This window comes from Stenotrophomonas sp. YJH_SMC_53 (genome assembly GCF_059369995.1).
On sequence record NZ_JCAFTF010000005.1, the window covers coordinates 1 to 112650 of the forward strand.

The following is a 112650-nucleotide window of genomic DNA, read 5'->3' on the forward strand; positions in this document are numbered from 1 at the left end:
ACAGCGTATGAACCTGCCTCAATCCTTGGATGGCTTGCGCTTTGCGTCCTGCGCCGCCTGCTCTTCCCGGATCAAGGCATCGAGTTTTTTTAGGTAGTCGGTCTCCGCACGCAGATAGGCGACTTCCTTGAGCAGCTCATCGCGGCTCATTTCCTCAGGTGGCTTGGACGAACGGGTCTTTTTCATCGGCTTTCGGGGCAGCGGCGGAGGCGGTGCCAACGCTTGGGCACCGCCTTGAGCATACAGGCGCCGCCATCGCCCCACCGCGCCGGCATCACCGATCTGGAAGTAGGTGGTGGCCTCCCGCCCGGACATACCGTCCTGGCTCATCTTCTTCAGGACAGCCAGTTTGAATGTGAGGTCATAGGACCGGGCCTGGCGGCGAAACCCGCGCCAACCATGCAGCCGATAGGTCGCCACCCAGCGCCTGACCGTGGAGAACTCCAGGCCGTGGTGACGGGCAATGGCTTTGATCGATGTGGAGGTCTTGCAGGCCTCTTTGGCAACCTGCAGCTTGAAGCGCGCGTCATATCTGTTCATGTATCCCTCGGAGGTTGGATCTGGCGTCCAACTCCTGGGGGTCACTTCACCATGGGGGCTTGGCCGCGGCATCCATGCCGCGGACACCCCCGCCCCGCCTACCCACCCGGCCTTGGACAGTTTCCTGCGGCGTTCACCACGGAAAATCACAAACAAGAGCAAAAGCGGGTCGCTTCGCTCGCAAAGCCGAGGCCGCCAGCCAACCGCCGTTGCTGTTGCCTTTGCTTTTGCCTTTTCTCTTGATTTTCCCGTGGTGGGGCAGCCGCAGAGATCTGTCTGGGGGCGGGAGGGTGGGGTTGGCGGGGTATCTGATCTGGCCCCCAGGGACGGGTTCACAGCGTCCCCGCCAGCCCCAGCCGCCCGGCCCACCCACGGGAACCCGAGCTTTCAGCGACCAACCCAACCCCACCACGGAGGGGCTCCGCCGTTCGCCGACCACCGCCGAAGGCGCGCTTTCCGCGGAAGAAAAAAATTTCCAACAGACGTGTCGATTCCCAGCCCCCTGGTTCGTTGTACCCAGTGAAGGGCACGCACCACGCGTCCCACGGGAGACCGAAATGAAAGTGATGGTGATCGTGAAGGCCAACGCCGACTCCGAAGCCGGCCGCATGCCCAGCGAACAGGAACTGTCCGAAATGGGCGCCTTCAACGAACAACTGGTGGCCGCCGGCATCATGCTGGCCGGTGAAGGCCTGCACGCCACCCAGCGCGGCCGTCGCATTCATTTCGGCGGCGGGGCACCCAAGGTCGAGGCCGGTCCGTTCGGTCCTGCCAGCGAACAGATCGCCGGCTTCTGGCTGTGGGAGGTGCGGTCGCTGGACGAGGCCGTTGAATGGGCCAGCCGTGCGCCGTTCGGCGAGGGCGGCACGCTGGAACTGCGTCCGCTGATCTCCGCAGAAGACTTTGGTGAAGCCTTCACCCCCGAATTACAGCAGCAGGAACAGCGTCTGCGTGCACAGCTGGAAGGCTGATCCGATTCCTCTCCCTGCCGGGCACGCCCCGGCACTATCGCCCTGAACCGCACAACGGAGTATTGCCATGAGACTGATTCCCTTCCTCGGCTTCAGCGGCCAGGCCCACGAGGCAATGGCGTTCTATGCCAAGGCACTCGGTGGCCAGGTCACCTCGGAAATGAAGTACCGCGACATGCCGCCCTCCGATGGCTCGCCGGGCTGCAACGAAATGCCGCCGGAAACCCTCGACCACGTTGCGCACAGCCAGCTGGAGATCGGCAGCGCCATCGTGATGGCGGCCGACGGTCCCGGCGGTGGCGAGGGCGGCTCGACCACCATCAATGTCGACGTCGACAGCATCGAAGAAGCCGAACGCGTGTTCGCTGCGCTGGCCGAAGGTGGCCAGGTGCAGATGCCGATCGCCGAAACGTTCTGGGCACATCGCTGGGGCATGCTGATCGACCGTTACGGCAAGCCGTGGATGGTCAATTGCATGAAGCAGCCCTGATCCCTCCCTCTTTCCTCTTCATTCACAAGGAGCGTTACCAATGAGTGCACCACAACCGCAGATGATCTTCGTCAACCTGCCCGTGCAGGATCTGGAGAAGTCCAAGGCATTCTTCACCGCGCTGGGCTACAGCTTCAATCCAACCTATACCAATGACGATGCGGCTGGCATGGTCATAAGCGAGAGCATCTATGTGATGCTGCTGACCCAACCTTTTTTCCAGCAGTTCACCAACAAGCCGATTGCCGACGCGCACACCCACACGGAAGTGATCAATGCGCTCTCGGCACCCAGTCGCAAGGCCGTTGACGAGCTGGTGGACAAGGCACTGGCCGCCGGCGCCAGCGAGCCGCAGCCGGCGCGCGACCTGGGCTTCATGTACCAGCGCGGCTTCCAGGACCTGGATGGCCATCTCTGGGAAATCGCACACATGGACGGCGAGCCGGGCTGACGGCCGCCGCAAGGGAGAACCCTCATGGCTTACGTGGATGCGTACGTGCTGCCGTGCCCGCAGGACAAGGTGGCGGCCTACCGCCGCCTTGCCCGCAAGGCCGGCGTGGTGTGGAAGGACCATGGCGCGCTGCAGTACATGGAATGCGTGGCCGACGATGTGGAACCGGGCAAGAGCACCTCGTTCCCGCGCGCGGTCAAGGCGAAACCGGGCGAGACGGTGATCGTCGCCTTCGTGGTGTTCCGCTCGCGCGCGGCACGCGACCGCATCAACGCAAAGGTGATGGCCGACCCGCGGCTGGCGTCGCTGGGCCCGAAGGACATGCCGTTCGATACCCGGCGCATGTTCTGGGGTGGCTTCAAGCCGATTGTTGAAGCGTGAGCTGCGGCGCTTGTGCGGGCCGGGCGTGCGTGCTGTGATCGGCGCATGCTCGAGCCCGCACTGACGCAGCGTCTGGAAACCCTCTGGCGGATGGAGTCGCCAGTGCTGATCGCGCGCCTGGCGCGGCTGCTCGGTGGCGATGTCGGCCGTGCCGAGGAACTGGCCCAGGACACCTGGCTGGCCGCGCTGGAGCGTTGGCCGGAGCAGGGCATCCCGGACAACCCCGGAGCCTGGCTGATGACCACCGCGCGCAACCGTGCCATCGATGTGCTGCGCCAGCACCAGCGCGTGGCGCAGCAGCACGCGCAATGGGGCGAGGAACTGCATCCGGCGGCGCTGCCGGCACCCGATGACAACCAGGCGCTGGAGGATGACCTGGGCGATGACCTGCTGCGGCTGATGTTCGTGGCCTGCCATCCCGTGCTGCCGGCCGATGCGCGCGTGGCACTCACCCTGCGCCTGCTCGGTGGCCTGACCACCGTGGAGATCGCACGCGCGTTCCTGCAGCCGGAACCGACCATCGCCCAGCGCATCGTGCGCGCCAAGCGCACCCTGGCGCAGAAGCAGGTGCCCTATGAAGTGCCGCGCGCGGAGGCGATGCCGGAGCGCCTGGCTTCGGTGCTGGAGGCGATCTACCTGGTGTTCAACGAAGGCTATGCGGCCAGCGCCGGCGATGACTGGATGCGTCCGGCACTGTGCGATGAAGCGCTGCGCCTGGCCCGCATCCTGGCCCATCGGTTGCCGGTGCCGCCGGTACTGGGCCTGCTGGCGCTGATGGAGCTGCAGGCCTCGCGTGCAGCGGCGCGGGTGGACGCGCAGGGCGCGCCGGTGCTGCTGGACCGTCAGAACCGCGCGCGCTGGGATTGGCTGCAGATCGAACGTGGTCAGCAGGCACTGGCACGTGCGCTGGCCGCAGGCGGCGGGCAGGATCCCTACGTGCTGCAGGCGCGCATCGCGGCCTGCCATGCGGCTGCGCGTCGCGCTGACGCTACCGATTGGCCGCGCATTGCTGCGCTTTATACACAGCTTCTGCAGGTGCAGCCTTCGCCAGTGGTGGCATTGAACCGGGTGGTGGCGATCCTGCGCAGCGACGGTCCCTTCGCCGCGTGGGCGCAACTGCAGCCCTTGCTGGTCGACGCGCGCCTGCGTGACTACGCGCCACTGCAGGTGGTGCGTGGCGAGCTGTTGCAGGCACTGGGGCGCGAGCAGGATGCGCGTGACGCTTTTGGCGAGGCGGCTCGGCTCAGCCACAACCAGGCCGAGCGCGGACTGCTGCGGCAACGGGCCGGCCTGCCCCCCACGGACTGAGCCGACAAGGACAGCACTTGTCGCCGCGCGCCTGAGCGGCTATGTTTCGCGCCCAGCGGACGCATCAGCGCCCGCATTCCGTGCGTATTGACCGAGGAGCGGTTGGATGTATTCAAGGACGAAGAGCGCATCGCGCGCTTTTGCGCGCCTGCTTGCCTGTGCCCTGTGCCTGGCCGTATGGCCGACGGCCGTGCAGGCCGCGGACAAATCGCAGCAGGCCTATTGGGCCGGTTTTGCCTATACCGCTGACGCCGCCGCCGTGCAGGCGACCACGCCACATGCGCATGCGGTGCTGGAACGGCGTGGCCTGGTCCCGCTGAACCAGACGCTGGCGCAGTCGCTCAAGCGCCGCGCACCGGCCCACCTGGAGCTGATCGACCAGCCGGTGGCGATGCTCGACGGCACCACCAGCGCCACCGTGCTGGCCGCCGCGCTGGACCGCGAACTGGTCTCGGTCGAGCCGATCGGTGACCAGTACAAGGTGCTGGTGGAAGTGGCGCTGCAGGCGTTGTTCTTCGACTTCCGCGAGCGCCAGGTGATCGCGTCCTATCCGCTTACGCTGCAGCGCATCGACGTGCAGGATTACCGACCGGACAACGACGATATCGACGCGATCGTCGCCGATCTGCTGTATGGCGGCGCCGATACCAGCCTGTCGCAGGTGCTGGCGGCCAGCCTTGCCCAGGCCAGGTTGCCCGACGCGGCGGTGCGCCGTCTGCAGGTCGGTGGTGTAACCCTGTCCGACGCGGTCCGCGCCAAGCTGCCCGACCCGAAGTGGGAAGCGCCGCTGCGCGCCACGCTGGCCCATGAACTGTCCAAGACGCTGTCGTCCAACACCGGCGTCGGGCTGCTGCCGCCGGCCTCGGGCCAGGCGATCGGTGGCGCGATGGCTGCCCGCTTTGCCGACGGCAAGGTCTACCAGCTGAAGATTCCCGAACCCGACTACGTCATCAACCTGCAGGTCGATGCACTGAAGAACGGCGTGATCGAGGAAACCCCGGCGATGAAGACGATGCTGTTCGGCGCCTTCTTCACCGCCAAGGTGACCGAACCGTTCTCGGGGAAGGTCTATTTCGAACAGCCGCTGCGCAAGGGGGCCACCAAGGTGGTTCCGGCCACGCAGTGGCAGGTCGACCAGTGGTCGGCCAGCTACGAAACCCTGCTGGCCGGGCTCGATGCCTTCGCCGGCGCCGCCGCCAAGCGTGCCGATTCGCGCGCCTGGCTGGACGAACAGAAGCCGGGCGGCCGCCCGTTGCAGCAGCAGACCCAAGCCCTCCAGGAGTTGATCAAGTCATGTCGTTGATGCGTACCATTCTGCTCATCCTCATCGCGCTGGTGGTGGCCTCGCCGGTCGCTGCGCAGACCGCGAGTTCGCGCGGCACCGGCTCGGCCAGCTACGGCCTGCGCCTGAGTGCCGATACCCGTGCCCAGGCCCTGAACAAGGCCAAGGTCAACGCCCTGGAGGCGTACATCGCCGAAACCGGTGCGGCCAAGCTGCGCCTGTTCGAAGCGCGCCGCGCCGAGTTCATCGGCGAGATCGACCGCTACGTGCTCAGCGCGGTGCAGCTGTCGGACACCGAAGACAAGAAGGCCAAGACCTACACCGTCACCGTCCGTGCCGAGATCAACACCACCCTGCTGCAGACCAAGCTGGATGCGGGTTCGGCCGTGGCCGGTGCCACCGCCGCGCAGCGCTCGCTGCTGACCTTCCTGTTCATGGCGCGCTCGCAGGACACCGTGCAGTCGTTCCAGGACAAGGAATACCGCCGCGTCGACGCCAGCAGCAGCTACAGCGAGAACACCCGTGAGGGCGACAGCTTCCGCGGCAACTCGGTCAGCACCAACGGCAGCATCAACCAGAACGGATCGGTGTCGGTCACCAGCGGCGGCAGCACCACCGCTCGCGCCGACAACATCACCTGGAAGGTGGCCAACGCCGCCGAGGTCAACACCGCGATGACCGGTGCCTTCAGCGCCGCCGGCTACGAAGTGGTTGAAGCCGAATACGTGGAAGGCGAGTCGCGTGGCCTGCTCAGCATCGAGCGTATCCGCAAGGACTTCAGCACCGGCAACGACCTGGCCCCGGCCACCCTGCGTGACACCGCCAACGGCATCCGTGCAGCCAACATTCCGTACATCGCCGTCGGCACCCTCGACATCGGCATGCGCGACCGTGATCCGGCCAGTGGCAACACCCGCGTGTTCGTCACCGTCACCGGCAAGGTGCTGGACGTGACCGGTCGTTTCCCGCGCACCGTGTCGTCGGTCGGCCCGGTGCAGTTCTCCGGCACCGGCCCGAATGAAACCGTGGCCCGTACCAATGCCCTGCAGCTGGCTGCCGAAAAGGCCGCCCAGCAGATGATCAACGAACTGAACGTCAAGGCAGTGCGCTGATCCGCCGCCCCGGTGGGTGCCGAGCGCGCTCGGCATCGGCCCGGGGCTCACCGATTCCCCACGTGCCGAACCGCGGCCGTCTCTCCCAAAGGACTCTCACATGATCCGCAATACCGCTCTTGTCCTGGCCATCGCGGCCGCCACCCTGTCGATGCCGGCGCACGCTGGCCTTGGCAAGCTGAAGGACCTGGCCGGCGCCGCCACCGGTACCTCCAGCAGCAGCGCCTCCAGCGCCGCCGCACCGGATGAAGCCGCGCAGGAAGCACTGGTGCGTCGTTTCGTCAGCTCGCAGTCGCACTCGCTGCAGGCCCAGACCTCGTTCGCCCGTGCCTTCGGCCTGGCCGAGCAGGTGCAGCTGCTGGAAGCCGAGCGCCAGGCGCTGTCGTCGGGTTCGGTCAGCGTCGATGCGATGAAGAAGTCGGTGTCGGTCAGCGAAGCCGCCCAGGCCGCGATCGACGAGCGCCAGGCCGCGCAGCCGGAGCTGAACGCTGAATCCAAGCAGCACTATGCCGAAGGCCTGGTCTCGCTGCTGGCGTCGGCTGCCGAAGCGCAGAAGCTGGGCGGCGAAGCCAGCAACTTCACCGCCGGCATGAAGAACCTGGGCGCCACCCAGATGGCCACCGTCGGCCGCAAACTGGCTGCCGGTGCATGGGTGGCCAAGGAATCGCCGGGCTTCATCCAGGGCCTGTACGGCTCGACCAAGTCGGCCGTGACCTTCGCCAAGAAGAGCAAGGTGAAGGTGCCGTCGAACGCCGATTCGATGCTCGACTCGATCTGATCCGAGGATCAACCCCATGCGTACGACCTCCCGTTTGATCGGCCTGGGCCTGGCCGCCGTGCTGCTTGCAGCCTGCGGCAAGCAGGACACCCCGGCCGCCGATGCGCCCACACCCGCCAAGGACAAGGCAACCAGTGCACTGGCCAGCAATGCGCCAGTGGAAGCAGCGCCCCTGCGTGGCACGCCGGATTTCGGCGGCACCACCCAGGTCGCGCGCGAGGCCGACGGCATCGGCAGCACCCCGGAACTGGCGGTGCTGGCGGCGCTGCAGTCGGCGGTGGCGCAGGTCAACGGTGTACGCGTGGCCAGCCAGATGCAGGGCCTGCGTGCAGGCCTGCATGTGGATGTGGATGACGAACACGTCGGCGATATCCGCGCCGACGCGTTCACCCAGCAGATGATCGCCGGCTCGCAGGGCGCGGTGCTGGGCTATGAAATCCTGTCGCAGGACGAAGTGCGGCAGCTGGACGAGGAAACCATCGCGCGCGTGCGCGCCAGCGATGAAGGCTGGAGCTTCAAGGGTTCGGCCTCTGCCAGCGCCTCTGGCGAAGCCACGGCCAAGGGCGGCGGTGCCTCGGCCAGTGTCAAGGAGCGCTACGACGAGAAGGTCAGCGTCGATGCCAAGCGTGGCGCAAGCTCGTTCGATTCCGACGTGACCCACCGCAGCATGCGCAGCTACTGGAAGGTACGCGTGCGTGCCCAGATCGCCCAGTACCGCGCACCGGACGAGCAGGGCAAGCCGAAGATCGTGGTCGCGCTGCCGCGTACGAAGGCCGGCAGCTATGCCGTGGGCGATGGCCGCGTGAGCGCCGATGAAGTGGCCGACGCGATCCGCGCACGCCTGTCCGACACGCTGACCCAGACCCAGCGCTTCATCGTGCTGGATCGCGAGTTCGGCGACGAACTGCAGGCCGAGATCGACCACATCAACAGCGGCAACGTGCGTTTGCAGGACACTGCCCGCGTCGGCCAGCAGCTGGCGACCGACCTGATCCTGATCCCGACCATCGAACGCTTCGAGTACCCGCGCAGCGTGCGCAACCTGCGCATGTCCGACCGTCAGGTGACCTCATACTCCGGTGGCGGCCGCATCACCCTGCGCCTGGTCAACGCCACCACTGGCCAGGTGGTGATGTCCGACAGCTTCGATCACCAGTTGGCCTCGACCGGCCCGAGCACCCTGCCGCGTGTGGTCAACGGCCGCAACATGGCTGCGGCGATGATGGAATCGCTGTCCGGCCAGATCGGCACCAGCATCGTCACCACGCTGTTCCCGGTGTCGGTGGTGTCGGTGGACGGTGACCAGGTGGTGCTGAGCCAGGGCGGTGACACCGTGCAGGCCGGCCAGCGCTGGCAGGCTGTGCGCCTGGGCGAGGAACTGAAGGACCCGCAGACCGGCCGTTCGCTGGGCCGCAGCGAACACCCATGCTGCACCATCCGCATCGACCGCGTGGCTGCACAGACCTCGTACGGCACCATCGAAGACGGCGTTGACGCGATGCGCGGCGGCTTCCGTCCGGGCCAGATCGAACTGCGCCAGAAGCTGGGCAGCAAGCCGGCTGCCGCCGCTGCTGCGGGCGCGACCGCCCCGGCTGCAGCCGCCGCCCGCCCGGCCGCCAAGCCGAAGCCCAAGCCTGCTGCCGCCCCGGCCGAAGACCCGAACTGGTAACACGCCCAAGCAACACACAGATGGGGTCAGAGCCCTTTCCCGCCGGGAAAGGGCTCTGACCCCTTCGTGTTTCCGTCCGTGTCGACCAAGGTCGACACCCACCAACAGCAGCAGAGATCTGTCGAAGGCGGGGTGGGTCCGGTTGCGGGGGTGTCCGCGGCATGAATGCCGCGGCCAAGCCCCCAAGGGTGAGGGCGCTTTGCTTGCGAAGCACTGCTTCGCAAGCGTCCGAACGCACAGCCGCCAGCGGCTGGGCCGGACCGCGGAGCGGGGTTTACGGCTTCCCCCGCAACCGGACCCACCCCGCCATCCCACCGAATGCCTGCTTCTGCTGTTGCTGTTGCTCCAGCTGTTGCTGCTGCCCTGGCTTCGGCGGGTGCAGGGCGCAGCCCTGCCGAATCCCATTACACTCCAGAAGGATTTCCCTGCTGGAGAGAGCAATGAAACGAGTGGTATTGGGCGTGCTGGCCCTGTCGGTGTCGAGCGCACTGATGGCGGCCACCCCGAAATTCGATGGCGCGCGGATCTCCGCCGACGTCAAGGAACTGGCCTCCGACGCCTACGAAGGCCGCTCGCCGGCCACCGCCGGCGAAGAGAAGACCATCGCCTACCTCAGCAAGCAGTTTGCCGACGCCGGTCTGCAGCCGGGCGGCGACCTCAGGGACGGCAAGCGCCTTTGGACCCAGGCCGTGCCGTTGCGCAAGGGCGACATCGTCGGCACACCGCAGCTGGCGCTGCACCAGGGCGGCAAGACCGTTGCGCTGGAGCAGGGCAAGCAGATTGCCGTGCGCGCCGCCATGAACGGCGCCAGCAACGTCGACATCAGCAAGGCCCCGCTGGTGTTCCTCGGCTATGGCGTGAAAGCGCCGGAGCGCAACTGGGACGACTTCAAGGGCGTGGACCTGAAGGGCAAGATTGCCGTCGTACTGATCAACGATCCGGACTTCGAAACCGGCCAAGGTGATTTCGACGGCAAGGGCATGACCTATTACGGCCGTTGGACCTACAAGTACGAGGAAGGCGCGCGCCAGGGTGCACTGGGCGTGCTGATCGTGCACGAGACCGCACCGGCCTCCTATGGCTGGGCCACCGTGGCAGGTTCCAACACCAACACCATGTTCGACGTGGTGCGCGACAACCCGGCCGAAAGCCACCCGCTGCTGGAAGGCTGGATCCAGCGCGACCTGGCCGTGGAGCTGTTCCGCTCCGCCGGGCAGGACTTCGAGGCGCTGAAGAAAAAGGCGCAGCAGCGCGACTTCACCCCGGTGCCGCTGACCGGCGCCAGCCTGGACGCGAAGTACGCGGTGAAGACCGAAGTGATCACCTCGCACAACGTGGCCGCACGCCTGGAAGGCAGCCGCCATCCGGATGAGACGATCATCTACAGCGCGCACTGGGACCACATTGGCGTGGGCGAGCCGGACGCGCGCGGTGACCGCATCTTCAACGGCGCACTGGACAACGCCAGCGGTACCGCCTCGCTGCTCGAGCTTGCCCGTGGCTTCGCCAAGGAAACGCGCCCGCAGCGCTCGCTGCTGTTCCTGGCGGTCACCGCCGAGGAGAAGGGCCTGCTGGGTTCGGAGTACTACGCCACCCATCCGCTGTACCCGCTGGAAAAGACCGTGGCGGTGATCAACATGGACGGCATGGCGCCGTTCGGCCCGTCGCGTGACTTCGGCATCTACGGTGCCGCGCGTTTCGAGCTGCTGGACCAGCTGAAGGACGTGGCCAAGGGCTGGGACATCCGCTACACGCCGGACCCGAAGCCGGAAGCGGGCCTGTTCTTCCGCTCCGACCACTTCCCGTTCGCCAAGCGTGGCGTGCCGGCGCTGTCCTGGTCGGCCGGCCAGGACTGGGTGGACGGTGGCGTCGCCGCAGGCAAGAAAGCCTCCGAGGACTACACCGCCAAGCGTTACCACCAGCAGGGCGACGAATGGCAGCCGGACTGGGTGTTCGCCGGTGCCGCCCGCGACCTGGAAGTGCTGTACACGCTGGGCAACCAGCTGGCCAACTCCCGTGCCTGGCCGAACTGGAGCAAGGACGAGTCGTTCCGCGCCGTACGCGACGCCAGCGCCGACCAGCGCAAGTAAGGGCGTTCGGTAGTGCCGGCCGCTGGCCGGCAACCGCACTCGGTCCGGGCAACCGTCCCCTGAGTCAGGGGGCGGCGCCATAGGCGCGGGGATGTGGGTGCTGGTGAGATGGGGCCCACGGCTTGCGCAGGCGAGCCGTGGGAGCGCCAGCGCGAATGCGCAGGCGCGTTCCCGGCATTTCCATAGCGGCTTCCATCCGCACTTTCCGGCCCTTCGTCGCAGGCCGCTTGCTTGCCCGGCCGGCCGCCCTATGCTCGGCTCACCCCCTTCCTCCAAGGCGCCGCCGTGTTCGCCAGCCTTTCACTCCTGTTCCGTCACCTGCTGGCCTGGGCTGCGGCGCTGTTCGTCGCAGGCATGGTCTGGAGCGGCATCTTCAGTGGCATGAACGATGGCCCGGGCTGGGTGTTCGGCCTGCTGGCGATGTTCCTGATGATCTCCGCACTGGGCAGCGCGATCACGCATATACGCCGGGTCTGGCTGGTCGCCGGCCGGCTGGATTCGACCACGCTGTCCGGGCGCCAGCGCCGCCAGGTGGAACTGCCGATGGATGCCGGCCAGGCTTACGCCGTGGTGGAAGCGGCCATCTCTGAGCTGCCGCGTGTCGAGGATGTGGAAAGCTCGGCCGGCAGCCTGCAGGTGCGCGCCTATGTGCGCCGGGTCGACCTCTGGAATGGCCGCCAGCCCTCGCGCTGGAACCTGCCGGCGCGGCTGGCGATCAAGCGCAACAGCGTGCTGGCCACGGTCACGCCGGGGCAGGGCACCAGCACCGTTACCCTGCTGTTCGAACCCGATGCCGGCTGGTGGGCCGACCTGCTGGCGCTGGACGAGGGCAGCAACTTCGAGAACGCCGAAGCAGTCACCCGCGCGATCAGTCGCCGCGTCGCCGACCAGCGCCGCGACGAACAGGCTGCGGCCGAACAGACCCAGGTGGAAAAGGAACTGTCGGTGGCGCGCTTGAACCTGTTGCATGCGCAGGTGGAACCGCACTTCCTCTACAACACGCTGGCCAATGCGCAGGTGCTGACCCGCACCGACCCGGCACGGGCCGAGCAGATGCTCGGCCACCTGATCCAGTACCTGCGCAGCTCGTTGCCACAGGTGGACGAATCGGTGTCCACGCTGGGCGTGGAGCTGGAACGCACCCGCGCCTACCTGGAGATCCTGCGCATCCGCATGGGCGCACGGCTGGCGGTGGAAGTGCAGGTGCCCAACGAACTGCATGGCGTGCACCTGCCGGCGATGGCGCTGCAGACGCTGGTGGAAAACGCGATCAAGCATGGCCTTGAACCCAAGCCCGGCGGAGGCACGATCTGGATCCTGGCGCGCGGCTTCGATGACCATGTGACGGTGACCGTGGCCGACGACGGGCTCGGCTTCGGCCAGGGCACCAGTGGTACCGGCATCGGCCTGAAGAACCTGCGCGAGCGCCTGCGCCTGACCTGCGGTGAGCAGGCCGGCGTGGCGATCGTCGCCAACTTCCCCAGCGGCGTGGCAGCGACCATGACCCTGCCGCAGTCGCACAAGGAGCGCAGCCATGCCGCTTGAAGCCCTGATCGCCGAAGACGAGGATCTGCTGCGGCAGTCACTGGTGGAGCAGCTGGGCCGGCTGTGGCCGGACCTTGCGCTGGTGGCCGAGTGCGAGGATGGTGCCAGCGCGCTGGAGCAGCTGGCCGAGAAGCAGCCGGACATCGCCTTTCTCGATATCCGCATGCCTGGCATCAGCGGCATCGAGGTGGCACGCTCGCTGTCCGAGCTGAGCCCGCGCACCCAGGTAGTGTTCGTCACCGCCTACGACCAGTACGCCATCGATGCGTTCGAGCAGGGCGCGATGGATTACCTGTTGAAGCCGGTCAGCGACGAGCGCCTGCTGGCCACCCGCGAGCGCATCCTGTCGCGGCTGCCATCGACGCGCCAGGACGATGCCGTGCTGGAGCGCCTGCTGCAGCGGCTGGGCCCATCGCAGGGCGCTGCCGAGCGCCCGCCACTGGCCTGGATCACCGCCAGCAACGGGCGCGAGACGCAGCTGATCATGCTGGAAGACGTGGCCTACTTCCGCGCGGACAACAAGTACACCACCGTGGTCACCGCCACCGGCGAAAGCCTGCTGCGCACACCATTGCGCGAGCTGCTGGAAGTGCTCGATGCGCAGCACTTCCGCCAGATCCATCGTTCGACCATCGTCAACATGAAGGCGGTGGCGGCGGTCAGCCGCGACGATACCGGGCGCGGCGTGCTGCGCCTGCGCGGGCGCACGGAGACGCTGGTGGTCAGCCAGCCGTTCATGAGCCTGTTCCGCGGCATGTAGCCGCAGCAGCATCTCCTTCACCGAGGAACGAACATGCCCCGACTGTTGATTGCGTGCATTGTCGTGCTGGCGTTGGCCGGCTGCGAAAGGTCCCGCAACACCTCGATCACGCGCACCCACGCCAACGGCGTGGACACGCTGTACAGCAAGGCTACCGTCGTCGATGGCGAGGCTCGTTTCCAGTGCATTGCCAGCAGCAGTGGTGCCTGCCACTACCTGGTGCTCGATCCGGGCTGCAGCCCCGATGCGGCGTGTACCACACCGCCGCTGCGCCGGTTCGCAGTTGCAGCAGGCAAGACCGAGGCCATGCGTGGCCTGCCCGACGGCTTCCGCCAGTGCGTCAGCCAGGACCCGATAGAACACTGCCACCGTGAGTGATCACGGTGGCAGTGTGGGTCCCCCCGCTTCCCTGAAGGCTCAGTAGGCAGGTTGCAGTGTCAGGTCGTGATGGTGCTCGGTCTCGCCTACATGGTTGAGGCGGCCGACCAGTTCGGAGTGCTGCTTCATCCGGCCGATCTCGGTCATGATGCGGATGTCCTCGTGGCGCAGTTCGCGCCTGGCGGTGACCGCCTGCTTGTAGTCCAGCACTTCCGGGTAGTGCTCGGCCAGGTCCAGCGCCTCGGCCACGTGTTCGACGCTGTCGGCCTTGGAACTGATGCGGGCGCGACTGTTGAACGCCTTCATCCAGCGCTCGAAGCCGGCCTGCTGATCGAACATGTTGGCCATGAACCAGATCACGAACAGGATCGAGACCCACGAGCCGAACACGATCACCACGCGGGTGAAGGTGATATGGAAGTCATCGCGCCACAGGTAATTGGCGATCAGGCCCAGGATCAGCAGCGAGGCCGCCTGCCAGCCGACGATCGAGGCGATCAGCCACTGGCACTTGGCCTGGGCCAGCACCGCCACTTCATCGCGGATCTGCTGCTCGCTGAGGTTGCGCCAGTGCGCCACCTGTTTGTCGAACGGGCTGCTGTAGAGCTCGTTGTCGCGAAGCAGAATTCCCAAACCCTTGAACAAGGCAATCATGGCTGGCTCCTTGTGGAACGTGCGTCGATCAGCATTGGACGGTGTGGCGGATCCAGTTCTAGCACTTCCAGCGAGCCGTGCAATGGGGGCAATGCCAAGCGGCGCAAGGCTTTGACCGGCGGGAGTGAAAATTGGTGCGATGCAGCATCGCAGTCGCGGCCTGCGACAGGATGTCGCAGGGTGAAACGTGCTGCGGCCGCACATGAAACCGTCGCTGAGCGGGGAGGCTCGCCGCAGGAGGCGTGATCGCCGAGAATCGGAGCCAACCGCGCAGGACGCGACTGTTCTTCCGCCTCTCCTGGACCTGTGATGCCGGCTTTGCTGCAGCGACTCTCCCGCCCCGTCACCGCGCCGATCCGACGCTGGGTACTGGACGCCTTCCCGCGCGGCCAGAGCGGCATCGATTACGACCATCCGCAGGGCGACCCGGGCTGGTTCGGCCCGGACAGCGTCACCTGGCGGCTGCACGCCGAATTCCCCTCGATGCTCGCCGGTGGCCTGTGCGCGCTGATGCTGCAGACACTGCACCCACGCGCGCTGGCCGGGGTCTATGACCACTCCAATTTCCGCCAGGACCTGGTGGGTCGGCTGCGCCGCACCACGGCCTTCGTTGCCGGCACCAGCTATGCGCCCAGCGGCGAGGTGGAGGCGCTGGTGGCCAAGGTGCGCCGCATCCATGCGCAGATCCGCGGGCAGACCGCGCAGGGCGAGCCCTACGCCGCCGACGATCCGCAACTGCTGACCTGGGTGCACGTGACCGAAGCCTTCGGTTTCCTGCAGGGTTTCCGACGCTACGGGCGCAAGGTGCCGGCGCACATCGCCGATCGCTATTACGACGAGTACCGTTGCGTGGCCGAGGCACTGGGCGCGGTGGACGTGCCGCGCAGCGAAGCGGAAGTGGCGGCGTACTTCTGTGCACGTCAGCCGGAGCTGCGTGTGGATGAGCGCTCGCGCGAGGTGCTGGAGGTGCTGTCCGGCGTGCGCCTGCCGGTACCGGTGCCGGGGCTGTCGCGCGAGGTGTTCCTCGGTGCGGGCGCGGCGCTGCTGCCGGACTGGGCCGAAGGCATGCTTGAACGCAGTGGCCGCCAGCGCGCGCAGGCGGCGGCGTCTGCGAAGCTGATGCAGGGCATGGCGCCGCTGTTCCGCCGCGCACTGCCCGATGGCCTGGCCAGTCGCGCCTGTGCACGCATGGGCGCTCCGGTGGAGATCCTGCGCGAGTGGCCCGCGGTTGCCTGGTAGGTGCCAAACTTGGTTGGCACGCCTTTCGCGCGGTGCCGCGGAAGCGCCATCCAACGTTGGCAGCTACCCGCAAGTGAAACGGGCGCCTTGCGGCGCCCGTTCCGGTTACATCACCACACCTTGACCCGCTTGTCCGGGGCCAGGTACAGCTTCTGGCCTTCCTTCACCTCGAACGCCGGGTACCAGGCGTCGATGTTGCGCACGGTCAGTGCGCGGAACTGGCCCGGTGCATGCACATCGGTCAGCAGCGAGTTGCGCAGCGCCTGCTCGCGGCTCTTGCTGCGCCACGCCTGGGCGAAGCCGAGGAAGAAGCGCTGGTCCGGGGTGAAGCCCTCCAGGGTCTGGCCCGGCTTGCCCTGCAGCGACAGCTGGTAGGCATCGTAGGCGGTGCCCAGGCCGGCCACGTCGGCGATGTTCTCGCCCAGGGTCAGCTTGCCGTTCACATGCACGCCCGGGAACGGCTCGTAGCTGCTGAACTGCGCGGCCAGCGCATCACCGGCGGCGTTGAACTGCTTCAGGTCCTCGGCGGTCCACCAGTTGTGCAGCTTGCCGGTTTCATCGAACAGCGCACCGGCGTTGTCGAAGCCATGGCTGATCTCGTGGCCGATCACCGCGCCGATCGCACCGTAGTTCACCGCGTCGTCGGCGGCGCCGTCGAAGAACGGCGGCTGCAGGATCGCCGCCGGGAACACCAGGCGGTTTTCCAGCGGTACGTTCATCGCATTGATGGTCTGCGGCAGCATCGCCCACTCGCTGTGGTCGACCGGCTTGCCCAGCTTGGCGATGTTGCGCTGGTACTCGAACAGCTCGGCGCGCTGCGCGTTGCCCAGCGGGTCATCACGGCGGATCTCAAGGCCGGTGTAGTCGCGCCACTTTTCCGGATAGCCCATGCCCACGGTCAGGCCGGTAACCTTGGCCTTGGCATGCGCCTTGGTCTGCGGCGACATCCACGACAGCGCGTCGATGCGCTTGGCGAAGGCGGCAATGATGTTTTTTGCCATCTCGTCCGCGCGCTCCTTGGTCTTGGCGTCGAAGTGCTTCTCGACATAGCGCTTGCCGATGGCTTCGCCGACGGCATGGTTGGCATCATCCACGGCGCGCTTCCAGCGGTCGCTCTGCTGCGGCGTGCCGCTCAGCGCGGTGCCATGGAAGGCGAAGCGGGCATCGGCGAACTTCTTCGGCAGGTAAGCGGCGGCACGGTCCAGCGCGTGGAAGGCCAGGTAGTCCTTCCAGGCGTCCAGCGGCTCGGTGGCGACCAGCTTGGACAGGCCGGCCACGGCCTTGGGCTGCCACACGATGAAGTCCTGCTGGTTGCCCAGCGCGGCCGCATCGAGGAACGCGCTCCAGTCCATGCCCGGCGCCTTGGCATTGAAGTCGGCCTGGGTCCAGGGGTTGGCGCCCTTGGTCACGTCGTTGGTTTCTTCCTGGGTGGCATGCGCCTGCGCGATCTTCGTTTCCAGCGCCAGGATGCGCTGCGCCTTGCCGGCCGGGTCGGCCACACCGGCCAGCTGCAGCATCTGCGCGATGTAGGCCTGGTACTGCTTGCGCAGCTCGGCCATGCGGCCATCGCCCAGGTAGAAGTCACGGTCGGGCATGCCCAGCCCGCCCTGCACCAGGTACGGCGCGGTGCGGTCCGGCTGCAGCATGTCCACCGAGACCCACAGGCCGAACAGGCGGTCGGTGTAGAAGTTGGTGGCGTTGAGCAGGTCGACGTCGGCGCGCAGGTCGCCGCCGAGGGCGCGGGCCAGCCCGGCCTTGTCGGCGATCGCATCGATGGCCTTCAGCTGCGGCTGCACCGGCGCCAGACCGCGCTGCTCGATGCCAGCCTCGTCCATGTAGGCGGCGTAGTAATCGCCGATCAGCTTGTCGTCACCGCTGGCCTTGGTGTTGCCGGCCGCCCCTTCAAGGATGGCGCGGGTATCGGCCAGGGTCTTCTCGGCAATGACGTTGAAGCTGCCGAAGCGCGAGCGGTCGGCCGGAATCTCGGTGTTCTTCACCCAGGTGCCATTGGCGAAGCCGAAGAAGTCGTCGCCGGCGGCGATGCTGCGGTCCATGCCGCTGGCATCGAAGCCGAAACTGCCCAGCATCGGCTTGGCCGCAGCGGGGGCGGCATCGGCCGGCGTGGTGGCACCGGCGGCCGGTTCGGCCGGGCGGTCACAGGCGGCCAGGGACAGGCTGGCAACGATGGCCAGCGCCAGGGTGGGACGGCGCAGCTTGGACATGGACTTCTCTTGCAGCGGAAAACCCCAAGTCTAATCCGCTCCGGCGCCACTGGCCGCGTCCTTGCGCCGCCCGTCCTGTGCAGGATCTGGCTGAACGCGCAGACGCGATCTTCACGCCGTCACCGGGGTGGTGCATGCTGGACCCTGGAGCCCTGCGTGGACACGGGGGAGGTGGCCATGCGGGGTGGGGTCAGGCGTCAAGAATGGCGTCCGCCGGCCGTTGAGGTCGGGGACGTGGAGGATTCGTTCGCGCATGAAGCCAGCCGACTGCACAAGGAAGATCAACCGATGCCCGCGCTGAAACGGGCGTTGGCACGGCCGCTGCGCGCCATCACCTGGGGCGGTGTGCTGCTGGGCGTTCTGCTGGTGACCGGCCTGACCCTCATGCTGGTCAATGACTACCACCGCCGCCTGGAAGCGGCGCAGCGGCAGAGCCGCGCGCTGGCGGTGGGCAGCGAGCGCCTGCTGGCGCTGGAGCTGCGCAACCTGGAACGCGCCCTGTCCGGCATCGCCGCCGACGCCGCCGAGGTGTTCCGCAGTGTGCCGGTACAGGCGCCGGCCTTGATGGATGCCTCCATCGGCGGCGTGCTGCGCCGGCATGCCGAGCTGCACAGCATCGTCGTGCTCGACAGCCATGGCCGACCGCTGACGGCCGGCACGGGCGACCTGCAGCTGCCGCTGTGGACCGATCCGCAGCGCCGTGGCCTGGGCAGCGCGCTGTACATCGGCCCGCCGCAGCGGGCCAGCGATGGCGGCTGGGTGGTGCCGCTGGCGCTGGCGATGGCCGACGGGCGCTGGCTGCTGGCGCGGCTGCGCTGTGGCGAACTGCAACGCATCGTCGGCGGCCTCGATGTCGGCCCCAACGGACTGGTCTCGATCAGCGATGCCGAGGGTTACATGCTGGCCCGCGTGCCTGATCCGCACGGCACGGTGGGCCGCCGTTACGACCTGCCGCGCCGTGACCTGCTCGGCACGCAGGCGGTGGTCGAGCTGGGAAGCGTGCCGGGTGTGGTCGACGGCGTACCGCGCATCATCACCATCAGCACGCTGGAACACAGCCCGCTGGCGGTGCAGGTCGGCCTGGCCGACGAAGACGTACTGGCGCCGTGGTGGCCGTACCTGCAGGCGTCGGTGGCGATCGTACTGGCTTACATCGCGGTGTTGCTGGTGCTGCTGTACGCCGTGCGGCGCAGCACCCGCAGCCAGCAGGCCATGGCCGAGGAGCTGAAAACAGGCCACGCCGAGCTGCGTCTTGCGCACCAGGTCGGTCGTGTCTGTACCTGGTACGTGGATGAGGACGCCGCACTGCTGCGCTGGTCGCCGCTGGCGCGCGAGATCTTTGGCGTGCAGACCGATGCGCTGCCGGTTGCCGATTTCTTCGCACGCGTGCACCGCGACGATGCCGCGCGCCTGCAGCATGCCTTTGACCAGGCATTCGCCGGCAGCGCCGTGCTCGACCAGGTGTTCCGCCTGGTATTGCCCGGGGGCGAGGTGCGCTGGGTGGGCGCACGTGGGCAGCGGGTGGAAGTGGCCGACAGCGAGCGGCGCATGATCGGGGCGCTGACCGACCTGAGTGAGCGTTACCAGGCGCGCGAGCAGGTGAGCGAGGTCGAGCGCCGCTTCCGGCTGCTGTTCGACCGCAATCCTGCACCGTTCTGGGTGTTCGACCCGGATACGCTGCGCTTCATCGAGGTCAACGACGCTGCGGTGCGCCAGTACGGCTACAGCCGCGACGAGTTTCTGTCGATGAGCATCCTCGACATCCGCCCGCGCGAAGGCTGGGACGAAGTGCGTGGTGCCATCCAGCGCGCACAGGTGGGCGATCCACCCGACGCGACCGTACGCTTGCACCGGCGCAAGGACGGTAGTGTGTTCGAGGTGCGCGCACACCTGTCCAGGCTCGATTTCGACGGACAACCCGCGTGCCTCGTGCTGGCCGAGGATGTCAGCGAACGGCTGGCCTACGAGCGCGACCTGGCCTATCGGGCACGGCACAACCCGGCCACTGGCCTGCTCAACGTGCGCGCCCTGACCGAACAGCTGGACGAGCAGCAGCAGGGCTACACCATCGCCTTCGTGCAGTTGCGTGGCCTGCAGCTTGTGGCCGATACGCTGGGCCGTGAGATCGGCGATGCGGTGCTGCAGTCGATGGCGACCCGGCTCGGTGGACTGGGGGCGCGTTGCGGCACGCTGGCATTCCAGCCGGCGGAAGACTTCGTGTTCGCGATCGGGGCCGAGCACGATACCCAGCGCGTGCTGGATGACCTGCTGCAGATCGTGTCAGCGCCGATGCGTGGCAAGGATTCACTGCACCAGTTCGAACCGCGCATCGGTGTGGCCGTGCACACTGCCGGTGACGGCCACAGCGCCGAGCAGGTGATCGGCATGGCCGCGCAGGCCGCGCACGCGGCGCGTGCCGAGGGCAACGTGGTGGTCTGGTTCGATGCGGCAGTGACCACGCGGCTGGCCGACCGCCTGCGCCTGGCGGGGCGCATCCACGCCGCCATCGACAACGAGTTCCAGCTGTACTTCCAGCCGATCCGGCACGCCAGCGATGGCAGCCCGGCCGCGCTGGAGGCCCTGCTGCGCTGGCCGCAGGCCGATGGCAGCTTCATCCCGCCCAACGAGTTCATCCAGCTGTGCGAGGACACCGGGTTGATCCTGGCACTGGGCCGCTGGGTGATCCGCGCCGCGGCGAAGGCACAGCGGCGGCTGGTCGAGGCCGGTTGGGGCGAGCTGCCGATTGCAGTCAACGTGTCGGCAGTGCAGTTCTTCAACAGCGACCTGGTGGCCGAGTTCACCCGCGTCCAGCAGGAGTTCGGACTGGCCCGCGGCGCACTGCACGTGGAGCTGACCGAGAGCAGCCTGATGCGCAAGCCGGCGCAGGCGATGCAGACCATGCAGCGCCTGCACGAGCAGGGCATCAGCGTGTCGCTGGACGATTTCGGCACCGGCTATTCCAGCATGTCCTACCTGCAGCACCTGCCGCTGGACATCCTGAAAATCGATCGCAGTTTCGTCGCGGACGTGGAAACCAATCCGCGCAACGCTTCGATCTGCCGCGCATTGCTGTCGCTCGGCCACAGCATGGGCCTGACCATCATCGCCGAGGGCGTTGAAACGCCGGGGCAGCTGGACTGGTTGGCTGCGCATGGCTGCGACCAGGTGCAGGGCTACCTGCTGGGGCGGCCGGCGCCGCTGGAGCGGATCATCGACGCGCTGGATGAGGTGGCCGCCTAAGTGGTAGTGCCGGCCGCTGGCCGGCATTCGCCCAGGACCGGGACGTGCCTGATTGCCGGCCAGCGGCCGGCACTACCGGCAAACGCCAGACGCGGCTACACCCCAGCCTCCACCAGGTGGTCGATGAAGCTGCGTACCTTCGGCGCCAGGTGGCTGCGGCTGGCATAGACCGCGAAAATGCCGATCGGCGAGGCCTCCCATTCCGGTAGCACGCGCACCAGGCGGCCATCAGCCAGCGCGTCTTCCAGCAGGAAGTCGGGTTGCAGGATCACACCCATGCCGGCGATCGCCGCTTCGCGCAGCACGTCGCCGTTGTTGGCGTGCAGCAGGCTGTTCACCGCCACCTTCACTTCACCGCCGGGTCCCTGCAGCGGCCAGTGGTCGCCAGCGGCCCAGTAGCTGTAGCTCAGGCATGCGTGATCCTGCAGGTCCTGCGGCGTCTGTGGGGTACCGCGTGCAGCCAGGTAGGCCGGCGCCGCGCACAGGCTCACCCGCGATTCGCCCAGCCGGCGCGCGATCAGCGCCGGGCTCGGCTCGCGGGTGATGCGGATGGCCACGTCGTAGCCTTCCTCGACCATGTCCACCAGGCGGTCGGACAGGGCCAGGTCCAGTTCCACCTGCGGGAAGCGCTCGCGGTAGCTGGCCAGCAACGGGCCAAGGCGGGCGATGCCCCAGCTGACCGGTGCGTTGATGCGCAGCGTGCCCGAGGGTTCCAGCGCCTGCGCGCCGATGCTGGCCTCCAGCGCGTCGAACTCGGCCAGCAGGCGCACGCACTGGGCGTAATAGGCGGCGCCGGCGCTGGTGGGGCTGACCCGCCGCGTGGTGCGGTGGAGCAGGCGGGTGGACAGGCGCTTTTCCAGTGCCGCGACCTGGCGGGTGACGCCGGCGGTCGACATGTCCAGGGCCTGTGCCGCGGCACTGAAGCCGTTGCGCTCGACCACCGCTACGAACACACGCATCGCCTCGAGGGTGTCCATTGTTGCGCCTTATGAAATAAATACCGTCAGACGATCGTATTTATCGGCTCGTGAAGTAGCAATAACCTGTATCCACTCCCTTCAAGGTGCTTCCCATGCACACCGCCCCCCCTCCCGTTTCGCCGCTGGCCCCGTACGGTGCCACCCTGCTGCGCCTGGCCCTGGGCGTGCTGTTCCTGGTCCATGCGCTGATCAAGCTGCTGGTGTTCACCCCGGCGGGCACGGCGGCATTCTTCGAATCGCTGGGCCTGCCCGGCGTGCTGGGTTACCTCACCATCGGCGCCGAGCTGGTGATCACCACTGCGCTGCTGCTGGGCATCTACGCGCGCTGGGTCGGCCTGGCCGGCGTGCCGCTGCTGCTGGGCACCATCGTCACCGTGCACGGCGCCAACGGCTTCGGTTTCGCCAATGCCGGCGGCGGCTGGGAATACCCGGCGTTCTGGGCACTGGCGCTGGTGGTGCTGTTCCTGGTCGGCGACGGCAAGTGGACCCTGCGTTCGCGCTGATCGCCGCCTGATCCTGCAACTGGAGCATTCCATGTCCCGCCTGCCTTCGTTGTACATCTCCCACGGCTCGCCGATGACCGCCCTGCATCCGGGCCAGGTCGGCGTGCGCCTGGCCGAGCTGGCGCGCGACCTGCCGACGCCGCGCGCCATCGTGATGGCCTCGGCGCACTGGCTGGGTCGGCAGCCGCTGGTCGGCGCGCATCCGCAGCCGCCGACGATCCATGACTTCGGCGGCTTCCCGCGCGCGCTGTTCGAACTGCAGTACCCGGCGCCCGGCGATCCGGCGCTGGCCGAAGAAGTGGCCCGCCGCATCGCCGCTGCCGGCCTGCCGGTGGCGCTCGACCCTCAGCGTGGCCTCGACCATGGCGCGTGGGTGCCGCTGCGGCTGCTGCGCCCGCAAGCCGACATCCCGGTGGTGCCGCTGTCGATCCAGCCGCTGCTCGGCCCCGGGCACCAGTTCGCGCTGGGCCGCGCGCTGGCGCCACTGCGTGAGCAGGGCGTGCTGCTGGTCGGCTCGGGCAGCATCACCCACAACCTGCACGACTGGGGCGACTACCAGGACGGCAAGGAAGCGCCGTACGTGCGGCCCTTCATCGAGTGGGTCGAGCAGCGCCTGGCCGCCGATGATCGCCAGGCCCTGTTCGACTACCGCCGGCAGGCACCGTTCGCCGAACGCGCGCACCCGACCGACGAGCACCTGCTGCCGCTGTTCTTCGCGATGGGCGCAGCCGGCGAGGACCACTTCGGTGCACGCCGCATCGATGCCGGCATCGATGCCGGCTTCCTCGCCATGGACCTGTACCGCTTCGACGGGGCATGAGCCGGGGCTGACGCGCGACCGCCCCGGCCGTCGCGCTCATGGCCGCATGTGGTAGTTTTTTCCGGGTTTCCGGCGCTGGCCTTCGAGCCTCCCCGCGCGCCGCTTCCTGGAAGAAGCATGCATACCATTGAAGTCGTCCTGGCGATGCTGGTGGCCGTTGTCGCCAGCGGCTACCTGGTTCGCGTCCTCCCGTTCTCGTTGCCGCTGCCGCTGGTGCAGATCGGCCTGGGCGCGGTCATCGCCGGGGTGTTCAACCGCGGCCACGCGCTGGAGCCGGAAGTGTTCTTCCTGCTGTTCCTGCCGCCGCTGCTGTTCCTTGATGGCTGGCGCATCCCCAAGCAGGGCCTGTTCCGCGACAAGGGCGCGATCCTCGAACTGGCGTTCGGCCTGGTGGTGTTCACCGTCATCGGTGCCGGCCTGCTGATCCACTGGATGATTCCGGTGATGCCGCTGGCGGTGTGCTTTGCGCTGGCGGCCATCGTCTCGCCGACCGACCCGGTGGCGGTCGGCGCGATCGCCTCCAAGGCACCGATTCCCAAGCGACTGATGCACATCCTGGAAGGCGAGTCGCTGCTCAACGATGCGTCCGGCCTGGTCTGCTTCCGTTTCGCGGTGGCGGCGGTGATGACCGGCTCCTTCTCGCTGGCCACGGCCTCGCTGACCTTCCTGTGGGTGGCGGTGGCCGGCCTTGCGGTGGGCGTGGCGGTCACCCTCGGTGTCTCCACCTTCCAGCGCTGGTTGTGGCGCCGCTTCGGCGAGGAACCGGGTGCGGCGATGCTGGTCAACCTGCTGATTCCGTTCGCGGCCTACCTGCTGGCCGAAGAAATCCATGCCTCGGGTATCCTCGCTGCCGTAGCGGCCGGTATCGCGATGAGCTACGTCGAGCTCACCGGCCGTGTCTCCGGCAGCATGCGCGTACAGCGTGCGGGCGTCTGGAACATGCTGCAGTTCAGCTTCAACGGCATCATGTTCGTGCTGCTGGGCGAGCAGCTGCCCGGCATCGTCGAGCGTGCCACCACCACCATGAACGAGTCCGGCCACCAGAGTGCATGGTGGCTGCTGGTGTACGTGGTGGTGATCAACCTGGCGCTGATCCTGTTGCGCCTGCTGTGGGTATGGTTGTCGCTGCGCTGGAACCTGCTGCGTGCACGCCGCCGAGGCCTGGAACGCGGCGAGGCACCGAACTGGCGCATCGTGGTGGCAACCTCGGTGGCCGGCGTGCGCGGCGCGATCACCCTGGCCGGCGTGCTGACCCTGCCGTTGTTCCTGCCTGATGGCAGCGCGTTCCCGGCGCGCGACCTGGTGATCTTCCTGGCCGCGGCGGTGATCCTGTTCTCACTGGTCGGCGCCAGCGTGGCGCTGCCGCAGCTGCTGAAGGGCCTGCAGCTGCCGGCCGATTCGGGCGAGCGCAAGGAAGAGGACCTGGCACGCCGGCTGTCGTCCAAGGCTGCGCTGGCCGGGGTCGAGCGCATGCGCCAGCAGTTGGTGATGAACCAGAACACCGAGAACGTGCAGCTGTACAACGACGCTGCCTCGCGGGTGAGCCTGCTGTATCAGCGGCACCTGGAGAAGGACAACGACGGGCCCGACGTGGACCCGGAGAAAGTGCGGCGCATGGAGCTGGGTTACCGCCAGCTGCGCAGCGCCGGTCTCAATGCCGAGCGTGAGGAGCTGTTCCGGTTGACCCGGCGCGGGGTGATCTCCGATGAGATCTCGCGGCGCCTGATCCGCAACCTGGACCTGCTGGAATCGCGCAAGCGCGAGTGACCGTGTACCCCGGGTGGGTGCGGACCTTGGTCCGCGTTGATCGGCGTCAGATCCCTTTCCGCAGGAAAGGGATCTGACCCCAGGTCGGAACAGCCGGTTATTCCGGCTTCTGGTCCAGGAAATACACTTCGACCTTGCCCTTGACCTTGATCGTCATCGGGTTGCCGCGGCGGTCGCGGGCCTTGCCGGCCTGCACGCGGATCCAGCCTTCGCTGACCGAGTATTCCTCGACGTTGTCGCGCTCGACGTCGTTGAAACGCACGCCGACGCCGCGCTCCAGCGCCTGCGCATCATGGAAGGGGCTGGCCGGGTTGATCGCCAGGTGGTCGGGAGGGGTATCGCTCATCGCTTCATTCACAGTGACGGCCACCAAGGCCGGCTTCAGCGGCACAGGATAAACCGTAGAATGCCGGCCTGCCCCAGAGGACGTTCCGCCATGCCCGACAACAGCGACTATTTCGACTTCGAGGAAGACATCCACGACTTCGACGAGGATGGATTCGAGGCGCGGGTCTGGAACCTGCTGGTGCTGATCAACCCGGGCGACGAAGAGTTGGCCCTGCAGCAGTTCAACCGCTGGCGCGAGCACCTGTCCGAGGACGGGCAGCCGCTGGAAGCGGACAGCGACTGGTTGCCGGCGCTGTTCACCGCCATCGCCTGGCAGTCCGGTTTCGAGGTGGAGCGCGACGACCTGGAATCGCTGCAATCGGCGGTCAACGAGCTGTCGGCGCGCTTCAACCTGCAGCTGGACTGGGGCGGCGACCTGGATGACGAGGACTTCGCCGAGGACCTGGACGGTGTGCAGCTGATGTCCACCGCCTTCGACCGCCTGCGCGAGCACAACTACACGCTGTGGAGCGTGGATACCGGCAGCGACGGCTTCACCGGCGTGATGGCGCTGACCCGTGACGACGACGCGATGCTGGCGCTGTGCTCGCTGCTGAACGTGGAGATCCGACTGGGCAGCGACCCGTTCTGAACGGGCCGGCAGCGCTGCGCATGTAGAGCCGAGCCCGCGCTCGGCTGCAGTCCGCGTAGAGCAGCCGAGCATGGGCTCGGCTCTACAGGAGGCAAACGGCAGCGCGCCTACGGCCGGTACTGCGCCCTGGCGTTGGCAATCACCGCTTTGACCAGGTCACGATCGGTGTGCCGGGAAATCGCTCGCGCGCCAAGCGCGATCGCCTGCGTACGCAGCTCGGCCGTGACATCGTAGTGGGCACCGCTGGCCTTGTTCTGGAAGGCCCGCAGTGGGATGCCGAGCTGCGCCGCCATCGCGTGCAGCTCGGCCAGGGTGTCGGCCATCAGGTGCGCCCAGCGCTGTCCGCGCCAGGGATGCACCGCGTCATCGACGTAGACCGTCACCGCCGCGGCCGGTTCAGGCCTGCGGCTTGCTGTCGCTGTCAGCGGCCGGGCTGGCCTCGGCGTCGGCAGCAGCTTCAACCACATCGCCTTCGGCGGCCTCAGTGGCTTCTTCGCCTTCTTCGGCTTCCACGGTCTCGAACTCGGACACCAGCTTGTCCAGGTACTCGTCAGCGGTCTGGCCGGATTCGGCGGCCAGGGTGTCCAGCAGCTTCTGCAGCAGCTCGGAATACTCCAGGTTGACCTTGCGGCCTTCCTTTTCCTGCACGTTGGACAGGTGCTTGAGCATGGCCAGCATCGGCACCGGGTTCTCGGCGTTGCCCATGGTCTGACCACCGATGGCCAGCAGCCATTCGCGGCCCTGCAGGCCGATGGCGGCGACCACCTGGCCGTCTTCGTTGGTCAGCACGGCATGGTTCTGCACCTGCTGCTGGGCGTTCAGGCGCAGGAACGGGCGCTTGGCCTGCTGCTTCTTGCGCTTGTCGCGCTTGGCCTTGGAGTTCTGGGACATGGGGTGGGGTCACCTGGAAACGGAAAGACCGCCATTGTAGCGGCCGCACGCAGGTGGGGTCAGATCCCTTTCCACTGGAAAGGGATTTGACCCCCGGTTCAGTGCGCCTCACCCTGCGCGGCCTGCACGTCGGGGTCAGCGGCAGGTGCCGACAGCCCGACCTGCGGGCCGGCGCCGGCCAGAGCGGCCGCTTCGGCGGCCTGGGTCATCACCACGATGCTGATGCGGCGGTTGATCGGGTTCTGCGGGTCGGCCTTGTCGAACAGCACCGATGAAGACAGGCCGACCACGCGGGTGATCTTGTTGTCCTCCAGGCCGCCGTCCACCAGCGCGCGGCGGGCGGCATTGGCACGATCAGCGCTCAGTTCCCAGTTACCGTAGCCACGTGCAGCCGAATAGGCGGTGATGTCGGTGTGGCCGGTCAGGCTGATCCGGTTCGGCACGTGGTTCAGGTAGTTGGCCAGCTCGTGCAGGATCTGCTGCGTGTACGGTTTCAGCGTGGCGCTGCCGAGGTCGAACATCGGCCGGTTCTGCTTGTCCACGATCTGGATGCGCAGGCCCTCCGGGGTCAGGTCCAGCAGCAGCTGGTCCTTGAACGGCTCCAGGGCCTGGCTCCTGCTGATCGCTTCCTGCAGCTCCTTCATCAGTGCTTCCAGCTGCTGCTTGTCGCGCTGCTGCTGGTCCACCGGCTGCGGTACCGCTTCCTTCTGGTTCTGGAAGGGGTCGTTGCTGTTGCCACGCGAAATGTCGGTGGCACCGCCCAGCTTGATCATCGAGGTGCTGGCGCCGCCCGGGCCGGCCATGCCGGGCGCCGGCGTGGCGCTCTGACCGCTCAACGGGCTGGGGTTGCGGAAGTACTCGGAAATGGCCGCACGGTCGTTCTTGTTGGTGGTGGCCATCAGCCACAGCACCAGGAAGAACGCCATCATCGCGGTCACGAAGTCGGCATAGGCCACCTTCCACGAACCACCATGATGGGCGGCGTGGCCGGCCTTCTTGACCCGGCGGACGATGACGGTGGGCTTGTTCTCGGCCATGGCTTACTTGACCGTCTTCAGGTGCTGCTCGAAATCGGAGAAGGCCGGGCGCACGTTCGACGGCAGGGTCTTGCGGGCGAACTCCAGCGCGATCTTCGGGTTGTAACCGCGCAGGCAGGCCAGCAGGGCGGTCTTGACCGATTCGTAGATGCGGCTGTCCTGCTCGGCGCGGGCCTCCATCGCGGCGGCCATCGGGCCGACGAAGCCGTAGCCCAGCAGGATGCCCAGGAACGTACCGACCAGCGCGCCGGCCACGTGGCCACCGACCTCGACGATGTCGCCACCGATCGAGCCCATGGTGATGACGATGCCCAGCACCGCGGCGACGATGCCGAAACCGGGCAGCCCGTCGGCGACCTTGGTCAGCACCTGTGAGGGTGCCATGGCCTCGGCGTGGTGCTTTTCCAGCTCCAGTTCCAGCAGCGGTTCCAGCTCATGCGGCTCGATGTTGCTGCCGATCATCAGGCGCAGGCAGTCGGTGATGAAATCGATCAGGTGGTGGTCGGCCTGCACCTTGGGGTAGTTGCCGAACAGCGCGCTTTCGGCCGGGCGCTCGACATGGTCTTCCAACGCCATGAAGCCTTCGCGGCGGGCCTTGTTGAGCAGTTCATAGAGCAGGCTGAGCACATCGATGTAGTCCTGCTGCTTGTAGCGCGGGCCCTTGAACACACCCACCATGGCCTGCAGCGTCTGCTTGACCGTCTTGGCCGGGGTACCGACCAGGAAGGCGCCGAGCGCGGCGCCGCCGATGATGACCAGCTCATAGGGCTGCCAGAGGGCACCCAGGCGGCCGTGGGCACCGAGGTAGCCCCCGATCACGCTGATGATGACGACCAGGAATCCAACGATGATGAGCATGGGGCGACGCAAGGAGAGGGGATATCTCCTTGTCGGCCCGTCGCCCGGTTTTCTGAAGAGGGAATTCTGTGAAATCGGTCAGCGGGGTGTTTCAGCCCGCCACGCCGCTTTCTGCGCCGCCACGCTGCAGCGGATCGGGCCAGGGCTCGCCATTGCCGGTGAACGAAAGTGAGACGGAGTTCAGGCAGTGGCGCTCGTAGGTGGGCGGCGGACCATCCGGGAACACGTGGCCCAAGTGGCTGCCGCAGCGCGCGCAGGTGATCTCGGTGCGCACCATGCCGTGGCTGGTATCACGGATCTCGCGCACGTGCGCGGGGTCGAACGGGGCAAAGAAGCTGGGCCAGCCGGTGCCGGAATCGAACTTGGTGCTGGAGCGGAACAGTGGCAGCGCGCACAGCCTGCAGCAGTAGACCCCCTCGCGCTTGTTGTCGAGGAACACGCCGCAGAACGGCGCCTCGGTGCCGTGCTGCAGCAGCACGCGGCGCTCCTCGCTGCTGAGGCCAGCGATCAGCGCCTCGGTCTGGGTGGCAGTGGGGGGCGTCAGGTCGAAGGCGGTCATGGCGGCGCTCCGTGGGGTCGATGGCCTGGGGATGGCGGAAAACGTGGGGGTGAAGACGCGACCTTGCAAGTGTGATGGCCGTTCATGGGCGGCACACAGGGGCGGGCGCAAGGTGAACGCGATCCACGCCGGAGCGCGCCATGAAACCAATCCTTCCCCTGCTGCTGGCCCTGTTGCCCATCGTGGCGCTGGCGCAGGTGCCGACCGCCGACCCGACTGCGACCCGCAGCGCGACCACCGTGGCGCCGCAGCCCGTGGCACCACCGCCACAGGCCGCTCGCCCGCAACCGCAGGTACTGCCGTCGCCGCAGCCGGCGCAGCCGATCAGATCCACCGGTCCGGCCCGGGTCGCGCCGACGCCGGTGCCGAAGCCGGCCGACAAGGTCTATGACCGCAATGGCCGCATCGTTCCGGGCGTGCGCCCGGCCGGCCCGAACCGCGTGTTCGATTCGCGCACCGGCCGCTATTACGACAGCGTGCCGGCCGGCGATGGGCAGCAGATCAAGCGCTGAGTCCTGGTGCCACCAAGGTTGGCCGCTACCTGGCGCTGAGCGGGCTGAACGCACGAAAACAACATCCAGCCGATCACTGCTTTTTCGCCTGCGATTAACCGTTCCGGGACCACCGTGGCCCTGCGCCGGCATCCCGCCGCCGCATGTCCTTCGTCCACTGGATCGCGACCATGAAAAACCAGCAGAACCGTCATCCCGGCAAGGAACCGCAGAGCCGCAACCCGCAACAGCAACAGCAACAGCAGCAGATGGAGCCGCAGCCGCCGCACAAGGGCGGCAAGCAGCAGGAACAGCGCACGCAGAAGCATCCGCAGCAGCGCTGACTGTCGCCATGACCGGGGTCAGAGCCCGCTGCGCGGGATCCGACCCCTTGCCAGATGCCGACCGGGGTCGGATCCCGCACAGCGGGCTCTGACCCCATCCTGCAACCGCCTCAATCCGGAATCGGCAGGCTCAGCGTCTCCTTCACCTCTTCCATCACGATGTAGCTCTTCGACTCACGTACATGCGGCAGTGTAAGCAACGTGCTGCCGAGCAGCTTGCGGTAGGAAGCCATTTCACTGATCCGTGCTTTCAGCAGGTAATCGAAGTCGCCCGACACCAGGTGGCACTCCAGCACGTTGGGCAGCTTCAGCGCGGCGCGCCGGAATTCCTCGAAGATGTCGCCGGACTTGTAGGCCAGGCTGATCTCTACGAACACCAGCAGGCTGGCCTTCACCGCGGCCGGGTCGAGGTGGGCGTGATAGCCGGTGATTACCCCTTCGCGTTCCAGGCGGCGCACCCGCTCGGTGCACGGGGTGGTCGACAGGCCGACCCGCTCGCCCAGCTCGGTGAAGGAGATGCGGCCTTCGGCCTGCAGGATGCGCAGGATCTTGCGGTCGATCTTGTCCAGTTCGCGGGTACGGGTGGCCATGGCCGTCAACCTTGGGGAATGAATTGCAGGAGAACATCCTGCCGGTTGATTTCAAATCAGGCAAATCAACTGGTATTGGCTGTCTATACTTCCCCAATTATGGTCCCGGCACGCTCCAGTGCAGGGAATGATCGGGTTGGAGAAGTCCCATGCGAGTCCTAGTTCTCGGCAGCGGCGTGATCGGCACTACCAGTGCCTGGTACCTGCGACAGGCCGGGTTTGAAGTCACGGTCATCGACCGCCAGCCCGGCCCGGCGCTGGAGACCAGCTTCGCCAATGCCGGCCAGCTGTCATTCGGCTACACCTCGCCGTGGGCGGCGCCGGGCGTGCCGAAGAAGGCGATCGGCTGGCTGTTCGAGAAGCACGCGCCGCTGGCGATCAAGCCGGGCATGGACCTGGCCCAGTACCGCTGGCTGTGGCAGATGCTGCGCAACTGTACCCACGAGCGTTATGCGATCAACAAGGCGCGCATGGTGCGCATGTCCGAGTACAGCCGCGACTGCCTGAACGAGCTGCGCGCGCAGATCGGCATCGAATTCGAAGGCCGCGACCTGGGCACCACCCAGTTGTTCCGCACCCAGCAGCAGCTGGATGCCTCTGCGCAGGACATCGAGATCCTGGCCCAGTACGGCGTGCCGTACGAGGTGCTGGACCGGGCCGGCATCATCCAGGCCGAACCGGCCCTGGCCCACGTCGATGGCCTGGTCGGCGCGCTGCGCCTGCCGCGTGACCAGACCGGCGACTGCCAGCTGTTCACCCGCCGCCTGGCGCAGATGTGCGTGGATGCCGGCGTTGAATTCCGCTTCGACCAGGACATCACCGGGCTGGAGTTCGATGGCGACCGCATCACCGGCGTGCGCATCGACGGCAAGCTGGAAACCGCCGACCGCTTCGTGGTTGCGCTCGGCAGCTACTCACCGGCGCTGGTCGCACCGCTGGGCATGCGCCTGCCGGTGTACCCGCTGAAGGGTTACTCGCTGACCCTGCCGATCACCGACCGGGCGATGGCGCCGACCTCGACCATCCTCGATGAGAGCTACAAGGTGGCGGTGACCCGCTTCGACGACCGCATCCGTGTCGGCGGCATGGCCGAGGTGGCCGGCTTCGACCTGTCGCTGTCGCAGCGCCGCCGCGAGACCCTGGAACTGGTGGTCCGTGACCTCTACCCGAAGGGCGGCGACCTGTCGCGCGCGCAGTTCTGGACCGGCCTGCGCCCGGCTACGCCGGACGGTACGCCGGTGATCGGCGCCACGCCGTTCCGCAACCTGTACCTCAACACCGGCCACGGCACGCTGGGCTGGACCATGGCCTGCGGTTCGGGCCGCTACCTGGCCGACCTGATGAGCGCGCGACAGCCGCAGATCAGCACCGAAGGCCTGGATATTTTCCGCTACGGCCAGTACGGTCACGCGCCGCAACACGAGAACCGCACATGCGTCCTGCCCGCGCGCTGATCGATCTGGGCGCCCTGCGCAGCAACTACCGGCTCGCGCGTGAACTGGGCGGTGGCAAGGCCCTTGCGATCATCAAGGCCGATGCCTATGGGCACGGCGCGGTGCGCTGTGCGCAGGCGCTGGAAGGCGAGGCCGATGGATTCGGCGTGGCCACCATCGAAGAGGCACTGGAGCTGCGCCAGGCCGGCATCCGTGCGCCGATCCTGCTGCTGGAAGGCATCTTCGAGCCCAGCGACATGGCGCTGGTGGCCGAGCATGACTTCTGGTTCGCCGTCGGTTCGCCGTGGCAAGTGGAGGCACTGGCGGCGTTCGACAGCCCGCGCCCGTTGACGGTGTGGCTGAAGCTGGACAGCGGCATGCACCGCCTCGGCCTGGACGTGGACAGCTTCCGCGCGGCGCATGCACGCCTGTCGGCGCTGCCGCAGGTCGAGCGCATCGTGCTGATGACCCACCTGGCACGTGCCGACGAACTGGACAGCGAGCGCACCCGCGAGCAGGCCGCGACCTTCGCGCGCGCCATCGACGGCCTGCACGGCGAGACCAGCGTGTGCAATTCGCCGGCGCTGCTGGGCTGGCCGGAGGTGCGCAGCGATTGGGTGCGGCCCGGCCTGATGCTGTACGGCGCCAACCCGCTGCCGGACAGCACCGCGCTGACCGCGCGCCTGCGCCCGGTGATGACGATGCAGTCCAAGGTGATCGCCGAGCGCTGGATCGAAGCCGGTGAACCGGTGGGATATGGCGCACGCTTCGTGGCCAAGGCACGCACCCGCGTAGGCGTGGTCGCGCTTGGCTATGCCGACGGTTACCCGCAGTTCGCCCCGAACGGCACCCCGGTGCTGATCGACGGGCAGCCCGGCGGCCTGATCGGGCGCGTGTCGATGGACATGTTGACGGTGGACCTGACCGCGCATCCGCAGGCCGGCATCGGCAGCGTGGTGGAGCTGTGGGGTTGCGCGCCGACGCTGTCGGAGCTGGCGCCGCGCTGTGGCGTGAGTGCCTACCAGCTGCCGTGCGCGGTCAAGCGCGTGGCTAAGGTGTACGTGTAGAGCCGAGCGCACGCTCGGCGCCTTGAATGCGTGTCGACCAAGGTCGACACCTGCCGATGGGCTTTACGCGTAGCGGTCGCCCGGTACGGGGCGCCGGGCGCGACTCTGGTAGCGGCCGACCTTGGTCGGCGCCTTGAATGCGTGTCGACCAAGGTCGACACCTACCGATGGGTTTTACGCGCAGTGGTCGCCTGGTACGGGGCGCCGGGCGCGACTCTGGTAGCGGTCGACCTTGGTCGGCGCCCTGTAATGCGTGTCGACCAAGGTCGACACCTGCCGATGGGCTTACGGCCTACCGTGCTGCGGTGGCCTGCGCTGTCAGCTGCCGCTTCACCCAGTCGTCGATCAGGCGCTTTTCGTAGCGCAGTGGATCGCTGTCGCTCTTCAGGCCGATGTTGTGCAGGTAGCCGGTATCGCTCAGGCGCGCGTCGCCCTCGCTGACGATGCGGCCGCTGGCGTCCTTCAGCGTGTACTGCAGGCTGATCCGCGGTGGGTAGATGTCGCGCATGATCCGGATGTCGCGGCCGCGCGGGCCGTGCCACGGCTCGTAGTCACCGGCGCGCTTGATGTCGACCAGGGTCACATCAAGCGTCTGTCCCGGTTGCAGCGGTTTGGCGGCAGCGGTCTGCAGGTAGCGTGCCAGCTGCTGCACCCAGTCGCCACGCTCGGCCTCGAAGCGGTTGGTACTCTGGCGGATCTCGGTGAATTTGGCCGGATCCTCCCACTTCACGCTGACCGGGCCATCGGCCTGCAATGCGCGGGGAGCTTCCGGGTCGGTCACGGTGCGCGGTGCCGCACTGGCGCCGCCCGCCGCCAGGGCGCCTGCCAACAGGGCAATCGCGAGTGAGCGTTTCATCACGGTCTCCTGCGTCCCCTCGATGGGGGCGATGTTGATCACAGATCGAGTGTGATCCTGCTTCCCGGTATCGGCAATGGCCGCATGCGTCGTCTGCAAGAGCGGTTGCCGCCAATTCATCGACGTCAACCATGACTGACGGCGCTTGACGCTGTGAATACGCCCTTTGGAAGATGCTGTGCCTCCAACCTGGCCTGCACAGACACCCTTGTCCACACTGCCGCCCCTCGTGGAGCGCCCACCGATGATGGTGCCGGCGCCCGAACCCGACCTGCATCATGGCGTGCTTGAGCGCATCAACGCCGGTTTCTGCGTGATCCAGGTGCTGTTCGAGGGTGATCGTGCGGTCGACTACCGCTTCATCGAGGTCAACGATGCCTTCGAGCGCCACACAGGGCTGAAGGATGCGCGTGGAAAGCGCATGACGGCGCTGGAGCCCGGCCATGAGCAGGACTGGTTCCGCATCTATGGCGAGGTCGCACGCAGCGGCCGCCCGGCCCAGTTCGAGATGGAGGCGCGTGCGCTGGGCCGCTCGTTCGCGGTGGATGCGGTGCGCGTGGGCCGGCCGGGCGAGGACAAGGTCGGCATCCTGTTCTTCGACATCACCGCACGCAAGCAGATGGAAGTGGAGCTGGGCGAAAGCGAAGCCCGCTTCAGCGCGCTGGCCGATGGCCTGCCGATGCCGGTGTGGGTGCTGGACGAGCGCGGCCATGCCCGTTTCGTCAACAGTGCCTTCAGCGAGTTCTTCGGCGGTGACGAGACGCGCGTGCCGGAGGACGTCTGGCGCGGCCTGGTGCATCCGGACGACGCATCGGTCTTCGAGTACGAGCTGCAGGAAGCATTGAAGGCGCAGCGCTCGATGCACGCGCTGGTGCGTGCGCGCCGTGCCGATGGCCAGTGGCGCTGGCTGGAGATGAATGCCCGCCCGCGCTTCTCGCGCATGGGCCGCTTCATCGGCCTGGCCGGCAGCAGCCCGGACGTGACCGAACGCCGCGAGATCGAGCTGGCCCGCGAGGAACTGCTGCAGTCCGAGCGTGCCGCGCGCAGTGCTGCGGAAAACATGGCGCGGCTGAAGGATGAATTCCTGGCCACGCTGTCGCATGAGCTGCGTACGCCGTTGACCACCATCCTCGGCTGGAGCGAACTGCTGCTGCAGCGCGTGGACAACACCAGCCCGCTGTACAAGGGCCTGAACGTGATCGCCAACAGCGCCGGTGCGCAGAAGCGGCTGATCTCGGACATGCTCGACCTCAGCAGCATGCTGCTGGGCAAGGTGCAGCTGGAGGTGGAAGTGCTGGACCTGTGCGCGGTGCTGGGTGAGGCGATCGGCGCGCAGGAACTGGTGGCCGAAGGCAAGGCGCTGGACGTGCACCTGCAGCTGCCCGCGCAACCCAGCCTGGTGCTGGGCGACGCCACGCGCCTGCAGCAGGTGTTCTGGAACCTGCTCTCGAACGCGATCAAGTTCACCCCGGCTGAAGGCCGCATCGACCTGCAGCTGCGGGCCGACGGCAACTACTGGGAGATCACCGTGCGTGACAGCGGTGATGGCATCGCACCCGAATTCCTCAATCATCTGTTCAGCCGCTTCCGCCAGGCCGACGGCACCACCACCCGTCGCCATGGCGGCCTGGGCCTGGGCCTTGCGATCGTGCAGCAGCTGGTCGAACTGCATGGTGGCACGGTCACTGCGGCCAGCGAGGGCCACGGCCACGGCGCGACCTTCACCGTGCGCCTGCCCCAGCATGTTCCCGATGCCGAACGGCGGCCGCTGCGTGAAGTGATCAGCGGGCCGATCCTGGAGCCGGTGATCGTCGAGCCGTATCCGCTGCGCGGCATGCATGTGCTGGCGGTGGAAGACCAGCCGGAAGTGCTGGAGTACCTGCGGCGCATGCTGGAAGAGCAGGGCGCCAGCGTGTCTGCGGCCAGCTCGGCCGGCGAAGCGCTGGCATTGCTGGCCGACACCGGGCACCTGCAGTACCACGTGCTGCTGACCGACATCGGCATGCCGGGCATGGACGGCTATGGCCTGGTGCGCACGCTGCGCGAGGACATGGGCGTGGATGCGGCGACCTTGCCTGCGGTGGCGGTGACTGCACTGGCGCGTGCCGACGACCGCCGCCGCGCGCTGGCGTCGGGCTTCCAGGAGCATGTGGCCAAGCCGTACTCGGTAGCGCAGCTGGTGGCTGCCGTGCGCAAGGTGCAGGTGCCACGCGCGGACAGTGCGCTGCACTGAACATTCACGGCCGATCGGCGACCCTGCAGTCAGGAGGTCACCGATGTCCCGAACAGCTCCCCGCATCCATACCGATCCGGCGCAGATCGCGCGCCTGGAAGCCCTGCTGCCGCAACTGGAAGGCGAAACGCAGGTGGAACTGACCCTGCACGATGGTCGCCGCCTGCTCGGTACCGTGGCAGTGAAGCCGACCGTGCAGCAGTACCGCAACGAGGCCGGCGACGAAGGCAGCAACGGCCAGTTGCGCCTGGATGACTACGACACGCCGGTGCAGCAGCACCATGTCTGGCTGGATGAAATCGCCAGCATCAACCGCCTGCCACCCAAGGCGCCTTGATCCGAGGTAGAGCCGAGCCCACGCTCGGCTCTGCCGCCGTCCGAGCGTGGGCCAGGGCGCTACGGATGTGTCAATGCTCGAACAACGTCGGCGTCGCCTCGAACCGCCGCGCGTAGGCGCGCTCCTCCGCGACCCGGGCTACCTCGTCATCAGCCAGGTCCGGAGCGCCGTACACCGCATAGGCCACGCTGCCGTCGGCGCCATGGCCGACCTGGTGCAGCCGGTAGCGCGAGTGGCCGCCGCCGGTGTCCTCGGGGTAGTGCACGGGCGGATGGCTGCCTTCCAGGTCCATTTCACTGTTGTCGACCACGCCACCGACGAACAAGGCTCGCATGCAGGTTCTCCTGGGTTTCCGGGTGAGCCTCTACCCTGAACGTTTCAATGTTTCTGGCGGATCAAGGCCCCGTTCGGGTTTCGCAAAGCGGGCCGCCGGGGCCGGCCCGGCCAAGCCGGTACAATGGACGGCCCTCACGCTTGAAGTACCCGCGCCGATGGCCTCCAGCGACGACGCCCCCCTGCAGACCCTGCTCCTGCCGTTCTCCCAAGGCGCCCTGCGCTGGCCGGAGGGCCCGGTGGCCTTCCTGCGTGCCCGCGATGGCTGGCCATTGCGCGAAGTGGCCGGTGATCGCGAGGTGCACTGCGAACAGAGCTTCGCCCCGTTTGCGCAACCGCTGCAGCAGGCTGCCGGCTGGACCGTCAGCGGGCAGCTGGATGACGCGGCCGGCAAGGGCCGCTACCCGTTGGTGCTGGTGCTGCCGCCGCGCCAGCGCGAAGAAGCCCGTGCGCTGTTCGCCCGTGCGCTTGCGCTGGTCGCCGACGGCGGCCGCATCATTGCCTGCCAGTCCAACAACGAAGGTGCGCGTTCGGGCGAGGGCGACCTCAAGCAGTTGGCCGGCCTCGGTGGCTGCCTGACCAAGAACCACTGCCGCGTGTACTGGACCGCCCCGCTGCAGGGCCAGCACGACGTTGACCTGGCCAAGCGCTGGTCGGCGCTGGATGCGGTGCGCCCGATCGTGGGCGGTCGCTTCCTCAGCCGCCCGGGCGTGTTCGCCTGGGATCGCATCGATCCGGCGTCGGCGCTGCTGGCCGAGCACCTGCCGGCCGACCTGGCCGGACGCGCCGCCGACCTCGGCGCCGGCTACGGCTACCTGTCGCGCGAACTCCTGGAACGCTGCCCGAAGATCACCGCGCTGGATCTGTACGAGGCCGAGCAGCGCGCACTGGCGCTGGCCGAGCTCAATCTGGCGCCGCCGCCGCGCCCGCTGCCGCTGCGCTTCCTGTGGCAGGACGTCACCGCCGGCATCGAGCCGGGCTACGACGTCATCATCAGCAACCCGCCGTTCCACACGCCGTCGCGCGCTGACCGCCCGGACATCGGCCAGCGCTTCATCGCCGTGGCTGCGCAGGCATTGCGCCCGGGCGGGCGCCTGTACGTGGTGGCCAACCGCCACCTGCCTTACGAGCACACCCTCAACGACAGCTTCGGCGCGGTGCGCGTGGTCGCCGAACGCGACGGTTTCAAGCTGGTGGAAGCAGTGAAGGGGAAGGGCAAGTGAAGCTGGTCAAGCACATCGCCAACCTGGGCTATGGCAGCCGCAAGCAGGTGCAATGGATGTTCCGCGAAGGCCGCGTCACCGACGCCGATGGCGAGGTGCTGTATGCCGACGACCAGGTGCCGCATGACGCCATCCGGGTCGATGGCGAGCCGCTGGACCCACCGCCGGGGCTGTCGATCGCGCTGCACAAGCCGGCCGGCTACACCTGTTCGACCAAGGACACCGGACGCCTGATCTACGACCTGCTGCCGCCGCGCTTCCGCGACCGCGATCCGGTGCTGTCCACGGTCGGCCGCCTCGACCGCGAGACCAGTGGCCTGCTGTTGCTGACCGACGATGGTGGCCTGCTGCACCGGATCATTTCGCCGAAGTCGAAGCTGCCGAAAGTCTATGAGGTCGAGTTGAGCGAGGACCTGCGCGGCGACGAGGTGGCGCTGTTCGCCAGCGGCACGCTGATGCTGGAATCGGAGAAGACGCCCCTGCTGCCGGCTGAACTGGAGGTGCTGGATGCGCGCCGTGCGCGGCTGGTGCTGCACGAAGGCCGCTACCATCAGGTACGCCGCATGTTCGCCGCCACCGGCAACCACGTGCAGGCCCTGCATCGCAGCCGCGTCGGCGGGCTGGACCTGCAGGGGCTGGACGAGGGGCAATGGCGGCAGCTCACTTCCACCGACCTGGATACGCTGTTCGCTTCATGACCAACATTGCTGCGCTGCCGTTCCTGCCCGACGCCGTCATCTTCGACATGGACGGCCTGATGATCGACAGCGAGCGCGTTTCGCTGGCCTGCTGGAGCCAGGCCGCCGACGAGTTCGGACTGGGCCTGGATGAAACGGTGTTCCTGCGCATGGTCGGCCTCGGCGACCGCGATTCGCACGCGCTGCTGCGCGCGCAGGGTATCGAGGACAGCGTGATCGATGCGGTGGCCGCACGCTGCCACGACCTGTATGAGGCACGTACGCAGACCGGTTTGCCGTTGCGTCCTGGCATCCTGGAGCTGCTGGAGCTGCTGAAAGCGCACGCGGTACCGCGGGCGGTGGCCACCACCACGCGGCAGCCGAGGGCCAACCGCAAGCTGGCCGCTGCCGGTCTACTGCCGTATTTCGATGCGGTGATCACCAGTGGCGATGTGGCGCGGCCGAAGCCGGCGCCGGACATCTACCTGCTGGCCGCGCAGCGGTTGGGCCAGGCGCCCAAGCGCTGCCTGGCGCTGGAGGATTCACCGGCCGGTACGCGCGCGGCGCTGGCGGCTGGCATGACCGTGATCCAGGTGCCGGACCTGGTGCATCCGGATGAAGAGTTGCGTGCCCTGGGCCACCGCATCGTTGGGTCCCTGGTGGACGCGCACGCGCTGCTGCTGCCGTTGCTGCCGAAGTAAGGTGGGTGCCGACCGTTGGCCGGCACTGAGCCGAGCATGGCTCGGCTCTACATCTATTGGTGGGTGCCGACCGTGGGTCGGCACGCCTACCCCATCACACCCGTCCGAACACCAACGCGGCGTTTGTGCCACCGAAGCCGAAGCTGTTGGACATCACCGTATCCAGTTTCTGCTCGCGGCTCTCGCGCAGGATCGGGAAGCTCTCCACCTTCGGGTCCAGCTCGCCGATGTTGGCCGAACCGGCAACGAAGCCATCGCGCATCATCAGCAGGCAGTAGATCGCCTCGTGCACGCTGGCTGCACCGAGCGAGTGCCCGGACAACGCCTTGGTCGAAGACAGCGGCGGCACTGCATCGCCGAACACTTCGCGGATCGCGTTGAGCTCGGTGACATCGCCCAGCGGGGTCGAGGTGCCGTGGGTGTTCAGGTAGTCCAGCGGGCGATCGACGCCCTGCAGTGCCATCTTCATGCAGCGCACCGCGCCTTCGCCGGACGGAGCAACCATGTCGGCGCCGTCGGAGGTGACGCCATAGCCGATCAGCTCGGCATGGATGTGCGCACCGCGTGCGACGGCGTGGTCGTAATCCTCCAGCACCAGCATGCCGCCACCACCGGCGATGACGAAGCCGTCGCGGTCCTTGTCGTACGGGCGCGAGGCGCTGGCCGGGGTTTCGTTGAAGCTGGTCGACAGCGCGCCCATCGCATCGAACATCACGCTCATCGACCAGTGCAGGTCTTCACCGCCCCCGGCGAACATGATGTCCTGCGTGCCATGGCGGATCATGTCCGCGGCGGCACCGATGCAGTGCGCCGAGGTCGCGCAGGCGGCCGACAACGAATAGCTGACGCCCTTGATCTGGTAGGCGGTAGCCAGGCAGGCCGAGACCGTCGAGCACATCGTGCGCGGCACCATGTACGGGCCGACCTTGCGCACACCCCGTTCGCGCAGCAGGTCGACTGCACCGATCTGCCACTCGCTGGAGCCGCCACCGGAACCGGCGATCAGGCCGGTGCGCAGGTGGCTGACCTGCTCGGGGCTGAGCCCGGCATCGGCGATGGCATCGCGCATGGCCAGGTAGGCGAAGGCCGCCGCGTCGCTCATGAAGCGCTTCTGCTTGCGGTCGATCAACGCGTCCAGATCGAGGTCGACACGACCACCGACCTGGCTGCGCAGGCCCGCTTCGGCATGGTCGGCCAGGGCGGTGATGCCCGAGCGCCCTTCGCGCAGCGCGGCCGAAACGGTATCCAGATCATTGCCGAGGCAGGACGTGATGCCCATGCCGGTGATGACGACGCGACGCATCAGAAGCTCCCGGTTTCGGTGAACAGGCCGACGCGCAGGTCGCGCGCGCTGTAGATTTCGCGGTCGTCCACGTACATGCGGGCGTCCGACTGGGCCATCACCAGCTTGCGGTTGATGACCCGGCTGATGTCGATCTCGTAGCGTACGAGCTTGGCGTCCGGCAGTACCTGGCCGGTGAACTTCACCTCGCCACAGCCCAGCGCGCGGCCCTTGCCGGGCGCACCCAGCCAGGTCAGGAAGAAGCCGGTCAGCTGCCACATGGCATCCAGGCCCAGGCAGCCTGGCATCACCGGGTCGCCGATGAAGTGGCAGCCGAAGAACCACAGGTCCGGGCGGATATCCAGTTCGGCGCGTACCATGCCCTTGCCATGCGGTCCGCCGTCCTCGCGGATGTCGGTGATGCGGTCGAACATCAGCATCGGGTCGTTGGGCAAACGGCCGGCGGCGGTGCCGAACAGTTCACCGCGTGCGCTGGCCAGCAGCTGTTCGCGGTTGAACGCGTGGAGACGGGTCATGAAGCACAATCCTGGAAGCGGAGAACAGGGAAACAAGCGCTCGAGAATGCCCGTGGAAACTGTCCCGATCAAACATTTCAACCGTACGCAACCGTAGTGTTTTCAAGGGAATACGCGCATCCTGTTGATGTGCAACGACCATACTTCGGCGTGTGGCCCACCCGACCCGGCCCCGCCTTTTCCACCTGACATGACCCGACTGCGCAAGATCATCCACGTTGACATGGACGCGTTCTACGCGTCGGTGGAGCAGCGCGACGATCCGTCACTGCGCGGCAAGCCGGTGGTTGTGGCATGGCGCGGCGCACGCTCGGTGGTGTGCGCAGCATCGTACGAGGCACGCGTGTTCGGCGTGCGTTCGGCCATGCCGGCAGTGCGGGCCGAACGCCTGTGCCCGGATGCGATCTTCGTGCCGCCCGACTTCGCACGTTACAAGGCGGTGTCACGCCAGGTGCGCGAGATCTTCCTGCGCCACACCGACCTGGTTGAACCGTTGTCACTGGATGAAGCCTACCTGGACGTGACCGAGCCGAAGAGCGGCATCGAACTGGCTACCGATATCGCCCGTACCATCCGCATGCAGATCCGTGAGGAGACGAACCTGACTGCTTCAGCCGGGATCGCGCCGAACAAGTTCCTGGCCAAGATCGCCTCGGACTGGCGCAAGCCCGATGGCCAGTTCGTGATTCCGCCGCAGCGGGTGGACGCCTTCCTGCTGCCGTTGCCGGTGAGCCGGGTGCCTGGCGTCGGCAAGGTGATGGAAGGCAAGCTGGCCGCGCGCGGCATCGCCACCTGCGGCGACCTGCGGCAGTGGGCACTGATCGATCTGGAAGAAGCGTTCGGCAGTTTCGGCCGCAGCCTGTACAACCGCGCACGCGGCATCGACGAGCGGCCGGTGGAACCGGACCAGCAGGTGCAGTCGATCTCCTCGGAGGACACCTTCGCCGAAGACCTGCTGCTGGAAGACCTGGGCGAGGCGATCGTGCAGTTGGCGGAGAAGACCTGGAATGCCACACGCAAGACCGAACGTGTCGGCCATACCGTGGTGCTGAAGTTGAAAACCGCGCAGTTCCGCATTCTCACCCGCAGCTTCACCCCGGAACGTCCGCCGGAGTCGATGGAAGAACTGCGCGACATCGCACTGGCCCTGCGCGCCCGCGTCGACCTGCCAGCGGAGACGCGCTATCGGCTGGTGGGTGTCGGGCTGGGCGGCTTCCGCGAAAAGGAACCGGTGGTGCAGGGGGAATTGTTCGAGCACGCCCAGACCGATCGTTCCTGATCGTTCATCCACGCATGGCGTGGATCCACGTGTCGACCAAGGTCGACACCCACCAGGAGCAGGTCATTCCATCCAGACAGATTGCGCAGACATGCCACCCCGCCCACCCTCAGGAAACCAGCTTCGGCTGTTGCTTCGGCTGTTGCTGTTGCCTCTGCAGGTGCAGGGCGCAGCCCTGCAGAAGAACCCCGTCACCTCATGGCCACTGCATCTCGCCCTTGGCCACCTTCGCACTCAGCTCCAGCGACGCCACGCCGTCCAGCGTCGGATAGCGCGCCTGCATCGCCTGCACCAGCGCCGCACTGTCCTTCGCCTTTGCCGCCTCGGCGTCGAACGCGCGGATGTAGTCCGCGGTGAAGCGCAACGCACTGGCATCCAGCGCCGCACCCGGCGCGTAATGCCCCGGCACCACCACCTTCGGCTTCAGTGCCTGCAATCGCTGCAGGGTCTGCAGCCAGTCAGTGTGCGACTTCGGCGTCTGCGTGTCGGCCATCCACACGTGCTCGCCGGCCACCACCGGAATGCCGCCGACGATCGCGCGCAGCGATGGTACCCACAGCACCGTGCGGTCCGGGGCCGGGCCATCCAGGCCGATCAACGGCAGGCGCTGGCCTTCCAGCTGCAGGGCATCGCCGTCCAGCACCTGCGGCACCACGATGCGCGCGGGCACGTCGGCACCCATCTTCGGTCCCCAGTAGGCCAGCTTGCCGGCCCGGGTCTGCTGGATGTGGGCGACGGTCTGCGCAGTGGCGACGATGCGTGCCTGCGGGAAGGCATCCTGCAGGGTGGCCAGGCCGAAGTAGTAGTCCGGATCGCCGTGGCTGATGTAGATCGTGGTCAGCTGCCTGCCACTGGCGCGGATCCGTTCGACCAGCTTGCGTGCGTCGCTGGCGCCGAACTGCGCGTTGACCAGGATCGCGTCATGGCGGCCTTCGATCAGTACCGAGGATACCGAGAACATCGCCTGCGGGCCGGGATGGAAGGTCTGCAGGTGCAGTTGTGATTTCGTCGCGGTGGCCGGTGCCGCGGTGGCCGGTGCGGCCAGCAGCGGCGCACTGGTGAACGTGGCGGCCAGGGCGAGGGGAAGCAGCAGGGCAGCGGCGCGCATGGGGAATTCCTTGTGTAGAGCCGGGCCAATGCCCGGCTGCATGTTCGCGTAGAGCCGAGCGCGGGCTTGGCTCTACAAGGGGCGTAGCTGGATCAGTACGCGGCGGTGATGATCTGCTTCGGGTAAGCGTGCGCTTCCAGCTCGGCGACGAACGCGGCGCCGTAGTCGGCATAGCTGATGCGGCTGTGGCCACTGGCGTCGGCCAGGAAGGCCTTGGGCTGCACGCGATACCGGCCACGCTCATCGCCCGGGCCGATTTCGGCGGCCGGCGAGAAGAAGGTCCAGTCCAGGTCGTCCACTGCCTGCAGGCGGTTGAACGCCTCGCGGTGGGCCAGCGCGTACGGCTTGTAGGCTTCCGGGAAGTTGGGGGTATCGACCAGCTGCACGCCCGGCGCGACTTCCAGGCTGCCAGCGCCACCCACCACCACCAGGCGCGGTACGCCGGCTTTGCGCGCGGCGGCCGCCAGCTGCGCGGCGATCTCGCCCACGCGGCCGATGTCGTCGCCCGGGCGCGGGCCGTAGGCGCTGGCCAGTACGTCGTGGCCCGCGATGGCGGCGACCAGCGCGTCCTGGTCATCCAGCGAGGCGATCACCGGATGGGCGCCGGCCAGTTCGGCCGGGAGGTCCTGCGCGCTGCGCACGATGACGGTGAGTTCGTGGCCGTGGGCCAGCGCGTGGCGGGCGATCTGGCGGCCGATGTTGCCGGTGGAACCAACGAGGGCGATCTTCATGGCAGGACTCCGTGGGGCGATGTGGGCTGGGAATGGGGCCACTCTAGGCTGCTGCAGTCGCTCGAAAAACAGCGTATAACGCGCTTGTTTGTTGCGTGGATCGAGCATATGGACCGATTGACCGCCATGACCGTGTTTGTCGAGGTGGCCGAGCGCGGCAGCCTCACCGCCGCCGCGGAAGTGCTGGACATGTCGCGGGCGATGGTCAGCCGCTACCTGGCCGAGGTCGAGGGCTGGCTGGGTGCACGCCTGCTGCACCGGACCACGCGCCGGGTCAGCCTGACCGGCCCGGGCGAGGCGGCGTTGGCGCGCTTCCGGCAGATGCTGGCGATCGGCGAAGAACTGCAGGGCGAGCTGGCCAGTGATGATCCCGAGCCGCACGGTACGCTGCGCGTGACCGCCAGCGTGTCGTTCGGGCAGAGCCACCTGGCACGGGCGGTGGCCGGTTTCGTCGCGCGCCATCCGGCGGCGCGCATCGAGCTGCTGCTGGTCGACCGCACGGTGAACCTGGTCGAGGAGCGCGTGGACCTGGCCGTGCGCATCGCGCGCCAGATCGACCCCAGCCTGATCGCGCGGCGGCTGGCCACCTGCCGCTCGGTACTGTGCGCGACGCCGTCGTACCTGCAGGCGCGTGGCACGCCGACCGCGCCGGAGCACCTGGCCGCGCACAACTGCCTGACCCACCACTACGTCGGCAAGAGCCTGTGGCAGCTGCACCGCGATGGCCGTTCGCTGTCGGTGGCGGTGGGCGGCAACATCAGCGCCAACGAGGCCTCGCTGCTGCTGGAGGCGGTACGCGCCGGTGCCGGGATCGCCATGCTGCCGACCTACCAGGTGGCGCCACTGCTGCGCAGCGGCGAGCTGATCGAACTGCTGCCCGGATTCAGTCTGGACGAGCTCGGCATTCATGCCGTGTACGCGTCACGGCGCCAGCAGCCCGCTATCATGCGGCGATTCCTGGATTACCTGGCCGAGTGTTTCGCCAGCCCGGCCTTCCAGGATCTGGATTGGCGCCCACCGGGCAAGGAGAACACATGAACCATGGACAGGCCTTGATCGACCACAACCGTGCTGCCTGGGACCGCCAGGCCAGCGAAGTGCGCGAATGGTCGCGCCCGGTGGAGAGTTCAACCATTGCCGCCGCGCGCGAAGGGCGCTGGCAGGTGCACCTGACCCCACGCGCGCTGCCACTGGACTGGCTGGGCGACGTGCGCGGCCGTCGCATCCTGTGCCTGGCTTCGGGCGGCGGCCAGCAGGCACCCGTGCTGGCCGCTGCGGGCGCCGACGTCACCGTGTTCGACCTGTCCGACGGGCAGCTGGAACAGGACCGCAGGGTCGCTGCGCGCGACGGCCTGCAGCTGCGCACGGTGCAGGGCGACATGCGCGACCTGCACGTATTCGCCAATGACAGCTTCGACGTGGTGTTCCATCCGATCTCCAACCTGTACGTACCCGACGTGCGCCCGGTGTGGACCGAATGCCGCCGCGTGCTGGCGCGCGATGGCATGTTGATGGCCAGCTTCTACAACCCGGTGCTGTTCGTCGGTGCACGTGATCCGCAGCTGGATGCACAGGGTTTGATCCGGCCGCAGTACGCCATTCCCTATTCGGACCTGGAAGACCTGCCCGCCGCAGAGCGTGAGGCGAAACTCGCCCGCGGCGATGCGCTGACCTTTGGCCACAGCCTGACCGAACTGATCGGCGGTCAGCTGGATGCAGGCTTCGTGATTGATCGGTTCATGGAAGACTGGCAGCCGAAGCCGCGCTTCCTGATCGACCGTTACCTGCCCACCTTTCTGGCCACCCGCGCACGCAGGATCGGCTGAGGCCGATCCCGGGGAAAAAGCGCGGCGTACAATGGACGGCCCCACGTTGTACAGGCGTCGTCCCTTGTCGTATCCCTATCCGCTGGTCGTATTCGATCTCGATGGCACGCTGGTCGACAGCGCAGCTGACATCGCCGAAGCGCTGAACCGCACGCTGGAAGCCATCGGCATGGCACGGGTGCCGGAAGCCACCGTGCTCGGCTGGATCGGCGACGGTGTGCGCCGCCTGGTCGAACAGGCCGTGCACGCCGCCGGTCGTGAGGTCGACCTGGCCGAGGTCATGCCGGTGTTCATGGTGCACTACCGTGAATGCCTGCTGCGCAGCCCGCGCCTGTTCGATGGCGTGGCCGACGCACTGGCGCAGCTGCGCGCGCGCGCCGTGCCACTGGCGATCTGCACCAACAAGCCCGAAGCACTGGTGCCGCCGCTGCTGCAGCACCTGGGCATCGGTGATGCGTTCGCGCTGGTACTGGGCGGCGATTCACTGCCGCAGCGCAAGCCCAGCGGTGAGCCGCTGCGGCATATCGCTGCGCACTTCGGGCTGCCGGTCGATGCCTGCCTGATGGTGGGTGATTCGCTGACCGACTACCGCGCCGCCGAAGATGCGGGCATGCCGATCGCGCTGGTCCGCTACGGCTACCCGCGCGGTCTGGACCTGGCCACCGCGCATGCGGTGGCGGTGATCGATGACCTGCGTGAACTGCCGGGGTTGACCGCCGGCGTCCCGGTGTAGAGCCGAGCCCATGCTCGGCTGCTTTGCTGCCTGAGCCGAGCATGGACTCGGCTCTACAGAGAAAGCGCCGGGCAATGCCCGGCGCCTTCTTTCATTTCGGCTGGTAACGCACGCTCACCTGGTACTCACGACCGGGCTGGTTGAACCACGCCACGGTCTCGTATCGTCGGTCGAACACGTTGGCGGCACGCGCCAGCAGCGACCACGACGGCGTCAGCGCGTACTCGGCGCGCAGATCCAGCGTGCCGTAACCCGCCACCTTCACCGCGTTGGCGGCATCGTCATAGCGCTTGCCCGCTCCCTGAACCGTCAGGCCTGCGCGGAAGGCCCCGAAACGTCGATCGAGGTCCAGGCGCGCGGTCTGCTGTGCACGACGCGGCAGCCAGTTGTCGAACTGGGTGCTGCCGCCGGTGCGGTTGCGTGGGTCGGTGTAGCTCAGCTGGGCGTTGATGTCGAAGCCGGCCAGCAGCACGCCACCGGTCAGTTCGGCACCGCGGATGCGCGCCTTCTCCACCTGCTGCATCCTGAAGGTCGCCGCATCGTAGGTGATCAGATCATCGATGCGGGTTTCATAGACGTCCAGGCCCCAGTGCCAGCCCTGTCCCTGCTGCGAAACGCCCAGGTTGGTGCTCTTGGACTTCTCCGGGTTCAACGTCGGCACACCGCTCCACGGGTCGTACAGGTCGCTGAAGGTCGGCGCCTTGAACGCAGTGCCGTAACTGGCATTGACACGCAGGCCGTGGCCGAGCTCCATCGCCCAGCCGAGGCTGCCGGTGGCGTGGTTGCCGAACTGCTGGTTGTCGTCGTTGCGCGCGCTGGCCTGCAGCTGGTGGCGACCGAAGCGTCCCTGGTACTGCACGAACACGCCGGTGTTGCGGCGGCTGTCGACCCGATATCCGGCACTGCTGCCATCCAGGTTGTCTTCGCTCCAGTCCACGCCGGTGCTCAGCAGCTGGCCTTCGGCCAAGGCGAAGTCACCCTGCAGCGAGGCACTGTCGCGGTGGGTCTGAGCGCTGCCACGGGCATCGAAGTCACCGAAGTTGTCCGACTCGTTGTCACTGCGCCCGACATTGGCGGTGAACGCCAGGCGTTCGGACGGGGTGTAGCGCACCTTGCCGGCCAGCACCTGCTGGCGGGTTTCCGAATAGTTGTAGTAGCCGTCGTAATGGTTCTTTCCGTCGGCACGCAATGCACTGCCTTCCACGTTCCATTGGTCGTTGAAGGTGTAGCCACCGCGCAGGCTCTTGGACAGGTTGCGGTAGCCATCGCGGTCATGTTCGTCGGCAAAGCAGCCGGTGAACAGCGTTGCCGAGCCGCGGCAGGCATCGATGCCATCGGAATGCTGGTAGGCGATGTCGGCGCCGAACCAGCCGCGTTCGGTCCCGCCGCCGATCCCGCCGCTGGCTTCGCGCAGGCCGTTGCTGCCGCCACCGAGCAGGAAGTGCGGGGCGAAATCACCCTGGTTGCGGCGGGTGAAGATCTGGATCACGCCGCCAATGGCATCGGCGCCGTACAGGCTCGACTGCGGGCCACGCACGATTTCCACGCGCTCGATCTGCGCCAGCGGCAGGTCCTGGTACATCGCCAGGCCGAGGTCGGCACTGTTGATGCGCACGCCGTCGACCAGCACCACGGTGTGGCCCGAGTTGGTGCCGCGCAGGAACAGCGAGCTCTGCTTGCCGAGCCCGCCGGCATTGGTCAGGTTGATGCCGGCGCGGCCGCGCAGCAGTTCCTGCAGCGAGGTGGCCTGGCTGGATTCGATCTGCGCGCGGTCGATCACCTGGGCCGGCGCGATGCTGTCCTGCAGGGCGATCGGGGTGCGCGTGGCGGTGACCAGGATCTGGTCGAGCGCGGTGGTGTCATCGGCGGCCTGTGCCAGCGCGGGCAGGGCGGCCAGTACGGCCAGGGACAGCATTCGGGACTGCAGCTTCATGGGGGAACTCCAGGTGCCACGCACGCCCGCGTGGCGAAGGGGAGGAGCCGCGAAGGCAGGCACGCGCCGATGCCGCAGCGCACGCCACGGTCATCCAGCGCCATGCCCACCGCATCGCGACCTGAGGCTTCCGGGCCGGTCTCCGGGCTTGCCGCCGGGTGGCGCGAGGCCACCGTCCAGGCGCCTTCCCATGCCTGCGGCACAGTGGCGGTGTTGCCTGGAACTGACGTGCTTACCGTTGCGGGGGCAGCGCCGGCCTGGCGTGGAATCACGCGTCACCGGCTTCCCGTTTCAACCTGCCGGCCACGGCCGCAGGTCACCTGGAAGTGCGCGCAGTCTACGGCATCGCAGGCCGTCCCGTTGCGTCGCGCCTGCGCGGCTGCCTTTGCTGTGCCTTTAGAATGGTTGCTCGATCCCGTGGTGCCGTTACCGATGTCTGCCCGTTCTCCGTTGTACCTGCGTCGCCCGTCCGGGACGCACGCATGATCCTCGACCTGGTCCGCCATGCCGGCAACGGTCGCGATGAGTTCCTTGATGGCCGCAGCGATCCACCGCAGCTGGCCGGCCTGCCGCAGGAGCTGGTCGAGGCCTATGCCGAGCAACGCTGGGAGCGGGTGATCAGTTCACCGCGGTTGCGCGCCCTGCACACGGCGATGGCGCTGGCCACCCCACGCGGGCTGGACGTCGAAGCGGACGAGGAATGGGAAGAACTGGATTTCGGCGATTGGGACGGGCAGTCGCTGTTCGACCTGCCGGAAGATGCGCTGGCCGCCTTCCATGCCGATCCGCATGCGTTCCCGCCGCCGAACGGCGAGAGCTGGGGTCATTTCGAGCGGCGTATCGCGCGCGCGCTGGATCGCCTGCTCGATGATGATGATCCGGTGCCGACGCTGGTGGTCAGCCATGGTGGCCCGCTGCGCATGGTGTTGTCGCAGGTTTGCGGCCTGCCGATGTCGCTGTGCTGGGCCCTGCGCATCGACCACGGCACGCGCCTGCGGGTGTGGCTGGAGCGGGGCGAGGTCGGGCTGGTGGGCGAGCTGCTGGAACTGCAGCAGCCGTAGTCCATCGGTAGTGCCGGCCGCTGGCCGGCAGCCTCAGGAACGTTGCAAGGATCACGCAGCTGCCGGCCAGCGGCCGGCACTACCGGTGCAGTCAATCCTCGTCCGCGCGCTCGGTCACGCTGTCTTCCGCCTCATCGTCGGCATCGAAGCGCTGCTCATGCACCGGGCCCGACGCCGGGCCGGCCGCCTTCAGCGGATGCGCGGCGATGCGCGCTTCGTAGTCCTGCACCAGCGCTTCACGCTGCGGCTCGCTCAGCTCCTGCCAGTGGCAGTCCAGCAATGCGCCTTCCAGCGAGTACAGCAGGTTCAGGCTGGGCTTGAAGCCGGCCCGCTTGACCTTGACGAAGGCGCCAACTGCGCCGATCGCAACCAGGTCCTCGCGGCTGCGCAGCCCGACCTGGCGCAGCCACGCTGCACTCTTCGGGCCGATGTTGCGCAGCTTCGGTGCGCTCATCCCAGTGCCTCGACGAACACGCGGGCGATGGCTTCCAGGCCGGCCTGATCGTCGGCATCGAAGCGGCCGACCTTCGGGCTGTCGATATCGAACACGCCGATCAGTTCATCGCCGCGCAGCAGCGGCACCACCAGCTCCGAACGCGAGGCCGAATCGCAGGCGATGTGGCCGGGGAAGGCATCGACGTCGTCCACGCGCTGGGTCACGCGCTGGCTGGCGGCGGCACCGCACACGCCCTTGTCCAGCGGGATGCGCACGCAGGCCGGCAGGCCCTGGAACGGGCCGACCACCAGTTCCTTGCCGTCATACAGGTAGAAGCCCACCCAGTTCAGGTCGGGCAGGGCGTGATAGACCAGTGCGGAGAGGTTGGCCGCGTTGGCGATGCGGTCGGACTCGGCGTAGACCAGGCCACGGGCCTGTTCCAGCAGCTGGGCGTATTGTTCCGGCTTGCTGCCGGTGAGCGAGGCATTGGCGAACATGCCTGCAGTCTAGCAAGTGCACCGGGCCGGCGATAATGCGCGCACTGTTGCCCTGTTGGAGCCCATCGATGCCGTTGCCCGCTACGCTGCCGCCCGCCCTGTTCGTTACCGGCACCGACACCGAAATCGGCAAGACCGCGGCCAGCACGGCGCTGCTGCATGCACTGCGCCAGCGTGGCCTGCGCGCGGTGGGCATGAAGCCCGTGGCCAGCGGCAGCGAGGACCTGGGGCAGGGCCTGCGCAACGAGGACGCGCTGGCGCTGCAGGCGGCCAGCTGGCCGGTGCCTGACTATGCCGACCTGAATCCCTATGCGCTGCGGCAGCCGCTGGCACCGGAGCTGGCCGCTGCCGAGGACGGCGTGCAGGTGGCGCTGGCGCCGATCGTGGCCGCGTTCGAACGCCTGCGCGCGAAGGCCGATATCGTCGTGGTGGAGGGCGTGGGCGGTTGGCTGGCACCGGTCTCGGCCACGCTGGACCAGCTCGACCTGGTGCGTGCGCTGCAGCTGCCGGTGCTGCTGGTGGTGGGCATGCGGCTGGGCTGCGTCAACCACGCGCGGTTGACTGCGCAATCACTGCAGGCCAGCGGCGTGGACTGCCTGGGCTGGATCGGCAACCACATCGACCCGGCGATGCAGCGCCAGGACGAGAACATCGCCACGCTGCAGCAGCGCTTGCCGATGCCGTGCTGGGGACGGCTGCCGCATTTGCCGGGGGCGGATGGTCAGATCCTGAGTACACACCTGCTCGACTGACCTGCTTCCTGTAGAGCCGAGCCCATGCTCGGCTCAGCGTGGACCGTCAGCGAAGGGCAGCCGAGCGTAGGCTCGGCTCTACAGGAGCTGGCGCACTGCCAGCTCCCGCGCGATCGCACCCAGCCGTTCCACCGCACCGATGAAGCGCGCATCCAGGCTCTGGCAGCACGACAGCCGCAGGCAGTGGCGATAGCGCGCACCACGCGAATAGACCTGGCCGGGCATGAACACGATGTCCTCCTGCAGCGCTCGCTCGAACAGCTCTCGCGTGTCCACGCCCGGCAGTTCCAGCCACAGCAGGAATCCGCCCTGTGGTTCGGTGGCGCGGGTGCCTGCCGGGAAATGCTCGGCTACCAGCTGGCGCAGTCGTCCCACCTGTTCGCGGTACAGCCGGCGCATGCGATGCAAATGGTGCTCGTAGCTGCCTGCTTCCAGATACGCGGCCACCGCATCGCCGAGCAGCTGCGGCTCACCGCCGGTGGACTGGAACTTCAGCAGCGCGATGCGCTCTGCGAAGCGACCGCCATCCAGCCAGCCGATGCGGTAATCCGGCGCCAGTGTCTTTGAGAAGCCACCGACCACCATCACCCAGCCATCGCGATCAAAGGCTTTCAGCAACGGGGCCGGTGGCTCGCAGAACTGCAGCTCGGCGTACACCGCATCCTCGATCAGGGGCAGCTGCCGTGCGTTGACCAGCTCGGCCAAGCGTTGCTTGGCGGCGGTCGGCATGGTGCAGCCGAGCGGGTTGTGCACGGTCGGCATCACCACCAGTGCGGCCAGCGGCGTGTGCTCCAGCAGCGCATCCAGTGCACCTACATCCAGTCCGTGCTGCGGGTGGGTGGGTAACTCGATGGCCTGCAGGCCGAGGTTGGCCAGCAACGGATACAGGTTGAAGTAGGACGGCGCCTCGATGCCCACCGCATCACCGGGCTGGGTGACCGCGCGCAACGCCAGCTGCAGGGCTTCCATCGCACCATGGGTCAGCAGGAGTCGCTCGGCGTGGGTGTGCAGGCCCATGCGCGGACTGCGGCGCACGATCTGCGCCAGCAGCCGCGGTGAACCATTCGGGCGCGCGTAGGTCTCCACCGTCTGTTGGCCATGGCGCAGTACCTGCGCGGTGTGCTTGGCCAACTGCGCGCCGGGGTAGAACTGGCGACCACGCGGGCCGGCGAAGGCCAGGTCGACCACACCCGGGCGGCGCTGCGCTTCCAGCACGCGCGCCATCAGCACCTGCTGCAGCGGTGCGGTGGGTGCCGAGGGCGCATCGCGCAATGATCGTTCCGGCACCGACAGCCGCGGCGCCACCTCGAAGCCGGCCTTGGGCCGCGGAATGACCAGGCCGGCATCTTCCAGCTGGCGATAGGCGGCGATCACCGTGTTGAGGCTGAGCCTGCGCTGCGATGCCATCTGCCGCAGCGAGGGCAGGCGGCTGCCGACCGGAAGGCGACCGCCGTGGATGGCCTCGGCCAGTTCGTCGGAGAGCCGCTGGTAGCGTGGAGGGATCATCGTGGCCTGGTCATCTGTATCCATCGAACATCCCGCCATCTGGTTCTGTACCCATGATGATGGCGAGCCTAGCATGTCGTCGTCGGCCGGGCCTGATCGGGGCGTGGCCGGCGCATTCCAAGCGCACGGCGGGACCGCCGTGCGTCTTTTTTTGTGTGTAGAGCCGAGCCCGCGCTCGGCTGCTTTTCCGCCAACAGCAGCCGAGCGTGGGGTTGGCTCTACAGAAGCGCAGCGCCGAGCACCGATCAGCCCCAGGGCAAATGCCGTCAGCGCATCGGCACCAGCACCGCCTCGCGCCGGTACAGCGCCGGGAACTGCCTGGCCAGGGCCGCCAGCTTCGGTGCGTCGTAGTAGCGGATGTAGGCGGCCTGCGGGTAGTTGGTCATGTAGTTCTGGTGGTAGCTCTCGGCCGGATAGAAGCGCTGGCCGCTGACCAGCTGGGTGACGATCGGTGCGCGGTAGCTGCCGGCCTGGCCGAGCTGGGCAATGTAGGCACGGCTGGCCGCCTGCTGGCGGGCGTCATCACTGAAGATCGCCGAGCGATACTGGCTGCCGTGGTCCGGACCCTGGCGGTTGAGCTGGGTCGGGTCGTGCGCGACCGAGAAGAACACCTGCATCAGCTGTCCATAGCTGACCTGGCGCGGATCGTAGTCAATCTTTACGGCTTCGGCATGGCCGCTCTGGCCACCGCTGACGCGCTCATAGCGCGCATTGGCTGCACTGCCACCGATATAGCCGGACACCGCATTGCTCACGCCCTTGACGTGCTGGAACACGCCCTGCACGCCCCAGAAGCAACCGCCGGCAAACACCACGCTGGCGTGGGTGGCGTCATCGCGGAACGCCGCATCGCCGGTGGGGGCCGGCAGTGACTGGATCTGCGCGCTGGCTTCGACCGGCGCCGCAGCCGCACCGTGATCGACCAGCAGCACCCCGGCAATCAATGCCATGGCCACCAGGCCGGCCACACCGGCGGCGATGCCCTGTTCAAAGGAGAGTTTCATCATGTGCTCCCGGTTCAACCGAAGGTGAAGGCATAGGCCTGCACGCCCGCATCGAGGAATTCGATCTCGAAGCGATGCGGACCGACCGTGCCGCGCTGGCGTACCAGCTGGTACAGGCGATGCTCGTCGACCACGCCACTGCCATCGGCGCCGACATCACTACCGGCATCGGCGGCGGGCAGCGCCTTGCCATCCAGCCAGACGCGGAAGCGCACCGGCCTGCCGTCGCGGCTGGGCGCCAGCACCAGGTGCAGGTCGCGCGCATGGAACTGGAAGGCAATGCGGCCACCGGCCTGCTGCAGCTGTGCGGCTTCATCGGTGACGGTCCAGCGCCCCGACAGTCCCCACTGGTTCAGCGCCAGGGTCGTCGGCAAGGAGTAGTCGAACGCGGCATCACTGCGCTGCCCGCCGGGCGAGGCGAACTGTTCGGCGCGGGCGTGGCCCAGATACGTTTCCGGCGAGCGCAGGTTGCCCATGTCGGCCTGCACGGCCACGCCTTTCAGGTCGGCGGCCGCAGGATCGGCAGGCGGCGGCAGGTTGGCCTGCCCGGCTTCGGTCAGCAGGCGACGGATCATCTGTTCCGAACGCGCGTAGCTGCCTTCGCCGAACTGGTGGCCGCGGATGTTGCCCTGCGCATCAACGAAGTACTGCGCAGGCCAGTAGCGGTTGTTGAACGCGCGCCAGATCGTGTACTGGTTGTCGAGCGCCACCGGGTACTCGACCTTCAGCTGCTGCACCGCCTTCATCACGTTGCGCGGGTCACGCTCGAAGGCGAACTCCGGCGTGTGCACGCCGATCACCACCAGGCCGTGGTCGCGGTAGCGGCGCTCCCATTCGTGCACGAACGGCATCGCACGCAGGCAGTTGATGCAGGAGTAGGTCCAGAAATCGACCAGCACGACCTTGCCGCGCAGCTGCTGGACCGTCAGCGGTGGGCTGTTGAGCCAGCCGGTGGCCCCGTCCAGCGCGGGCAGGGTGCCTTCGACCGGCAGCGGTGCATCGCCAGCGGCGTCGGCACCGGCGATCATCATCATCGGTGGTGCCGCCGGCTGCGCGCCGGGTACCGCGTCCAGCAGGCCCTGCTCGATACGCGCGGTGCTGAGCGTGGAAAGACGGGTCAGCAGGCCGGTATCCCAGCCCAGGCCGATCGCTACCACCGCCAGCAGGGCGGCCACGCCCAGCACCTTGCGCAGTGCATCGCCGAGGCCAAGCCGCGCCTGCAGCGCACGGAACACGCGGCCACCCACCCATACCGCCAGCGCCAGCGCAGTGATCGCGCCCAGCGCATACGCCAGCAGCAGCCCACTGGTGCCAGCGCTGGCACCATGCAGGGCGGCACCGGTCAGCACCAGGCCGAGGATCGGACCGGCGCATGGCGCCCACAGCAGGCCGGTGGCGATGCCGATCAGCAGCGAGGTCCACGCGCCGCCGCGCCCAGCGGCATCCGCGGCATCGGCGCGCGCGCTCAGACGGGCACCCACGCGCTGGAACGGCGCCAGCAGATGGTCGGCCAGTCGTGGCCACAGCAGGGCGACCGCGAACAGTGCCATCAGCAGCAGGGCGATCCAGCGCCCGACCTGGTTGGCCTGTGCCACCCATTGGCTGCCCACTGCGGCCAGGCTGGCAACCACGGTGAAGGTGAGCGCCATGCCCAGCAGCAATGGCAGCGTGCTGCGCAGGAACGGACGATCGGCACGCGCGAACACGAACGGAAGCACCGGCAGGATGCAGGGACTGAGCAGGGTCAGCGCGCCCCCCAGGTAGGCAAGCAGCAACAGCAGCATCGTCAGGCTCCGGAAACAGGGGAAGAACCGACCGGCACCCGCCAGCCGTCGGCAGTGCCATCCGTGGCGCCGGGAACGAACACCATCGCTGCACCGTTCATGCAGTAGCGCAGCCCGGTCGGGCGTGGGCCATCGTTGAACACATGGCCGAGGTGGCCGCCACAGCGACGGCAGTGCACCTCCACCCGCAGCATCCCGAAGGTGATGTCGCGGTCTTCGCCGATGGCGTTGTGCAGCGGCGCCCAGAAGCTGGGCCAGCCGGTGCCGCTCTCGAACTTGGTGGAGGAGGAAAACAGCGGCAGCGCACAGCCGGCACACGCGAAGGTGCCCTGGCGGTGTTCCTTGTTGAGCGGGCTGCTCCACGGCCGTTCGGTGGCCTGCTGGCGCAGCACCGCGTACTGCGCCGGGGTCAGGCGCTGGCGCCAGTCGGCATCGCTGTGCATGACCTCGAACTGTCGCGACGGGCGCGCTTCAGCGGCGGCCGGGGCGGCGCGGCTGCAGGCCCCCAGGCCGAGCAGGCCGGCGGCGGTGGCAACACCTCCCAGGCCCAGCAGATGGCGGCGGGACAAGGACATGGCGGACTCCGGGAAGGGGATGACGGGGCCATGCTGCGCCCGCCCGGGTCAACGAATCCTCACGCAGGATTCAATTTTTCGTGAGGTATCGGCGGCCGTCCCGCGCCACAATGCAACCCGCCTCCCCACTGGCCTTGAGCTGACGATGTCGACCAAACGCGTGCTGATCGTTGAAGACGATGCCCACATCGCCGACCTGCTGCGCATGCACCTGGGCGATGAGGGCTACGATGTCGCCCATGCTGCCAGCGGCGATGCCGGCCTGCGCCTGCTCGAGCAGGAAGGTCCCTGGGATGCGCTGGTGCTGGACGTGATGCTGCCCGGCGTGGACGGCCTGCAGGTGTGCCAGCGCGCACGCGCGATGGCGCGGTATGTGCCGATCATCATCATCAGTGCGCGCGGCAGCGAAACCCAGCGCATCGTCGGCCTGGAACTGGGCGCGGACGATTACCTGGCAAAACCCTTCTCGATGCCGGAACTGGTGGCACGCGTGCGCGCGCTGCTGCGCCGCGCCGAGGCGATGGCGCAGAGCGCACGCATCGATGCCGGCGCGATCGAGCTGGGGGGACTGCAGCTGGACCCGGTCGCGCGTACCGCCTCGGTGGATGGCAATCCATTGGAGCTGACCCCGCGCGAGTTCGACCTGCTGTTGTTCTTCGCCCGTCACCCGGACCAGGTGTTCGCGCGCATGGAACTGCTCAACCAGGTATGGGGCTACCAGCACGATGGCTACGAGCATACGGTCAACACCCATATCAACCGCCTGCGCAGCAAGATCGAGCCCGATCCGGCCAATCCGCGGCGGCTGCTGACGGTGTGGGGCCGTGGCTACAAGCTGGTCGACCCGGCCGGAGCAGCGGCATGATCAAGCCGAACCTGTGGCAGAAGCTGGCAGTGGTGACCGCTGCGCTGATGCTGACGTGCTGCATGGCGCTGCTTGCACTGCAGATGCGCGCCAATACCCGCCACGAGCAGGAGGTGGTACAGCGGTTGTCGCTGGGCCTGGCAGAGCACATCGCCCAGCGCAGCGAGCTGATGGATACCAGCGGCATGCGTGATGCGGCGGTGCGGGCGTTGTTCGGCCAGTTGATGGCGGTCAATCCCAGCGTCGAGGTCTACCTGCTGGATGACCAGGGCCGCATCCTCGGCCACGATGCACCCAGTGGGCACCTGGTGCGAAACCGGGTGGACGTGGCGCCGCTGCGCCACCTGCTGGCCGGTGCGCCGTTGCCGATCCTCGGCGATGACCCGCGTAGCGCGAATGGCCGCAAGGTGTTCAGCGCGGCACCTTTGATCGTGCAGGGCCGGCCGGCGGGCTACGTGTACGTGGTGCTGGTCGGCGAGCACCGGCAGATGCTGGCCGACGATCTTGCCGCCGGCAGCCAGTGGAACACCACGCTGTGGTCGGTGGTGCTGGTCGGTGGCCTCGGCTTGCTGGCCGGGCTGGTGGCGTTCTACTGGGTGACCCGTCCGCTGCGGCGGCTGACCCGACGCATCCAGGCCTTCGACATCGACGCACCCACGCCGTTGCCACCGCCGGAGCCGCTGCGCCCCGGTGAGCGCGACGAGCTGGTGATCCTCGAACACGCGCATGCGCAGATGGCGCAGCGGCTGGGCGAGCAGTGGCAGCAGCTGCGCCAGCAGGACCTGCAGCGCCGCGAACTGGTTGCCAATATCTCGCACGACCTGCGCACGCCGCTGTCGTCGCTGCATGGCTACCTGGAAACGCTGGCATTGAAGGACGCCACGCTGTCAGCGGACGAACGCCGCCGCTATCTCGGTATCGCGCTGGCGCAGAGCGCCAAGGTCGGCCGGCTGGCGCGCGCGCTGTTCGAGCTGGCGCGGCTGGAGCATGGCGAAGTGCGGTTGGAGTGGGAGGTGTTCGCGCTGCCGGAGCTGCTGCAGGACGTGCTGCAGAAGTTCGAACTGGCGGCACAGGCGCGTGGCCAGCAGCTGCACGCAGCGTTCCCCCCCGGCCTGCCGCTGGTGCGCGCCGACCTGGGCCTGGTCGAACGGGTGTTGACCAACCTGCTCGACAACGCGCTGCGCCATGCACCCGACGGTGGACAGATCGAGGTGCGCCTTTGCGCGACTCCCGACAGCGTGGAGGTCAGCGTGGCTGATGACGGCCCAGGGGTGGCGCAGGCGTTGCGCACCCAGCTGTTCCAGGCACCGGCCGCGCTGGGCGCGCGGCGCGGCGAGAACGGCGGATTGGGGCTGTTGATCGTGCAGCGCATCGTGCAGCTGCACGGCCGCCGCATCGAACTGCGCGACAGCGAGCGTGGCGCGCTGTTCGTGTTTGCCTTGCCGCGTGCGGAACCGGCGGCCTAGCAGGCCGCTTCGCATTCGACGATGCCGCCGCCGTTTTCCAGCGGCAGGTGCAGGCGGATGCAGGCACCGCCCAGCGCCGAATCGGTCACTTCGACGTGGCCGCCATGCTTGTCGGCCACCACCTGCACCAGTGCCAGGCCGAGGCCGAAGCCGGGACTGCCCGGGTCCAGCCGGACGTAGGGCTGCAGTACCTGGCCGCGCAGTTCGGGTGCAATGCCGGGGCCGTCGTCCTCCACCTGCAGGCATAGCCAGCCGTCATTGACGCTGCTGGCAATACGGATCTGCCGGCGCGCGTAGCGCAGTGCATTGCCGAGCAGGTTGCGCAGTGCCAGCTCCAGCATATGCCGGTTGACGTTGACCAGGCCCACCGGCGACAGCGCCTGCTGCACCGGCATCGGCAGCGGCGCGAACTGGGCGACCACGCCGCGCACCAGCGCCGCCAGCTGCAGGCGCTGGCGGGTCAGCTGATGGCAGCGGCCCAGTGCGGCGTACTCGACGCCTGCATCGGTCAGGTGCTGCAGCCGATCCACATCGGTGCGCAATCCGCCCAGTGCATCGCGCTGCCCATCATCAAGCGCGGTGTCCTCCAGGTCGGCCAGGCCGAAACGCATCCGCGCCAATGGCGTGCGCACTTCGTGCGCCACCGCCTGCGCCAGCACACGCTGGCTTTCCAGCAGCTGCTGCAGCTGCTCGGCCATGTGGTTGAAGGCATTGGCCAGTGGCCGCACCAGCGCGGTGCCCGCACGCGGCGCACGCGTGTCCAACTGGCCATCGCGCATCTGCCTGGCCGCCTGCGCCAGCTGCGAGACGTCGCGCCACAACCGATAGACCATCACGTACATCGGCAATGCCACCGCCACCATCAGGATCAGCAGCAGGATCGCCACGCCCGACACTTCGCTGTCCTGCCAGCCCTCGTCCGGCAGCGCTTCATCCAGCGGCCCCAGCATCACCGCGTAGTCGCTGTCACCGATGCGCTGCAGGCTGCGCATGTGCTCCAGGTCGATCTGCACGCGGCCGTTGTTGAACGGCGGACGTTGGCTGGCCGGCAACGCCTTCACTGCCTCAGCCAGCGGCACCATGCGCAGCGCGTAGGCGAAATCGGCGTCGAGTTCGCGTGCCAGCACCGGCCACTGGTCGCGCGGGGTTTCGGCGAAGCGGTGCTGCAGCAGGGCATGGGTGCCACGCATTTCGGCCTGCAGCCCGGCTTCGGTGCGGTCCTCCAGCAGGGCATCCCAGGCCCACAGGCCCAGCACGATCAGCAACAGGTGGGCAACCAGGAAGCCGATGCCGTAGCGCAGGAAGTGGAAGGCGTGGCCGCGCATCGCCGAGGGCGTGCGCTTCATCCCCATGCCGAGCGGCTGAACAGGTAGCCGCGGCCACGGACGGTCTTGATCCGTTCCGGCTGCTCGGGGTTGTCGCCCAGCTTGCGGCGCAGGCGCGAGATGCGGGCATCGATCGAACGGTCCAGGCCGTCGAAGGCGATGCCACGCAGGCCGCGCAGCAGCGCGTCGCGGTCCAGGATCTGGCCGGCATTGCTGGCCAGCAGGAACAGCAGGTCGAACTCGGCCGTGGTCAGCTCCAGCAGGCTGCCCTGCAGGTGCACGTTGCGGGTGGACGGGTCGATGCTCAGCTCGCCGAAGCGCAGGCTGCCGTCACGCGGTTCGACCCGGCGGTGGCGGCGCAGGTGGGCGCGCAGCCGCGCCAGCAGCACCCGCGGTTCGATCGGTTTGCCGATGTAGTCGTCGGCCCCCAGCTCCAGCCCCAGAACCTGGTCGATGTTGTCGGTGCGGGCGGTCAGCACGCAGATGATGCCGTCATAGAGGGGCCGGATCTGCCGACACACTTCGAAACCATCCTGGTCGGGCAGGCCGACATCGAGCAGCACCAAGGCTGGTTTCTCGGCCAGGATGCGGGCCACTGCGCGCTCGCCGCTGCGCTCGTGGGCCACCTGGTAGCCATGCCGTTGCAGGTAGTCGCTGACCATCGTTCCCAGGCGGGCATCGTCTTCGACCAGTACGATATCCAGCATTTCCAAGGCCTCCGTAGGCGCAAACGTACCGCCACGGCACGAGCGCGGCGATGCTATCCCAGCCATCGGGCCGCCCGGGTCCCGGGGGCGGGCGCCATTCAGCCGGGGTTGCTGGCGCAGGGGCCGGGTCTCAGTCCCGGCAACAACTTGGCGTTCAGCATAGCCTGATGCTGTTACAAAACGTTACCTTCGTGATACGACAGGTGACGATCGCTGACAGCAAAGCGACTGACGCCGCGCGGCCCGGCGCCGAGCATGGAGTCTCCTCCGCTCCGCGTGCCGTCCCCATGTCGCCCGCCGCCCCCTGCCTGCTGAACCCGTCCCGCCGCCGCCAGTGCGGAGGCTCCCGATGAGCGGCGTGGTCGGGGCCTGGTTGCCGCCCGCCGAGGACGAGCAGTTGCTGCAGCAGCTGGCGCCGATGCTGCGGGCGCTGCAGCAGCGTGGGCGTGGCCGCATCGGCTACTGGACCGACGCCGAGGCCGGCCTCGCGCTGGGCCACTGCCGGGCGCCGACCGATACGCCGTTGCAGCCGCTGAGCTCGGACTGCGGTCGCTACGTGCTGTGCCTGGACGGCCGCCTGTACAACCGCGCTGACCTGCAGGCGCAGTTGCGCGATCTGCCACGCAGCTGCAGCGATGCACGGCTGCTGCTGCAGGCGATCGTCGAATGGGGCGTGCAGCGGGCGCTGTCGCGTATCGAGGGCGCCTTCGGTTTCAGCGTCTGGGACCGCGAGTCGCGCGTGCTGTGGCTGGCCCGTGATCCGGTGGGCGAGCGGCCGCTGTACTACGGCTGGTACCAGGGCCAGTTCCTGTTCGCCTCGGAGTTGAAGGCGCTGCAGGCCTTCGCCGGGTTCGCACCGAGCATCGACCAGGATGCGCTGAGCCTTCTGCTGCGTCACGACTATGTGCCGGCGCCGCACACCATCTACCGCGGCATCCACAAGCTGGTGGCGGGCGCGATGCTGCGCATCGATCTCAGCGACCATGCCGCGGGTTGCTCCAGCCAGGCCGAGCAGGGGGGCGCGCGTTACTGGTGCGCACGCGAAGCAATGCAGCGTGCACTGCAGGAGCCGCTGCAACCGGCGCCGAGCCTGGAACAGGCCACCGACCAGCTTGAGGCGGTACTTCAGAAAGCCATCGCTTCACGCATGCACTCGCCGCTGGCGTGTGGCGCGTTCCTGTCCGGAGGCACCGACTCCTCGCTGGTGACGGCGATGATGCAGGCCCAATCCACGCTGCCGATCGAAGCATGGACGGTCGGCTTCGACGATCCGGGACATGACGAGAGCGACTGGGCGTCGCAGGTCGCGCGCCATCTGGGTGTGCAGCACCACCTGCACCGCATGGACGCGCGCCAGGGCCTGGATCTGCTGCAGCGCCTGCCGCAGGTCTGGTGCGAACCGTTCGCCGACGCCTCGCAGCTGCCGACGCTGCTGGCCAGTGAACTGCTGGGGGCACGCAAGCCGGTGGCGCTGACCGGTGACGGTGGCGATGAACTGTTCTTCGGCCACCCCAGCTATGGCCGCGCGCTGCGCAATGCGCGCCTGTGCGGTGGCTTGCCGGACTGGGTACGCGACCTGGCGCGGCGCAGCGGCAACCGCATGAACGCCGAGCGTGGTCGTCTCGGTGGATGGCGTGCCTTGGTGGCCGAAGTTGCTGCCAACGATGTGGAAGGCCACTATCTGCAGCGGGTGACCCGCTGGCGGCAGCCGGCGCAGGTGGTGCTGGGCGCGCGTGAACCGGTGACGATCTTCCAGCAGCAGGACTCGGCGCTGCCGGCCGAAGCGCGCATCCAGCTGCTGGATTTCCGCATGGATCTGGCCGAGGGCATCCTGGCCAAGGTCGACCGCGCGGGCATGGCGGCGGGCGTTGAAACCCGTGCGCCACTGCTGGACATGGAGGTGGTGCGACTGGCCTGGCGCCTGCCGCAGCACCTGAAGTACCACGACGGCGAACACAAACTGATCCTGAAGCACCTGTTGGCACGCTACCTGCCCGGGCCGCTGGTGTACCGTCCCAAGCGCGGCTTTGGCCCGCCGATGGCGCGCTGGCTGGCCGGTCCGTTGCGCGATTGGGCGGAGGCGCTGCTGGACCCGCAGCTGCTTCGCAATCAGGGCTGTTTCGATCCGGCACGCGTGCGCGGCATCTGGGAAGCGTTCCTGCGCGGCGAGCGCAAGTGGCACACGCACCTGTGGAACGTGTTGATGTTCCAGGCGTGGCACCAGCACTGGCACGGTGGTCGCGGGCGCTGAGGTTCCTTCGCGGTGTGTTCTGCGTGGCGCGTGGCGGATTCGTTCTGCGCGGCGCAGGGCGGAGGCCCTTGCGTACGAATGTCCTCCGGCGCCGGCCGTTGGCCGTCACCTCCTCCTTTACTTCGTACGCAAGGGCCTCCGCCCTGCGTTCGGAGTTCGTCGGCGCGTCATTGAAAGGTTGCCGCGAGCACTGCGCTCTACCCACCGCACGCCGAGCCTCGTCGGGGCGGGCAGGGGTCTGGGCAAAGTAAAGGAGGAGGTGACGGCCAACGGCCGGCGCCGGGGGACATTTGTTCAGACCCCTGCCTGCCCCGGCGGGGCCCATCAGTTCGTGGGGAATCGAGACGAAGACACGCTTGTGGCGGATTCATTCTGCGTGGCGCAGGGCGGAGGCCCTCGCGTACGAATGTCCTCTGGCGACGGCCGTTGGCCGTCACCTCCTCCTTTACTTCGTACGCAAGGGCCTCCGCCCTGCGTTCGGAGTTCGTCGGCGCGTCATTGATTCGTCGGCGCGTCATTGAAAGGTTGCCGCGAGCACTGCGCTCTACCCACCGCACGCCGAGCCTCGTCGGGGCGGGCAGGGGTCTGGGCAAAGTAAAGGAGGAGGTGACGGCCAACGGCCGGCGCCGGGGGACATTTGCCCAGGCCCCTGCCTGTCCCGGCGGGGCCCCTCAGCTCGCAGAGACATCGGACGAAGACGCACTTCGGAATCCGAACACCAGGCAAAAAAAAAGGACCCGGCAGAGGGAGGGATCTGCCGGGTCCGGATTGCATGGGGGGAGGGACCCATGCAATGAGCGTTGCGTCGCGTCAGTGGTTGTTCGCGTCCGCCGTTGATTCGTTGCAGCCCTGCACCAGTTCGGACCACGCCTTGCTTGCCTGCAGGCCGAGACCGACCACATCCTGCTGGGCCTGGCCCAGCCGCTGCAGGTTGTCCTGCCACAGCTGTGCGCCCTTGTTGAGCATCCCGGCCGTGTCGTCGCTGCGGGCCAGTTCACCCAGCCAGCCGCCGGTCGCGGTCAGGTTGCGCTCCATCACCTTCAACTGCACGCCGAACATGCTCTCCGCGTTCTCCAACGCCAGCCGGTTCGCACGCGTGGCTGCGGCGGCGAGCTGGCGGGTGGCATCACTGAAGCGATCGCTGAAGGCGGCGGCCATGGGGCATCAGGGAGTGGCTTGATGCAGTGCAGCATACGCTCTTGATGTGGCAATGCAACAAAAATAACAAAGGCGCCCAGGGCGCCTTTGAAACACCTTTCAGATCAATGGGTTGATCAGGCCGTCGGACCGCGGTAGCGGCAGCCGGAGGTGCAGGTTTCGTGCACGGTGATCTCGCTCAGCGCCGGCAGGCTGGGCTTGAGTTCGTTCCAGATCCACACCGCCAGATTCTCGCTGGTCGGGTTCTCCAGGCCGGGGATGTCGTTGAGGTAGTGATGGTCCAGGCGGTCATAGATCGGCTGGAAAGCCGCCTTCACGTCGCCGAAGTCCATGATCCAGCCAGTCTGCGCGCCGGGCTCGCCCTCGACCTTCAGTTCCACCCGGAACGAGTGGCCGTGCAGGCGCGCGCACTTGTGCCCCGGCGGCACGTTGGGAAGGCGGTGCGCCGCCTCGAGCATGAAGACTTTGAAGATTTCCATGGCGCAATTGTACGCCGCAGGCGGCCCGGCAGCCTGAGTGGACGCCGGGCTTTCGTGAAGTGACTCTTTCCATCCGGATGAAGAGATGATAGTTTCTCTTATATCCGTATGAAGAGATGTTATTGGCCGGGCGCCGGCCAGGCATGGACTACTGCGGAACTTCGTCGTCCTTACCACCCCCCACATCGTCATGCCCAAGCACACCCTGCTCGTGGCGGCCCTGGCCGTCGCTCTGGCCGCGCCGTTGTCCGCCGCCGCCGAAACCTCCGCCGACGCCAGTGGCGAAGCCAGCACCCTGGCCGCCGTGCGTGTCACCGGTTCCAACATCAAGCGCGCCGATACCGAGGCCTCCAACCCGGTGCAGGTGATCGGTCGCCAGCAGCTGGAACAGACCGGCAAGGCCACCGTGGCCGACGTGCTGCGTTCGATCTCGGCCAACACCGGCAACGCCAGCAACGAAACCACCAACAACGGCTGGGCCTCCGGCTCGGCCGGCATCGGCCTGCGCGGCCTGTCGCAGAAGAACACGCTGGTGCTGCTCAACGGCCGCCGTCTGGCCAACTACGGCTTCCCGGCCGGCGGCCTGTCCGATACGTTCGTTGATCTCAACGCGCTGCCGCTGGTCGCAGTCGAGCGCATCGAAGTGCTCAAGGACGGCGCCTCGGCGGTGTACGGCTCCGACGCCGTGGCCGGCGTGGTCAACATCATCACCCGGCAGAACTTCGAAGGCGCCGAGATCGGCGGCAGCTTCGGCGGTGCCGACCAGGGCGGCCTGCACGAGCAGAACCTGAAGTTCGTCGGCGGCCTCGGTGATCTGGACACCGATGGCTACAACATCCTCTTCAGCCTGCAGGGTTACAACCGCGAGCGCCTGGACCAGGACGAGCGCAACCTGACCCGCAGTGGCATCTACACCGACAAGCCCGGTGGCCGCTGGAACGGCTGGTCGGCCAAGGGCGCACGCTACCTGGTCAACGGCGTGTCGGTGCCGATGCTCGATGCCAACGGCAACTGCCCGGCCGGCACCACCCGCGTTGCCAGCGCGCCGATCGATGGCCTGTCCGGTGATACCTGCGGCTTCAACCAGGCACCGTTCACCACGCTGATCCCTTCGACCAAGCGTTACCAGGCCTATGCCAACGGCACCTTCCGCCTGAACGACAATGTCGAAGCCTTCGGCGAAGTGCTGTACAGCCAGATCAAGAGCGCTGCCTGGTTTGGCAGCAGCCCCTTCTTCACCCTGGAGAGCGGCCGCTTCGCACTGAACGCGGACAGCGGCCTGGCCGAGCCGGTGTCGTCGCTGCTGCCGGCCAGCAATCCGTACAACCCGTACGGGCGTGCGATCCCGATCGAGTACACCTTCTTCGACCTCGGCGGCACGATCAAGACCAACCGCTCCACCGCCTATCGCGGCGTGTTCGGCCTGCGTGGCACCACCGCCAACTGGGATTGGGAAGTGGCCGCATTCGGTGCGCGCAGCAGCGAGCGCGAGAGCGTGTCCGGCGGCTTCGCCAACCGCTGGGCGCTGGCCAACGCACTGTCCACGGGCAGCTACAACCTGCTTGACCCGGCAGCCACGCCGCAGTCGGTGCGTGATTCGATCAACATCGCCACGCTGCGTCCGGCCGAGTCCAAGCTGCAGGGCATCGATGCCAAGATTTCCGGCAGCCTGGGCCGCACCTGGGCCGGCGAGATCGGCTTCGCCGCTGGTGCCGAGTGGCGCCGCGAAAAGCTCGATTCCAACAACCCGTGGCAGATCGATGCCGGCCTGCAGGTGCGCCCGGCCATCGCAGAAGTACATGGCCAGCGCCAGGTCAGTGCCGCCTACGCCGAAGTGAACGTGCCGCTGGCCTCGACGCTGGAGCTGTCCGCCGCCGCGCGTGCCGATCACTACGATGATTTCGGCGATGCGTTCTCGCCGAAGATCGGCCTGCGCTGGCAGCCGCTGGATTTCCTGCTGGTGCGTGCGTCGGCGTCGAAGGGCTTCCGTGCGCCGTCGCTGTCGGAAAACTCCAACAGCACCAGCATCGCCTATGGCAGCGTGGTCGATCCGCGTGATCCGGACGTGCCGGGTTCGCGGCAGAACCCGACCTTCTTCACCGTCGGCAACAACGAACTGAAGCCCGAGCGCACCAGGAGCGTGAACTTCGGTGTGGTGCTGTCGCCGTGGGCCAACACCAACCTGAGCGTGGACTACTACCGCATCCAGCTGGACAACCTGGTCGGCACCAACAACACCCAGACCCTGGTCAACGACAACGTGGCTGGCGCGGTGCAGCGCGATGAGCGCGGCAAGCTGCAGGCGGTCTACAACCGCTACCAGAACCTGAGCGAGCTGAAGACCTCCGGCATCGACGTCGAACTGCGCCAGCGCATCCCGACCGCGGTGCTGGGTGACTTCACCGTGTCCTCGGCTTACACCCACGTGCGCGACTACCGTCGCCCGACCGTGGTCGGTGGCCCGCTGGTCGACTACGCCGGCAGCAACCTGGGCGCGACCCTGCCCAAGGACAAGGCCACCACCACGCTGGATTGGAAGTACGGTGATTTCAACGCAGCCGTGACCTGGTACTACACCAGCAGCTACCGCCAGGAAGCCAGCACCGCAGCCAAGGCGGTGCAGCAGCGCGTCGGCAGCTACAGCCAGTACGACGTGTACCTGGCCTACACCGGTATCGACAAGCTGACCGTGTACGCCAAGGTGCAGAACCTGGCCGACAAGACGCCGCCGTACGACGCCTCGTTCCCGGGCATCCGCGCACCGTACGACTTCAGCCAGTACGACCTGCGCGGCCGCTACTTCACGCTGGGCTTCGATTACCGCTTCTGATCCATCCGCCGCGGCCGGCCACCTGAAGGGACCGGCCGCGCAACTGTCTGCCGTTGTGTTCCTGGGGAGTCACCGTGTCCTTGCATCGCCGTGCCGTTCTTCCGTTGCTGCTTGCCGCCGCCACTGTACTGTCCTGCCCGCAGCCGGCGCAGGCACAGAGTGCCTATTTCTTCCCGCAGGCCACGGATGCGGCAGCCTTCGATGCAGCGGTGCCGACGCCGGAGCAGTTCCTCGGCTACCCGATCGGTAGCCGCTACACCCGGCACGACCAACTGGTGGCGTACTTCCAGGAGCTGGCCAGACGCTCGGACAAGATCAGCGTGCGCGAGATCGGACGAAGCTACGAGGGCCGCCCGCTGCTGATCGCCACCGTCACCGCCGCCGGCAATCACGCGCGGCTGGAACAGCTGCGCCAACAGCACGCGACCCTGGCCGATCCGGCGCAACCGCGCAGCGCGGCCGGTGACAGCCCGGTGGTGGTGTGGCTGGGTTACAGCGTGCATGGCAACGAGACGTCCAGTGCCGAGGCGGCGATGCTGACTGCTTACTACCTGGTGGCCAACCGCAGTGCCGAAACCCAGCAGTGGCTGCAGCACGCGGTGGTGCTGTTCGATCCGGCACAGAACCCGGATGGCCGCGATCGTGCGGCCAACTGGCACAACGCCTGGGCCTCCGATCCGGCCTCGGCCGACCCGGCCGACAAGGAACACGTCGAACCGTTCCCGCAGGGCCGCACCAACCACTACTTCACAGATCTCAACCGCGACTGGCTTGCCCTCACCCAGCAGGACTCGCGGCCGAAGGTGGAGGTGTTCCACCAGTGGTACCCGAACGTGCAGATCGACTTCCACGAAATGGGCAAGGACAGCACCTACTACTTCGAGCCCTCGCCGAAGAGCATGCACAGCCCGCTGATTCCGGCGGCGTCGTATGAATTCAACAAGACCCTGGCCAAGTACCACGCGCAGGCGCTGGATGCCTTGGGTTCGCTGTACTACACCGGCGAGAACTTCGACAACTTCTCGCCGGTGTACGGTTCCACCTATCCGGACTTCCATGGGGCTGTCGGCGTCACCGTCGAGCAGGCCAGCTCGCGCGGCCGCGTGCAGGAGTCGGTGAACGGCCTGCTGACCTTCCCGTTCACCATCCGCAACCAGGTCGCCACCGGGCTGGGCACGGTGCGTGGTGCGGTAACTGAGCGCAGCGGCCTGTTCGACCTGCAGAAGCAGTTCTTCCAGAGCGCGCTGAAGCAGGCCGCACAGCAGCCGGTGAAGAGCTTCGTGTTCGGTGATGTGCATGATCCGGCACTGACCCGCCGCCTGCTGGAACTGTTGCTGCTGCATCGCATCGAGGTACGCGCGCTGGAGCGTGCAATCACCGTCGATGGGCAGCGCTTCGATGCCGGCAGCGCCTACGTGGTGCCGGTGCAGCAGGCGCAGTTCCGCCTGGTGCATTCGATCTTTGCCGAGACACCGCCGATCAAGGGGGATGTGTTCTACGGCAGCACCAGCTATGCGATCGCACCGGCCTACGGCGTGGCTTTCGCCGGCAGCCGTAGCCGCATCGAGGGTGGCGCACGCGTGACTGCGCTGCCGGCGGAGCAGGGCGCGGTGCTGGGTGGCCAGGCCGGATTCGCGTACGCGATCGACTGGCGCGACTACAACGCCGGGCGCGCGCTGGCCGCGCTGCAGGGCAAGGGCGTGAGCGCACGTGCGGCATTCCAGCCGTTCACCACGGCGACCGCGCAGGGCGACGTCAGCTTCGCCGCCGGCAGCCTGGTGATTCCGGTTGCCGGGCAAACGCTGCAGGGCGCGGCGCTGCTTGAGGCAGTGACATCGGCCGCGCGCGAGGCAGGTGTGCAGGTGCACGCGCTGTCCAGTGGCCGCAGCCGCGAAGGTATCGATCTGGGCAGTGACGGCGTCAAGGCGCTGCGCAAACCCGCGGTTGCGCTGGTGATGGGGGAGGGGGTGGCCGCCACCGAGATCGGCTCGGCCTGGTTCCTGCTCGACCAGCAGTTGCACTTGCCTGCCAGCAAGTTGGACCCGCAGCAGCTGGGCAAAGTGTCCCTGGACCGCTACACCACGATCGTGCTGTCCGGTGGCAGCTATACCGGCGTCGATGCCGCGGCGGTGGCTGCACTGAAGCGCTGGGTGCAGGCCGGTGGTTCATTGGTGACCTATGGCAGTGCCTCGAAGTGGGCGATCGAACAGAAGCTCGCCGACGGCGAGAAGCTCGGCAAGGACGAAGAGACTGCCGACGAGAGCCGCCGTGCATTCGGCGACCAGCGCGACATCGCCGCGATCGAGCGGGTCAGCGGCAACATCCTCAGCGCCGATGTGGACACCAGTCATCCGCTGGCGTTCGGCGTGCCGCGCCGGCAACTGGCGATCAACAAGGAGAACACGGTGACGCTGCAGCCGAGTGCGAACCCATTCTCGACGGTGGTACGCATCGACACGCCGCCGCGGGTGAATGGTTATCTTTCCGAGCGCAACCGTGCGCGGGTGGCGGGCAGCGCGTGGCTGCTGGTGTCGGCGCAGGGGCAGGGCAACGTGGTGCTGTTTGCCGATGACCCGGCGCACCGCAAGTACTGGCACGGGACGGATCGGCTGCTGATCAACGCGATCTTCTTCGGGAATCTGGTGAATCCGAGTAAAGCGCGGGGTTGAGGCGTTTGGCGCCTTGACTGATGCGTGTGGGGGCGGCCGGGCGGGCTGCGCAGGACACGCTGCAAATACGTCCATGTAAGCTCGATCGGCGCGTCCATGCGCCACACGGTCCTGCCCAGCCCGCCCGGCCTCCCCTCGACAGTTTCCTGCGGGCGCGGACGCATCGAACCGCCAAGGCGAGAGCAAGGGCAAAAGCAAAAGCAAAGCCAGGAATTGCGGCTTCGGCTTTTGCCTTTGAACTTGAATTTGAATTTGATCTTTCTTCTCCCGGCTACCCGGCGGGGCAAGTAGGCGCTGGCGATCTCTGAAGCGGCGCAGGGCGCAGTGGGTGCAAAACCGTGAGCGCCATGGATGGCGCGATCGAGCCCCCATGGATGGGTTTACGGCGTGTTTTGCACCCACTGCGCCCTGCGCCGCCCCAAGCCAAACCATCCGCGTGCTTTCAGCCACGGTAGCCAGCAAAAAAAAGGACGGCGCGTCAGCGCCGTCCCCCGATAGCCCCCCGCGCAGCGGGAAGCACCCTCCCTGGCAGCTGGGATCAGCCGGCGCGACTGCCGCCGCCGCCCTGGCCGCGGCCACGGCCGCCACCATTACCACCACCGCCACGACGCTGACCCTGACCGGCGCCTGCACCCGCACGCTGCTGGCCGTTGCCACCGCCCTCGCGCCGGCCACCACCGGCCTTCTTCGGGCCGGCATGCGCATGGCGCGGTGCATCACCGTGCGGACGGCGTGCGTGGCTCTTGCGCGGTGCGCGCTCGCCGGTATCGTGCTCGGCCTTGCCCGGCGCACTGTTGCCCCAGCGGATCGGAACCTGCAGTTCGAAGCCCGGCACATCGCGGATGTCCATGTCGCGGCCCAGCAGGCGCACGATCGCGCGCAGCAGCTTCACTTCATCCTGCGCCACCAGCGAAATCGCCTGGCCGGTCGCGCCGTTGCGGCCGGTACGACCGATGCGGTGCACGTAGTCCTCGGCCACCATCGGCAGGTCGAAGTTGATCACCTTCGGCAGCTCGTTGATGTCGATGCCGCGCGCAGCGATGTCGGTGGCCACCAGCACGGTCACGCGGCCGGCCTTGAAGTCGCCCAGCGCACGCAGGCGCTGGCCCTGGCTCTTGTTGCCATGGATCGCCGCGGTCTTGATGCCTGACTTTTCCAGGAACGTGGCCAGCTTGTCGCTGCCGTGCTTGGTGCGTGCGAACACCAGGGTCTGCTCGCGGCTGTCCTGCGCCAGCAGGTGCAGCAGCAGGTCGCGCTTGCGGCCGGCATCGACCGGATGCACGCGATGGGTGATGGTTTCGGCCACGGTGTTCTTCGGCGTCACCTGGATCTGTTCCGGGTTGCGCATGAACTCCAGCGCCAGCTGGCGGATGTTGTCCTCGAAGGTGGCCGAGAACAGCAGGGTCTGGCGGTTCTGCTTCGGCAGCTTGGCCAGAATGCGCTTGATCGACGGCAGGAAGCCCATGTCGAGCATGCGGTCGGCTTCGTCCAGCACCAGCAGTTCAATGCCGGACAGGTCGACACTGCGACGTTCCAGATGGTCGATCAGGCGGCCCGGGCAGGCCACCAGCAGGTCCACGCCACGGCGCAGGATGTCCAGCTGGTTGCCCATGCCGACACCGCCGTAGATGCAGGCGCTGGGAATGCGCAGGTACTTGCTGTAGCCGCGCAGGCTGTCATGCACCTGGGTGGCCAGTTCGCGGGTCGGGGCCAGGATCAGCGCACGCGGCTTGCGCGGGCCGGCACGCACCTCCTGCGAGGCGGTGCCCAGGTGCTGCAGCAGCGGCAGGCCGAACGCAGCAGTCTTGCCGGTACCGGTCTGTGCGCCGGCCAGCAGGTCGCGACCGGCCAGCGCCAGCGGGATCGCCTGCTGCTGGATCGGGGTCGGGGTTTCGTAGCCCTGCTCGGCAAGCGCACGCAGCAGGAAGGGCGCCAGGCCCAGCGATTCAAAAGACATTGAGATTGCTCCAGGTACAAGAAACGCCTGTCCGAGCGGACAGACGGGGGCAGATCAAAGTGATCGGCTGACTCGGAGCGTTCCCGTGAACCGCGCTGCGAGAAGTTGGGTGCAGCCGGCACGAAGCGCAGGCTGGAATGCGTGACGAACGGCGTCGGAGTGGGGGCGGGCGAAGAGGGCGGACCCTGGTCGCCGGCGATCCCGGAGGGAAACGGACGGCCGCTGCAGACCTGCCTAGTCTAACCGATGGCTGAGACCTCGCGCAAAAAGCCCCGTTCAGGAAAGGGGTTCTCTCTGCAGGGCTGCGCCCTGCACCCGCAGAGGCCAAAGCGACGTCAACGTCAAAAGCGGGTTTCCTGAGGGATGGCGGGGTGGGTCCGGTGGCGTCCCCGCAAACCCACAGTGCCTCGCCATTCCACGGAATGTCCGCTGTTGCTGTTGCATCGGCTGTTGCCTTGGCTTGAAGCAGGTGCAGGGCTGCAAGCCCTGCCGAACCCCCTCCTGCGGTAGGGTGGGCCGATGCCGCGCTGCAGCTTGGCGCCGCCGCAGATTTGATTACACTTGAAACTTGTTTGCCCACGACTCCGGACACCCACCCATGAAGCTTGGTTCTTTGAAGGAAGGCGGCCGCGACGGCACCCTGATCGTCGTCTCGCGTGACCTGCGCCACGGCGTGCGCGCCACCGGCATCGCCGCCACCCTGCAGCAGGCCCTGGAGGACTGGAGCCACATCGCACCGCGCCTGAACGCCCTGTACGAATCGCTCAACGCTGGCGACGCCGATGGCGTGTTCGACCTCGATCCGCAGGCGCTGGCCGCACCGATGCCGCGTGCCTATGAGTTCGTCGATGGCAGCGCCTACCTGCCGCACGTCGAGCGCGTGCGCCGCGCCCGCGGTGCCGAGGTGCCGGAGAGCTTCTATACCGACCCGCTGATGTACCAGGCCACCAGCGCAGGCTTCTACGGCCCGCGCGATGCAGTCAAGGTGGTCAGCGAGGACTACGGCATCGACCTGGAAGCGGAGATCGTGGTGATCACCGACGACGTGCCGATGGCGGCCACCCCGGAACAGGCCGCCAGCCACATCCAGCTGGTCGGCCTGGTCAACGATGTCTCGCTGCGCAACCTGATCCCGGGGGAGCTGGCCAAGGGCTTCGGCTTCCTGCAGTCCAAGCCGCGTTCGGCGCTGTCGCCGGTGTTCGTCACCCCCGATGAGCTGGGCGCTGCGTGGCAGGACAGCAAGGTGCACCTGCCGTTGCTGACCCACATCAACGGCCAGTGGTTCGGTGCGCCGGAGGCGGGCGTGGACATGCAGTTCAACTTCGCCCAGCTGGTCGCGCATGCGGCCAAGACCCGCCCGCTGGGTGCCGGCACCATCGTCGGCTCGGGCACCATCGCCAACGAAGACACCAGCAAGGGTGCCTCGTGCTTCGCCGAGCAGCGCGTGGTCGAGACCCTGCGTGACGGCAAGCCGAGCACGCCGTTCATGTCCTTCGGCGACGTGGTCCGCATCGAGATGCTCGATGCTGCCGGCAACAGCATCTTCGGTGCGATCGAGCAGCGCATCGAACAGGCGGCCAAGCCCTGAGCATGGAGGCGGCGATGGAGATCCCGGTCGACGACGGCATCGTGCTGTACACCTACTGGCGATCCAGCGCCGCCTACCGCGTGCGCATCGGCCTGGAGCTGAAGGGCCTGGCCTGGGAGGCGCGGCCGGTGCATCTGGTGCGCGACGGTGGCGAGCAGCACCATGAGGCTTATCGCGCGCTCAATCCGCAGCAGCTGGTGCCGACCCTGCTGCATGATGGGCACACGCTGACCCAGTCGCTGGCGATCATCGAGTACCTGGAAGAGCGCTTCCCACAGGTGCCGCTGCTGCCGGCCGACGCTGCGGGCCGCGCACGGGTGCGGGCGCTGGCGCAGCTTGTGGCCTGCGATATCCATCCGATCAACAACCTGCGGGTGATGCAGTACCTGGAACGCGACCTGCAGCTGCCTGCCGAAACCCGCACGCAGTGGACCCTGCACTGGATCGCCGAAGGCTTTGACGCGATGGAAGCGATGCTGGCCAACAGCCGCGACACCGGCACGTTCTGCCACGGCGACCGCCCTGGCCTGGCCGACATCTGCCTGTTGCCGCAGCTGTACAACGCCCACCGTTTCGGCCTGGACCTGGCACCGTACCCGACCCTGCGCCGCATCGAAGCGGCCTGCCAGGCGCTGGACGCCTTCGACCGCGCACGCCCGGAAAACCAGCCCGACGCCGCCTGAAAGCAGAGGGGGCGGAACGGATCACGTCGTAAGTGCATTTACGACTTAATCCCCTCCGTCCCCATTCTGTTGCAATCGGGCCAGGTCATCGCGGAACAACCGGTAGGCCTCCTCGCGGCGGGCATCGTCGGTCTGTCGCAGCACCCATGCCGGGTGCACCGTGGCGTAGCCGCGCGTGCCGTCCTCGAGGGTGTGCCAGCGCCCGCGGTCACGCGAGAGGTCGAAATCATGGCCGAACACCGAGGCTGCCGCTGTCGCGCCAAGGCACACGATCACCTGGGGCCGCACGCGCGCGATCTCACCCATCAGCCAGGGCCGGCAGGCCTGGATGTGACGGCTCTCCGGCCGCTTGTGCAGCCGCACCTTGCCGCGCCGTTCATGGTGGAAGTGCTTCACCGCGTTGGTGAGGTACAGCGTGGCGCGATCGATCCCCAGTTCCGCCAATGCGCGGTCCAGCACCTGGCCGGCAGGTCCTGCAAATGGCTGCCCACGCAGATCTTCGGTGTCACCGGGTTGCTCTCCGACCAGCATCACCCCGGCCCCTGCCGGCCCCTGTCCGAACACGGTCTGCGTGGCCTGCTCCCACAACGGGCACTGGCGGCAGGCGCTGGCCTGTCCGCGCAGATTGTCCAGGCTGCTGGCTTCGGCTGCCGGTGCCGGAGGGTTCGCTCGCAGCGGAATCCTGCGTTGCGGTGCCTGCGCGGGACGGTCATGCATTTCCTGCACGCGGTCGGCGGCGTCGCGTACCAGGCGAGGCAGCAATCGGGCTTCAGGCAGGTGGCGCCAGTACTTGGCCGGCATCTCCTGCATCATCATCCGCGTGTTGAGCCGGGCCGGATTGAAAATGCTGGCGTAATAGGTCTGCCACAGCGACTCGCGTGCATCCTCGGCCGGGGCATCCTCGCGTCGTGCACCGGGGCCGAAGGCAAGCGCCTGCCCATCCCAGGAGGCACTGCGCGAAGGCGTGAGGATGGCCCAGCGCATGCCGGTGAAGCGGCGCGCGAAGAACGGCGCGACCCGGTCGACGATGTGGTGCTGTGGCTCGAACCAGGCGATGAACGCATCAGGCTGGCCAGGCACTTCGCGGAAGCGCACGAATGCCTTCATCTTGTGCGTGTCGCGGCGGACCGCCTGGGCCATGGCCATCGCCCTCAGTACGTCGGCATCGGCAGGGTTTGACAGCACCGAGCGTTCGCCATGGGCGATGCGCCACAGCAACCGGTACAGGAGGGCCATGCGTTGTCCGTCGCGATGGCACAGGCAGGTGTCCGCCAGCTCCAGGAAGTCGCGCGGTACCGTCGGTGCGCCAGCGTCGGCCTGTGCGGGCGCCGAGGTGACCGCTGGCGCGTCCAGCAGTGATGCGTCGCTGCCCTCGAGCCAGTCCAGCTGCTCCGGCGCGACGCCGCGCAGCAGGGCTTCGCGTGCACCGCCGCGCCAGGCCTCCAGCGACCATGGCGGATCCACCCGCAGCGACCAGCGCTGCGCGTCAGGCCGCGGACGGGGCATCGAACAGCGAACCCTGTCGCGGCGGCGGGGCCAGCTGCGCGCGCAGCGCCGCCGGATCGTCCAGTGCTTTGCGCGGGTGATGGTCGGCCAGCAGCACGAACGGCAGCAGCTTGCTCATCGGTGCCTTCAGGCGTGCGATGTCGGCCACGCGCAGCCGCCCGTGACGGCGTGCCATCAGCACGCGCTTGACGTTGCGCACGCCAAGGCCGGGCACGCGCAGCAGCATCTCCTTCGGTGCCCGGTTCAGATCGACCGGAAAGCGCTCGGGATGGCGGATTGCCCAGGCCATCTTCGGGTCGATATCCAGGTCGAGCATGCCGTCCTGGGTGGTATCGGTGATCTCATCCACGCCGTACCCGTAGAAGCGCAGCAGCCAGTCAGCCTGGTAAAGGCGATGTTCGCGCTGCAACGGTGGCGGCTGCAGTGGCAGCTGCCGGCTGGCGTCCGGAATCGGGCTGAACGCGGAGTAGTAGACCCGGCGCATGCGGTAGTTGCCGTACAGGCTGTCGGCGCTGGCCAGGATCTGCTGGTCGTTTGCCCCGTCCGCGCCGACGATCATCTGGGTGCTCTGCCCGGCCGGTGCGAAACGGGGAGGGCGCGGGCGAGTGCTGCGGCTGGCCGTCGGTGCCACCGATGCGGGGGCCTTGCGAGCTTCCTTGGCTTCCTCGATGCGCCAGCGCAGTTCCCCCATCGCGCCACGGATGGAATGAACCGTCTTCTCCGGCGCCAAGGCGCTCAGGCCGGCTTCGGTGGGCAGTTCCACGTTGATGGACAGGCGGTCGGCATAGCGCCCGGCACTGGCCAGCAGTTCCGGCGAGGCCTCGGGAATGGTCTTGAGGTGGATGTAGCCGGCGTAGCGGTGTTCTTCGCGCAGTTGCCGGGCGACTTCCACCATCTGTTCCATGGTGTAGTCCGCATTGCGGATGATGCCACTGGACAGGAACAGGCCCTCGATGTAGTTGCGCTTGTAGAAGTCCAGGGTGAGCGTGACCACCTCATCCACGCTGAAACGTGCACGGGGCACGTTGCTGGAAACCCGGTTCACGCAATAGGCGCAGTCGTAGACGCAGAAGTTGGTCAGCAGGATCTTCAGCAACGAAACACAGCGGCCATCGGGCGTGTAGCTGTGGCAGATGCCCATGCCCTCGGTGCTGCCGATACCGCCGCTGGCGCGCGAATCGCGCTTGCCCGAGCCGCTGGAGGCGCAGGAGGCATCGTACTTGGCGGCATCAGCCAGAATGGCCAGCTTGCGGATGGTTTCCATTGAGGAAACCTACGGATGAGGGGTCTCATTGGATGAGACCGCCCCTGAATTCTTCAGAAAAAGGGGACGGGGGATCAAGTCGCAAGTGCACAAACGACTTAATCCCCTCCGTCCCCTTTTTCGTGGGATCAGAAGCCGTGGGTGATGCTGGGTGCGCCTGCCGAGAAATCGGCGTACGGGTCGTGCTCGCCGCTACTGCCTTCGGACAGGCGGAACTTCAGGGCCAGGCCATCGCGCGAGTCGGCCGCGCGCAGCGCTTCCTCCTGCTCGATGGTACCGGCCTTGGCCAGCCGGAACAGGCACTGGTCGAAGCTCTCCATGCCTTCTTCCAGCGAGGCTTCCATCGCCGCCTTGATCTCGTGCACCTGGCCGCGGCGCAGCAGGTCGCGGATCATCGGCGTGTTGATCAGTACCTCGGTGGCTGGCAGGCGACGGCCCTCCTTGTTCTTCACCAGGCGCTGGCTGATCACCGCACGCAGGTTCAGCGCCAGGTTCATCAGCACGTTCTTGTGCGCGCTTTCCGGGAAGAAGTTGAGGATGCGCTCGATGGTCTGGTCGGCGTTGTTGGAGTGCAGGGTGGCCAGGCACAGGTGGCCGGTCTCGGCGAAGGCGATCGCCGCCTCCATCGTTTCCGCATCCAGGATCTCGCCGATCAGGATCACGTCCGGCGCTTCACGCATCGCGTTCTTCAGCGCGTTGTGGAAGGCGTGGGTGTCCAGGCCGACCTCGCGCTGGTTGACGATCGACATCTTGTGCTTGTGCAGGTACTCGATCGGATCCTCGATGGTGAGGATGTGACCGGTGGTGGTGCTGTTGCGGTGGTCGATCATCGACGCCAGCGAGGTGGACTTGCCGGAACCGGTGGACCCCACCACCAGCACCAGCCCGCGCGGGGTCATGATGACGTCCTTCAGCACCTGCGGCAGGTTCAGCTCCTCGATGCTCGGAATCCGGCTGCGGATGGCGCGGATGACCATGCCGACCTCGCCCCGCTGCTTGAACACGTTGACGCGGAAGCGCCCGGCATCGGGCAGCGCGATGGCCATGTTGAGCTCCAGCTCGCGCTCGAACTGCGGCACCTGGCCCTCGTCCATCAGCGAGTAGGCGATCTTCTTGACCATGCCCGGCGGCAGGCCGGTGTTGCCCAGCGGATAGAGCTTCCCTTCGATCTTGATGTAGACCGGTGCCCCGGTGGTCAGAAACATGTCCGAAGCGTTCTTTTCGGTCATCAGCTTCAGGAAGTAGCCGATATCCATTGCGAATTTTCCCCAACGAAACGGCCGACGCCCGTTGCCAGCACGGTGTCGGCTTGACGACAATGGCCGTGAACCGACAACCGGTACGGCCTCCCCAATGAAACGACTTAGCTTCGCACGAATGCGCCATGGCCTGTATGTGATGGCGTTTGCATTCGCACTGTCTGCCCCCGCCTGGGCGCAGGACGCTGCCCTGGAACTGGCGCAGGCCCGGCAGGCGGTCGACAAGGCCACCCAGGCCGATGCCGACCAGTACGCCCCGGACCTGATCGGGCTGGCCCGGCAGGGGCTGGAGCAGGCCCAGCGCGCCGCCGGCGACCGCCGCGAGCGCAAGAACGCCCCGGCGATGGCCCTGCGCGCCGCCGCCGATGCCGACCTGGCCCGCGTCCGCAGTGAGGAAGCCACCGTCACCGCGCAGCTGCAGCTGCGCCGCAACGAGGTCAACCAGCTGCAGCGCCAGCTGTCGACCGGGGAGGACCGCCGGTGAAGCCGATGACCGCCGCAACCCTGGCCGCGCTGCTGGCGCTGCCGACCCTGGCCACGGCCGCCGACAACCCGATGGTGGCGCAGCTGAGCCAGCGCCTGATGGCCATCCAGGCCAACCCCGATACCGCTGAGCTGGGCGCCTTCGAGCGCATGCAGGCGCAGCAGGCCATCGCCACCCTGGACAAGGCCAAGCGTCGCGACCAGGAGCTGGCCACGTACCTGGCCGAGCGCCGGGTGGAGATTGCCGAGACCGCCGTGCGCACCGCGCTGGCCGCGCGCGAGGTCGACCGCCTGGAGCGTACCCGCAGCGACCTGCTGATCGAGGCCAGCCGCCGCGATGCCGCCCGCGCCCGCCAGGAAGCCGAGCAGCTGCGCATGCAGGCGCAGATGCAGGCCGAGGAGGCCGAACGCCTGCGCCAGGCGGCCGAGGCCGAGACCCTGGCCCGCCAGGACGCCGAGAATGCCCTGACCAGCGTGGCCGGCAAGCAGCAGCAGCGTCTGAGCGCTGCCCAGCAGAACGCTGCCAGGCTGGCCCGGGAGGAAGCCGAGCTGGTGTCCGGGCAGAAGCTGCCCGGTTCGAAGTTCGACGCTCGCGGTGAGGTCTTCACCTTCGGTGGTGACGCGTTCGCCGCAGGCGCCTCCAGCCTGTCGGGGGGCGCCCGCAACCAGGCCAAGGCCCTGGCCGAGTACCTGAACATCGGCAAGAAGGGGCGCCTGCGCATCGAGGCCTACGACAGCGCCAACGGCGTGGGCCAGAAGCGTGCCGAAGCGCTGCGCGACGCCCTGGTCGCGGGTGGTGTCGCCAGCAACCGGATCCAAGTCAGCGGCAAGAAGGCTGCGTCCACCCGGGCGCGCTCGGCCGAGGTCATCATCGCGCCGTAATGCATTGATATTGTTTGTTTTTCGTTGCGATGAGCATTCAGCCTGAACCCCGCCCCGGCGGGGTTCGGTCTTTTTGACGCAGGGGCCTTGTACCCCGCCTTGAGCAGGCGTAGGGTCAATCGTCCGGGACGCAATGCCGCGGACCGGACGATGGGAGGGCCGGGCCGATGCAAGCAGGGCGCGAACCGCAGCAGATCGACGTGCGCAGGCCAGTGCCGCAGGTCGTTGCAGGCGTCCAGGTGGCCATCGGCCGGCACTCCTCCATGAACAACGCCCCGTGCCTTGCGGCCGGGGCGTTCGTGTATCTGTCGAAGGAGGTCCATCATGTTTGAAGATCAGCCCCAGAGCGAGATCGACGCACGTCGCGCGCGTGATCCGGAGTTCAGGGCACTCCATGACCAGCACCGCAAGTTGAACAAGAAGTGCATGGACGCGGAGCTGGGTGTACTCCCGATCGATGATGTCACCCTGGGTCGCATGAAGCGCGAGAAGCTGCTGGCCAAGCAACGACTTCTGCGAATGTACGAAACACCGCTCCCAACGACGTCCCCCACGCTTTGACGCACCCCGTCACGCCCGGAACGGCGTGACCCGGCCATCGATGGCCCGGCCGGGCGCTCCTGCCCCGGCATCGCGGCACCGCCGATGAGGCGGCCGCGCCAAGGCACCACAGGCGGTGGTGCCTTGGCCTGCAGGCACAACTCACCGATGCGGGCGGTACCGGTCTCCTCGTCGACCCGGGGCCGTCCGCATCCCTCTACGGGACGGCGGGCGGCATGCCCGCGCCGACCTGACATTCAGCGCCATCCGTCGGATAATCATCGGTCCGGCCCTGCGTGGCGCGAATCGAAAGTCCTCCGAATGCCCATCCATTCTTCCGTCCTCGAACTCATCGGCCAGACCCCGATCGTCAAGGCCCAGCGCCTGGACACCGGCGTCTGCGAGCTTTACCTGAAGCTCGAGAGCGCCAACCCGGGCGGTTCGATCAAGGATCGCATCGGCCTGTCGATGATCGAGGCAGCGGAGCAGCGGGGTGACCTGAAGCCGGGGGCGACCCTGGTCGAGGGTACCGCTGGCAATACCGGCCTGGGCCTGGCACTGGTGGCCCAGCAGAAGGGCTACAAGCTGATCCTGGTCGTTCCCGACAAGATGAGCCGCGAAAAGATCTTCAACCTGAAGGCGATGGGCGCCGAAGTGCGCCTGACCCGTTCGGACGTCGCCAAGGGCCACCCGGAGTACTACCAGGACCTGGCCAAGACCATCGCCGAGCAGACCCCGGGCGCCTACTTCATCAACCAGTTCGGCAACCCGGACAACCCGGCCGCGCATGAGTTCGGCACCGGCCCGGAGATCCTCGAGCAGATGGGCGGTGACCTCGACGCCATCGTGTTCGGCTGCGGCAGCTCCGGCACCATGACCGGCCTGTCGCGTGCGTTCGCCAGGCTGTCGCCCAAGACCGAGCTGGTGCTGGCCGATCCGGTCGGCTCGATCCTGGCCGAGTACATCAACGACGGCGTGCTCAACGACAAGTCGGGCAGCTGGCTGGTGGAGGGCATCGGCGAGGACTTCCTGCCCTCGATCTCCGACTTCAGCCGCGTCAAGAAGGCCTATGCCATCAGCGACGCCGAGAGCTTCCACACCGCGCGCGAGCTGCTGGGCAAGGAAGGCATCCTCGGCGGTTCGTCCACCGGCACCCTGCTGGCCGCGGCACTGAAGTATTGCAAGGAGCAGACCACGCCGAAGAAGGTGCTGGTGCTGGTCTGCGATACCGGCAACAAGTACCTGTCGAAGATGTACAACGACTACTGGATGCTGGACAACGGCTTCCTGGAGCGCCCGCAGCACGGTGACCTGCGCGACCTGATCCTGCGTCCGTACGGCCAGCGCGACACGGTGGTGATCGGTCCGAACGACCTGTTGACCACCGCCTACCAGCGCATGAAGCTGTATGACGTGTCGCAGCTGCCGGTGATGGACGGTGAGCAGCTGGTCGGCATCGTCGATGAAAGCGACGTGCTGCTGCATGTCTATGGTGACGAAGCGCGCTTCCGCGACACCGTGGCCACCGCGATGGTCAGCAAGCTGGACCGGCTGGACGTGAAGTCGCCGATCGAGGCCCTGCTGCCGGTGTTCGACCGCGGGCAGGTGGCGATCGTGATGGACGGTGACGCCTTCCTCGGCCTGATCACCCGCATCGACCTGCTGAACTATCTGCGCCGTCGCGTGCAGTAAACCGCTGATCGCTGCCGTTCACCGCTGAATTCCGGTTTATTCGCGTCAAAGCTCGTTAAGGCTGCGCTGATAGACTCCCGATCCTTTGACGGCGCCGCACGTCGGCGCCATTCAGGAAACGACATGTCCAACTCCTCTTCGCCCGACCGCGCGCTGGCCCTGGCCACGCTGGCCATCCACGGCGGCCAGTCGCCCGATCCCAGCACCGGCGCGGTGATGCCGCCGATCTACGCCACCTCGACCTATGCCCAGTCCAGCCCGGGCGAGCATCAGGGCTTTGAGTACTCGCGTACCCACAACCCGACGCGCTTTGCCTATGAGCGCTGCGTGGCCTCGCTGGAAGGCGGCACCCGTGGCTTCGCCTTCGCCTCGGGCATGGCGGCCAGCTCGACGGTGATCGAGCTGCTGGACGCCGGCAGCCACGTGGTGGCGATGGACGACATCTACGGCGGCAGCTTCCGCCTGTTCGAGCGCGTGCGCCGCCGTACCGCCGGGCTGGACTTCAGCTTCGTCGACCTGACCGATCTGGCGGCCTTTGAAGCCTCGATCACGCCGAAGACGAAGATGGTCTGGATTGAAACCCCGACCAACCCGATGCTGAAGATCGTGGACATCGCCGCGGTCGCTGCCATCGCCAAGCGCCATGGCCTGATCGTGGTGGTGGACAACACCTTCGCCTCGCCGATGCTGCAGCGCCCGCTGGAATTGGGCGCGGACCTGGTCCTGCATTCGGCCACCAAGTACCTCAACGGCCATTCGGACATGGTCGGTGGCATGGTCGTGGTCGGTGACAACGCCGAACTGGCCGAACAGATGGCGTTCCTGCAGAACTCGGTGGGTGGCGTGCAGGGCCCGTTCGACAGCTTCCTGGCCCTGCGTGGCCTGAAGACCCTGCCGCTGCGCATGAAGGCGCACTGCGCCAACGCGCTGGCGCTGGCGCAGTGGCTGGAAAAGCACCCGGCGGTGGAGAAGGTGATCTACCCGGGCCTGCCGTCTCACCCGCAGCATGAGCTGGCCGGCAAGCAGATGGCCGGCTACGGCGGCATCGTCTCGATCGTGCTCAAGGGCGGGTTCGAGGCGGCCAAGCGCTTCTGCGAGAAGACCGAACTGTTCACCCTGGCCGAGTCGCTGGGCGGCGTTGAAAGCCTGGTCAACCATCCGGCGGTGATGACGCATGCCTCGATCCCGGTGGCGCGTCGGGAGCAGCTGGGGATCAGCGATGCGCTGGTGCGGCTGAGCGTGGGCGTGGAAGAGCTGGGTGATTTGCAGGTGGATCTGGAGAGGGCGCTGGCGGGTGTGGTTGTATGAGCAACATCCACGCCGAACTTGGCAGCTCGCCGAGCGCGCTTGTACGCAGTCTGGTTTCCAACCGCATGTTGATCTGGCAGCTGACTCAGCGTGAGGTCATCAGCCGGTATCGAGGTTCTGTATTCGGACTGGCATGGTCCTTTTTTAATCCGCTGTTGATGCTGGCGGTCTACACTTTCGTGTTCTCGGTAGTATTCAAGGCGCGCTGGGGACTGGAGACCAGCAACCATGGCGACTTTGCCGTCATCCTGTTCGTCGGCATCATTGTGCATGGCGTGTTCGCAGAATGTGTCAACCGAGCGCCGGGGCTGATACTCAACAGTGCGAGCTATGTGAAGCGTGTCGTATTCCCGTTGGAAACCCTGCCATGGGTCGCAATGGGTGCCACACTGTTCCATTCGATGGTGTCGGTGGTTGTCTTGCTCATTGCCCACTTGATCTTGCGCGGGTCGATTCCGGTGACTGCACTGTGGCTGCCGGTGGTGATCCTTCCGCTGGTCGTTGGCACCATGGGCGTGTCTTGGTTGCTGGCTGCGCTGGGTGTCTATCTGCGTGATATTGGCCAGGTTACTGGCATCGTCACCACCGTGATGCTCTTCATGGCACCGGTGCTTTATCCGGTGGAGGCGCTGCCGGAGAAGCTGCGGCCATATATTTATCTCAACCCGCTCACATTCATCATTGAACAGGCGCGCGAAGTCTTGCTGTGGGGGCATGCCCCGGACTTTGCTGGCCTAGGCAAGTACGCAGTGGGGGCCGCGCTTGTCGCGTGGTTTGGCTACGCGATGTTCCAGAAAATGCGCCGGGGGTTTGCCGATGTCCTCTGATCCGTCCAGCGACGTTGCCATCCGGGTCACTGGCGTCACCAAGTGTTTCCAGATTTACGACCAACCCCATCAGCGGCTCAAGCAGGCTGTCCTGCCGCGCTTGCGCCGCGCCGTGGGGATGGCGCCTCGCCGTTATTACGACGAATTCTGGGCATTGAAGGGTGTCGATTTCGAAGTCAAGAGGGGCGACACGGTCGGCATCATCGGCCGCAATGGCTCCGGCAAGTCGACGCTGCTGCAGATCATATGCGGCACACTGCAGGCGACGTCAGGAACGGTCGAGGTGAATGGGCGCGTTGCGGCTCTCTTGGAGCTCGGCGCAGGATTCAACCCTGAGTTCAGCGGGCGAGAGAACGTTTACCTGAGTGCGTCGATCCTGGGCCTAACGCGCACGCAGATCGATGCTCGTTTTGATGACATCATTGCATTCGCGGATATCGGCAACTTTGTCGATAGGCCGGTGAAGACCTACTCCAGCGGCATGTACGTGCGGCTCGCGTTCGCGGTCATTGCTCACGTCGATGCCGACATACTGGTCATCGACGAAGCATTGGCCGTGGGTGATGCGATCTTCGTGCAGAAGTGCATGCGCTTCCTTCGCAAGTTCCGCGAAACAGGCACATTGCTGTTCGTTAGCCATGACACGTCTTCGGTGCTCAACTTCTGTCAGAGCGCTGTGTGGCTTAACCGTGGTGACATGGTCATGCACGGTACGGCCGAAGACACTTGCAACGCTTACATCGAGTACTGCTCCCAAGAGGTATATGGCGATACGGTGAAGCTGACCTCGCGCCAAGCATCGCGCGATAAGTCACCCGCCAAGTCGCGGTCCAAGGCGCAGGTGGAGCAGGACACGCGACTGGAGATGTTCGATAACGTCGCAAATTCGGCTGGCTGGCATTCCGGTGTCGCCAGCATCGATTCGGTGCTGCTCAGTGATGCGCATGGGGAAACACTCACCTCGTTCGCAGGTGGCGAGGATGTCCTGTTGCGTGTGCGCGCCACTGCGCACCAGGCGCTGTCCAGCCCGTTGATCGGCTTCTTTGTGAAGGACCGTTTGGGTCAGTCGTTGTTCGGCGAGCACACCTTCACCTATATTCAGCCGCCGATGCAGGTCGAGGCCGGGACGACACTTGAGGCAAGTTTCCGCTTCACGTTGCCGATGCTGCCCAATGGCGATTACTCCATGACTGTTTCCATTGCCGACGGTGATCCGTTTGCCAATACCCAGCACGCATGGCTGCATGACGCCGTGCTGATCAAGGTCGCCTCGCCCAAGCTGCGATATGGCTTGGTGGGCATCCCCTTCGATGAGGTGACCATGAAGCGTGTAGGGGGGGCGGAATGAACCATGGTTTCATTCCACCGCTGACCACCGACGACCCGCGCGTCAGCATCGGTCGCTTCACCTACGGCGGCGCCACCTTTAAACTGTGGAGCGCCGGCGAGCGTGTCGAGGTTGGGGCGTTCTGTTCATTCGCCGAAGACGTACTGATCTTCGGCGGTGGCGAGCATCGTGTGGATTGGGTTACCACCCATCCGTTACGCATCGCGTTCAATTCGCCGGGTGCGGGTCAGGACGGCCATCCGCACAGCAAGGGCGTGACCCGTATCGGCAACGATGTGTGGATCGGCCACGGCGCGTTGATTCTCTCCGGAGTGACCGTGGGCCATGGCGCCTGTATCGGAGCCGGTGCCGTGGTCAGCAAGGACGTCCCACCCTACGCCATCATCGCGGGGAATCCTGGTCGTGTCGTGCGCACGCGCTTCAGCGAGTTGCAGATTGAGCGGTTGCTGCAGATTGCGTGGTGGAACTGGCCTGTGGAACGGATCAAGCAGTTCGAATCACTGCTTTGCAGCCCCAACATCGATGCATTCATTACGGCCGCGCTGGCCGACCCGGACGCTGCGGCGTCGCTCACGTGATAGAGACTGAAATGATCGATTTCCAGTTGTCCCCGAACATGCTGATGATGCCCCGCAAGCTTCCTCACAGCGCGTGGCTTGGGCACATTCCGTTCGCCAGCTGGTTGGTGGAGACGGTGCGACCAAAGAGCATCGTGGAGCTCGGTACGCACAACGGCGCGTCGTTTCTAGCCTTCTGCCAAGCGGTAGAAACCCAGCACGTCAGTGCGCGTGTTTTCGCGGTGGATACTTGGGAAGGCGACGAGCATGCTGGTTTCTACGGCAACGAGATCTATGCCGAACTCCGCGATTATCAGCAACGCCATTACGCCGGAATTTCCGAGATGATGCGCATGCGCTTTGACCAAGCGCTGGAGTATTTCGCGGAAGGATCGGTCGACATCCTGCATGTGGACGGCCTCCATACCTACGAAGCTGTACGCGAAGACTTCGAAACGTGGCGCAGCAAACTGTCGCGACGCGCAGTGGTGCTGTTCCACGACAGCTGCGTGCGCGAGCGCGGGTTTGGCGTGTGGCAATACTGGAGCGAGATCTGTTCGCAGTTTCCGTCGTTCGAATTCACCCACACTCATGGTCTGGGTGTGCTGCTGGTAGGTGAGGAGCAGCCAAAAGAGCTACTGCGGCTTGCTGAGGCAGCGCGTAATGGCCAGTTCGCAACGATCAACCAATTCTTCGATGCGCTAGGCCGCAACATCAAGAATGTGGAAGAGATCGAACGGGTGAACCAAGGCTTGGCAGCTGCCCACGGCGAAATTGGGCGACTCAACAATGAGGTCGCCCGACTCAATGGCGAGGAAGCTCGTCTGCGCGCATTGCTGGATAAAAACAGCGATGTCACCGAGGAACACTATGCCGTGGTCGAGTCGCAGTTGCCAGCCTTGGCACAGGGCTTGTCAATGCTGGAGCGGCGTGTCATTGAGGGAATGAACGAAACGCGTCAAGCGCTAGACGACTCCCGTGAGCTCTCTGTAGCCAATGTCGTGGCGTCTGTGATTCCCCGCCTTGACGAACAGGACCGAAAGCTGACTCTCCTCGCGCGCCCATGGTGGCGCCGTATGCTCGGCCGCTGATTCAAAAGGAATCTGTAAGGCAATTACATGTCCATCGACAAGACCCTTCTCAAGCGCGGTCTCAAGCGCGTGGCAGCAAAAGCGCTGTCCATCAATTGGTTCGCAGTCTTTCCTGATCGCCTGAAGCTGCTGGTCGCCCGTCGGGCAGGGGTCTGTGACTGGCATTGGTACGCGCGCTTCATCCTCCGATCGCCGGGGTCAGTTTCCGAAGGGGCTAGCCACTTCCTGTCCTATGGCAATGCTGAGGGAAAGTCACCAAGCCCGCTGTTTGACCCAGTTTGGTACTCGGCGCGTTTCGGACTCAAGGCGTCCCCGCTCGACGCGCTGATGCAGTACGTGTGCATCGGCGACCGCCTTGGCTTGGCGCCTAGCCCGTGGTTCGACCCTCGCTACTGCCGGCGGACCGCGCCATCCTCCAGTGGTCTGCGGCCGGTGCTCGGCCAATATCTGATCGATTACCGCGTATCTGGACTGCCACATCCGTTGTTCGACCAAGAGTGGTATCTCAACCACTACCCGGATGTGCGCGACAGTGGCACCAACCCGTTGTTGCATTTTCTCTACGACGGCATCCCGGAGGGACGACTGCCCAATCCGTACTTCGCGCCGGGATGGTACCTGGAAACCTATCCGGACGTGGCAGGGATTGATCCATTCGCGCATTTCTTTGCGCATGGTGCGGCGGAAGGGCGCAGCCCAGGGCCCGAATTCAACGCGCGACAGTACCTGGATCGGAATCCGGACGTTGCACTGTCCGGCATGAATGCGCTAGCGCACTATCTGGCGGTGGGACGCCGTGATGGTCGCGAGCTGGGCAAACGTCCCTTCTCGCTGGCCGATCTTCTCCCTCCTGCGGAGCCTGCAGGCACATCGGGTCAGGCCGGCGTGGTCGACATTGTGCTGCCGGTCTACCGCGGTCTGGAAGAGACGCGAAACTGCATTGATTCGGTGCTGCGCTCAAAGAACCGCAACCGTTCCCGCCTGCATATCTACAACGACTGCTCGCCTGAGCCGGAAGTGACTGCCTACCTGCGTGAGCTGGCCATTAGCGAACCGTCAGTGCGCCTAGTTGAGAATCCGCATAACCTGGGATTCGTGCTAACCGTAAATGCGGGCATGGGATATGCCCTGCAGCAACCCGACAGCATCGGTGCCCTGTTGCTCAATAGTGACACGATCGTGACCGGTGACTGGATCGACCGGATGGTTGCCCATCTGGGGGCGAATGTTGGCTCGGTCACGGCGCTTTCCAACAATGCCACGATCTGCAGCTATCCCCAGTTGGGTGCTAACGCGCTGCCGGAGGGGATCAATGCGTCGGCGCTGGATCGCCTGACCCGGCATATCAATGCAGGTGTGGCCGTTGATGTTCCAACCGGCGTCGGCTTCTGCATGCTGATCTCACGCGCCGCGCTGGAAAAGGCCGGCCTGTTCGATGCTGAGGCCTTCGGCAAGGGCTACGGCGAGGAGAACGACTTCTGCATGCGCTCAGGGCGTCTCGGCTTCCGCCATTGCTTGGCCATGGACGTGTTCGTTGAACACGTGGGTGAAGTGAGCTTCGCCGACGACAGCAAGCCCGGCAAGATCATCGCGCAGAAGATCATCGACGAGCGTTACCCAGACTACGGTTCGCAGGTTGCCCGATTCTGTTCAATGGATCCGGGCTTCTCGGCGCGCGTGCGGCTGACCCTGGAGGTCTGGAAGGCGAGGGCACGTCCGGTTTCGGTGCTGTTGACCCACACCTGGGGCGGAGGCACTGAGCGTGCCGTGCAGGCTATGTGTGCCTCGCTGGCTGAGACCGGCGAAGTGGTGATCGTACGACCGATGGAGGATAACAACGGGGCGGGGTTGGTCAACGTCAGCCATGCGTCAGACTTTGATGGCTTCGAGTTCCAATTCCGCTACCGCGCTCCTCATGAGCTGGCGGCGATGCTGCAAGCCCTGGGCACCAGTGGTCTCCAGATCCACCACCTGGTCGGATTTGGCCCGTCGGTGCGTCGCGCGGTGGCACTGACCGGGCTGCCCTACAGCTTCCACGTGCATGACAACTATGCAATCTGCCCGCAGATCACTCTCACCGATGCTGCCGGCAACTACTGTGGCGAACCCAGTGAGAATGCCTGTGATAGCTGCATAGCCGAGCGGCCTTCTCACGGCGCGTCGGATATCCGTAACTGGCGGGCCAACAATCAGTGGCCTCTGCTGGGCGCGCAGGCTGTGTTCGCACCGAGCTGTGACGCGGCCCAACGTATGCAGCGCTACACCGGTATTCCAGTCCAGGCCGTGTACCACGAGCCCCGCATCGACGCGAACCCGGGACAGCTTGGACGGGGCAAGAGGCCGTATCGAGTACTGCTCCTGGGGGTGATGGCCGCGCACAAGGGTCTAAACCAGCTACTTGCCATTGCCGAGGAGTCTCGACGTGTTCGTGCACCGCTGGCGTTCCATCTGATCGGATACCCGCAGGCCGACATTCCCAAAAGTCCGGGATTCAGCTGGAGCGGGCCTTACGCGGAGCAGGACCTGGACGACCTAATTCAGGCTCACAATCCCGACGCGTTCCTGTTCCTTTCCCAGGCGCCGGAAACCTATTCCTACACTTTGTCGCACGCTCTGCGCGATGGCCGGCCGATTGCTGCCAACCGCCTTGGTGCATTCACCGAGCGGCTGGAAGGCGTTCCCAATTCGTTGATGCTGTCCCATGATGCAGTTGCGGCGGACGCGGTGCAGGCTCTGGTGACGTGGCTGGAAGGTCTGTACGAGAAGGAAACCTCATGAACCAGCGATATGGCACGGAGCCGCGCTACTCGCTGCGCTCCCAGTACGCCCGGCGAATTGCTGTGATCCCCGAACGCTACGGCTTGGTGATGTCGCCGTGCGCAAGCATACGCCTGCACGCGTTCACCGAGCACTTCCCAGCTGACGTTCGCTATCTGATTCCGGAAGAACTCGATGCGTTCGCTCCTCACGTTGTGCTGTGGAATCGAGGCGCAGTAGCTGATGAGGCGGGTTTTGCCAGTTTGGCGGCAGCCCGGCACCGCGGCGCGCGGCTGCTGTACGATCTTGACGACAATCTGTTGGCTATGGACGAACATCCGGAGCGTAACGCGTATGCAGGCATCATCGATGCCGTGCGCCGTTCTATTGCCTTGGCAGACGCCACTTGGTGTTCCACCGCTCGCTTGGCCGAAGTTGTTGAAGCGGAGGGCGGTATCGCGGTTTGCATGCCAAATGCGCTGGACGACGTTCTCTGGCAGGCGGCGGATCCTAGCCCGGTAAGCATAGCGCGCGATGCCGAGCTGCGATTGCTGTACATGGGGACGCGCACTCATGACGAAGATTTCCGACTGCTGGATGAAGCGCTGCAGCTGATCTGGGCGAGAAAGCCGCGCACGTTCTCGCTCACCTTGGTCGGAGTGAATGCTGAGGCTTCGCAGTCCCGCCCGTGGTTGTACGCCGAGAGCCCTCCGCCTCATGTCGGTGCGTCTTATCCTGCATTCGTCCATTGGTTCTCAAGGTTGCGCGGTTTCCATCTCGGTCTGGCGCCTCTGCTGGACACGCGCTTCAACCGATGCAAGAGCTCCATTAAGGTGCTCGACTATGCGTCCGCTGGCATGGTCACGCTGGCATCCAATGTCCCCGCCTACCGCGATGACGCGATGAACGACCGTATTCTGGTGGACAATAAGCCTGAGGAATGGGCGAAGCGTATCGCGGCGATCATTGATGGGGTGCTGCCTTTGGGTGAGATTGCGACTCATGCTCGACAGCGCGTAGGCAGGAGTGTTTTTCAAGCGGCGGTCGCGCGCCGCTGGGAAAGCTGCGTACAGAGTCCAGGTGACTGACTGCAAGTTGTTCGCTGCGTTGATGCCGGGATGGCGATGTAGAACGATTGTGGTCAATCGGTAGAAGATGGGCGCCGTGGCTTACGAAGCCGCGGCGCCCTTTTATTCTGCCCGCTCGCGTGCGAGCAGCTTGCCAGAGGATCCCCGCGGACCGAGTTACATGACCGCTGGCCGTGCCTGCCCAAGCAAGCCTCCGTTGCTGATGCGCCGCGCAGGATCATGGTTTGGTTGGGAAGCTCCGTGCCTCACAAATGCTAACTCATCAGGTGCGCGAGATTTACCTTAATCAGCCAAGCGATCGATTGTGCTTGATGAGGCTGCTCCAAACTTCATTTTCCTTCCGAAGTGTGCCGTTACCTTCTTCAGATCAGCGGGCTCCATGTCGACGTCCGCAACTGCACGAGGAAAGCGCTCACCCTCTGCCTCTCCTTGATCGCCTCTGTACTCGCGCTTGTTCAGGCACCCGGCAGCGCAGGGCGATGGAGTCGCTCTTACGTGTTAGCGGTCATGCTCGACCTCGGCGGACTTCGATTCGATCATTACGCCCCAGCCCTGAGGATTGAGTGGGATTGTGTGGGAGCCAGGAGCTTCCAGCTCCCTCGCGTGGCTCCGCCAATCAAAGTCAACGAACGCGGGGCGACGTAGGAACTGTGGGTTGCCTACTGCTACCAGGCACAGCAGCGCAGTTGTTGCAACGGTGGCATTCAATCGACGTCGGCGACTGAGCCCGGTCATCGACAACCATACTGCCCACCAGAGTACAACCTTGATTAGGTAGAAGTAACGGTCAGCAAGCATGAAATGATATAGGGGAGAAAAGTCCCTCAGCCTCACTGGTGCGAATACTTCAGCGCCTGCAAAGGCGGCGAATCCAAGCACAATCAAGCGGGAGCGACCTTCAATCTTCTTTGAAAGGATCAATGTCCCAAATATCAAGGAAAAGAGAATGATCCAAGCTGTGGCAGTTAGAAAAGTACCACCGAATGCGTGAATGGGCACCAGCTCGCCAAAGGTGATCTTGAGCAGAGTAAATAGACCGTAATGACCCTCGGCTTTGACAGGCGGATCTGTCATCACTACGGCGGCTTGAATGATCGCACCCACACACAGTGCTGCCAGCGCAGTCCAATCCCGCGTTGTGGCGAACTCTCCCAACGCACCATTGAAAGGATCCACCTTGATCCGTAGCGACAGGAGGGAGGCCGCCAACATGCCTGCGATGATCAAGGCCAAGACGATGGAGAATGGGCCGGTAAGCGAGATCACCAGGACCGCCAACGGGCGCAACCAGTTCATCCAGCCGCGCTCCGATTGATATGGGGTCAGGCAAACGGCGGCGAGGGCAAATTGGAGAAACCACTGGGCGTTGGTGATCGTGCCCAGGATCTCACCACTGGTGGGGACGGCGAGAAATGAAAGCGCGACAATCCACACAGGCACAACGAGCTTCATCCGCCGGCAGGTGACAACAATGGCGGCTGTCGTCAAAAGGATTGCGGATGCGTTGTAGATCAGAGGTGCTTTTGCGGCCGGAGCCCATGACGCGATCCACGCAACCAGCCGCGGTACAAAGTGCAAATATCCGGCGTAGGGAGTAAAGAACTGAGGAATCGACTGTCCGAACTGTTCCTTGAAGAACACAGTAGCGTCTTCTGCCCAGAACTGCGGATTGCTCAGCGCATCATTGCTCTTGTACGCCATTGCGAACAGGATGATCAGGAAGAAGACGATCCGGTCTCCTGTGATCCAGCTGCTCTTGTTCGCTGTTGCGTTGGTTGGGGTGGTCATTGTAGGGGTTTTCCGTAATCCGGTACTGGCCCGCCGACAGGCGCAGGGGTTGCAGACGGGGGCGTACTATCTGTTCGAGAATGAAAGGTACTTGTGCCCGAAGTAGCTCGTAACTACGGGAACCGCGACGCCGATGGCATGTGCAATCGTTTCTGCGTGTTGTTCGACACCCAGGCCGGGCAGAGCCCAGCGTGCAAGTACAAGGCTCACCAATACAGTCTGGATCACCGCCAGTCCGTTGATAGCAACGAACCAGGCTGCTTGGTGATGGAGAGCTTTGCTGGCTGACTTGAACACCAACGCACGGTTGAGCACAAATGCAGTTGCCATTCCAAGGCAGTAGGCGATGAAGATTGATGGTACATAGTTGAGTACCGTGCCGAGTGCAATCCGTGATCCAAAATTGACGGCGGCTGCAAGGCCGCCAACCAACAGAAACATGGTGAATTGTCGAGTGAGCATGTAATCAAGCTCTATGCCTGGGAGGCTGCGACAGCAGCCAGCTTCGCGCCTACGTCGATGCTCTCATTGATCGAGCGATCTTCCGGATAGTAGTACGCCGTATCGGCCATGAAGAATCCCTGCAGTGGCGTCTTCATCGGCGGCAACATTTCCTGGAACCCCGGCGGGCAGATGGTCTGCGCGTACTCGTAACGGTGGCAATGGGTGGCCTTGATCCATTCCGGCCTGAACGCAGGATTGATCATCGGCAGGTAGCTGATGACCTCATCGATGAGTTGCTGGTTGCTCCATTGCCACTTCGGATGGGTCTTGGGCATGTAGTACGGCGCATACACGATGTGCTCACCAGTACCACTACCAGGATTGAGGTTGCTGTACTCGATCAGGCCGGGAATGGTGATTCGATCATCGCTGATGTTCATCCAGAAATTCTCGCTGACCGGGTGCGAAAGCTTCAGGATCACGCAGGCTACGGGAATGTTCTTGATGGCGCCGACCTGGTCGGCAAACGCCTTCGGCAGGCCCGGAACCATGCCGGGCACGTACTGGATGGGCGCGGTGGAAACCACGGTTTCATAGGGCTGATGACCGTCGGGCGTGCGGATGCCGGTAACCTTGCCCTCGACAGAGGTGACTTCCTGGATTGGCTGGGAAAGCAGGATGCGCCCGCCGAGACGAACGACTTCCTTGGCCATCCTGTCGAGCAGCACGGCCGAGCCACCTTGCAGGTAACCCATGCTCTCGTTGAACAGATTGCGACGCGACAGCGCAACGCGCTTGATGCGTGTGCCGATCCAGGATGCCGACAGATCATTCTGGTACTCGAAGAACTTCAGTGCGAACGCTTTCTCCCACATCACCTTGTAGGCCTTGGGGCCGATCCAGCGGGTAATCCAGTCGCGCGCATTCTTCTTGTCCAGGGCGGTCCAATCCTGGATACCCTTGGTGTGCATGACATGCAGGGCATAGCGCACCTTGTCGACCAGGCCCAGATGCGGGAAGCCCAGCAGGGCGAAGGGGGTTCCCCACTTGTGCAGCTTGCCCTGGTAGTAGTAGCCCATCTTCGTATCCGTCCAGTGCAGGTGATCGGACAGCTGCATCTCGTCCAACAGCTTGAACAGCGGATAGTCGGTCTTGCAGATGAAGTGGTAGTAGCGTTCGATGCGCAGGCCGTCGAAATCGAAGTCGGCCGACATGCCGCCGATACGGTCATCACGCTCGTACACATCAACCTGGTGACCTTTCTTCAGCAGCTCAAGGGCTGCCATCAAGCCCATCGGGCCACTACCAATGATGGCGAAAGTGCTCATTCGAATTGGGTTCCGTCTGTTCTGTTTATTCAGCGCTGCAGCACGATGTGGCTGTAGCGCGGGTCGGTATAGCTTTCGCGGATTGCTTCCTCAAACGGCGTCTGCTTTACCCCAAAGACTGCTTCGGTATCGACGCCCTTGAAGTCGTCGCCGGCACTGAGTGCCTTCAACTGGTCGGCGGTGAAGGGCGGCTTGCTGCTGAACAGACTGTAGACCTGCAGAAGGAAACCGAAGAAGCCGATCGGGATGTGCACGATCACCGTGCGCAGCTTCTTGACCCGCTTGATAGTGCGGATGATGTCCACGTAATCCACGCGGGTATCGCCCACAATGTCGAACACCGCACCGTCGGGTTCGGTCTCGATGCACTTGGCGATGCAGCGGCAGAAGTCGCGTTCGTACAGCGGCTGGCGCATGAACCTGCCGTCGCCCGGAATGGGGAACACGGGGGTGCGCGCCATGAAGCGCGACAGCCAGCCCAGGTGTTTGGGATCGAACCAACCGAACATCAAGGTGGGGCGAAGCACGCAATGGCGCTGGCCGCTGGCCACTACCATTTGTTCCTGTTCGCGCTTGGTGTCGGTGTAGTCATCCTTGGCCACCGAATTCACTACCGAGGAACTGATGTGCACCATGTACGGCACGGCCGCGTTCTGGGTGGCCTTCAGCACATGACTGGTAGCGGTGATGTTGTTGCGCACGAACAGGTCGGTGGTCTTGCCAGTGATCTGTGCATGCAACTGCACCACGCAGGCCGCGCCGTTGAACTCGGCAGCCCAGTCACCCGGCTCGGCCAGGTCTGCGTGCAGTACCCGCACCTCCGGATGCAGGTCCTGCAGAATTCGCAGATTGTGCGCGTGCTTGTCGATGGCTACCAGCTGGGTATAACCCTGCTGCTTCAGCTCGACGATCAGGTTCTGACCGACCAGGCCGGCGGCGCCGGTAATGACGATCTTGGCGTGCTTGTCGGTCATGTCAGAGCTTGATCCTGCGGAAGACGAATTCGGGAATGTTCTTGATGATCATCATGATTGCCCACCAGAAGCCCGGCAGGTAGGCCACGGCCTTGCGCTTGCCAATAGCCTTGAGGATGCCCGCCGCCACCTTGTCCGGCGTGGCCCACAGCGCCCCCTTCTTGAAGGCGGCCGTCATCGGCGTATCGACGAAACCCGGCTTGATCACCAGCACGTTGACGCCGGCCGGGCGCAGGCGCTGGCCCAGGCCGCTCAGGTAGGCGGTGACCGCTGCCTTGGCGCTACCGTACAGATAGTTGCTGGCGCGGCCACGGTCACCGGCCACGGAGGAGATGACCGCCAGGCTGGCCCCGGACTGCAGGCGCTGCGCTAGCGCGGCGGAAAGCGCGATGGTCGAGGTGCCGTTGGTGGCGAATTCCTGCAGCGACAGCTCGACCGAGGCATCACAGGCGGCCTGGTCGGGCAGGGTGCCGTGGGCGATGAGTACGGTGTCGATGCCTCCCAGCGTGCTCCAGGCGGTGTCGAGCAGCGCGCCGTGGGCGGCCACGTCGTTGACGTCGAGCACGCCGTACTCTGCGCGCTGCGCACCGCGCACCCGCAGATCGGCGGCGATGGTGTCCAGCTTGACGGCGCTGCGGCCCGCCAGGTAGAGCGCGGCCCCGCGTGAGGCGTACAGGCGGGCAACCGATTCGGCGATGGCGGAGGTCGCGCCGATAATCAGGATCTTCTGCATGCTTACTCCATCACCCGGCGCCAGAAGCCGGATGAGAATCGGGGGTCGATGAACCGGGAGAATGCTTCCCAGGCCGGATAGGCCTGGCGGAACAGGGGGCCGGACATGCGCGCGTCCTTGGCCGCGTACACCGCACCGCTGGCCTCGCTGACGATGCGATCGAGGCGGTCGAGCATCTTCAGCAGCTCGGGACCGTCGTTGGGGAAGTCCAGCGCGAGGGTAGTGCCCGGGCGGGGGAACGACAGCAGCCCCGGTGAGGGACGCGCGCCAAATTCCTTCAGCACGGCCAGAAACGAACCGCGCCCGCTGCGGGCGATCTCGGCCAGCAGGGCCGCGGTCGCGTCGCGGGCAGTCTCTGGAGGCAGCACGCACTGGTGCTGCAAGAAGCCGCGCGGGCCATACATGCGGTTCCAGTGGTTGATGCCATCCAGTGGGTAGAAGTAGCTCTGGTAATGCGACAGGTGGCGCGCACGCCGCGCCGGCTGGCGCCAGTAGTAGAGCGTATTGAACGGACGCAGGGTCAGCCGGTTGACCAGCGATACCGGCGGCACCACCGGCATGCTGCGACGAGGCGCGGAACTGGGGGTTGCCGCTTGTGCATTGCCCGGCGCGTGGTCGCCGCGCAGGAAGTGGCCACGGCCGAGGTGCCTGCCACTGGCCAAGCAGTCGATCCAGGCCACGGTGTACTCGAAATCGTTGGCCGAAGCGCGCGAAAGCGCGAAGAACTCGTCCAGATTGTCGAAGCGGATCGATTCGGTTTCGATCCACGGTCCCGGCACGCGTCGCAGCTGCAACTCGGCCCAGGTGATGAAGCCGGTCAGGCCCAAGCCGCCCACGGTGGCTTCAAACAGCCCACTGGAATCGCCAGGCGCCAGTTCGCGCCGCACGCCATCGCTGCGCAGCAGTTCCAGGCGGCGTACGTGGTGCCCGAACGTGCCTGCGCGATGGTGGTTCTTGCCGTGTACGTCATTTCCGATCGCACCGCCCACCGTGGCATAACGAGTGCCCGGGGTGACCGCCAGAAACCATCCGCGCGGCAGGGCGATATCCAGGATATCGGCCAGGGTCACCCCGGCTTCGCAGCGCACGACGCCGGTGGCTGGGTCGAAGTCGATGAAGCGGTCCAAAGCGCGGCTGGTCAGCAGTGTGGCACCAGGATTCAGGCAGCTGTCGCCATAGCTCCGGCCATTGCCATGGGGCAGCACCGTGCCGCCCTCGGGCGGCATCGGCAGCGGCGCACTGCGGTCGAGCACGGGAACAATCCGTTGCTGCACACGCGGATAGCGGCCCCAGGATTGGCCGGGCGCTGCGCTCATATGGCAATCAGTACGATCAGCACGCACAGGCCGATGACGATCTGGCTGCCGCGATCCAGTGCGGCGAACACGATCGGGTCGTCATGCATGTCGCCACGGTGCGAGACGATCCACATGCGGCTGATCCAATACAGCAGGATCGGGCACAGCAGCCACAGCAGTTTGGGATTGCTGTAGAGCTCCAGGCTCTCGGGGCTATTGATGTACAGCGCGAACACGAGCACGCCGATATAGCCGGCCGCTGCCCCCAGTGACTGCACCAGCGGCAGGTCGGTCACCGAGTAACCGCGGCCGATGGCCACGTCCTTGCCGTTGGCCAGGGCAGATGCCAGTTCCGTGTAGCGCTTGAGCATGGCCAGGCTGAGGAACACAAACATCGAGAACGCCAGCAGCCAGAACGACAGTTCCGAGCCGATCGCCACGGCACCGCCGATGATGCGCACCGTGTACAGCGCTGCCAGCATTACCACGTCGATCATCACCACGCGCTTTAGCTTGAGCGAGTAGCTCAGGGTCATCACGTAGTAGCAGAGCAGTACCGCGGCAAATGTCGGGCTGCAGGCCAGCGCCAGCGCAAAGCCGGCTAGGGTGATCAACGGTGCCAGCAGCAGGCCGTGCAGCAGCGGCAGTGTGCCTGCTGCGAAGGGCCGCTTGCGCTTACGCGGATGCATGCGATCCGGGGTCAGGTCGAGCAGGTCATTGAGTAGATATACGCCTGATGCGCACAGACCGAAGGCCAGGAAGGCCGTGCCTGCATCGATGATCGAGGTGAGATCGAAGAAGCGGTGGGCAGTCAGCAGCGGCACCAGCACCAGTAGGTTCTTCAGCCACTGGTAGACGCGCAGCGCCTTGATCCAGGTGATCAGACCGCCGTTCTGCGAGGGCAGGTGGGCGAGCACTTCGGTCTGCTTGGCCGCGGCTTTGGCCAGCCCGGCCCCGTTGTTGACCACGATCGCACCGCCGGCATGGGCCCAGACCTTCAGGTCGACCGTACCGTTTCCCATGTAATCGAAGCCTCGTTCGCCAAAGCGCGCTGCCAGTGCCTGGCCCTTGTTGTTGCCGGACAGATTGGTGTGGCCGTCGCTGGCCATCACCTCTTCAAATAGCCCGAGATGGTCTGCAATGGGCTGTACCAGCAGCCGATCGGAGGCCGTGCACAGTACGCGCGGGCGCTGGGTGGTCGTACGCAGGATCTCCAGGACCCGCTCGTCATAGGGCAGGGTCTCGGCGGGCAGGTGCACGCGCGAGGCCAGCTGGCGCTTTACGTAGGCCTTGCCCCGCAGCAGCCAGAACGGCACCAGGAAGATGTACAGGGGGTTGTGGGCCAGCAGGGCCAGCAGCGATTCGTACAGGATGTCCGAGCGGAGCAGGGTGCCATCCAGGTCGACGCACAGGGCACGTGATGAGGTCACAGCGAACGTGCCTTTTCGGAGAATGCGGCGTAAAACTGCATGTACTTCCTTTCCCACACGGTTAAATTCACCCTGAATGATAAGGGAACCGGCTGTGACGCGCAGCCATCCACCTGTTGATCGTCACGGCCGGGCTTTCAGCTCCAGAAACGCCATTGCAATCATCCCCACGGCCACCGCCAGCCACAGGCTGACCAAGCGGATGCCGATGGCTACAGTCAGCGCGGTATCGACCGAAACGCCGCTTGCACCGAGCATGACCACGATCGCCGCTTCGGTGGTGCCCACGCCGCCGGGGACGAAGGACAGGGCACCGACCAGCATGGCCAGCGGGTAGATGCCCACCGCCAACGGCCACGGCAGGGTAATGCCAAGCGCCTGGCACAGCAGGGCGAAAGCAGCGGCGGTCAACAACCATGCGGCAGCGCCCTGCAGGCTGGCGGGCAGCAGCAGGCGTACGCGCAACAGCGGGCCAAGCGCGCCTGCGCCGCTGACCAGGAAGTGGCCCAGCCGCCGCACCGGCGATCCCGGCAGGTGCTCGATGATGCGATGCGCGGTGCGCGCCAGCGGCGGCCAGCAGCCCAGCAGGGCCAAGGCCAGCACTACACCCAGAATGATCGCCACCAGTACGCCGAACGCCGGGATCAGGTGGGCCGCGCCGATCGCCAGCGCGGTGATCACCAACAGATCCAGGGCGCGCTCGAAGATGAATGTTGCCAGAGTGGCGCCCGCCGGTACGCCCTGCCAGCCGAAGTAGCGGATGCGCAGCAATTCGCCCGCCTTGCCGGGCGAGGCGGTAAAGGCAAAGCCGGCCAGGTAGGCCAGTGCGCCCCGGCCCCAACTGTGCGGGCGCAACCCTTGTGCGGCGAGCGCAGCGCGCCAGCGCTGGTAGCGGAACACATAGCTGGTCAGCACCAGGCCGCTGCATAGCAGCAGCGTGTTGGCCTGCGCGGCCAGCTGCGAAACGATGTTGCGGTCGCGGTCGATGTACCAGAGAACCGCCAGATAGGCCGCCGCCGTGGCGGCGACCCACAGGCCTGCGCGGCCCCGGCGAGCCGGCTTTACCGGCGCCGGGGACGTGCAGCCGGACATTACAGCGCAGCTTCCAGCTCCGGCAGGATCGCAAACAGATCCCCCACCAGACCAATATCGGCAATCTCAAAGATCGGCGAATCCGGATCCTTGTTGATCGCCACGATCGTGCCGGCATCCTTGATGCCGGTCAGGTGCTGGATCGCACCGCTGATACCCACGGCCACGTACAGCTCCGGGGCGATGATCTTGCCGGTCTGGCCGACCTGCAGGTCGCTGGGCACGTAGCCGGCATCGACCGCGGCACGCGAGGCACCAACGGCGGCACCGAGCTTGTCGGCCAGCTGGAAGATCACCTTGAAGTTCTCTTCCGAACCGACGCCACGGCCACCGGAGACCACGCGCTTGGCGCTCTGCAGGTCCGGGCGGTCGCTGGCACCAGCGGCGAGGCCGACGAAGCGGGTGTGAGTCGGCAGGGCAGCATCGACGCTGGCCGCTTCGACGACGGCGCTGCCGCCCTGGGCGGCTTCCGGCCACGAGGCGGCACGCACGGTGGCGACCACGATTTGGTCGGCCGGGACTTCAACGGTGATGATCGCGTTGCCGGCGTAGATCGGGCGCTTGAAGGTATGGCTGCCTTCAACGGTCATCAGGTCGGAGACCTGGTTGACGCCCAGCAGCGCGGCCACGCACGGCATCAGGTCCTTGCCGAAAGTGGTCGATGGGCCGAACACGTGGGTGTAGCCCTTGGCCAGCTGCGCGATCTGCGGCGCCAGCACCTGGGCGATGGCCTGCGCGTTGGCGGCGTTGGCCACGGTCAGGACCTTGGCGACGCCACTGATCTTCGCGGCCTCGGCGGCGACGGCGGCCGGATCGGCGGCCAGCACCACGACATCGATGCTGGCACCGCTGATGGCGGCGGCGGCGCTGACAGTCTTGGCGGTGGCGGCGTTGAGCTTGCCGTCGTGGTGTTCGGCGATGACGAGAATCTTGCTCATTACAGCAGCCCCTTCTGCTTGAGTGCGGCCACCAGTTCGGCCGCGTCCTTGACCATCACACCCTTGCTGCGCTTGGACGGTGCGGCGTACTGGGTGGTCTTGAAGGTGTCGGCGGCTTCAACGCCGAGGTCGGCCAGCTGCAGGGTCTCCAGCGGCTTGGCCTTGGCCTTCATGATGTCCGGCAGCTTGATGAAGCGCGGCTCGTTCAGGCGCAGGTCGGTGGTGACCACCGCCGGCAGATCGACTTCCAGCGTTTCCAGGCCAGCGTCGACTTCACGGGTCACCGTGGCCTTGCCGTCTGCGATCTCGAGCTTGCTGGCGAAGGTCGCCTGCGGACGGCCCCACAGCGTGGCCAGCATCTGGCCGGTCTGGTTGGCGTCGTCGTCGATGGCCTGCTTGCCGAGGATCACCAGGTCCGGCTGTTCCTTCTCGATCAGCTTGAGCAGGGTGCGGGCGGCGGTCAGCGGCTGGATGGCCTGGTCGGTGACCACATGGACCGCACGGTTGGCGCCCATGGCCAGGCCATTGCGCAGGTGCGCCTGGGCGTCGGCCGGGGCGATGGTGGCGACCACGACCTCGCTGGCGATGCCCTTGTCGCGCAGGCGCAGGGCTTCTTCCAGGGCGATTTCATCGAAGGGATTGGGGGACAGCTTGACGCCGTCGGTGACCACGCCGGAACCGTCCGGCTTGACCTGAATGCGGACGTTGTAGTCCACCACGCGCTTGTACGCGACGAGGATTTTCATCTGGTACGGGGTCCTTCAATAACGGGGAGAACGTCCGGTCCTCGTAAAGCAACCGGTTCGGGGGTGGGATCCCGATTCTAGCTGGCTTGAGGGAACCATGCGAATGCGTATGGTTATGCTGCGCTGCGGCATGGCTCGCGTGAATCCAGTGCGTCGTTCACGTCACGCAGGCAGTCGTGAAGACGAACCACATGTATCCTGTGCTGCTGTGCTGGGGTGCTTCATGGCACCCCTTGGATGAATTTCGATCAGGAGAACAGGTAGTGCCCACATGGCTTGTCACCGGCGGTGCCGGATTCATTGGCGGTAACTTTGTTCTCGAAGCGGTCGCCCGTGGCATCAAGGTCGTCAATCTCGACGCCCTGACCTATGCCGGCAATCTGAAGACCCTGTCCAGCCTGGACGGCAACCCGAACCACGTGTTCGTGCAGGGTGACATCGGCGACAGCGCCCTTGTGGCCCGCCTGCTGGCCGAGCACCAGCCGGACGCCGTACTGAATTTCGCCGCTGAGAGCCACGTCGATCGCTCCATCGATGGCCCGGGTGCCTTCATCCAGACCAATGTGGTGGGCACTCTGGGCCTGCTGGAAGCGGTCCGTGACTATTGGAAGGCGCTGCCGGCCGAACAGGGAGCGGCCTTCCGCTTCCTGCACGTGTCCACCGACGAGGTTTACGGCACCCTGGGCGAGACCGGCAAGTTCAGCGAAACCACCCCGTATGCCCCGAATTCGCCGTACTCGGCGTCGAAGGCCGCTTCGGACCACCTGGTGCGTGCCTTCCACCACACCTACGGGCTGCCGGTGCTGACCACCAACTGCTCCAACAACTACGGCCCGTATCACTTCCCGGAGAAGCTCATTCCGCTGGTGATCGCCAAGGCGCTGGCCGGCGAGCCGCTGCCGGTGTACGGCGATGGCAAGCAGGTGCGCGACTGGCTGTTCGTGTCCGACCACTGCGAAGCGATCCGCACCGTGCTGGCCAAGGGCGAGGTCGGCGAGACCTACAACGTCGGCGGCAATTCGGAAAAGCAGAACATCGAAGTGGTGCAGGCGATCTGCGCGCTGCTGGACCAGCGCCGCCCGCGCGCGGACGGCCAGCCGCGCAGCAGCCAGATCACCTATGTCACTGACCGCCCCGGCCATGACCGCCGCTATGCGATCGATGCGTCCAAGCTGAAGAACGATCTGGGCTGGGAACCGGCCTACACCTTCGAGCAGGGCATCGCCTTCACCGTCGACTGGTACCTGGACAACCAGGACTGGGTCAACGGCGTGCTGGACGGCAGCTACCGTCTGCAGCGCATCGGCACTGCGGCCTGAACCCTGGAGACGACATGACGCAGCGTAAAGGCATCATCCTCGCCGGCGGCTCCGGCACCCGCCTGTACCCGATCACCAAGGGCGTCAGCAAGCAGCTGCTGCCGGTGTACGACAAGCCGATGATCTATTACCCGCTCAGCGTGTTGATGCTGGCGGGCATCCGCGAGGTGCTGATCATCAACACCCCGCACGAGCAGGCGCTTTTCCAGCAGCTGCTGGGCGACGGCTCGCAGTGGGGCATGGACATCCAGTACGCGGTGCAGCCGAGCCCCGATGGCCTGGCCCAGGCCTACCTGATCGGCCGTGATTTCGTCGCCGGCAAGCCGAGCTGCCTGGTGCTGGGCGACAACATCTTCCACGGCCATGGCCTGCGCGACGTGCTCAAGCGCGCCGATGAGCGCGTGGAAGGCTCCACGGTGTTCGGTTACTGGGTCAATGACCCGGAGCGCTATGGCGTGGCCGAGTTCGACAAGAGTGGCAAGGTCATCGACCTGGTCGAGAAGCCCGAGAAACCGCGCTCGAACTACGCAGTGACCGGCCTGTACTTCTACGATGGCAATGCCAGCGCGCATGCGGCCGAACTCAAGCCGTCGCCGCGTGGTGAGCTGGAAATCACTGATCTCAACAAGCGTTACCTGGCCGAAGGCAACCTGCATCTGGAAGCCCTGGGCCGTGGCTACGCCTGGCTGGACACCGGTACTCATCAGTCGCTGCTGGAGGCGTCCAACTTCATCGAGACCATCCAGACTCGCCAGGGCCTGCAGGTCTGCTGCCCGGAAGAAATCGCGTTCGGCAAGGGCTGGATCAGTGCCGAGCAGCTGGAAGCACTGGCTGCGCCGCTGATCAAGAATGGCTACGGCCAATACCTGCACAAGCTTGCCCTGCGTGGAGTCGTTCCGTGAAAGTGATTGAAACCAAGTTGCCCGGTTGCGTGGTGATCGAGCCGGCGGTGTTTGGCGATGCCCGCGGCTATTTCTTCGAAACCTGGAATGCCGAGCGCTTCGCCGCGCTGGGCCTGCCCGATCGCTTCGTGCAGAGCAACGTGTCGACGTCCGCGCAGGGCGTACTGCGCGGACTGCATTACCAGTGGCCGCGCCCCCAGGGCAAGCTGGTCAGCGTGCTCGAAGGCGAGGTCTACGATGTGGCCGTCGACATCCGTCGCGGCTCGCCGACCTTCGGCCAGTGGGAAGCGGTGGTGCTGAGCGCGGAGAACAAGAAGCAGTTCTGGATTCCCGAAGGCTTCGCCCACGGATTCGCTGTGCTGTCCGAGCGTGCGGTGTTCAGCTACCTGTGCACCGAGGTTTACCTCAAGGACTTCGATGCCGGCGTGCGCTGGAACGATGCGGACATCGCCGTGGACTGGCCGGTCAGTGACCCGACCTTGTCGGCCAAGGACGAGAACGCGCCATTCCTGAAGGACATTGCTGAAGACCGCCTGCCGGTCTACGTGCCATGACCGTGCTGGTGTTCGGTGGCAATGGCCAGGTCGGCCAGGAGCTGCTGCGCGCGCTGGTGCCGCTGGGCAAGGTGGTCGCGACTACCCGCAGCGGCCAGCTGCCGGACGGCAGTGCATGCGAAACGGCCGACTTCGGCCAGCCCGACAGCCTGCCGGCACTGCTGGATCGCGTGCAGCCGTCGCTGGTGGTCAATGCGGCCGCCTACACCGCCGTTGACCGCGCAGAGCAGGACGCTGATGCGGCCTTTGCTGCCAACGCGCAGGCGCCGGGCGCAATCGCGCGCTGGTGCGCGGCCCACGGCGTGCCGTTCGTACACTATTCGACCGACTACGTGTTCGATGGCCAGGGCAGCGCGCCCTATCGCGAGGACGAGCCGACCGCACCGCTGGGCGTGTATGGCACCAGCAAGCGCGATGGCGAGGACGCGGTGCGTGCGGCCGGTGGCCGCCATCTGATTTTCCGCACGGCGTGGGTGTATGCCTCGCACGGCGCGAATTTCCTGCGCACCATGCTGCGCGTCGGGGCCGAACGCGATGCGTTGCGGGTGGTGGCCGACCAGATCGGCACGCCAACGCCGGCCGCGCTGATCGCTGATGTCACCTTGCAGGCGCTGCAGCATCCGGAGCAGCTGTCCGGGACCTGGCACCTGACCGCCAGCGGCCAGACCAGCTGGCATGGGTTCGCCGAAGCGATCTTCGCCGAGGCATTGGCCAGCGGCGTGTTGGCCAAGGTGCCGACGGTCGAGGCGATTCCCAGCTCCGAGTATCCGACCCCGGCCAAGCGTCCAGCCTGGTCGGTGCTGGACAACCGCAAGCTGCAGCAGGATTTCGGCATCGTGCTGCCAACCTGGCAGGACGGCCTGAAGCGGGTGATGGCGGAGCTGGCCTGATGGCCGTAGCGCCGGGCCGTGCCCGGCGATGCCGCGCGGCCGGGCCGATCAGGAACGGGTCAGAGCCCGCTGCGCAGCAACGGGATCCGACCCCGGGCAAACCTCAACTGCGCCCGTAGGTATCCTCGAAGCGCACGATGTCATCCTCGCCGAGGTAGCTGCCGGACTGCACTTCGATCAGTTCCAGCGGCAGCTTGCCCGGGTTGCGCAGGCGGTGGGTCACGCCCAGCGGAATGTAGGTGCTCTGGTTCTCGCTGAGCAGGATCACTTCATCGCCACGGGTCACCTCGGCGGTGCCGCTGACCACGATCCAGTGCTCGGCGCGATGGTGGTGCATCTGCAGGCTCAGCGTGCCACCGGGCTTGACCGTGATGCGCTTGACCTGGAAGCGCTCGCCGTTGTCGATCGAATCGTAGGCGCCCCACGGGCGATAGACCTTGCGATGCCAGGTGGCCTCGCTGCGGCCCTCGGCCTTCAGCTGTGCCACCACGGTCTTGACCTCCTGCATGCGGTCGGCTTTGCCGACCAGTACGGCATCGTCGGTCTCGACCACGATCACGTCATCGAGGCCGACCATGGCCACCAGGCGCTGGCCGTAGGCATAGGTATTGCGGCAGTCGATGGCGATCACGTCGCCCTGGTGCGCGTTGCCGTCGCCGTCCTGCTGCGAGACATCGCGCAGCGCAGTCCACGAACCGACATCGTTCCAGCCCGCATCCAGTGGAATCACCACCGCATCGGCGGTCTTCTCCATCACCGCGTAGTCGATCGAATCGGACGGAACGGCGGTGAAGGCGTCCTTGTCCAGGCGGGTGAAGTCGGCATCGCGGCGCGCCTGCTGCCAGGCCTGGCGGCTGCCAGCCAGCATCGCGGGCTGGAAGCGTTCCAGTTCCTGCAGGTAGCGCGAGGCCTTGAACAGGAACATGCCACTGTTCCAGTAATACTGGCCGCTGCTCACATAGCCGGTCGCGGTATCCAGGTCGGGCTTCTCGACGAAGCGCTCGACCGCACGCAGGCCCTGGCCATCGGCGGCCTTGATGTAGCCGTAGCCGGTTTCCGGGCCGGTCGGCACGATGCCGAAGGTGACCAGCTTGCCGGCTTCGGCGGCACCGGCGGCGGCCTGAACCGCTGCGCGGAACGCCGCCTCGTCGGTGATCACGTGGTCGGAGGGCAGCACCAGCAGCAGCGCATCGGCGCCGTCGCGGGTGGCTTCCAGCGCGGCCACCGCGATCGCCGGGGCCGTGTTGCGACCGATCGGCTCGAGGATGATCGCGGCCGGCTCGGCGCCAACCTGCTGCAGCTGCTCTGCGGCGACGAAACGGTGCTCTTCGTTGGCGATCACCAGCGGCCCGCGCGCGGCGATCGGCGCGACACGCTTCCAGGTGGCCTGCAGCATCGTCAGTTCACCCGCCAAGGGCAGGAACTGCTTCGGATACGCCTCGCGCGACAGTGGCCACAGGCGGGTACCGGATCCACCGGACAGGATGACGGGCTGGATGCTGCTCATGCGTTCCTCGGTTACTGCTGGATGAGGCGGGAGATGTCGTCGGTGCGCGCCTGCATCAGCGCGGCATCGCCCCGGGCTTCAACATTCAGGCGCAGCAGCGGCTCGGTGTTGGAGCTGCGCAGGTTGAAGCGCCAGTCGCCGAAGTCGGCACTGATGCCATCGGTGTGGTCCAGCGTGGGCGACTGCGCCGCGAAATGCTCCATCACGCGCGCGACGGCGGCCTTGGCATCGGCCACCTTGAAGTTGATCTCGCCACTGCACGGATAGGCGGACATGCGGTCTTCGACCCAATCGGCCAGCGAGCGCCCGCTTTCGGAAACCAGCTGGGCGATCAACAGCCACGGGATCATGCCCGAGTCGGCATAGGCGAACTCGCGGAAATAGTGGTGGGCGCTCATCTCGCCGCCGTACACCGCGTCTTCGGCGCGCATCTTTTCCTTGATGAAGGCGTGGCCGCTCTTGCACTGCACCGGTACGCCGCCGGCCTGTTCGACCATGTCCACGGTGTTCCAGACCAGGCGCGGGTCGTGCACGACCTTGCCGCCGGGGTTGCGCGCCAGGATTGCCTTGGCCAGCAGGCCGACCAGGTAGTAGCCCTCGATGAAGCGGCCGGTGTGGTCGAAGAAGAAGCAACGGTCGAAGTCACCATCCCAGGCAATGCCGAAATCGGCGCCGTGTTCGCGCACCGCGTCGGCAGTGGCGGCGCGGTTCTCCGGCAGCAGCGGGTTGGGAATGCCGTTGGGGAAGCTGCCGTCCGGTTCATGGCAGATGCGGATGAATTCGAACGGCAGGTGCGGTGCCAGCAGGTCGACGATGGCACCGGCGCCGCCGTTGCCGGCGTTGACCACCAGCTTCAGTGGGCGCAGCTTGCCAGCATCGACATAGCTCAGCAGATGCTGGATATACGCGCTCTTGTCGTGCCGGGCGCTCTGCGCGGCACGCGGCGGTTGCGCCTCGGACGTGTCGGCGGCGACCGCATCGGAAATCGCGAACAGGCCGGTATCGGAGCTGATCGGCCGCGCGTTCTCCTTGACCAGCTTCATGCCGTTGTAGTCCATCGGGTTGTGGCTGGCGGTGACCATCACGCCGCCGGCCGCGCCCAGATGGTCGGTCTGGAAATAGACTTCTTCCGTGCCGCACAGTCCGATGTCGATCACCTCGCGCCCGGTACCGCGCAGGCCTGCGGCCAATGCATCCTGCAGCGCGGGGCTGGTCAGGCGCACGTCGTGGCCCAGTACCACCGGGCCCGGCGCAAGCTGCGCCGCCAGCGCCACGCCGATGCGGCGGGCCAGATCTTCGTTCAGTTCTTCCGGCACGCGGCCGCGGATGTCATAGGCCTTGAAGGCGGGCAGGGGCATTGATCGGGATCCTTGGGGAACTCAGCCCACGATTGTAGTCCCAGTCCTGTATGGGAATCGTTTCCATGCCGCAACGCCACGTGACTGGCGTCCGAGGGTCAGGTTCGCGTCGACCGCTTGCCCGCTTTACGCAGACGCTTGCCGGGCAGGCCCGGCAACGGCGCCAGTAGCGCCTGCACGTCTTCTTCGCTGAAGCGCGGCCCCGTAGCGCCGCCGCCTTCGAGAATGGAGTCGGCCAGCGTGGCCTTGCGCTCCTGCAGCTCGGCAATCCGTTCTTCGATGCTGCCTGCGGCGATCAGCCGGTAAACGAACACCGGCTGCTGCTGGCCAATGCGATGGGCGCGATCGCTGGCCTGGTTTTCGGCCGCCGGGTTCCACCACGGATCGAAGTGGATGACGGTATCGGCGGCGGTCAGGTTCAACCCGACGCCACCTGCTTTCAGGCTGATCAGGAACACCGGCACCTCGCCCTGCATGAAGCGCTGCACGGGCGAGGCCCGATCCTGGGTGTCGCCGGTCAGGGTCACATAGGCCAGCCCGAGCTCCTCCAGCGCCTGCGCGATCAGTGCCAGCATGCCAGTGAACTGCGAGAACACCAGAACCCGCCGGCCTTCCTCGACCATCGACGGCAGCATGTCGCGCAGCAGCTCCAGCTTGGCCGAGCCGGCATTGCGTGCCGGGGCGTCGCCCGGCAGCAGGCGCGGATCGCAGCAGACCTGGCGCAGCTTCAGCAGGGCATCCAGCACCACGATATGGCTGCGCGCCAGCCCGCTGCCGCTGATGGCCTCGCGTACCTGCTTTTCCATTGCCGCACGCACGGTTTCATAGAGATCACGCTGGCCGCCCTCCATGTCCACCGCGCGGGTAATGAGGGTCTTGGGCGGAAGCTCTGACGCGACCTGGTCCTTGCGCCGGCGCAGGATGAAGGGACGCAGACGCTGCGCCAGCAACGTGGCGCGACGGTGGTCGCTGCCACGTTCGATCGGATGGCGCCAATGCTGGTTGAACTGCTTCTCGCTGCCGAGCAGGCCGGGCAGCAGGAAGTCGAACTGCGTCCACAGTTCGCCCAGGTGGTTTTCCAGCGGCGTGCCGGTCAGGCACAGCCGGTGACGCGCCTGCAGCGTGCGCAGGGTGATGGCCGCGCGAGACTTCGGATTCTTCACCTGCTGGGCTTCATCCAGAATCAGCAGATGGTAGGCATGTGCCTGCAGCGCCTGCTCGTCGCGCCACAGCAGAGGGTAGGTAGTGAGTACAAGGTCGTGCCCGGGAATCGCCTCGAACAGCGTTTCACGTGCCGGTCCATGCAGGGTCAGCACGCGCAGGCCCGGGGTGAAGCGTGCCGCTTCGCTCTGCCAGTTGTGCAGCAGCGAAGTGGGCACCACCAGCAGCGCTGGACGGTCCAGGCGGCCGGCTTCCTTCTCGACCAGCACATACGCCAGCGTCTGTACGGTCTTGCCCAGCCCCATGTCATCGGCCAGCACGCCCCCCAAGCCCTGCTGGCGCAGGTACTGCAGCCACGACAGGCCTTCGCGCTGATAGGGACGCAGCGTTGCCACCAGCCCTGCCGGCGGCGGCACTTCACCCAATGCGGGTGCCTGCATCAGCCGCTGCACCATCGCCTGGGTGTCCTTGCGCCCCCGGAACTGCAGGTGCGCCGTGTCCTGCAGCGCCTGCAGGCGGCCACGGTCAAGCGCAGACAGGCGCAGCGGCGCCCCGCGCTGGGCGAACAGGTCCGCCAACAGGGCCATGATCGGCTTCAGCCGTGCGGCCCGCAGTGCCAGACACGTGTTGTCGCCCGTCGTCAACAGGATGTTCTCATCGTCGCCGATGGCGTCCAGCTGGCCACGCATCCAGCGGGGATCGGACTGCAGCACCTGCTGCAGCAGCGGAACCATCGACACGTTGCGGCCTTCCACCTGGATGTCCAGGCCCAGGTTGAACCAGCCCGCATCCGCCGGGTCCGCCTGGATGTCCAGGTCGATCACATCCACCCGGGTGATGCGATGGCGGAAATCGTCGTCCGTCTCCACCTTCCAGCCCAAGGCTTCCAGGCGCGGCACGTCGTCCAGCAGAAACCGTGTCCAGTCATGGGTGCGCAGCTGGAACTGAGGTCCTGCGCCCTCCAATGGCGCCCGCGGAGCCGTGTCGCGATGCAGTCCCACCGTGCGCAGCTCGGCCTCACGCCGTGATTCCTCAGCCAGGTCGCGGGGCAGCAGGGCAAGCTGGCCCTCCGGATCGTGTGCGAACAGGCTCGGATCGTCCAGGAACCGGATGTGCTCGTCGTATTCGAAGGCCACGGTCGCGATATCGGCCCATTGCGAAGCGTCGCCGCGGCCAAGCCATGCCGGACGGAACTCGATCGTATGCAGGCGCAGCACGGGAATCATCGAAGTGATCTGCAGGGTGGGCAGCGTGTCGCTTGCACCGGGGCGCGGCAGCGCAGGGTCGATCTGCTGCAGTATCTGTGCGACCACCGACGCTTCATTGGGTAACAAACTGGGCAGGCTCAGGAACGCGTCGGCGTCTTCGGGCCTGACATCCAGCTGCAGTGGACCGACCTCGCCGGTGACCGGGTCCAGATAGCACGCACTCCGGCCCAGGACCACGCCTCTGGCGCCGCCCTCCACGCTCAACGTGGGTTCCAGCAGCGTCGCGCCCTGCGCCATGTCAACGACCCAGCCCAGTTCGCCGCGGCGTGGAGCGCCCGACCGGGCCAGCACGTCCTGCGTACCACATGAGACCCAGCCATGGCCGCTGGAGACGAGCAGCTGCAGGGTGGCCGCGAAGTCGATCCATTCGTCTTTCGTCGCGGGCTGCCGCTGGGTGCGTAGCTGGATCATCACCGCCAGATCAGTCGGGGTGAGGTATGCGGGAGGCTGCAGCAGCAGGTCTGCGGTGATATCCATCCACTTGCCCGGGCTGATCGCACCATCGGCACCGTACTTGACGCGCCGGACCAGCACGGCGGGGCGATGGTTGTAGGTGGACAGTTCGAAGATGACACCGTTCCGGCGTGGCTGGGCCGGCCGGATCCGGGTGCTCTGCCAACGCGAGAGATCCGCCAGCAGTTCAGCACGCGGCGGTTGCGCCAGGTCCTGTTCGGTCAGGGGGCTCTCATCCATGGCCAGCGGTTCCAGCATGTGGGAGACCAGCACCGCCGCCACATGCTTGCAGGCGCGGCCGACGGGGCAGGAGCAGGCACTCTGCAGGCGGCTGCGCGCGGTGCGCATACTGGCGGCCAGATCGATCTCCACCTGGTAGGGATGCCTGGCCGAACCCTGCACCTCGGCCGTCAGCAGGCCCTCGCGAAGTTGCCGGTTGCGCACGCCACCCAGACACTGCTCGCTTTTCTGCAGTGTCCATTCGTCGATCCAGCGGAACAGGTCTTCGTCGGTGAAGGTCAGCGTCATCGTAGATGGAGGGGCGCAGGCGATGAGGCACCCTTCTGGGTGGAATCAGCCCTTCTACGCAATGCCCGCCCGGTGCTCCGTCAATGCTGCGGCGCATCCAGGCCCTTCGCCGCCCTCCAGCTAGAATGCCGTCATCCTCAACGTGCAGGGTAGTACAGCAATGCAGCAATCGACTTCCGGCGGAAAGCGCAGCAAGCGCTTCGCCAGTGCGGCGGAGGCCCTGCAGGGGGTGGTCGCCGATGGGCAGACCCTGGCCGTGGGCGGCTTTGGCCTGTGCGGCATTCCCGAGGCGCTGATCGCTGCGCTGCGCGACAGCGGCGTCAAAGGCCTGACCGTGATCTCCAACAATGCCGGCGTCGATGGCTTCGGCCTGGGCCAGCTGCTGGAAACGCGGCAGATCAAGAAGATGATTTCGTCCTACGTGGGCGAGAACAAGGAATTCGAGCGGCAGTTCCTGGCCGGCGAGCTGGAGCTGGAATTCAACCCGCAGGGCACCCTGGCCGAGCGCCTGCGTGCCGGCGGCGCGG

At 66.4% G+C, this 112650-nt stretch carries 101 protein-coding genes, 1 pseudogene and 1 riboswitch (1 of these 103 only partly in view); of the genes and pseudogenes, 57 read left to right on the forward strand and 45 right to left on the reverse strand.

The window, feature by feature from the left end; translation table 11 throughout:
- A pseudogene (locus AC5P7X_RS09170) lies at positions 1–540 on the reverse strand (transposase); the annotation flags it as partial.
- 557 nt (positions 541–1097) lie between these two features.
- Between AC5P7X_RS09170 and AC5P7X_RS09175 the strand changes: the two are divergent.
- The 13 genes from AC5P7X_RS09175 (at position 1098) to AC5P7X_RS09235 (ending at position 13755) form a co-directional block, all read left to right on the forward strand.
- Positions 1098–1511 (forward strand): YciI family protein, encoded by a 414-nt coding sequence (locus tag AC5P7X_RS09175; RefSeq protein WP_053500761.1) that lies wholly within the window; start codon positions 1098–1100, stop codon positions 1509–1511.
- A gap of 67 nt (positions 1512–1578) precedes the next feature.
- Positions 1579–2001, forward strand: a complete 423-nt coding sequence (locus AC5P7X_RS09180) for a VOC family protein (protein WP_005415090.1) — start codon at positions 1579–1581, stop codon at positions 1999–2001.
- A 40-nt stretch (positions 2002–2041) separates the two neighbouring features.
- The gene (locus AC5P7X_RS09185) at positions 2042–2452 is read left to right on the forward strand and encodes a VOC family protein (protein WP_021202152.1); all 411 of its coding nucleotides are present in this window, start codon (positions 2042–2044) and stop codon (positions 2450–2452) included.
- Positions 2453–2476: 24 nt separating this feature from the next.
- On the forward strand, positions 2477–2833 hold the full coding sequence (locus AC5P7X_RS09190) for a DUF1428 domain-containing protein (RefSeq protein ID WP_005415092.1): 357 nt from the start codon (positions 2477–2479) through the stop codon (positions 2831–2833).
- Positions 2834–2878: 45 nt separating this feature from the next.
- Positions 2879–4141, forward strand: coding sequence for an RNA polymerase sigma factor (locus AC5P7X_RS09195; protein ID WP_070489578.1), 1263 nt, complete (start codon positions 2879–2881; stop codon positions 4139–4141).
- 106 nt (positions 4142–4247) lie between these two features.
- Positions 4248–5444, forward strand: coding sequence for a hypothetical protein (locus AC5P7X_RS09200; RefSeq protein ID WP_005415094.1), 1197 nt, complete (start codon positions 4248–4250; stop codon positions 5442–5444).
- Positions 5435–6535, forward strand: coding sequence for a hypothetical protein (locus AC5P7X_RS09205; protein ID WP_032953880.1), 1101 nt, complete (start codon positions 5435–5437; stop codon positions 6533–6535). The genes AC5P7X_RS09200 and AC5P7X_RS09205 overlap by 10 nt, the downstream gene beginning before the upstream one ends.
- A gap of 100 nt (positions 6536–6635) precedes the next feature.
- Positions 6636–7313 carry a hypothetical protein gene (locus AC5P7X_RS09210; RefSeq protein ID WP_005415096.1) on the forward strand — a complete coding sequence of 226 codons (678 nt, stop codon included), beginning with the start codon at positions 6636–6638 and terminating at the stop codon, positions 7311–7313.
- Between the two features lie 16 nt (positions 7314–7329).
- Positions 7330–8982 (forward strand): CsgG/HfaB family protein, encoded by a 1653-nt coding sequence (locus AC5P7X_RS09215; RefSeq protein ID WP_111126875.1) that lies wholly within the window; start codon positions 7330–7332, stop codon positions 8980–8982.
- A 440-nt stretch (positions 8983–9422) separates the two neighbouring features.
- Positions 9423–11072, forward strand: a complete 1650-nt coding sequence (locus AC5P7X_RS09220) for a M28 family metallopeptidase (protein ID WP_495214746.1) — start codon at positions 9423–9425, stop codon at positions 11070–11072.
- Between the two features lie 285 nt (positions 11073–11357).
- The gene (locus AC5P7X_RS09225; protein ID WP_329842859.1) at positions 11358–12617 is read left to right on the forward strand and encodes a sensor histidine kinase; all 1260 of its coding nucleotides are present in this window, start codon (positions 11358–11360) and stop codon (positions 12615–12617) included.
- A complete protein-coding gene (locus AC5P7X_RS09230; protein ID WP_005415102.1) occupies positions 12607–13377 on the forward strand; it encodes a LytR/AlgR family response regulator transcription factor in 771 nt (256 codons plus the stop codon). Before AC5P7X_RS09225 ends, AC5P7X_RS09230 begins: the two co-directional genes overlap by 11 nt.
- A 33-nt stretch (positions 13378–13410) precedes the next feature.
- On the forward strand, positions 13411–13755 hold the full coding sequence (locus AC5P7X_RS09235) for a hypothetical protein (protein ID WP_139726671.1): 345 nt from the start codon (positions 13411–13413) through the stop codon (positions 13753–13755).
- Between the two features lie 39 nt (positions 13756–13794).
- Here the strand turns inward: AC5P7X_RS09235 and AC5P7X_RS09240 are convergent, their stop codons facing one another.
- Entirely contained in the window at positions 13795–14409 is a 615-nt protein-coding gene (locus tag AC5P7X_RS09240; RefSeq protein ID WP_049411437.1) for a hypothetical protein, read from the reverse strand.
- Positions 14410–14718: 309 nt separating this feature from the next.
- Between AC5P7X_RS09240 and AC5P7X_RS09245 the strand changes: the two genes are divergently transcribed.
- A complete protein-coding gene (locus tag AC5P7X_RS09245) occupies positions 14719–15648 on the forward strand; it encodes an oxygenase MpaB family protein (protein WP_053498082.1) in 930 nt (309 codons plus the stop codon).
- 110 nt (positions 15649–15758) lie between these two features.
- Here the strand turns inward: AC5P7X_RS09245 and AC5P7X_RS09250 are convergent, their stop codons facing one another.
- Positions 15759–17870, reverse strand: a complete 2112-nt coding sequence (locus tag AC5P7X_RS09250) for a M13 family metallopeptidase (RefSeq protein ID WP_171957931.1) — start codon at positions 17868–17870, stop codon at positions 15759–15761.
- A gap of 177 nt (positions 17871–18047) precedes the next feature.
- Here AC5P7X_RS09250 and AC5P7X_RS09255 point away from each other — a divergent pair, with 177 nt between their 5' ends.
- Complete coding sequence (locus AC5P7X_RS09255) at positions 18048–21110, forward strand: bifunctional diguanylate cyclase/phosphodiesterase (RefSeq protein WP_372486451.1); 3063 nt, start codon at positions 18048–18050, stop codon at positions 21108–21110.
- A 95-nt stretch (positions 21111–21205) separates the two neighbouring features.
- On the opposite strand, the gene AC5P7X_RS09260 is transcribed toward AC5P7X_RS09255, so the two are convergent.
- On the reverse strand, positions 21206–22087 hold the full coding sequence (locus AC5P7X_RS09260) for a LysR family transcriptional regulator (protein ID WP_053498076.1): 882 nt from the start codon (positions 22085–22087) through the stop codon (positions 21206–21208).
- A gap of 95 nt (positions 22088–22182) precedes the next feature.
- On the opposite strand from AC5P7X_RS09260, the gene AC5P7X_RS09265 reads away from it, so the two are divergent.
- The 3 genes from AC5P7X_RS09265 to AC5P7X_RS09275 all read left to right on the forward strand — a co-directional run bounded on the left by AC5P7X_RS09265 (position 22183) and on the right by AC5P7X_RS09275 (position 25180).
- Positions 22183–22593, forward strand: coding sequence for a DoxX family protein (locus AC5P7X_RS09265; protein WP_065196179.1), 411 nt, complete (start codon positions 22183–22185; stop codon positions 22591–22593).
- 31 nt (positions 22594–22624) lie between these two features.
- Positions 22625–23413 (forward strand): dioxygenase family protein, encoded by a 789-nt coding sequence (locus tag AC5P7X_RS09270; RefSeq protein ID WP_053498072.1) that lies wholly within the window; start codon positions 22625–22627, stop codon positions 23411–23413.
- 117 nt (positions 23414–23530) lie between these two features.
- A complete protein-coding gene (locus AC5P7X_RS09275) occupies positions 23531–25180 on the forward strand; it encodes a Na+/H+ antiporter (RefSeq protein WP_005415111.1) in 1650 nt (549 codons plus the stop codon).
- Between the two features lie 97 nt (positions 25181–25277).
- Here AC5P7X_RS09275 and AC5P7X_RS09280 read toward each other — a convergent pair whose 3' ends face one another.
- On the reverse strand, positions 25278–25526 hold the full coding sequence (locus tag AC5P7X_RS09280; protein WP_005415112.1) for a DUF3297 family protein: 249 nt from the start codon (positions 25524–25526) through the stop codon (positions 25278–25280).
- A 90-nt stretch (positions 25527–25616) separates the two neighbouring features.
- Between AC5P7X_RS09280 and AC5P7X_RS09285 the strand changes: the two genes are divergently transcribed.
- A complete protein-coding gene (locus AC5P7X_RS09285) occupies positions 25617–26159 on the forward strand; it encodes a DUF6630 family protein (RefSeq protein ID WP_053498070.1) in 543 nt (180 codons plus the stop codon).
- A 107-nt stretch (positions 26160–26266) separates the two neighbouring features.
- On the opposite strand, the gene AC5P7X_RS09290 is transcribed toward AC5P7X_RS09285, so the two are convergent.
- The 5 genes from AC5P7X_RS09290 to msrB (AC5P7X_RS09310) all read right to left on the reverse strand — a co-directional run bounded on the left by AC5P7X_RS09290 (position 26267) and on the right by msrB (AC5P7X_RS09310) (position 29504).
- Complete coding sequence (locus tag AC5P7X_RS09290; protein WP_329842850.1) at positions 26267–26542, reverse strand: DUF4031 domain-containing protein; 276 nt, start codon at positions 26540–26542, stop codon at positions 26267–26269.
- 13 nt (positions 26543–26555) lie between these two features.
- Positions 26556–27050 carry a hypothetical protein gene (locus AC5P7X_RS09295; protein WP_005415115.1) on the reverse strand — a complete coding sequence of 165 codons (495 nt, stop codon included), beginning with the start codon at positions 27048–27050 and terminating at the stop codon, positions 26556–26558.
- A gap of 98 nt (positions 27051–27148) precedes the next feature.
- Positions 27149–28087: a flagellar motor protein MotB gene (motB, locus tag AC5P7X_RS09300; protein WP_053498068.1), complete on the reverse strand. Its 939-nt coding sequence runs from the start codon at positions 28085–28087 to the stop codon at positions 27149–27151.
- A gap of 3 nt (positions 28088–28090) precedes the next feature.
- Positions 28091–28945: a flagellar motor stator protein MotA gene (gene motA / locus AC5P7X_RS09305; RefSeq protein WP_005407915.1), complete on the reverse strand. Its 855-nt coding sequence runs from the start codon at positions 28943–28945 to the stop codon at positions 28091–28093.
- Between the two features lie 91 nt (positions 28946–29036).
- Positions 29037–29504 carry a peptide-methionine (R)-S-oxide reductase MsrB gene (gene msrB / locus AC5P7X_RS09310; RefSeq protein ID WP_005415117.1) on the reverse strand — a complete coding sequence of 156 codons (468 nt, stop codon included), beginning with the start codon at positions 29502–29504 and terminating at the stop codon, positions 29037–29039.
- Positions 29505–29644: 140 nt separating this feature from the next.
- On the opposite strand from msrB (AC5P7X_RS09310), the gene AC5P7X_RS09315 reads away from it, so the two are divergent.
- Together AC5P7X_RS09315 and AC5P7X_RS09320 are read left to right on the forward strand one after the other, a co-directional pair.
- Entirely contained in the window at positions 29645–30016 is a 372-nt protein-coding gene (locus tag AC5P7X_RS09315; protein ID WP_053498066.1) for a hypothetical protein, read from the forward strand.
- A gap of 143 nt (positions 30017–30159) precedes the next feature.
- A complete protein-coding gene (locus AC5P7X_RS09320; RefSeq protein ID WP_053498064.1) occupies positions 30160–30339 on the forward strand; it encodes a hypothetical protein in 180 nt (59 codons plus the stop codon).
- A gap of 110 nt (positions 30340–30449) precedes the next feature.
- Here the strand turns inward: AC5P7X_RS09320 and AC5P7X_RS09325 are convergent, their stop codons facing one another.
- Positions 30450–30929 (reverse strand): Lrp/AsnC ligand binding domain-containing protein, encoded by a 480-nt coding sequence (locus AC5P7X_RS09325; RefSeq protein ID WP_005407919.1) that lies wholly within the window; start codon positions 30927–30929, stop codon positions 30450–30452.
- Positions 30930–31078: 149 nt separating this feature from the next.
- Here AC5P7X_RS09325 and AC5P7X_RS09330 point away from each other — a divergent pair, with 149 nt between their 5' ends.
- Positions 31079–32383, forward strand: a complete 1305-nt coding sequence (locus AC5P7X_RS09330; protein ID WP_053498062.1) for a D-amino acid dehydrogenase — start codon at positions 31079–31081, stop codon at positions 32381–32383.
- Positions 32362–33429 (forward strand): alanine racemase, encoded by a 1068-nt coding sequence (gene alr / locus AC5P7X_RS09335; protein ID WP_053498060.1) that lies wholly within the window; start codon positions 32362–32364, stop codon positions 33427–33429. The genes AC5P7X_RS09330 and alr overlap by 22 nt, the downstream gene beginning before the upstream one ends.
- A gap of 292 nt (positions 33430–33721) precedes the next feature.
- Here alr and AC5P7X_RS09340 read toward each other — a convergent pair whose 3' ends face one another.
- On the reverse strand, positions 33722–34285 hold the full coding sequence (locus AC5P7X_RS09340; RefSeq protein WP_329842846.1) for a DUF3016 domain-containing protein: 564 nt from the start codon (positions 34283–34285) through the stop codon (positions 33722–33724).
- A gap of 244 nt (positions 34286–34529) precedes the next feature.
- Here AC5P7X_RS09340 and AC5P7X_RS09345 point away from each other — a divergent pair, with 244 nt between their 5' ends.
- Entirely contained in the window at positions 34530–36518 is a 1989-nt protein-coding gene (locus tag AC5P7X_RS09345; RefSeq protein ID WP_329842844.1) for a hybrid sensor histidine kinase/response regulator, read from the forward strand.
- Positions 36519–36561: 43 nt separating this feature from the next.
- Positions 36562–36855 (forward strand): DUF3247 family protein, encoded by a 294-nt coding sequence (locus AC5P7X_RS09350; protein ID WP_053498054.1) that lies wholly within the window; start codon positions 36562–36564, stop codon positions 36853–36855.
- A 70-nt stretch (positions 36856–36925) separates the two neighbouring features.
- Here the strand turns inward: AC5P7X_RS09350 and AC5P7X_RS09355 are convergent, their stop codons facing one another.
- Positions 36926–37189 (reverse strand): hypothetical protein, encoded by a 264-nt coding sequence (locus tag AC5P7X_RS09355; RefSeq protein WP_005407925.1) that lies wholly within the window; start codon positions 37187–37189, stop codon positions 36926–36928.
- A 157-nt stretch (positions 37190–37346) separates the two neighbouring features.
- Between AC5P7X_RS09355 and AC5P7X_RS09360 the strand changes: the two genes are divergently transcribed.
- Genes AC5P7X_RS09360 through AC5P7X_RS09370 form a run of 3 tightly spaced genes read left to right on the forward strand, consistent with a single transcriptional unit; the run spans position 37347 to position 39789 of the window.
- Positions 37347–38411: a class I SAM-dependent methyltransferase gene (locus AC5P7X_RS09360; RefSeq protein ID WP_495214747.1), complete on the forward strand. Its 1065-nt coding sequence runs from the start codon at positions 37347–37349 to the stop codon at positions 38409–38411.
- Positions 38408–39109: a pseudouridine synthase gene (locus tag AC5P7X_RS09365; RefSeq protein WP_053498050.1), complete on the forward strand. Its 702-nt coding sequence runs from the start codon at positions 38408–38410 to the stop codon at positions 39107–39109. The genes AC5P7X_RS09360 and AC5P7X_RS09365 overlap by 4 nt, the downstream gene beginning before the upstream one ends.
- Positions 39106–39789, forward strand: coding sequence for an HAD family hydrolase (locus AC5P7X_RS09370; protein ID WP_053498048.1), 684 nt, complete (start codon positions 39106–39108; stop codon positions 39787–39789). The genes AC5P7X_RS09365 and AC5P7X_RS09370 overlap by 4 nt, the downstream gene beginning before the upstream one ends.
- Positions 39790–39883: 94 nt before the next feature.
- Here the strand turns inward: AC5P7X_RS09370 and fabB are convergent, their stop codons facing one another.
- Positions 39884–41092: a beta-ketoacyl-ACP synthase I gene (fabB, locus tag AC5P7X_RS09375; protein ID WP_070490470.1), complete on the reverse strand. Its 1209-nt coding sequence runs from the start codon at positions 41090–41092 to the stop codon at positions 39884–39886.
- Complete coding sequence (gene fabA, locus AC5P7X_RS09380; protein ID WP_005415130.1) at positions 41092–41607, reverse strand: 3-hydroxyacyl-[acyl-carrier-protein] dehydratase FabA; 516 nt, start codon at positions 41605–41607, stop codon at positions 41092–41094. Before fabA ends, fabB begins: the two co-directional genes overlap by 1 nt.
- Before the next feature lie 190 nt (positions 41608–41797).
- Here fabA and dinB point away from each other — a divergent pair, with 190 nt between their 5' ends.
- A complete protein-coding gene (dinB, locus tag AC5P7X_RS09385) occupies positions 41798–42886 on the forward strand; it encodes a DNA polymerase IV (protein ID WP_070490472.1) in 1089 nt (362 codons plus the stop codon).
- Positions 42887–43082: 196 nt separating this feature from the next.
- Here dinB and AC5P7X_RS09390 read toward each other — a convergent pair whose 3' ends face one another.
- Together AC5P7X_RS09390 and AC5P7X_RS09395 are read right to left on the reverse strand one after the other, a co-directional pair.
- Positions 43083–43994, reverse strand: a complete 912-nt coding sequence (locus AC5P7X_RS09390; protein ID WP_495214748.1) for an MBL fold metallo-hydrolase — start codon at positions 43992–43994, stop codon at positions 43083–43085.
- A 92-nt stretch (positions 43995–44086) separates the two neighbouring features.
- Positions 44087–44725: an NAD(P)-dependent oxidoreductase gene (locus AC5P7X_RS09395; RefSeq protein ID WP_111178425.1), complete on the reverse strand. Its 639-nt coding sequence runs from the start codon at positions 44723–44725 to the stop codon at positions 44087–44089.
- 108 nt (positions 44726–44833) lie between these two features.
- Here AC5P7X_RS09395 and AC5P7X_RS09400 point away from each other — a divergent pair, with 108 nt between their 5' ends.
- The 3 genes from AC5P7X_RS09400 (at position 44834) to gph (ending at position 47284) form a co-directional block, all read left to right on the forward strand.
- Positions 44834–45763 carry a LysR family transcriptional regulator gene (locus AC5P7X_RS09400; RefSeq protein ID WP_005415135.1) on the forward strand — a complete coding sequence of 310 codons (930 nt, stop codon included), beginning with the start codon at positions 44834–44836 and terminating at the stop codon, positions 45761–45763.
- Complete coding sequence (locus AC5P7X_RS09405; RefSeq protein WP_005415136.1) at positions 45760–46551, forward strand: class I SAM-dependent methyltransferase; 792 nt, start codon at positions 45760–45762, stop codon at positions 46549–46551. Before AC5P7X_RS09400 ends, AC5P7X_RS09405 begins: the two co-directional genes overlap by 4 nt.
- Before the next feature lie 64 nt (positions 46552–46615).
- The gene (gene gph / locus AC5P7X_RS09410) at positions 46616–47284 is read left to right on the forward strand and encodes a phosphoglycolate phosphatase (protein WP_053498038.1); all 669 of its coding nucleotides are present in this window, start codon (positions 46616–46618) and stop codon (positions 47282–47284) included.
- 91 nt (positions 47285–47375) lie between these two features.
- Here gph and btuB read toward each other — a convergent pair whose 3' ends face one another.
- On the reverse strand, positions 47376–49217 hold the full coding sequence (gene btuB / locus AC5P7X_RS09415) for a TonB-dependent vitamin B12 receptor (RefSeq protein ID WP_495214750.1): 1842 nt from the start codon (positions 49215–49217) through the stop codon (positions 47376–47378).
- Positions 49218–49333: 116 nt separating this feature from the next.
- Positions 49334–49556: riboswitch (cobalamin riboswitch) on the reverse strand.
- Between the two features lie 143 nt (positions 49557–49699).
- On the opposite strand from btuB, the gene AC5P7X_RS09420 reads away from it, so the two are divergent.
- Positions 49700–50278, forward strand: a complete 579-nt coding sequence (locus AC5P7X_RS09420; protein WP_005415139.1) for a histidine phosphatase family protein — start codon at positions 49700–49702, stop codon at positions 50276–50278.
- 91 nt (positions 50279–50369) lie between these two features.
- On the opposite strand, the gene AC5P7X_RS09425 is transcribed toward AC5P7X_RS09420, so the two are convergent.
- Positions 50370–50732, reverse strand: coding sequence for a TfoX/Sxy family protein (locus AC5P7X_RS09425; protein WP_061478647.1), 363 nt, complete (start codon positions 50730–50732; stop codon positions 50370–50372).
- Entirely contained in the window at positions 50729–51211 is a 483-nt protein-coding gene (locus AC5P7X_RS09430; protein ID WP_004140850.1) for a GAF domain-containing protein, read from the reverse strand. Before AC5P7X_RS09430 ends, AC5P7X_RS09425 begins: the two co-directional genes overlap by 4 nt.
- A gap of 68 nt (positions 51212–51279) precedes the next feature.
- Between AC5P7X_RS09430 and bioD the strand changes: the two genes are divergently transcribed.
- Complete coding sequence (gene bioD / locus AC5P7X_RS09435; protein WP_053498033.1) at positions 51280–51963, forward strand: dethiobiotin synthase; 684 nt, start codon at positions 51280–51282, stop codon at positions 51961–51963.
- A 78-nt stretch (positions 51964–52041) separates the two neighbouring features.
- On the opposite strand, the gene AC5P7X_RS09440 is transcribed toward bioD, so the two are convergent.
- The 4 genes from AC5P7X_RS09440 to msrB (AC5P7X_RS09455) all read right to left on the reverse strand — a co-directional run bounded on the left by AC5P7X_RS09440 (position 52042) and on the right by msrB (AC5P7X_RS09455) (position 56832).
- Positions 52042–53493: an aminotransferase-like domain-containing protein gene (locus tag AC5P7X_RS09440; RefSeq protein WP_206620151.1), complete on the reverse strand. Its 1452-nt coding sequence runs from the start codon at positions 53491–53493 to the stop codon at positions 52042–52044.
- A gap of 242 nt (positions 53494–53735) precedes the next feature.
- Positions 53736–54473 carry a peptide-methionine (S)-S-oxide reductase MsrA gene (gene msrA / locus AC5P7X_RS09445; protein WP_188248475.1) on the reverse strand — a complete coding sequence of 246 codons (738 nt, stop codon included), beginning with the start codon at positions 54471–54473 and terminating at the stop codon, positions 53736–53738.
- A 14-nt stretch (positions 54474–54487) separates the two neighbouring features.
- Entirely contained in the window at positions 54488–56257 is a 1770-nt protein-coding gene (locus tag AC5P7X_RS09450; RefSeq protein ID WP_206620152.1) for a cytochrome c biogenesis protein DipZ, read from the reverse strand.
- Between the two features lie 2 nt (positions 56258–56259).
- A complete protein-coding gene (gene msrB, locus AC5P7X_RS09455; protein ID WP_171957943.1) occupies positions 56260–56832 on the reverse strand; it encodes a peptide-methionine (R)-S-oxide reductase MsrB in 573 nt (190 codons plus the stop codon).
- A gap of 145 nt (positions 56833–56977) precedes the next feature.
- Between msrB (AC5P7X_RS09455) and AC5P7X_RS09460 the strand changes: the two genes are divergently transcribed.
- Both AC5P7X_RS09460 and AC5P7X_RS09465 read left to right on the forward strand, forming a co-directional pair.
- Positions 56978–57697, forward strand: a complete 720-nt coding sequence (locus AC5P7X_RS09460) for a response regulator transcription factor (protein ID WP_005415146.1) — start codon at positions 56978–56980, stop codon at positions 57695–57697.
- On the forward strand, positions 57694–59163 hold the full coding sequence (locus AC5P7X_RS09465) for a sensor histidine kinase (protein WP_171957944.1): 1470 nt from the start codon (positions 57694–57696) through the stop codon (positions 59161–59163). Before AC5P7X_RS09460 ends, AC5P7X_RS09465 begins: the two co-directional genes overlap by 4 nt.
- On the opposite strand, the gene AC5P7X_RS09470 is transcribed toward AC5P7X_RS09465, so the two are convergent.
- Entirely contained in the window at positions 59160–60509 is a 1350-nt protein-coding gene (locus tag AC5P7X_RS09470) for an ATP-binding protein (RefSeq protein ID WP_138953163.1), read from the reverse strand. The two genes, AC5P7X_RS09465 and AC5P7X_RS09470, sit on opposite strands and share 4 nt — an antisense overlap.
- Positions 60506–61195, reverse strand: coding sequence for a winged helix-turn-helix domain-containing protein (locus AC5P7X_RS09475; protein ID WP_005415149.1), 690 nt, complete (start codon positions 61193–61195; stop codon positions 60506–60508). The genes AC5P7X_RS09470 and AC5P7X_RS09475 overlap by 4 nt, the downstream gene beginning before the upstream one ends.
- A 349-nt stretch (positions 61196–61544) precedes the next feature.
- Between AC5P7X_RS09475 and asnB the strand changes: the two genes are divergently transcribed.
- Positions 61545–63446, forward strand: coding sequence for an asparagine synthase (glutamine-hydrolyzing) (gene asnB, locus AC5P7X_RS09480; protein WP_329842825.1), 1902 nt, complete (start codon positions 61545–61547; stop codon positions 63444–63446).
- 810 nt (positions 63447–64256) lie between these two features.
- Here asnB and AC5P7X_RS09485 read toward each other — a convergent pair.
- A complete protein-coding gene (locus AC5P7X_RS09485) occupies positions 64257–64604 on the reverse strand; it encodes a phasin family protein (RefSeq protein WP_053501159.1) in 348 nt (115 codons plus the stop codon).
- Positions 64605–64720: 116 nt separating this feature from the next.
- Positions 64721–65083 (reverse strand): 6-carboxytetrahydropterin synthase QueD, encoded by a 363-nt coding sequence (gene queD / locus AC5P7X_RS09490; RefSeq protein ID WP_005407953.1) that lies wholly within the window; start codon positions 65081–65083, stop codon positions 64721–64723.
- A gap of 190 nt (positions 65084–65273) precedes the next feature.
- On the opposite strand from queD, the gene AC5P7X_RS09495 reads away from it, so the two are divergent.
- Together AC5P7X_RS09495 and AC5P7X_RS09500 are read left to right on the forward strand one after the other, a co-directional pair.
- The gene (locus AC5P7X_RS09495) at positions 65274–67913 is read left to right on the forward strand and encodes a TonB-dependent receptor (RefSeq protein ID WP_329842823.1); all 2640 of its coding nucleotides are present in this window, start codon (positions 65274–65276) and stop codon (positions 67911–67913) included.
- 74 nt (positions 67914–67987) lie between these two features.
- The gene (locus tag AC5P7X_RS09500; RefSeq protein WP_495214752.1) at positions 67988–70582 is read left to right on the forward strand and encodes a M14 family zinc carboxypeptidase; all 2595 of its coding nucleotides are present in this window, start codon (positions 67988–67990) and stop codon (positions 70580–70582) included.
- Between the two features lie 538 nt (positions 70583–71120).
- Here the strand turns inward: AC5P7X_RS09500 and AC5P7X_RS09505 are convergent.
- Positions 71121–72539, reverse strand: a complete 1419-nt coding sequence (locus tag AC5P7X_RS09505; protein ID WP_070489641.1) for a DEAD/DEAH box helicase — start codon at positions 72537–72539, stop codon at positions 71121–71123.
- Positions 72540–73137: 598 nt separating this feature from the next.
- Here AC5P7X_RS09505 and AC5P7X_RS09510 point away from each other — a divergent pair.
- Together AC5P7X_RS09510 and maiA are read left to right on the forward strand one after the other, a co-directional pair.
- Positions 73138–74127, forward strand: coding sequence for a fumarylacetoacetate hydrolase family protein (locus AC5P7X_RS09510; protein WP_005415155.1), 990 nt, complete (start codon positions 73138–73140; stop codon positions 74125–74127).
- Between the two features lie 14 nt (positions 74128–74141).
- The gene (gene maiA / locus AC5P7X_RS09515; protein ID WP_171957949.1) at positions 74142–74810 is read left to right on the forward strand and encodes a maleylacetoacetate isomerase; all 669 of its coding nucleotides are present in this window, start codon (positions 74142–74144) and stop codon (positions 74808–74810) included.
- Between the two features lie 45 nt (positions 74811–74855).
- On the opposite strand, the gene AC5P7X_RS09520 is transcribed toward maiA, so the two are convergent.
- The 3 genes from AC5P7X_RS09520 to AC5P7X_RS09530 all read right to left on the reverse strand — a co-directional run bounded on the left by AC5P7X_RS09520 (position 74856) and on the right by AC5P7X_RS09530 (position 78836).
- A complete protein-coding gene (locus AC5P7X_RS09520; RefSeq protein ID WP_495214753.1) occupies positions 74856–76316 on the reverse strand; it encodes a UdgX family uracil-DNA binding protein in 1461 nt (486 codons plus the stop codon).
- Positions 76297–77580, reverse strand: a complete 1284-nt coding sequence (locus AC5P7X_RS09525) for a putative DNA modification/repair radical SAM protein (RefSeq protein WP_053497946.1) — start codon at positions 77578–77580, stop codon at positions 76297–76299. Before AC5P7X_RS09525 ends, AC5P7X_RS09520 begins: the two co-directional genes overlap by 20 nt.
- A gap of 128 nt (positions 77581–77708) precedes the next feature.
- On the reverse strand, positions 77709–78836 hold the full coding sequence (locus AC5P7X_RS09530; RefSeq protein ID WP_049416904.1) for a PilT/PilU family type 4a pilus ATPase: 1128 nt from the start codon (positions 78834–78836) through the stop codon (positions 77709–77711).
- A gap of 121 nt (positions 78837–78957) precedes the next feature.
- On the opposite strand from AC5P7X_RS09530, the gene AC5P7X_RS09535 reads away from it, so the two are divergent.
- The 11 genes from AC5P7X_RS09535 to AC5P7X_RS09585 all read left to right on the forward strand — a co-directional run bounded on the left by AC5P7X_RS09535 (position 78958) and on the right by AC5P7X_RS09585 (position 91412).
- Complete coding sequence (locus AC5P7X_RS09535) at positions 78958–79323, forward strand: DUF4398 domain-containing protein (RefSeq protein WP_005415160.1); 366 nt, start codon at positions 78958–78960, stop codon at positions 79321–79323.
- Complete coding sequence (locus AC5P7X_RS09540) at positions 79320–80204, forward strand: OmpA family protein (protein ID WP_080375071.1); 885 nt, start codon at positions 79320–79322, stop codon at positions 80202–80204. Before AC5P7X_RS09535 ends, AC5P7X_RS09540 begins: the two co-directional genes overlap by 4 nt.
- A 324-nt stretch (positions 80205–80528) precedes the next feature.
- A complete protein-coding gene (locus AC5P7X_RS09545) occupies positions 80529–80765 on the forward strand; it encodes an HP1242/YdcH family protein (protein ID WP_005407964.1) in 237 nt (78 codons plus the stop codon).
- Positions 80766–81065: 300 nt separating this feature from the next.
- Entirely contained in the window at positions 81066–82436 is a 1371-nt protein-coding gene (locus AC5P7X_RS09550) for a pyridoxal-phosphate dependent enzyme (RefSeq protein ID WP_005415163.1), read from the forward strand.
- 123 nt (positions 82437–82559) lie between these two features.
- Complete coding sequence (locus tag AC5P7X_RS09555) at positions 82560–83744, forward strand: cystathionine gamma-synthase (RefSeq protein ID WP_329842817.1); 1185 nt, start codon at positions 82560–82562, stop codon at positions 83742–83744.
- Entirely contained in the window at positions 83741–84571 is an 831-nt protein-coding gene (locus tag AC5P7X_RS09560) for an ABC transporter permease (protein WP_235649866.1), read from the forward strand. The genes AC5P7X_RS09555 and AC5P7X_RS09560 overlap by 4 nt, the downstream gene beginning before the upstream one ends.
- Positions 84561–85919 (forward strand): ABC transporter ATP-binding protein, encoded by a 1359-nt coding sequence (locus AC5P7X_RS09565; RefSeq protein WP_235649865.1) that lies wholly within the window; start codon positions 84561–84563, stop codon positions 85917–85919. The genes AC5P7X_RS09560 and AC5P7X_RS09565 overlap by 11 nt, the downstream gene beginning before the upstream one ends.
- Positions 85916–86497 carry a CatB-related O-acetyltransferase gene (locus tag AC5P7X_RS09570; RefSeq protein ID WP_329842814.1) on the forward strand — a complete coding sequence of 194 codons (582 nt, stop codon included), beginning with the start codon at positions 85916–85918 and terminating at the stop codon, positions 86495–86497. The genes AC5P7X_RS09565 and AC5P7X_RS09570 overlap by 4 nt, the downstream gene beginning before the upstream one ends.
- A gap of 11 nt (positions 86498–86508) precedes the next feature.
- Positions 86509–87567, forward strand: coding sequence for a class I SAM-dependent methyltransferase (locus AC5P7X_RS09575; RefSeq protein WP_329842813.1), 1059 nt, complete (start codon positions 86509–86511; stop codon positions 87565–87567).
- 27 nt (positions 87568–87594) lie between these two features.
- Positions 87595–90345, forward strand: coding sequence for a glycosyltransferase family 2 protein (locus tag AC5P7X_RS09580; RefSeq protein ID WP_329842812.1), 2751 nt, complete (start codon positions 87595–87597; stop codon positions 90343–90345).
- Positions 90342–91412 carry a glycosyltransferase family protein gene (locus AC5P7X_RS09585; protein ID WP_329842811.1) on the forward strand — a complete coding sequence of 357 codons (1071 nt, stop codon included), beginning with the start codon at positions 90342–90344 and terminating at the stop codon, positions 91410–91412. Before AC5P7X_RS09580 ends, AC5P7X_RS09585 begins: the two co-directional genes overlap by 4 nt.
- 498 nt (positions 91413–91910) lie before the next feature.
- Here AC5P7X_RS09585 and AC5P7X_RS09590 read toward each other — a convergent pair whose 3' ends face one another.
- The 10 genes from AC5P7X_RS09590 to AC5P7X_RS09635 all read right to left on the reverse strand — a co-directional run bounded on the left by AC5P7X_RS09590 (position 91911) and on the right by AC5P7X_RS09635 (position 102183).
- Entirely contained in the window at positions 91911–93200 is a 1290-nt protein-coding gene (locus AC5P7X_RS09590) for a hypothetical protein (protein ID WP_329842810.1), read from the reverse strand.
- Between the two features lie 66 nt (positions 93201–93266).
- Positions 93267–93662 carry a GtrA family protein gene (locus AC5P7X_RS09595; protein ID WP_235649859.1) on the reverse strand — a complete coding sequence of 132 codons (396 nt, stop codon included), beginning with the start codon at positions 93660–93662 and terminating at the stop codon, positions 93267–93269.
- Between the two features lie 11 nt (positions 93663–93673).
- Positions 93674–94972 carry an NAD(P)/FAD-dependent oxidoreductase gene (locus AC5P7X_RS09600; protein WP_495214755.1) on the reverse strand — a complete coding sequence of 433 codons (1299 nt, stop codon included), beginning with the start codon at positions 94970–94972 and terminating at the stop codon, positions 93674–93676.
- Positions 94973–95001: 29 nt separating this feature from the next.
- On the reverse strand, positions 95002–95946 hold the full coding sequence (locus AC5P7X_RS09605) for an NAD-dependent epimerase/dehydratase family protein (RefSeq protein WP_495214756.1): 945 nt from the start codon (positions 95944–95946) through the stop codon (positions 95002–95004).
- A gap of 1 nt (position 95947) precedes the next feature.
- A complete protein-coding gene (locus AC5P7X_RS09610) occupies positions 95948–96679 on the reverse strand; it encodes an SDR family oxidoreductase (RefSeq protein ID WP_329842805.1) in 732 nt (243 codons plus the stop codon).
- A 2-nt stretch (positions 96680–96681) separates the two neighbouring features.
- Positions 96682–97995: an FAD-binding oxidoreductase gene (locus AC5P7X_RS09615; RefSeq protein ID WP_329842803.1), complete on the reverse strand. Its 1314-nt coding sequence runs from the start codon at positions 97993–97995 to the stop codon at positions 96682–96684.
- Positions 97992–99389 carry a UbiA family prenyltransferase gene (locus AC5P7X_RS09620; RefSeq protein ID WP_329842866.1) on the reverse strand — a complete coding sequence of 466 codons (1398 nt, stop codon included), beginning with the start codon at positions 99387–99389 and terminating at the stop codon, positions 97992–97994. Before AC5P7X_RS09620 ends, AC5P7X_RS09615 begins: the two co-directional genes overlap by 4 nt.
- 141 nt (positions 99390–99530) lie before the next feature.
- Positions 99531–100499, reverse strand: a complete 969-nt coding sequence (locus AC5P7X_RS09625; protein WP_235649854.1) for a lysylphosphatidylglycerol synthase transmembrane domain-containing protein — start codon at positions 100497–100499, stop codon at positions 99531–99533.
- A complete protein-coding gene (locus AC5P7X_RS09630) occupies positions 100499–101437 on the reverse strand; it encodes an electron transfer flavoprotein subunit alpha/FixB family protein (protein WP_495214758.1) in 939 nt (312 codons plus the stop codon). The genes AC5P7X_RS09625 and AC5P7X_RS09630 overlap by 1 nt, the downstream gene beginning before the upstream one ends.
- Positions 101437–102183, reverse strand: coding sequence for an electron transfer flavoprotein subunit beta/FixA family protein (locus tag AC5P7X_RS09635; protein WP_057494113.1), 747 nt, complete (start codon positions 102181–102183; stop codon positions 101437–101439). The genes AC5P7X_RS09630 and AC5P7X_RS09635 overlap by 1 nt, the downstream gene beginning before the upstream one ends.
- 263 nt (positions 102184–102446) lie before the next feature.
- Here AC5P7X_RS09635 and rfbB point away from each other — a divergent pair, with 263 nt between their 5' ends.
- The 4 genes from rfbB to rfbD are packed head-to-tail and all read left to right on the forward strand — an operon-like array spanning position 102447 to position 105848.
- Positions 102447–103502 (forward strand): dTDP-glucose 4,6-dehydratase, encoded by a 1056-nt coding sequence (gene rfbB / locus AC5P7X_RS09640; protein WP_495214759.1) that lies wholly within the window; start codon positions 102447–102449, stop codon positions 103500–103502.
- A gap of 14 nt (positions 103503–103516) precedes the next feature.
- Positions 103517–104404 (forward strand): glucose-1-phosphate thymidylyltransferase RfbA, encoded by an 888-nt coding sequence (gene rfbA, locus AC5P7X_RS09645; protein WP_495214760.1) that lies wholly within the window; start codon positions 103517–103519, stop codon positions 104402–104404.
- A complete protein-coding gene (rfbC, locus tag AC5P7X_RS09650) occupies positions 104401–104958 on the forward strand; it encodes a dTDP-4-dehydrorhamnose 3,5-epimerase (RefSeq protein WP_495214761.1) in 558 nt (185 codons plus the stop codon). Before rfbA ends, rfbC begins: the two co-directional genes overlap by 4 nt.
- Positions 104955–105848: a dTDP-4-dehydrorhamnose reductase gene (rfbD, locus tag AC5P7X_RS09655; protein ID WP_495204947.1), complete on the forward strand. Its 894-nt coding sequence runs from the start codon at positions 104955–104957 to the stop codon at positions 105846–105848. The genes rfbC and rfbD overlap by 4 nt, the downstream gene beginning before the upstream one ends.
- 103 nt (positions 105849–105951) lie before the next feature.
- On the opposite strand, the gene AC5P7X_RS09660 is transcribed toward rfbD, so the two are convergent.
- The 3 genes from AC5P7X_RS09660 to AC5P7X_RS09670 form a co-directional block, all read right to left on the reverse strand.
- Positions 105952–107355: a mannose-1-phosphate guanylyltransferase/mannose-6-phosphate isomerase gene (locus tag AC5P7X_RS09660; RefSeq protein ID WP_206620165.1), complete on the reverse strand. Its 1404-nt coding sequence runs from the start codon at positions 107353–107355 to the stop codon at positions 105952–105954.
- Between the two features lie 11 nt (positions 107356–107366).
- Complete coding sequence (locus tag AC5P7X_RS09665; RefSeq protein ID WP_188248445.1) at positions 107367–108713, reverse strand: phosphohexomutase domain-containing protein; 1347 nt, start codon at positions 108711–108713, stop codon at positions 107367–107369.
- 98 nt (positions 108714–108811) lie between these two features.
- Positions 108812–112123, reverse strand: a complete 3312-nt coding sequence (locus AC5P7X_RS09670; protein WP_495204948.1) for a DEAD/DEAH box helicase — start codon at positions 112121–112123, stop codon at positions 108812–108814.
- A 160-nt stretch (positions 112124–112283) separates the two neighbouring features.
- Between AC5P7X_RS09670 and AC5P7X_RS09675 the strand changes: the two genes are divergently transcribed.
- Positions 112284–112650: the 5' portion of a CoA transferase subunit A gene (locus AC5P7X_RS09675; protein ID WP_329842794.1), read on the forward strand. The gene runs 365 nt beyond the window's last position; only the first 367 of its 732 coding nucleotides appear in the window; the start codon lies at positions 112284–112286; its stop codon lies off the right edge, out of view.

Coding starts and splice junctions, on each gene's coding strand:
- AC5P7X_RS09175 (WP_053500761.1), top strand. CDS start 1,098: ATGAAAGTGATGGTGATCGTGAAGGCCAACGCCGACTCCGAAGCCGGC.
- AC5P7X_RS09180 (WP_005415090.1), top strand. CDS start 1,579: ATGAGACTGATTCCCTTCCTCGGCTTCAGCGGCCAGGCCCACGAGGCA.
- AC5P7X_RS09185 (WP_021202152.1), top strand. CDS start 2,042: ATGAGTGCACCACAACCGCAGATGATCTTCGTCAACCTGCCCGTGCAG.
- AC5P7X_RS09190 (WP_005415092.1), top strand. CDS start 2,477: ATGGCTTACGTGGATGCGTACGTGCTGCCGTGCCCGCAGGACAAGGTG.
- AC5P7X_RS09195 (WP_070489578.1), top strand. CDS start 2,879: ATGCTCGAGCCCGCACTGACGCAGCGTCTGGAAACCCTCTGGCGGATG.
- AC5P7X_RS09200 (WP_005415094.1), top strand. CDS start 4,248: ATGTATTCAAGGACGAAGAGCGCATCGCGCGCTTTTGCGCGCCTGCTT.
- AC5P7X_RS09205 (WP_032953880.1), top strand. CDS start 5,435: ATGTCGTTGATGCGTACCATTCTGCTCATCCTCATCGCGCTGGTGGTG.
- AC5P7X_RS09210 (WP_005415096.1), top strand. CDS start 6,636: ATGATCCGCAATACCGCTCTTGTCCTGGCCATCGCGGCCGCCACCCTG.
- AC5P7X_RS09215 (WP_111126875.1), top strand. CDS start 7,330: ATGCGTACGACCTCCCGTTTGATCGGCCTGGGCCTGGCCGCCGTGCTG.
- AC5P7X_RS09220 (WP_495214746.1), top strand. CDS start 9,423: ATGAAACGAGTGGTATTGGGCGTGCTGGCCCTGTCGGTGTCGAGCGCA.
- AC5P7X_RS09230 (WP_005415102.1), top strand. CDS start 12,607: ATGCCGCTTGAAGCCCTGATCGCCGAAGACGAGGATCTGCTGCGGCAG.
- AC5P7X_RS09235 (WP_139726671.1), top strand. CDS start 13,411: ATGCCCCGACTGTTGATTGCGTGCATTGTCGTGCTGGCGTTGGCCGGC.
- AC5P7X_RS09240 (WP_049411437.1), bottom strand. CDS start 14,409: ATGATTGCCTTGTTCAAGGGTTTGGGAATTCTGCTTCGCGACAACGAG.
- AC5P7X_RS09245 (WP_053498082.1), top strand. CDS start 14,719: ATGCCGGCTTTGCTGCAGCGACTCTCCCGCCCCGTCACCGCGCCGATC.
- AC5P7X_RS09250 (WP_171957931.1), bottom strand. CDS start 17,870: ATGTCCAAGCTGCGCCGTCCCACCCTGGCGCTGGCCATCGTTGCCAGC.
- AC5P7X_RS09255 (WP_372486451.1), top strand. CDS start 18,048: ATGCGGGGTGGGGTCAGGCGTCAAGAATGGCGTCCGCCGGCCGTTGAG.
- AC5P7X_RS09260 (WP_053498076.1), bottom strand. CDS start 22,087: ATGGACACCCTCGAGGCGATGCGTGTGTTCGTAGCGGTGGTCGAGCGC.
- AC5P7X_RS09265 (WP_065196179.1), top strand. CDS start 22,183: ATGCACACCGCCCCCCCTCCCGTTTCGCCGCTGGCCCCGTACGGTGCC.
- AC5P7X_RS09270 (WP_053498072.1), top strand. CDS start 22,625: ATGTCCCGCCTGCCTTCGTTGTACATCTCCCACGGCTCGCCGATGACC.
- AC5P7X_RS09275 (WP_005415111.1), top strand. CDS start 23,531: ATGCATACCATTGAAGTCGTCCTGGCGATGCTGGTGGCCGTTGTCGCC.
- AC5P7X_RS09280 (WP_005415112.1), bottom strand. CDS start 25,526: ATGAGCGATACCCCTCCCGACCACCTGGCGATCAACCCGGCCAGCCCC.
- AC5P7X_RS09285 (WP_053498070.1), top strand. CDS start 25,617: ATGCCCGACAACAGCGACTATTTCGACTTCGAGGAAGACATCCACGAC.
- AC5P7X_RS09295 (WP_005415115.1), bottom strand. CDS start 27,050: ATGTCCCAGAACTCCAAGGCCAAGCGCGACAAGCGCAAGAAGCAGCAG.
- motB (WP_053498068.1), bottom strand. CDS start 28,087: ATGGCCGAGAACAAGCCCACCGTCATCGTCCGCCGGGTCAAGAAGGCC.
- motA (WP_005407915.1), bottom strand. CDS start 28,945: ATGCTCATCATCGTTGGATTCCTGGTCGTCATCATCAGCGTGATCGGG.
- msrB (WP_005415117.1), bottom strand. CDS start 29,504: ATGACCGCCTTCGACCTGACGCCCCCCACTGCCACCCAGACCGAGGCG.
- AC5P7X_RS09315 (WP_053498066.1), top strand. CDS start 29,645: ATGAAACCAATCCTTCCCCTGCTGCTGGCCCTGTTGCCCATCGTGGCG.
- AC5P7X_RS09320 (WP_053498064.1), top strand. CDS start 30,160: ATGTCCTTCGTCCACTGGATCGCGACCATGAAAAACCAGCAGAACCGT.
- AC5P7X_RS09325 (WP_005407919.1), bottom strand. CDS start 30,929: ATGGCCACCCGTACCCGCGAACTGGACAAGATCGACCGCAAGATCCTG.
- AC5P7X_RS09330 (WP_053498062.1), top strand. CDS start 31,079: ATGCGAGTCCTAGTTCTCGGCAGCGGCGTGATCGGCACTACCAGTGCC.
- alr (WP_053498060.1), top strand. CDS start 32,362: ATGCGTCCTGCCCGCGCGCTGATCGATCTGGGCGCCCTGCGCAGCAAC.
- AC5P7X_RS09340 (WP_329842846.1), bottom strand. CDS start 34,285: ATGAAACGCTCACTCGCGATTGCCCTGTTGGCAGGCGCCCTGGCGGCG.
- AC5P7X_RS09345 (WP_329842844.1), top strand. CDS start 34,530: ATGATGGTGCCGGCGCCCGAACCCGACCTGCATCATGGCGTGCTTGAG.
- AC5P7X_RS09350 (WP_053498054.1), top strand. CDS start 36,562: ATGTCCCGAACAGCTCCCCGCATCCATACCGATCCGGCGCAGATCGCG.
- AC5P7X_RS09355 (WP_005407925.1), bottom strand. CDS start 37,189: ATGCGAGCCTTGTTCGTCGGTGGCGTGGTCGACAACAGTGAAATGGAC.
- AC5P7X_RS09360 (WP_495214747.1), top strand. CDS start 37,347: ATGGCCTCCAGCGACGACGCCCCCCTGCAGACCCTGCTCCTGCCGTTC.
- AC5P7X_RS09370 (WP_053498048.1), top strand. CDS start 39,106: ATGACCAACATTGCTGCGCTGCCGTTCCTGCCCGACGCCGTCATCTTC.
- fabB (WP_070490470.1), bottom strand. CDS start 41,092: ATGCGTCGCGTCGTCATCACCGGCATGGGCATCACGTCCTGCCTCGGC.
- fabA (WP_005415130.1), bottom strand. CDS start 41,607: ATGACCCGTCTCCACGCGTTCAACCGCGAACAGCTGCTGGCCAGCGCA.
- dinB (WP_070490472.1), top strand. CDS start 41,798: ATGACCCGACTGCGCAAGATCATCCACGTTGACATGGACGCGTTCTAC.
- AC5P7X_RS09390 (WP_495214748.1), bottom strand. CDS start 43,994: ATGCGCGCCGCTGCCCTGCTGCTTCCCCTCGCCCTGGCCGCCACGTTC.
- AC5P7X_RS09395 (WP_111178425.1), bottom strand. CDS start 44,725: ATGAAGATCGCCCTCGTTGGTTCCACCGGCAACATCGGCCGCCAGATC.
- AC5P7X_RS09400 (WP_005415135.1), top strand. CDS start 44,834: ATGGACCGATTGACCGCCATGACCGTGTTTGTCGAGGTGGCCGAGCGC.
- AC5P7X_RS09405 (WP_005415136.1), top strand. CDS start 45,760: ATGAACCATGGACAGGCCTTGATCGACCACAACCGTGCTGCCTGGGAC.
- btuB (WP_495214750.1), bottom strand. CDS start 49,217: ATGAAGCTGCAGTCCCGAATGCTGTCCCTGGCCGTACTGGCCGCCCTG.
- AC5P7X_RS09420 (WP_005415139.1), top strand. CDS start 49,700: ATGATCCTCGACCTGGTCCGCCATGCCGGCAACGGTCGCGATGAGTTC.
- AC5P7X_RS09425 (WP_061478647.1), bottom strand. CDS start 50,732: ATGAGCGCACCGAAGCTGCGCAACATCGGCCCGAAGAGTGCAGCGTGG.
- AC5P7X_RS09430 (WP_004140850.1), bottom strand. CDS start 51,211: ATGTTCGCCAATGCCTCGCTCACCGGCAGCAAGCCGGAACAATACGCC.
- bioD (WP_053498033.1), top strand. CDS start 51,280: ATGCCGTTGCCCGCTACGCTGCCGCCCGCCCTGTTCGTTACCGGCACC.
- AC5P7X_RS09440 (WP_206620151.1), bottom strand. CDS start 53,493: ATGGATACAGATGACCAGGCCACGATGATCCCTCCACGCTACCAGCGG.
- msrA (WP_188248475.1), bottom strand. CDS start 54,473: ATGAAACTCTCCTTTGAACAGGGCATCGCCGCCGGTGTGGCCGGCCTG.
- AC5P7X_RS09450 (WP_206620152.1), bottom strand. CDS start 56,257: ATGCTGCTGTTGCTGCTTGCCTACCTGGGGGGCGCGCTGACCCTGCTC.
- msrB (WP_171957943.1), bottom strand. CDS start 56,832: ATGTCCTTGTCCCGCCGCCATCTGCTGGGCCTGGGAGGTGTTGCCACC.
- AC5P7X_RS09460 (WP_005415146.1), top strand. CDS start 56,978: ATGTCGACCAAACGCGTGCTGATCGTTGAAGACGATGCCCACATCGCC.
- AC5P7X_RS09465 (WP_171957944.1), top strand. CDS start 57,694: ATGATCAAGCCGAACCTGTGGCAGAAGCTGGCAGTGGTGACCGCTGCG.
- AC5P7X_RS09470 (WP_138953163.1), bottom strand. CDS start 60,509: ATGAAGCGCACGCCCTCGGCGATGCGCGGCCACGCCTTCCACTTCCTG.
- AC5P7X_RS09475 (WP_005415149.1), bottom strand. CDS start 61,195: ATGCTGGATATCGTACTGGTCGAAGACGATGCCCGCCTGGGAACGATG.
- asnB (WP_329842825.1), top strand. CDS start 61,545: ATGAGCGGCGTGGTCGGGGCCTGGTTGCCGCCCGCCGAGGACGAGCAG.
- AC5P7X_RS09485 (WP_053501159.1), bottom strand. CDS start 64,604: ATGGCCGCCGCCTTCAGCGATCGCTTCAGTGATGCCACCCGCCAGCTC.
- queD (WP_005407953.1), bottom strand. CDS start 65,083: ATGGAAATCTTCAAAGTCTTCATGCTCGAGGCGGCGCACCGCCTTCCC.
- AC5P7X_RS09495 (WP_329842823.1), top strand. CDS start 65,274: ATGCCCAAGCACACCCTGCTCGTGGCGGCCCTGGCCGTCGCTCTGGCC.
- AC5P7X_RS09505 (WP_070489641.1), bottom strand. CDS start 72,539: ATGTCTTTTGAATCGCTGGGCCTGGCGCCCTTCCTGCTGCGTGCGCTT.
- AC5P7X_RS09510 (WP_005415155.1), top strand. CDS start 73,138: ATGAAGCTTGGTTCTTTGAAGGAAGGCGGCCGCGACGGCACCCTGATC.
- maiA (WP_171957949.1), top strand. CDS start 74,142: ATGGAGATCCCGGTCGACGACGGCATCGTGCTGTACACCTACTGGCGA.
- AC5P7X_RS09520 (WP_495214753.1), bottom strand. CDS start 76,316: ATGCCCCGTCCGCGGCCTGACGCGCAGCGCTGGTCGCTGCGGGTGGAT.
- AC5P7X_RS09525 (WP_053497946.1), bottom strand. CDS start 77,580: ATGGAAACCATCCGCAAGCTGGCCATTCTGGCTGATGCCGCCAAGTAC.
- AC5P7X_RS09530 (WP_049416904.1), bottom strand. CDS start 78,836: ATGGATATCGGCTACTTCCTGAAGCTGATGACCGAAAAGAACGCTTCG.
- AC5P7X_RS09535 (WP_005415160.1), top strand. CDS start 78,958: ATGCGCCATGGCCTGTATGTGATGGCGTTTGCATTCGCACTGTCTGCC.
- AC5P7X_RS09545 (WP_005407964.1), top strand. CDS start 80,529: ATGTTTGAAGATCAGCCCCAGAGCGAGATCGACGCACGTCGCGCGCGT.
- AC5P7X_RS09550 (WP_005415163.1), top strand. CDS start 81,066: ATGCCCATCCATTCTTCCGTCCTCGAACTCATCGGCCAGACCCCGATC.
- AC5P7X_RS09555 (WP_329842817.1), top strand. CDS start 82,560: ATGTCCAACTCCTCTTCGCCCGACCGCGCGCTGGCCCTGGCCACGCTG.
- AC5P7X_RS09560 (WP_235649866.1), top strand. CDS start 83,741: ATGAGCAACATCCACGCCGAACTTGGCAGCTCGCCGAGCGCGCTTGTA.
- AC5P7X_RS09565 (WP_235649865.1), top strand. CDS start 84,561: ATGTCCTCTGATCCGTCCAGCGACGTTGCCATCCGGGTCACTGGCGTC.
- AC5P7X_RS09570 (WP_329842814.1), top strand. CDS start 85,916: ATGAACCATGGTTTCATTCCACCGCTGACCACCGACGACCCGCGCGTC.
- AC5P7X_RS09575 (WP_329842813.1), top strand. CDS start 86,509: ATGATCGATTTCCAGTTGTCCCCGAACATGCTGATGATGCCCCGCAAG.
- AC5P7X_RS09580 (WP_329842812.1), top strand. CDS start 87,595: ATGTCCATCGACAAGACCCTTCTCAAGCGCGGTCTCAAGCGCGTGGCA.
- AC5P7X_RS09585 (WP_329842811.1), top strand. CDS start 90,342: ATGAACCAGCGATATGGCACGGAGCCGCGCTACTCGCTGCGCTCCCAG.
- AC5P7X_RS09590 (WP_329842810.1), bottom strand. CDS start 93,200: ATGACCACCCCAACCAACGCAACAGCGAACAAGAGCAGCTGGATCACA.
- AC5P7X_RS09595 (WP_235649859.1), bottom strand. CDS start 93,662: ATGCTCACTCGACAATTCACCATGTTTCTGTTGGTTGGCGGCCTTGCA.
- AC5P7X_RS09600 (WP_495214755.1), bottom strand. CDS start 94,972: ATGAGCACTTTCGCCATCATTGGTAGTGGCCCGATGGGCTTGATGGCA.
- AC5P7X_RS09605 (WP_495214756.1), bottom strand. CDS start 95,946: ATGACCGACAAGCACGCCAAGATCGTCATTACCGGCGCCGCCGGCCTG.
- AC5P7X_RS09610 (WP_329842805.1), bottom strand. CDS start 96,679: ATGCAGAAGATCCTGATTATCGGCGCGACCTCCGCCATCGCCGAATCG.
- AC5P7X_RS09615 (WP_329842803.1), bottom strand. CDS start 97,995: ATGAGCGCAGCGCCCGGCCAATCCTGGGGCCGCTATCCGCGTGTGCAG.
- AC5P7X_RS09625 (WP_235649854.1), bottom strand. CDS start 100,499: ATGTCCGGCTGCACGTCCCCGGCGCCGGTAAAGCCGGCTCGCCGGGGC.
- AC5P7X_RS09630 (WP_495214758.1), bottom strand. CDS start 101,437: ATGAGCAAGATTCTCGTCATCGCCGAACACCACGACGGCAAGCTCAAC.
- AC5P7X_RS09635 (WP_057494113.1), bottom strand. CDS start 102,183: ATGAAAATCCTCGTCGCGTACAAGCGCGTGGTGGACTACAACGTCCGC.
- rfbA (WP_495214760.1), top strand. CDS start 103,517: ATGACGCAGCGTAAAGGCATCATCCTCGCCGGCGGCTCCGGCACCCGC.
- rfbD (WP_495204947.1), top strand. CDS start 104,955: ATGACCGTGCTGGTGTTCGGTGGCAATGGCCAGGTCGGCCAGGAGCTG.
- AC5P7X_RS09660 (WP_206620165.1), bottom strand. CDS start 107,355: ATGAGCAGCATCCAGCCCGTCATCCTGTCCGGTGGATCCGGTACCCGC.
- AC5P7X_RS09665 (WP_188248445.1), bottom strand. CDS start 108,713: ATGCCCCTGCCCGCCTTCAAGGCCTATGACATCCGCGGCCGCGTGCCG.
- AC5P7X_RS09670 (WP_495204948.1), bottom strand. CDS start 112,123: ATGACGCTGACCTTCACCGACGAAGACCTGTTCCGCTGGATCGACGAA.